Here is a 115,343-nt window from a genome sequence, read left to right as displayed (position 1 = left end):
ACGTTGCAGGAATTTATGCGATTGGAGACGTCGTGGATGGTCCAGCACTGGCGCACGTAGCATCTGCAGAAGGTATTACTTGTGTAGAAAAGATCGCAGGAGTTCATGTGGAAGCGATAGACTATGGAAACATTCCCGGATGTACCTATGCTACTCCAGAAATTGCGTCGGTGGGAATGACTGAAAAGCAAGCTAAAGAAGCTGGATATGAGTTGAAGATTGGGAAGTTCCCTTTTTCAGCTTCAGGAAAAGCGAAAGCTGCAGGAACTCCAGATGGGTTCGTAAAAGTGATTTTCGATGCCAAATATGGCGAATGGCTAGGTTGCCATATGATAGGTGCCGGAGTAACCGATATGATCGCGGAAGCAGTTCTAGGAAGAAAATTGGAAACTACAGGACATGAAGTTTTAAAAACTATTCACCCACATCCAACTATGAGTGAAGCAGTGATGGAAGCTGTTGCCGCAGCTTACGATGAAGTGATCCATTTATAAAACTATTTTTATATTATATTCTAATAATAATATTTAAAATGTAACATCCAGCGTAGTCGAGATGTTTTTGAACCTTCGACCAAGCTATCTAATTAGCATCATTATATAGGTTACAACAAAAAGCTCCGTAATATCGGAGCTTTTTTATTTTATTTCGGGAGGAGATCACAATACCAAAAAGCGGTATCCCAAGATTGGACATTGTTTTTAAAACAATCATTATCGGTTTTATAAGGCGTATATTTTCTTTCGATAATTTCTCCTACTTCAAATCCTACAGGCTCTTTAAAATTAGGCCCATCATACACAAAAGTATGAAATTCTCCATGCTCTCCACAAGGATCAACACTTTCTGGCAAGCTCTCTATAAATCCCAAATCAATTTCCCTTCCACAGAAAGATTTATCCAATACTTTTGCATTTACACAAACTGTAATGGCTTTAAACCCAAGGTTGATAAATTTGAGGATTAATTCCTTTGTATCTTTTTTCCATAATGGAAAAACAGTCTTGATTCCAATATTGTTCAATTGATCTTCTCTATACTTTCTAAGATCTTCCAAAAATATATCCCCAAATATAGCATTTGAATAACCTTCCGTTTTCAATTGGTTAACAATACTAATCATGACAGCATTATATTCCTTCATAGAAACCGTGCCATTCAACGCTATTAGCTGTAACGGTATTTCAAGACTAGCTGCCTGACGTTTCAACAATTCAATTCGAAGACCATGCATGGAAACCCGATCTACTTCAGAATTTACGGTAGTCACCAATTTTTCAACTTTATAGGCTTCACTATCCTGAATTTTGTACAAAGCTAAAGCCGAGTCCTTACCGCTACTCCAATTTAAATAGGATTTAGACATCGAATTACTTTTTTACAAAACTCGAGATCGCCAAATCGTAACTTTGCAAACCAAAGCCTATTATTACTCCTTTGGCCTGGGGGGAGATAAACGATTTATGCCGAAATTTTTCTCTTGAAAATGTGTTGGAAATATGAACCTCGACTACAGGAGTGGAAATTGCTTTAATTGCATCCCCAATACCTATAGAAGTATGTGTATAGGCTGCGGCATTTAATATAATACCATCAAATTCCTTATCGGCTTTTTGGATCTCATCTATGAGCTCCCCTTCTATGTTGCTCTGGAAATGGGACAATTCCACATCCCTAAACTGAAATTGCAACTTGGAAAAGTAATCTTCAAAACTCTTGTCTCCGTAAGTATCTGGTTCGCGAGTGCCCAACAAATTAAGATTGGGACCATTAATAATTATTAATTTCATAAAATATTTTTATAATAATCTCTAAGATCAGCTTACCATAATCTGTCTACAGGACTTAACCTATAACCAATACCGATCATTATATTGTTAAATTTAAAATCCTGGGAAGGCTGTCCAAGAAAATCATCCACTTTTCTCCTACTCACCTCATACGTATATCTTCCTTGGATAAAAATAGATTTGGTAATATCCATTCCCAAACCTGCTCCCAGTTCCCACCCAAATTGATCTTTGGTTCCCGTGTTGCTTCCCAACAAATAAGTGACCTGTGTTCCTGCTTGCACATTAAAACCCCTATCCCCTATTTGATATTTGAGCATGAGGGGCAAATAAACAATATTGAAATCATTTACATATGCAAAATTTGCAGCAGGTTGTAAATGAAATTTTTCGGTAATGTAGATATCCACAAAGGTACCTGCATATACGCCAGAACCGTAATCGTTCCATTTGGCATTATCTTTTTCTCCATTTACCTCGGCATACACATACCCGCCAATAAACCCAACCTTGGTATCCTTGGACCTTCTAGTTTGTGCATCCGCAATTGAGGAAGAAACTAGGATTATTAAAATGAATAGAGCTATTCTTGACATACCGCTGTTTTTAGAATCGAAAACCTCGGGGCACCAAACCCTCAACGAGGGAATAAAAGTACCAAAAATATCAATTTTGTACCTAATAAAATTGAAGCAATAAAAAAGTGGAAAATAACTTCCGCTTTATAGTCATTGAGTTAAAAAAATTGGAACATATACCCAACAGATAGTTGAATAAAAGAGTTCTGTGATTTTTCATTACCAAATTCTTCTGGAATCCAATACCAACTAAACCTGAAAAAACCTGTTAGCTACAAGGCGATGACTGAAAATTCACGTTTTCAAAAGCCCAACGCTCGAGACAGGCACATTTGTTTTTTTTCCGGCACTCAAGCCAAAACTAAAAAAACAAAAGAGCCTGTTGACAACGCACAATCCATACAAAAATTCACAATACATTTAGAAATGGTTTAAACTTTATTATCATTAAAATGAAATTTATTTTGTTTATAATATAAACTACTTTATATTTGTATGGTATTTAAAATTTCACAAAAATGAAAACAGATAAATTATCGCCTGAGAAAAGCTTTGAGTTGATTACTCAAATAATTACCCAAGCCAGAAATAAATTTGAAGAGAATGGATTTATTTATATATTTTGGGGAGGATTAATTGCTATAACCTCTGTAAGTCAATTTGTGCTTCTAAAAAATGGATATTATGATATTAATTGGTATCCCTATTTATTGATACCAGTCGGAGTAATTTATTCTACAATCTACTATTCAAAAAAGAAAGGGATAAGCAAGCAAAATTTGATTAGTAAAATAGTATCCGTACTGTGGATTGTTTTATCAATTAATATGATGATTTTAGGCTTTCTATTTTGGAATAATCTGAAAGAAAACTTAATACCCATCATTCTAATTTTACTGTCTATCGGAACAATAGTTTCAGGCTCATCTATGAAAAGCAAACTACTCCTCTACTCGGGTATTTTTATTGGTCTTTCAGCATTTTTAAGCTTTTACCTTGAATGGATTTATCAGTCTTTATTAATGGGAATTGTTTCTACGGTTGCCGTATTAATTCCAGGAATAATATTAATGGTTAAACATAAACGATAAAGAAAATGTTTAAAAATCTAAATCCATTATTGCATTCTCAATTGCGGTTAGCCATTATTTCTTATTTAGTGAGTAATGGTAAATCTGATTTTAATGAATTGAAAGAGATTACCAAAGCCACATCAGGAAATATTAGTGTTCAACTAAAGAAATTGGAAAAGGAAAAATATATAACTATAGCCAAAGGTTTTTTAAACAATTATCAACATACATCGATTGAAATTACAAATACAGGAATTGATGCTTTTGAAGAATATGTAAATGCTATTAAACAATATATTAAATAATTTTTTTGACTATTTTGTTGACAATATAAACTAATTTATAAATTTAATACTATGGAACGATTACTATTTATTTCACTATTATTTATTTCTTGCAATGGGAATATAAAAGGGTTTAACAAATCACAAATTATTAGTTATCAAACTCAGGTACAATCAATTCAACAAGACTCATTACTTGTAGGAATTCAAGAAAAAATTTATAATGCTTTTGTACAGAGTTTTATGGATGAAAACAATAATGATTTAAACTTGCTTCACGAAAAATTAGAAAATCTATATTCAACTAAAAAAAACAATATCATTTTGTATTGGAAATCATATTTGCAGTTTTACTCTTCAATTTACTATTTACAAAAAGGAGATAAAGAAACTGCTGAAAAAGAAGTTGGAAAAGGCATTGATTGGTTGGAAGAAATGAAAAATAAAAATTCTGAAGATTATGTTCTGTTGGCAATGCTTCAAGGCTTTCCTCAATTGCAATAAATGAGCACACAACTATGGGTAGTCAGAAATCGATAACAGACCTATTTCAAAACACCCAGCCCCTTCTATAATTAAAAATACTTTTTTAGTTTAAATTCCCTTTAAAAATATCTTTCGAACAGGCTTTCTGAAAATTGTTAAAGGCTTACCTTTGGGCTTAATTTTAAAAAGCTGTTTAGAATGACACCCTTAAGTGCAATTTCTCCTATAGATGGAAGATATCATCAGAAAACCAAAAACCTATCGGCATATTTTAGTGAGGAAGCCCTTATAAAATATAGAGTTCGAGTAGAAATTGAATATTTTATCTCTTTATGTGAATTGCCACTTCCTCAGTTAAAAGAAGTAAACACTTCTCTTTTTCCGAAGTTGCGCAATATTTATAAGAATTTCACATCTTTGGATGCTTCAGCTATAAAAGAAATTGAAAAGACCACGAATCATGATGTAAAGGCCGTAGAATATTTTATAAAAGACAAATTTGAAGATCTTTCTTTAAGTCAGTTTAAAGAATTTATCCATTTTGGCCTTACCTCACAAGACATAAACAATACCGCGGTTCCTTTAAGTTTAAAGGAAGCAATTGCTAATGAATATATTCCGGCACTTACCGAAATAATTGAAAAACTAGAAAACTTAAGTGCAGATTGGGCAAATATCCCTTTATTGGCACGAACTCATGGACAACCCGCTTCCCCTACCCGCTTAGGGAAAGAAATGGAAGTCTTTACTACTAGATTAAATGAACAATTATCCTATTTAAAAAACATCCCGAACGCGGCGAAATTTGGAGGTGCTACAGGAAACTACAATGCCCATAAAGTAGCTTATGGAACAATAGATTGGAAAAAATTTGGCTCTAGCTTTGTCCAAGATACTTTAGGCTTGCATCATTCTTTTCCAACTACTCAAATAGAGCATTACGACCATATGGCAGCATTGTTTGATGCCTTAAAACGCATCAATACAATAGTAATAGATCTAGATCGTGACTTTTGGACCTATGTTTCTATGGATTATTTCAAGCAAAGTATAAAAAAAGGAGAAGTAGGTTCTTCTGCAATGCCTCATAAAGTTAATCCTATAGATTTTGAAAACAGTGAAGGAAACCTTGGCATCGCAAATGCCATTTTCGAGCATTTATCATCAAAACTTCCTGTGAGCAGGTTACAAAGGGACCTTACAGACAGTACCGTTCTAAGAAATATTGGAGTGCCAATTGGGCATACCCTTATTGCATTTCAATCTACTTTGAAAGGATTGAACAAACTTCTTTTGAATGAAGACAAGATCAAACTCGATTTAGAAAATAACTGGGCTGTTGTTGCAGAAGCAATTCAAACTATTTTGAGACGAGAAGGATATCCTAATCCTTATGAAGCTCTTAAAGGTTTAACTAGGACCAACGCAGCTATTACCAAACAAAGTATGGGGGATTTCATTGAGACCCTTGAAGTATCCCAAGAGATCAAAAATGAATTAAAAGCCATTACTCCACAAAACTATACAGGTATTTAATATCTACTTAGAAAATTAAAAAAGCCCTTGAGGAAATTTCCTCAAGGGCTTTTTTTTATTATTAATCTGCTTATAGTTGATCCTTAGAAAACATTTTAGAAATTCCTTTTAAACCTTCCAAATCCAAATCTCCTTTTTGCATAGATCTTACCAACTGCAAAATATCTGATGGATTCATATTATCTCCTAAAACCCTGGCAATTCCCATTCCTTTTATTTTATCTTCCCCATAAACAATAATTTCATCTACGGCTTCTTCGCTACCCGTATAATACACCTCCATTTTAGAGTCGCCTCCACCGTATTTTATTAAAAGCTGATATTTCTCATCCTTTAAGATATTGGATATCTTGGTCTTTTCGGTTGCTATTTTAGCTTGGTTCTCTTCCTTCTTGGGTATCGCCAAAATATTGATCTTCTTAACGGTCTCCAAAGTTTTTTTCTGATCTTCAGTCAGCTTTTCAACATTTGCAAACAGGCTTGTAGGCACATCCACGGCAACAAACTCCTTGTCCCCTTGATTATCTACATAATATTCTTGTAAACTCTGATTACTATTACAAGACATCATAAGAACGACTGCACAAAAAAGACTTATATTTTTAAAAATCTTCATGATTTATATTTTAGATTTTTTATTGGCCTTCTTTAATTCTTCGGCACCTGGAACTTTTAAATCTGTAGCAAGCTTAGAAAGTTGAGTAAGATCTATATCGCCCGTAATACTAAGGATCATAGAAATTGGTTTTCCCTCTTTTTCTCCGTCCATGAACATGAACAGTTCGCTTACAAAGTTGTCGTTTCTCCCCGGTTTGGAATAAAACTTAATATTCTTCCCATCTTCATTCACCCTCATCAATTGCTCTAAGGAGCCGTTGCTTAGGTAGGAAGCAACATCAGACTGCATTTGGGATCGCACTCCCGGTGCAGCACTGGAAAACATCCTTATTTCCTTAAGATTTTCTATTAATTTGATGTATTGCTGCGCTTCAGGATCTGTGGAGCTTAAGTCTACTTTAGCCAATAACTTGAACATTTTACTGGTCATGATCATGGCATCTACTTCTTTCATGTTTTCATATTTCTCAAAACTCTGAGAATATCCTATTAATGAAACTAAACTTAAGGCAATAACTAAAATTGATTTTTTCATGGGTATTGATTTTTATTGTTCTTTGATAAATTTGTTTTTGGTTTTATTGAATTCCTCTAAATATTCCAGATCTTCCCTTCCCTCATTAAAAACCTCCGCTACCATTTGTAGGGTTTCTTTTGTTTTTAAATAAGCTTGCTCAGGGTCTTCGATGGTTCCTAAATTTTGATCTTCTAATTTCTTATTTGTTAAATCGTTAAAAAACAGAAAACTCATTATTATTAAAATACTTGCAGCTACTCCCGCATAGGCCCATTTTCTTTTAGGTTTCGATTTTAACTGAACTTTCCTCGAGTATTCAATTTTTCTTGCTTCATCATTAAAATTGAAAATACTTTTATAGACCAGAAATTCCTGTGGAACTTCATTAGAGCTAAAATACTTCTTCAAATCCCTTTCTTCCTGAAGAGATGTCTTTCCCTCCTCATATTTCCGCAATAAAATTCGCAAATCATTTAATTCCATAGCTGTGCGTTTTAAGTAACTCTTCTTTTATTTTTTTTCTTGCTCTAGAAAGTGCAACCCGAATTGCCGGCTCTTTCATCTTGGTAATTTCAGCTATTTCACTATAATCATATTCTTCAATATCCCGTAGCTGAAAGATCACTTTTTGCTGTTCCGGGAGCATTTCTACAATTCTTTCTATTTGCTCGATTTCATCATTTAATTCTGCCAGTTTATGCACAGATACTTCATTGTTCTCATAATTCGTATGAACTATTCTTAAATTATTGTTGGACCTAGCCTTTAATTGATCCAAACAATAGTTTTTAGTAACCGAAATCATAAAAGCTTCTAGGTTGGCATAGTCCTTGACCTTATGCTTTAGATTCCAGATCTTTAAGATCACTTCCTGTGTCGCATCTTCCGCTGCTTCCTTCGATATAAGCAAACGCAATGCCAAACGGAACATTTTATCCTTTACGGGATCTATTAACCTTAAAAAGGTATGCTGGTTCATTAAGTTGGTTGGTTGGTTTATAACCTTCTTATACTTAAGACGATTTATATCTAACTTTGTAACAACAATTTTGTATTTATTGCAAATTTGTCTCTATTTTTAGAATCTAAATAAAAAAAATATTTTAAACTATTATGAAAATTTTTAAAATTGTACTACTTACCCTGCTATTTGGCACATTTTTCATCTCATGTTCCAGCGATCAAGATGATGAAAAACCCACTAAAACTGCACCCACTCCGACTGCTGTAGATTTAACTGTAGAAAACTTTGTATATCGCGGAATGAATGAATTCTATTTATATAAAGCTGATGTTCCTGTTTTGGCTAATGATTATTTTGCTTCTCCAGAAGATAAGAATGACTTTTTAGATAATTATGCTACCCCGGAAGACTTGTTCTATGACGGCCTGGTGGCACCACAAGATGAATTCAGCTGGATAGTAGACGATTATGTAGCTCTAGAAAACCTTTTTAGTGGAATTAGTAAAACTTCCGGACTCTCTTATGTTTTGGTTAGGTATTGCGAAGGTTGTTCTGAAATATTCGCAGTTGTGAGATTGGTATTGCCCGGTTCCCCAGCAGATATAGCCGGAGTGAAACGTGGCGATGTAATAAATACCATTGATGGCGAACAGTTGACTGATACCAATTTTGAGGCTTTATTTGGAGCTGATACTTTTACGATAGGTTTAGCAACTTTAGAAGGAACAAACATTACAAATACAGATGAAACTTTTGAACTTACCAAAGTTCAGTTTAATTCCAATCCCGTATTTATTGCAGAGACTTTAGAAGTAGAAGGAAACAAAATTGGATATTTGTTCTATAATAGCTTTACATCAGATTATGATGTACAACTAAATGAGGCATTTGGAAAGTTCAAGGCAGATGGTGTTACAGATCTTATTTTGGACTTGCGCTATAATGGTGGAGGTTCTGTAAGAACCGCGACAGATTTGGCAGCTATGATCACCGGGCAATTTGCAGGGAAATTATTTATGAAAGAACAATGGAATGCAGAATATCAGGCATATTTTGAAAGTACGAAACCAGACTGGCTTTTGAATAATTTTAATACTACCTTAAAAACTGGGGAATTAATCAATAGTTTAAACCTAAGTAAGGTATATGTGATTACCACGGGCAGATCTGCTTCTGCAAGTGAGTTGGTAATTAACGGACTGGATCCTTATATAGAGGTGGTACAAATTGGTGAAACTACCCGAGGTAAATTCCAAGCTTCTGTAACGTTATATGATTCTCCAGACTTTGGAAGACAAAATGTAAATCCAAATCATACATATGCTATTCAGCCTTTGGTTTTAAAGTCAGTTAACTCTGCTGGGATTTCAGATTATGTAAATGGATTAAATCCAGATATCGAAATTTCTGAAAACTTCAGAGATTTTGGAACTTTAGGCGATATAAACGAGCCTATGTTGAAAGTTGCCATAAATGCCGTTTTAGGAAATAGAATTTCTATCAATAACGATTTTCAAAAATATGAATTTGTTGGTGAAAGCGGTATGAGGGATATTAACTACCAGAGAATGTATATAGATAAATTACCAGCTTTAATTGAAAAATAATAGTGTTTATCCGTTTTTTGTCCTATTGTTGTTTCGTCACCCTGAATTTATTTCAGGGTCTCTATTTACTATATTGATTCTTAGCGTTATGAGATTCTGAAACAAGTTCAGAATGACGTTATTTATCATTTTATGATACTTTACGGATATACAAAAAAAATAATCTCAAATACATTAATAAAAAAGGGTTTCGATACTATTGAAACCCTTTTTTTATTTCAAAAAACGCCCCTAGAAATTCAATGCCAATCCAAATCTTGCATTTCTGCCACGGGTGTTAAACCTATAAATTTCTTCGTAATCCTCATTGGCAACATTGCTTATTCCCCCAAAGATCTTTATGTTTTCATTCACTTGATGGCTTATATAAAAATCCAGCAGATTATAACTTTTTAAAGTCACTTGCCGGCTTTCAAAAGTTTGATTATCGAAGAAGGTATCGGTCCTGTCATCATTAAATTGGTAAGTCAGCGACACAAAAGAATTGGTTGAAATATTGTAATTAAGAGAAGCGTTCAGCTTGTGCTTAGGAATCCTCAAAGCAAATCGTTCTTCAGCTTCAGTAAAAGTATAATTGGTTTTAAGGTTCATTTTATCTGAAAATGTATAATCAAGTTCCAGCTCTACCCCATTGGCATTGAACTTTTCATCGATATTTCTATATTCAGAAATAAAATTAACTGGATCTACCGTTACAAAATCTATATAATTGGTGGTTTCCCTATTAAAATAAACCGCGCTTAACCTAAGAGCAGCCGAGCTGAATTCCAGTCCTGCTTCAATCGTGCTGCTTTCTTCCGGGTTTAAATCCAGGTTCCCATAAGTGCTATCATACAATTGATATAAAGAAGGTGTGATATATGCGGTACTATAAGATCCCAAGGCCTTTAAATGATTGTCCTTCAGTTTAAAGTTATAAGAAGGATTAATATTATAGACCAAATTGGTGCCATATTCACTATGAATATTCAATCGAGCTCCGGTATTCAAATTAAATCCATTTCCGGAGATAAATACCATATTAACATAAGGATCTATAATATCAAATTCCGCCACATCCTCATTCACAGTTTGAACAAATTCGGTTTCACCAAAAGGGATACTATAGCTATTAAAACTGCTGAAAACTCCGTTTAACCCAATAATGGTATGGAATTTATCATTGAAAATGTATTTATTGTGAGCATCGAAAGCATACACCTTACTATCATATTTATTGGGGAAATCAGAAATGATCTCCCGTTTTAGTTCAGAATAGCTATCGCTAAAGTTGAAACTTCCGTTTTTATAGGTGGCTTCCCAATGGCTTCCCGTTCTAAATTGTTGGCTTTCCAATATATTATCGGCATCGGCATACATGAAGGCATCATCGTAGGACGACTCAAAATCGTCGTAATTCCCGTAGAAGTAGAACTTCAACTTTTTACTTATCTTATATCCCACTCGTGCATATGCGTTATATTTTGAAAATGGATTGTCTTCAAAATTTTCTTCCTCATTTTCTGAAGCAACCGCAGACATGTTATCCGAATAGCGATTGCTGAAGTTGATCTGATAATCGAATTTGGAAAGTTTCCCACTTACAGCAACAGAATTATCAAATTGAGCAATATTATAATTGTCGTCGTTCTGCGTTTGATTGGTTCCCAAAACAGATTGCAATTGTAAACCAATTTTTTTATCAACAGGAGATTTAGTGGTGATATTAATAACCGCTGTAGCAGCACCAGAACCATAAAGTGTACTAGACGCTCCTTTAATAATTTCTATGGAAGCCACTTGGTCCAAAGGTAAAAGGCGTAGATCGAAATCGTTGGAAATTGCCGAAGGATCGCTTAATTGCACCCCATCTACAAGTATTACCACCTGCCGGTTTCTTCCACCGCGAACATAATACCCCAAGTTTTGGCCATCATTGCTTCTGGCTCCGTTAATTTCAATTCCGCTTACCCTATTAATTACTTCAGGCAAACTTTGTCCACTGCTTCTTTCCAGTTCTTTAGCGGTGATTTTCGCAATAACCTTCCCGCTGTTTTCGCGTTTCAATTTAAATTTCGAATCGATCAAGACCACTTCCTCCAAAGTGTCCATTGTTGTTTCTTTTTGTTGTCCATAGAACAATCCGGTGCACAACAAGGCACCACAAATCCATAATTTTTTTAGCATAATTTAATTTTTGCCAGGAAAAAAGATGTAGAAGCATCTACACCAAACTTTTGTCCCGAAAGTTTGACATTTGTGAATTATGGCAGGTCTCCTGGCTTGTGTCCTAGTGTTTACCTTCCCATGCATGCGCACAGTGGTTTTAAGAAGTAGTAACAATAGGCATCCTTAACCCGATAGCTATCGGGACGGGACTAAACTTACAGTTGCGGGAACAGCTTCGGATTTTTTAATTTCAGAACAATTATTTCTGAAAACAAATCACCAAATTCCCTTTTAATCGATGCAATCTAATTTTTAAAAGATGGCATCAAACCAAAAATTCAATACGAAATTAAACATTTATTCATCTTCGGCTATAAAAATTTTAAATAATATTACTTTTGAAGCTTAAACAAATGAACATTGTACAAATTATGCATTTTTTTGTGTCTTGTCCTTTTCTCTTCTTGCAAAAATGAAGGGTCAAAGATTGTTTATTCAAATCCAACTGGAGAAGCAGTTCCTGTTGAATATGCGAAGGGCTTTGAAATAAATCAGTTTGAAGGTTACAAATTGCTTACCGTAAAAGATCCTTGGCCAAAAGCAGACAAAACCTTCACCTATTTACTGGCCGAAGAAAATGCCAGTATTCCTTCTGAAGTCCAATATGACCTCAAAGTAACTGTTCCCGTTAAAAAAATTGTAGTGACCTCTACGACCCACATTCCATCATTGGAAATTTTAAATGAAGAGGAGAGCTTGGTAGGTTTTCCCGGGCTCGATTATATTTCTTCAGAAAAAACCAGGGCTCGAATTTCCAGAGGTCTTATAACCGAATTGGGACAGAACGAAGCGATAAATACAGAAATCCTTATTTCCTTGGATCCAGACCTGGTTATTGGGTTTGCGATAGATGGAAACAATAAAACTTTTAATACCATCAAAAAGAGCGGAATCCCAGTAATCTATAACGGAGATTGGACAGAAGAATCTCCCTTGGGAAAAGCAGAATGGATCAAATTTTTTGGAGCATTTTATAATAAAGACGAGCAGGCTGCTGCAAGGTTTAATGAAATTAGGAATTCCTATATTAAATCCAAAGAATTGGCGAAAAATGCCAATTCCAGCCCCACTGTTTTAAGCGGTTCCATGTATAAAGATCAATGGTACGTACCCTATGGCAACTCGTGGCAGGCTCAATTTATTAAGGATGCAAATGCCAATTATATTTACGGTGATACCAATGGATCTGGTAGTATTGCCTTATCTTTTGAAAGTGTTTTGGATAAAAGCAAAGATGCAGCATATTGGGTAGCGCCGGGGCAATTTCAATCTTTTCAACAACTATTTGAAACTTCTTCCCATTACAAACAGTTTAAGGCTGTACAGGACAAAAAGGTTTATACCTATAGTAACTCTTTGGGCGCTTCTGGGGGTGTACTTTATTACGAACTGGCACCCACAAGGCCAGATTTGGTATTGAAGGACCTAATTTCCATTTTTCATCCAGAATTATTGCCAAAGTATCAACCTACATTTTATAAAGCCTTGCGATAAATGCCATATTCAGCAAGATATAAAGGACTTTTGTTATTGCTTTTTGTTGTAATGGTATTAATGGCGCTTGTAAATGTTGGTCTGGGATCTGTGGAAATTCCGTTACAAGATATTTTTAGCATATTATTTACTAATGAAACTACACCGGGAAGTTCACAATATATCATCCTGGAATACAGGCTTCCAAAAGTATTTACAGCCCTATTTACTGGCTCCGGGCTTGCCGTAAGTGGATTGTTAATGCAAACCCTTTTTAGAAATCCCCTTGCCGGGCCTTATGTTTTGGGTTTAAGTAGTGGTGCCAGTTTGGGAGTTGCAATAGTTATCATGGGAGCATCCGTTTTTGGGGCAGGAACCGCTGTGTTGTTGCTTTCTAAATGGAGCTTGGTGATCGCTTCCAGCATAGGCAGTTTACTGGTGCTGTTAGCAGTTTTAATGGCTTCAGCGAAACTTAGGGACACTATGGCAATTCTTATTATTGGGTTGATGTTTGCCAGTCTAACTGCTGCTGTGGTAAGTGTTTTGGCATATTTTAGTCCTGCTGCCCAATTACAGCAATATATCTTCTGGTCTTTTGGTAGCCTGGGAAATTTATCTTGGCAAGAGGTCTCGATTTTAGCCATTTTTTGGATTTTGGGAATAGTAGTGGCTATTTTCTGCATCAAGAATTTAAATACGCTCTTATTAGGAGAAAATTATGCAAGGAGCCTAGGGGTTAAAATAAGCACCAATAGGTTTCTAATTATTATTGCCACGAGTTTATTAGCCGGTAGCATTACGGCTTTTGCAGGACCGATTGCCTTTGTTGGCCTTGCCGTGCCACATTTAATTCGGCAAGTGATTCCAACAAACGATCATAAAATCTTGTTGCCTGCCGTCATTTTTGGGGGAGCCATACTTATGTTGATTTGCGACATCGCCGCACAATTGCCCGGAACAGAATATACCTTGCCAATAAACGCAATTACTTCACTAATTGGAGCTCCTGTTGTAATTTGGCTCTTAATCAGAAAACGAAAATTTATATTTTAATATCAAAACAACTACTTCAAATAAAGTGATTTTCACCAAGGACCTAAGCATTGGATACCGAAATAAATCCGGTGATACCTGCATTGCCGCAAATATTGATCTTGAAATTGAAGAAGGCGAATTGGTGGGACTTATTGGGGTAAATGGTGTGGGGAAATCCACACTTTTAAGGAGTTTAAGTGGTGTACAAGCCAGTTTATCGGGGGAAATAACTATTCTTAACCGGTCTTTGAAAAAACTTTCAGCAGAAGATTTGGCAAAAACCATTAGCGTCGTGCTTACGGAGCAGCCAATTTCCAAAAATTTAAGTGTTTCAGAATTGATCGCCTTGGGAAGACAGCCTTACACCAATTGGATCGGGTCCCTTTCCAAAGAAGACAGAAATAAAATTCAAACCGCCATAGAACTGGTGAATATTGAAGCTCTTAAAGACAAAAGGTGTTTCGAGTTAAGCGATGGACAGCTTCAAAAAGTGCTTATTGCAAGGGCTTTGGCACAGGATACTCCCTTTATTATCCTGGATGAGCCTACCACGCATTTGGATATGTACCATCAAGCATACGTGCTTAAGCTCTTAAAAAAGCTCACAACAGAGACCAATAAAAGCATTCTCTTTGCAACTCACGAAATCAACTTGGCTCTTCAACTCTGCGATAAGATCATAATAATGGAAAAAGATAAAGTGATTGCAGGCACTCCAAAAGAGCTTATCGAAAAGAAGGCTTTTTCGAACATCTTCCCAAGCGACCTTATTTATTTCGATAATGAATCTGTTTCCTTTAAAATAAGAACTTAAACAATACCTTTAGAATTCACTATTATTCCCTTCAAAAGAAATTCAATTAAGTATATTTGAAGTAAGCAAACCTCTCTATGTCCGGACCCATTCTAATACCCCTCATTTTTAGTATAGCGCTAGTTATAGGTATATTGGTTGGATACTTTTTTGCCAAGCTTAAAATGAAAGCTTCTGTTGAAATAATCAAAGCTGAAAACTCTCAATTAAAAGATCAATTGGAAACCATCAAAATGCATCATGTCAATGTTTTGGAAGACGTAAAGGAATCGAATTCTGAAAGCAAGGACATTTTGGAAAATCAATTGAATAAAATTGAAGCCGATCGTGATTTTATAAGAAAAGAAAAGGATTTTTTAAAAACAGAACTTGCTACCCGTAATTCAGAATTTGAAAGTTTGGCGCAAAAAAACTCCGAACAAAAACAGGAAGTAGAAAAATTACAGGAGAAGTTCAGCAAAGAATTTGAGAATCTCGCCAATAAGATCTTCGAACAGAAATCGGAGAAATTCACCCTGATGAACAAAGAGAATATTCAGAATATATTGGATCCTCTTGGAGAGAAGATTAAAAGCTTCGAGCAAAAAGTAGATAAAAACAATACCGATTTTATTCAACGCCATGCCCAACTAGGCGAACAACTGCTGTATTTAAACAAGCAGAACCTAAAAATAAGCGAAGAAGCCACCAATCTTACCAAAGCATTAAAAGGTGACAACAAAATGCAGGGAAATTGGGGGGAAATGGTGCTGGAACGGGTTTTAGAGCGCAGCGGACTACAGAAGGACAGCGAATATTTTGTTCAGCAGAATTTTCAAAATGAACATGGAAAAAGGGTGATGCCCGATGTGGTGATCCATTTACCGGGAGAGAAAAAAATGATCATCGACTCGAAAGTTTCATTGAATGCTTATGAGCGCTATATGAATGAGGACGATGATCCCCAGAAAGGATTGCACTTAAAGAACCATATAATAGCAGTTAAAAAAAGGGTCGAGGAATTAGGCGCAAAAAATTACCATGCGCTATACCAAATGGAAAGCCCGGATTTTGTCCTGCTTTTTGTTCCCATAGAAGCTGCCTTTGCGGTGGCCTCCAATAGTTATCCTCATTTATATAATGACGCTTTCGATAAAAACATAATAATTGTTACCCCTACCACGCTCTTGGCCGTTTTAAAAACCATAGATAGTATGTGGCAAAACGAGAAGCAGAAGCAAAATGCCATAGATATTGCTACTCAAGCAGGGGCTTTATATGATTCTTTTACTAATTTAACCGAAGATCTTTTAAAGGTTGGAAAGCAAATAGGAACTGTGCAGAACACCTACGATTCCGCCATGAAAAAACTGACCGGAAAAGGAAATCTCGTTAGAAAGGTAGAGCGTTTAAAAAAATTGGGGGCCAAGGCCAGTAAGCAATTAGACACTAAATTGCTGGCTCAATCCCAAGAAGAATTAGATGAAAATATGGAAACCAAAAGCAATTCTTTAATTCAATAAATATATGAAACTCCTTCTAAGTTTAATTTTCCTTTCTTTCTTTTTTAATGGTACGGTGTTTTCGCAAACAACTTATTTCCCCACAGGAAGTTCCTGGGAAGTGAAAGAGCCTAAGGATTTTAAGATCGATGCAACAAAATTGAAGGAAGCAGTAAAATTCGCAAAGGAGAATGAATATTCTGGTTCGAAAGACCTACGAATTGCAATTCTTGAAGGATTTAAGCAAGAACCTTTTCATAAGATCACCGGGCCAACCAAGAAACGTGGTAGCCCAGCGGGCATTATTTTAAAAAATGGCTATATTGTCGCACAATGGGGAGATACCGAGCGGGTGGATATGACCTTTAGCGTCACCAAAAGTTTTTTATCTACCACCGCCCTACTAGCCTTGGAAAAAGGATTGATCGATAATTTTGAGGATCCAGTAAACAACTATGTTTGGGATGGCACTTTTGAAGGCAAACACAATTCAGAAATTACTTGGAAACATTTGCTGCAACAAAATTCCGATTGGAGCGGAGAACTATGGGGAGGATTGGATTGGGCAGATAGGCCACCATCTGAAGGTGATTTGGACGATTGGAAAAACAGAAAGCTGAATACTCCGGGAACGGTATTCGAATACAATGATGTCCGCGTAAATTTATTGGCGTACTCACTTTTACAGGTTTGGCGCAAACCGCTGCCTCAAATTTTGAAAGAAAAGATCATGGATCCAATCGCGGCTTCTTCTACCTGGCGTTGGTTTGGATACGAAAATGCTTGGATAGATCTAGACGGCCTAAAAATGCAATCGGTTACTGGGGGTGGACATTCTGGTGGCGGAATGTTTATAAGCACCTTGGATATGGCTAGATTTGGTTTGCTTTTCGAAAATAATGGAATGTGGAAGGAAAATCAATTACTTTCTGCTGAAACTATCCGAGAAGCAGTTCAGCCTTCTATTCCAAATTCAAACTACGGCTATATGTGGTGGCTAAATAACCCTGGAGATAGAAATTGGAAAGGTCTTTCTGAAGATATTTTTTACGCGGCTGGTTTTGGCGGAAATTTCATCGTGATAGACCAAGCCAAAAATTTAGTAGTGGTTACAAGATGGCTAGAGCCTTCTCAAATAGAAACATTTATGAACAAAGTATATAACGCCTTATAATATGAAACGATTTTTATTTTACTTCCTTGGAGCGCTTTTTTTATTTTACCTTCTTTATTTCGCATTCGTAAGCCTAGTGCCCTACAGTGAAGGGACCAGAACAGGAGAACTTATAAAATTCAGCCATAAAGGAGTGATCGTAAAAACTTGGGAAGGCGAGATTAGCCAAGGAATTAGTGGCGCACAGATCTTTCAATTTTCGGTTTTGGGAAAAAATGAAGAGGTTATTAAACACCTTCAGAAAAATGAAGGAAATTACGTAAAGCTCAATTATATAGAGCGATACGCTACATTTTTCTTTTGGGGTGATACCAAATATTTTATTACCGAAGTGGAAGAAGCACAATCTCCACATTTTAGAGATCGATAATGGAAAAGAAATTCAAAAAAATAGGAGAATCACAAGTGATCTTTTCGGAATTAATGCTTCCCTCCCATTCTAATTTCAACGGAAAGATTCATGGTGGTTACCTGCTATCACTATTGGATCAGATTGCCTTTGCATGCGGTTCTAAACACTCCAGGGCCTATTGCGTAACCGCAAGTGTGGATACGGTAGATTTTTTGAAACCTATAGAAATAGGAGAACTGGTTACTTTAAAAGCATCCATTAATTATGTGGGCACAAGTTCCATGGTAATTGGAATTAGAGTGGAATCAGAAAATATCCAGACAGGCCGGGTAAACCATTGCAATTCTTCTTATTTCACCATGGTAGCGAAAGACAAGGAAGGGAAATCGTTGACAGTTCCAGGGCTTATCTTAGAGACTGATGATGATATTCGAAGGTTTGTAAAAAGTATTAAGCGGAAAAAAATGAAATTCAAGCGGAAAAAAGAATTTCATGAAACAGATTTTTCTTCTGAAGAATATATGCATTTATTGGAAGATCACAATGTAAAAATACTCCCCTAATTGAAAGTGAACGGATTTATAATTAGTTTGGTTCTTGCCATAATATTGGCGTATTTCTTTCCAACTGCTTTACAAGAGTTACCGGTAAATATTATTACCAATATAGGAATTGGACTTATTTTCTTTTTCTACGGACTTAAGCTCGCCCCCGAAGAATTAAAGTTGGGGTTCCTAAACTACAGGTCGCATTTATTAATTCAATTTTCAACCTTTTTACTGTTCCCTTTATTAACCTTCTTGTTTATTCCTTTTTTTGAAGGTGGGATCCAATCGGACTTATGGCTTGCGGTGTTTTTTTTAGGGGTTTTGCCTTCCACGGTATCATCCTCAGTAGTAATGGTGGCAATTGCAAGAGGGAATTTGCCCACTGCTATCTTTAATGCGAGCATTTCAGGCTTAATTGGGATTCTTATCACACCCCTTTGGATGAGTTTTTTTATAGCGAAATCCGGGGATTTTGATTTCCTGGGGATCCTATACAAACTCTTTTTACAAATTGTGCTGCCTTTGTTTATGGGTTTAGTGCTTCAGCAATACTTAGGAAAAATTGCAAGAAAACATAGCAGGGAACTCGGTTATTTAGATAAGGCTGTAATCATCCTAATAGTTTATACAAGTTTCAGCAATTCTTATAATTCTGGATTGTTTGAAATAATTAAAATCGTGGATCTAATTAAGTTTGCAGGAATCGTTATCCTCTTATTCTTCGGGATGTATTCTATTTTAGGATTACTTTGCAAATGGCTGGGTTTTGATCTAAGAGACACTATCACTGCCAAATTTTGTGGAACTAAAAAATCCTTGGTTCACGGATCTGTAATGGTGAAGATCATTTTTGGGGCCAGTGCGAGTGTTGGCATTTTTTTATTGCCAATTATGTTGTATCACATTTTGCAACTCTTGGTAATTACCGTATTTGCTGAAAAATATGGAAAAAGAGAAGATTTGGTTCCAGAATAGAAACATCTATTCAACTTCTCTAGTTCGAGTCATCCCGCCCCTGTCGAAGGATCTTAATTTGGACAATCTCTGGGAGAAGAGATCCCTCCTATCGTCCTATCGTGTGGACACAATTATTTAATATTTTAAGGGATTAGCATTAATTTTACTCAAAAAATGAGAAGGGGGTTCACAGGCTTAGGGGATAAACGGTTGGTTTATCGGGGCAACAAGATTTTATCGGACCTGTTCAGCAAGAGCGTCCATTCGATCCGTCAGCTCAGCAGGAACGAATCAGACGCAAAGGCCGTTTACCGTTTTTTGCAGAACGATAGGGTCAGTGAAGGAGATATAGTAGAGAACTTGGTACATAATTGCCAGATGGCTTGTGCAGGCAAATTTGTTGTCTGTATCCAAGATACCACGGAGGTCAACCTAAGCAGCCATGGTAATAGGATCAATAAAGATGGCTTTGTGGGCACGACCAATGCGAAGAATTCCCAGGGACTGGGGTTCTTCATCCACCCAAGTTTGGTCTTGGATGCCGTGAGCGGCACCCCCTACGGCTATTCTGATATAAAGATCTGGAACAGGCCCTTGGAGTTCGCATCAAAGCATGAAAGACAGTACGGCAAGCTGCCCATAGAAGAAAAAGAGTCCTATAAGTGGATAGAAGTTTCCAAAAACACACAGGCCTCGCTAAGGGGCGTGGTAGCGGGAATGGTGATCGTACAAGATAGGGAAGGCGATATCTACGAACAGTTTGCAACCATACCAGATGCACAAACAGATCTATTGATAAGGGCCCGTACGGATAGGACCTTGGCGGATGGGTCAAAATTGTTTAGCTGCCTGGCGGACCAACCCTATCAAGGATCCTATGAGGTACAGGTGGATGCCTGTGCAAAGACCAGAAGAAAAAAAAGGATTGCAAAAATTGAAATCAGATATAAAGAGGTGGAACTTAAAAGGACCAGGGCGGCAAGCAAAGCAGTGGCACCCAGCATAAAACTATACCTGGTAGAGGCCAAAGAGGCGAACCGTACCGGGCCGGACAGGGTGTGCTGGAGGTTGTTGACAAGCCTGCCCATAGAGACTCTGGAAATGGCAGAAATGTGCGTGGAATGGTATAAGTGGAGGTGGACCATAGAAGAGGTGTTCAAGATATTAAAAAAAGAGGGCTACAATATCGAGGCGTCAGAGCTGGAGTATGGGTCATCGGTAAGAAAACTGAGCTTGTTGATAATGGAGGTCATCATCAAACTGTTCTTGATGCGGCTGGCGTATGCGGTACCAGAAGGAGAGATGAGCGCCGATAGCTGTTTCACGGAAGAAGAACAAACGTTTTTAGAGCACCAGATAATAAGACTGGAAGGTAGGACAGAGAAACAAAAAAACCCGTACAAGGAAAAAGGGCTAAAGAGATATGTTTGGGCGATAGCAAGACTTGGCGGATGGAAAGGCTATGAAAGCAAAAGGCATCCGGGCATAACGACCCTATGGATAGGATTGAAATATTTTAAGGCTGCCATGGAAGGGTGGACCATTCATAAAGATGTGTCCACACGATAGCCTATCGTCGGGATGACAATAAAATATGGTTGTTATTCTGAAACGTACTATATAAACCCTTCAATTTCACAAATAAATAGCAATTTCTGAAGCGTTTATAGCAAACAAGATCCAACCTATCAATAATAACAAACCTCCCAACGGAGTGATTGGCCCTAGAAATTTCCATTTATTGTTATTAGCAGCGCTCAAACACAGTCCATAGATACTGAAGGAAAACAAAATGACGCCCAAAATAAAACACCAACCCATAATTTGCTGAGAGGTTTCTATAAAAGGAAAGATAACGCCAGATATTATAATTATTAAAGCATGATACATCTGGTAACGCACTCCGGTCTCAAAACTTTTTTGAAGCTCTTCAGAAAACCGTTTTTTTAGAGCATGCGCCCCAAAAGCGCCAAATAAGACAGCTAAACCACCATAGACACCACCAACAATTAGCATTAATTCTTTCACATGCTAAAATTACGTGAAATTACCTATCTATAAAAGCATTAATTTTCAATAATGCATTGGAAGTCTAATCTTGTAAAAAGGGTATTATATGAAGGACTGTCGACCTATCATAAAAATTATCTAGCGTAGGAAATTGACGTGTTTAAAATTCTAAAGGAAAGTTATTTCCAGATTTTTAATATTTTAAGACCAGTTCAGCATTGTTCGGCGTTTTGTTGGTTCTCTGGATATTGCCACGAATTCACGAATAATTTTCCAGGATTGTTAAAACCAATAATTCGTGCATTTGTGGCCAATGATCCTGTTTATTGTTGGTCATCTTAAAACTTTTGCTAAAAACATAAAGCATAGGAAATTGATATATTTTAGGAATCCGTCAATGGTAGACCTATGATAAAAATTATCTAGCGTAGGAAATCGACGTGTTTTTTATATTAGCTGATGGGATGCTGAAACAAGTTCAGCATGACGACAACTCCGCATCGTCACCCTGAACTGGTTTCAGGGTCATGGATTCACAAATAAATAAAAATACGTCAATGGTAGCGCAACCAAAGGCCAGAAGATATTAATTGCGCAAAGTGAATATCATAAAACTGTAAGTTTTGAATTGAAACTGCTATAAACTGGAAACTATCATATTGTGTAATGATATCAATTATCAGCATGATCTTCCGCTTCTTCTCCCAGGCCGTGTTCTTTATAGTTGCCAGCATATAGGTGATGGCCTTGCTTGATTTAATCAAACTTAGGGTAGTCTTCACCTTTCACATAATTGTCCTATTAATAGAACTTGAGATTGGGGTTTGAAATAATTTTGGCTAATCCGCTATTATTTAGGCCATCTAGCAGGGCCTAGCAAATAGACTTTTTTTATTCATAGGTTATGGTTCTTTTTTTAAGGTTTGTATATCGGCAATTAGTTGCTGAATTGCTGTTTTATTTAATCCATTATAAATTCCTCTTATGTGTTTATTTTCATCTATTAACACAAAGTTTTCGGTGTGTAAAAAATCTTCCTCGGTTTTGGTTGCTCCTAGATCTTCTTCCACGAAATAGGAATTTCGGCCTAAATCATAGATTTCACTTCTTTCCCCCGTTACCAAATGCCATTTCTTGGAAATTACTCCCTTCTCCACAGCGTACTTTTTGAGCACAGATACCGAATCTGATTTTGGGGTCACAGAGTGGGATAGCAGTAGTACTTCGTTATCCTCTATAAATTCGTCTTGTAATACACTCATACTCGCAGTCATCTTCGGGCAAATCCCTGGGCACGTGGTAAAGAAAAAATCGGCCACGTAGATTTTATCATCAAAGGTTTTATTGGTAATACTTGCTCCTTCCTGATTCGTTAAACTAAAGCTAGGGATCTTATGGAAGGCCTTAACTTGGATGCTATTCGGCGTTAACCATTGCGGGGTAAAACTTGCTTCGCTATAATAAGGAAGGGCTTCAACCCTACTTGTTTGCCCTTCCTTGTTTTTACAACTTACAAGCATGATAAGCAATAATAGCATTCCAACTATTTTATTGATATTGTACATTTTCATCTTTTAATTGATAACATAAATTCGTTCTCTTCATACCAAAAACTCGTCCGTGCTTGGCTTCGTAATTCACATAGATCTTCCCATTTTCTAACCAAGCTTGTTGCAATCCACTCTCTTGTCCATCTTGATAGGTAGTTTTCCTTGCAAGTTGTCCACTAGCAAACCATTTCTTTTGTACTCCATGACGTACGCTATTCCTATAATTTGATTGTGCACTCTGCGATCCATCTGGCCAGTAACTATTAAGAGCACCATCTAATTGATTCTCGTTATAAAAAGATTGTTTAGCTAAAGTCCCATTTGCATACCACAACTTGGCTTCTCCTTGTTTTTTACCATCAAAATAGCCAATGCGCGATTCTAATCTACCTGTAGGATAGTAACTAATTGCAAAGCCATTAAAAGCTTTTCCAGCGTAGTACCATTTTCCTTCGAGAGGCTTAAGTTGTAGCTCTGCTTTATCGATTTGAAAATCGCTGATGGTAAGCACATCAGCTTTTTGTTTCTGGCAGGCAGAAAGCATAACCAATCCAGTAATCGATAAGAACTTAATTAATTGAACTTGGTGTTCCTTGGTATGCTCCCGGAAATATGAGGTAATATTGGTTGTTGTATAATTCATTTTCTATATGATAATGGTATTCTGTTTCTGTGTTATGTTGTGTAATGCTGGTATGTCCTCCGGAGGCATCCAGATCTGTTGGATACGCACCTGTAGAGTTACATTTTCTTCCGTAGATAAAAAAGCCATCTGCCAAGATCCCTACCAATTTATCGTCATCTTCTGTCCAAGCTTTGGGTTCTAAATGATAATGATACTCTTGTGGCCCAATATGCCCACCGGTATAATCTAAACTTGCTGCAGCCTGATCTAAAGCTCCGTTCCCTTCCTGATCATTGAAAATAGCTGCACCACTTATTGCAATTCCAATAGCTCCCAAACTTGTTGAAGTTGGGGAACTCGCTTTTTGAGGGTTTTGTGATACCGTTAATGTGGCCGAAGCATCATAATTTGGGATAATACTTGGTGTTAAATCTACATTAGGTTCTTCTTTATATAAAGCATTGCCTTCTCCCCAATATACTGTTGTATGATTTGGGTTTCCAGTGGTTTCAATAACCACATTACTTCCACTCAAATAAATTGAAGTTTCATCGGTATCAAATTCTGCAAATGCAGCATGTAGCTCTCCTGTCGAAGTAACTTCATCGATACTTTCTTCATCGTTACTGCAAGCAATAAAAGCAAATACTGTCATTGTAATTGTGCTTAAAACGGCTAGTCTGGCTTTGTTTATCTTTTTCATGATTTCTATTACTATAATTTTAGTTTACTTTTTAATTATTTGTTATGAATCTTAAGTTTTAATGCCTTATTTCTAAAATACTATTGTTAATTCTCTAATTCTTTATTTAGTTTGAATGCTATCATTTGAGTTTTGTCTCTTAAACTATTGCTTATAATCAATTGATTTTCTGTTTGTAATAACCTATCCACCAGGATGTTTTGAAATCTTCTGCTATTCAACAATTCCTCATAATCAGCTTCATTTGAAACAAACTTAACCTCTGTATTTTTTTTGTCTCGTATTAAAAGAATGTCCAATAGTGAAATATGGGTTTCCAATTCTGGTTGCAAACGGTTAACAATCAGATTATTAATTTTTGCTTCCTGAATTTCGAAATTGTCTAATTCATTTGGATAGGCTGCAATTAAATCCCTTAAAGAATCACTTTCAATGAATTCAAATTTGTTAGTACTATTAATGGAACTCATGGATCCACTGTGCAATTTTGTGGGTGTATAATTAACCCTAACAATCCCATCTTTTATTTCTTCTGTTAATTCGAGAGGCTGCGAACGAATACTGTTAATCGTATTTTGAATAGTCTGTATATTTTCTGCATACCTAAAAATTGAAGAATCGAGAAGGCTTAAATTAGCATTTAACTCATCATTTAGACTTTGGTAGATTTTCACTTCTACTATTCTATTTTTATTTATTTCATTTAAATCATTGATTTTCCAGGCAATTAATATCCCCACTACTATCAAAAAAATTTCTCCAAAAGCATAGATCAGGTAACTTTTGGTTTTCCCAGAGATCAATAAGTTTTTTCTGATTTTTCTGAACAATTTCATCACCGGGATTTTATATTATGCATTTATATACTTTGTTGCTTTATAAAAAAGGCTTCACAAGTTCAACATTGTGAAGCCTTTAACCACTACTAACCACAAAAAAATTATTTTAATATTTAATTTTATCCTTTAATTCAAAAGGCGGTAATATGTTGTTTTTCTATTAGGCATTCTTATTAAAAACTTTAGTACTATGAAGTTTGATCAACTTCTTCCACCATGGTATATACTCCAAAATATTGTGGCCCTTCCCCATGGTCTACATACACAGTATAAAATGCCTTATTAGAAGTTTCTATAACCTCATCGCTAAGTTCACTGGTTGCTGTTTTATCTTTTAAAATTAATTTATCACTAAAATTATTTTTGAGACTTAATTTTTTAAAGCCATAAAAACGCTGATTTTCAATTTGGGGATAAGCATCTTCAAACTCATCAAAATCTAAGTTGAAGGGTAATTTTAAAATACCGCTTTGCCAACTTTGTTGTAAACCAGAATTTTCCTTAAAACTTACCCCCACACGATACCATTCCAGTCCATTATAAAATATCTCTGCAGGAATAGAAATAGGGTCTATGTCCCCGCCACTTGGACTGCTTGATACTCCAAAAGCGCCGTAGATTGCAGTCATATCATCTAGCATACTTTGCCAACGCGCTTCTGTAATAACTATATCCAATCTTTTTACAGCATTATCTCCAAAAACTTCATCAAAATTAGGACTTACAAAATTACTATGTGTTTCTATTGTCCAATCTGTTGTCTCAAAATCTGGGTCATCTACTTCTCCTAGTTCGTTGATTATACTATCATCGCTACTACATGAATTAAGACTTATTAGCAGTGCACCAAAGCTTAAGGCTTTAAAGAATAGGTTTATATTCTTCTTTATTTTTTTCATTTACTTCGGTTTCCAATTTCTTCTAAAATTTATTTACCTTTTCTCTTTTCTTTTTGGCTTAGGCGCTTTTTCTAATTCCTTGATAGTTAAAAAGCCATCCTCATTGGTATCTATCTTTTTAAAATCATCTTTCAATGGTCCTTTTACTTCTGCTTTAGAAAGTTTCCCGTCTTCATTTTTATCCATTTGTTTGATAAGTTCCTTAGCCGTAGGAGGCGTTTTAGGTTGATTGTTTTCTTTAGATTGTGCATTGGTGGAAACTATTCCAAAAACCATCAATAGTGCACTAAAAATCAGTTTGTTTATTGTTTTACTTTTCATGATAAAATATTTATTGTTATTGTTTTACACTTCAAATATCATAAATAAAGACATACACTTTTTAGGCTTTCAGTGAATTGCCGGTGCTTTTAAGTGAATGGGCAAAAGCATTCAGTAAGCACCTATTAAGTAGGTCTTAAATGCCCTCCATTTTAGAAAATGTTGATTTTTAATTCCCTTTATTTGTAGTATGAGCAAAACTACAAGACTCCTATTTCAAGTTATAATGTGGATATTTATTTGGCTTGCATTATGGTTTGCAGCAGACAAGAACCCAATGTTTTTCCAAAGCAATGTCGTGGCATTTTGTTTTCAGATAGTGCTTATTGCAGGTTTAATCTATTATGCTGCTCCGGCCCTGCTCTTTAAGAAAAAATATTGGTTTTTTGTGCTGATTTCGGTTTTGGCGCTCGGAGTAAGCTTGTATTTTGCTTCTAATTTTTTCCAATCCCCTCCAATTCCACGACCGGAAAATTTACCGAAGCTGCAAGGAAATGAAATCGAAGAGCTAACTAGACGGCCACCTCCTGGCGGCGGATTTTTAATTCATCTTTTACTATTAAGCATCTCTTATAGTATCGCTACATTTTTAGAGACTTTTATATTTGCACAAAAGAAAGAAGAGGAAATTATTATTAATAAGAATGAGGGCCTGCAGTCGGAACTAAAATTTTTGAAATCCCAGATCAACCCTCATTTTTTATTTAATTCTTTAAATAATATTTATGCGCTGTCTGCCATAGATACTACAAAAACTCAGCAAAGTATCAGCTATTTATCCAATATGTTGCGATATGTGCTTTATGAATGCGACAAATCATTGGTTTCTATTAGCAAAGAGATTACTTACATAGAAAATTATATCAACTTATTCAGCCTTAAAAGCAGTGAAAAATATCCAATCACACTTGATGCTAAAATTGAAGACCCCAATGTTTCTATTGCTCCAATGTTGCTGATTCCTTTTGTAGAAAACGCCTTTAAACATAGTAATATTGATAAGAGGACCAGCTCATTTATCAATATTTCAATAGTTTCCAATACTAATGAAATCTCTTTTAAAATTGAAAACTCGAAGCCGGAACGTCCCATGAACAAGGATGATGTTGGCGGAATAGGCATAAATAATGTAAAAAAAAGATTGTCTATCTTATATCCAGAAACCCATACTTTATTAATTACAGATACCGCTGAAGTTTATAAAGTAGAATTACAATTACATGTCTAGAACCAAATGTTTAATAATCGACGATGAAGAGTTAGCAAGAGGCTTACTGAAAACCTATGTTGATAAAGTAGAATTTTTAGAGTTGGTTGGTTCTTTTGAAAGTCCTCTAGATGCTTTACCGATCTTAAAAAGTGAAACTATCGACCTTATATTTTTGGATATACAGATGCCGGATCTAAAAGGCACCGATTTTGCCAAGTTGCTAGCTCCTGAAACGAAAATAATTTTCACTACTGCTTATGCGGAATATGCACTGGAAGGTTTTGATTTGAATGCTCTCGATTATCTTTTGAAACCAATTACTTTCGAGCGTTTTTTAACGGCCGTAAATAAATTAGAATCCAAAAATCCTACAGAATCCCAGACTACAATAACCGTGAAGTCCGGTTACGATTTACATAAGATCAATTTAGAAGAAATTACACACATTGAAAGTGATAGCGAATATGTGATTTTTTATACCTGCAGTAAAAAAGTGATGAGCAACCAATCGCTAAAATCTTTAGAGCGTACTTTACCAAATAATTTTATGCGAGTGCATCGATCTTTTATAGTAAACAAGAACAAGGTAACTGGCTTAAAAAGCCGGGATCTTCTGCTTTCTGAACTTAGGATCCCGGTTAGTGATTCTTATTTTGCACTGGTAAAAAAAGAATTGTTTTAAGACAAATAATAATCCCTGTCCAATAGGGCTTTAATACATAAATTGCCTGTAATACCAGAGAGTTATTGGGAGATTACAGAGCCATCTTCTCGGAACTCCACATCCATATTCTTGCCTTTTTGTTTGAATTCCACATCGTAAAAAATGCCTTTTTCAGCACCATCTACTCGCTCCACTTCGGTGATCTCACGATCTGAATATTTTTCAGTGATTACATTCTTAATAGCTTCTGGTAATTCGCCATCTTTTATACTGTTTTCGGTTTCTACCCAAGAACCATCTGCATTAAAATCGGCGCGGTATTTCTCTCCATCTTTCTTAAAATGCGATTCCCAATATCCGTGTTCATCTTGTTTCCAGTCTGGATCGTTCTCTCCTGGATATTTCTTTTCAAAAGCTGTTTGCACCGCTTCGGGCACATCGCTCTTTTTGTCTGCATCTTTTTTATTCTCCTGACAGCTTACAATTCCTATGCTTAAAAAGCTAAGTGGTATCAAATATCGTTTCATATCTATGTTTTTAGATAGTAAAGCTAACAAGACCAAACAGAAATTTCGCTTAACGATATCATAAAATCCCGGAAATGCGTGTTTGGCTTTTCCATGAAGCGCTTTATATTTCCCTAAACTTCCGTTGCCCCACCTTTATGTAAAATGACACATTTTGCCCCTATTTTTTCCACTTCCCTCTTAAACAGCATATCGTTAGCAGGGTTGTGTTTTTTTGAAAAGAAAGCTGGGCAATTGTAATAACAGGGGATCACAAGTTTTGGGCGCATTATTTTACCGTTTGCAAGGCCTCTTGTACACCCATGGTGTTATGGACCGTTTGTCCACCAATGGGGATCATCAAAACATCAGGGTTTTTTATGGATTGCCATTCCCGTGCCTGAAGAAGGATGTCCCCAAGATTAACAACCGTCTTTCCGTCAAGTTCAATATTAAATCCAATTGCTCCCCACCCGATCCTCTTTTTTGGCCCTGGCTTTAGCGTTTTGGAAAATGGCCCCAATTTAAGAAGGAGCTGCCCATGAGTCTTCTTTATTCCCGTAATTAGCACGCCATCAAGCTGGATGGTTTCACCCACCGAAATGGTATATAGCTTTTCTAGTGGCGTTGTAAATGCCAGTCCTTTATTTCGCGGACCAAGCATGAGAGTTTTATCTTTTACATTTTCCACCATGGATTTATTGCAAATTACAGGGGCATTAGAGACTGCCGAAACTTTATCTATATACCAATAATGGTCAGGATCTCCATGAGTCACGAAGATGTGTGATGCTTTTCCATTTAGATTTGGGAATTAAAGTCGTGAACCTAAAAAAATAAAAAAAGAGGGCACCCGGATCAATGGCGATTTTTATATCTTCTGATTCGATGATAAATGCATTGTAAAGGTAGTAGGTGATTTTCATGGGATGTCTTCTTTTTTATCCTTTAATATCCTTTTTTGCTTATTTTCCTTTTATTATCTCTTGTTAAGGATTTCAATTGCAGATGATTTTAGGCCCTTTGGTATCATACCTCCCAGGCTTGGAAAAAAGCCATTTTCGGGACCGTCGAAAGCCAAAAAACAATAAAAAGTGAAGCCTCTGCCCATACGAACAATACACCCACTGGTATTGTGACTTTTCCAATTGGGCTTATTGGACTTAAACTAGAGTAAATGTAATTGTATAAACAACTAACAATCAATGATATATATCATTTTGTGATCCTGTTTTCTAGTCTGTTTTTAAGGATAGGGGATTTTCTGATAAAATCTATTGCCCAAGCTCTTCAGAAACACCCATGGCATTAAATAAATTAGCATGCGCATCCAGAAACTTGATTTGCAAAGTATTTGCTTTCAATGTAGCTTCAATTAATTTCTGTTCTCTGGAATTAATTAAAAACAGTGAACTTTCCCCTAACTCGAATTTACGCTCCTCTGCTGCTAACATCGTTTGGTAATCCACCACGATCTCGTAAATAAGCTCGTTTTGTTGCTGCAAGGATTCAATTTCAATAGCAACAGCTTTAATCTTGTTTTGAAGGCTTACTCCCGTTGCTGACCGCTCAAAATTAGCGTCCTGAAGCTTTAGATTTGCCAGCTTAACCGCTCCCCTTTCCTTCCTAAGAAATAAGGGCATGCTAAAGCTGGCTCCTGCTTTATAATTTTCAGTATTAAAAGTGTTTAATTGTTCTGCTTCCGGGCTTAGGAAATTATATTGAAAGTCTAATTTTGGTAATAATTTGTTTCGTTTTAGCGATCGTTCTACTTCCAATCCTTTCACCTTAGCGTCTATACTTCTTATCTTTGGATGATTCACACTGGATTGGCTTTCACTGCTAATTCCTTCCAGGTACAACGAGCTCGATAAAATGGCATCATTTGGTAAAATCGGCACAATATCTTCGTTTATCTCTACCGGCACATCGTTCACCCATAAAAAATTACTGGCTTTTAAAGCTGCTTTTTTGGTTTTAAGCTTCGCCGCTTCTAAATTCAACTTTCTGGTTTGTAGCGTTATTTTTGCTTCGGTGGCATCTATCGCTGCTTTATCTCCTTCTTCTACGCTTCTTTTAACTCCTTGAAACCGTAGTTGGGCATTGGTGGTAAAATCTACATAGATAACTTGTTCATTATAGGCTTCCACCCATTCCAGATAAGCCTTGCTTGCTTCAAAAATCAGGTCGTTTACCATCAAATCACGTTGGGCTTTCGTTTGGTGTATATAAAAACGAGCTTTTTTCAGCATTGCCATACGTTCATTCATCAATAATCCTTGCGCAAGGGAAAAAGAGACCCCCGCACTATACAGTCCCCCTTCTGGAACTTGTAAACTCGGATTTAAATACTGCCCCGTATTCTCTTCAAAATTGGCTTTAAATTCCACCCCATACCAGGTAGGTATTTTAAAGGTTGCATTTAGCAAATCGTAATATTCGACACTTTTAAATTGCTTGCGGCCATAATCTACCTCGATCTTAGGATCAAATCCACCTCGAGCCTCCAACAAATTGGCTTCGCCAAAACTAAGTTGCAGGTTGGCTTGCTTTAAAAGGGGATGATGCTGCTTTACATATCCCAAATACTCTTCAAAAGAAAGTACTTCACTAACTGAATTTGTGTTCTCTTGACCTCTAGTACCAAGAGTAGAAACAAATACAATTGCTACAACTACAAGTAAGTTCTTCATTTACTTTTTGGTTTTTGTTGAATTGGAATCTTTTGGGGTATAATAATTAGGGGGAAATCCATTAAGCTTTCTCCAGATCTCGTACCAGATGGGCACATCTTCCAGTAAGGCAAAAGTAAGTGCGCCAGATCCTACCCTTACATTTTTGGGCCAAGGTTCATGCTCCTTATCTGGAGCAATAAGAATTCTAAATTTACCATTGGCACTTATAAAAGTTTCTATTGCTACTATTTTTCCAGAGTATGTTCCAAAGGTAGCACCAGGCCAACCGCTAAAAACAATTGCCGGCCACCCATCAAATTGAACGCGCACACGCTCATCCAAATGCATTAAAGGAAGATCTATTGGGTTTACATATGTTTCTACGGCGAGGTCGTAATTAGAAGGCATGATCCCCACTAACTTTTCACCTTCTTTAAACGTCTCCCCCAATCCTGCCCTTAAGGCCTTATTGATATATCCATTTTGTGGGGCGGTTATATACATCATGGCACTGCGCAACTCGTAATTGGTAGACCTGTTTTCCAGTTTGCTAACCTCTGCCTCTGCTTCAAATTGATTCGATTCGGCTGTAAACCTCTCGCTACTGGCCTTTGCTATTTTATCTGCATATTCAGCGGCTACCCGACTTATTTCCACTTCGGCATTGATTACATTGTTTCTGGTGCTGAGCAGTTTATTCTCTTGGGAATTTAATTTGGCTTCTGTTTCCTGAAGTTTCAGTCGCTTCTCTTCCACCTCTGTCATGGCTTTTAAACCTTCTGCTTGTAAAGTCTGCGTTCGGGAAAACTGGCGCGCTGCAATATCCCTATTGGTGTTGGCTGCCTGTAGATCTATACTATCGGTTTTTACTTTTAAACGCGCTTGCATCAATTTATTTTCTGCTTGCTGTAATTTCAATCTGCGTTCTTTGTTAAGCGCTGAAATTTGACCTTGCAAAGCAGCTATCTTTCCTTGATAAGAAGTTACAGACCTATTTTTGGCATCCCGTTGATCTCTGGTTCGCTCCACTAAAAGCGGATCTTGATATTCATTTTTAATTTCCGAAATAAATAAAATAGTATCTCCTTTCTTAACAAAATCACCTTCCCGAACATACCATTTTTCTATCCGTCCCGGGATAGGAGATTGTATGGTTTGTGGCCGTTGATCTGGTGTGAGCGTGGTAACATAACCATTTCCCGACACATTTTGTGTCCAAGGTAAAAACAGGATCACCAAAGCTATAATTCCCAAGGCGAGTAAAAACCGATTGAATATTTTAAAATGCTTGGACTTAAATGCTTTCTCAAAAGCCTTATATCCCACCAATGTTACGTTCTTGTTGAGCTGATTTCGGGAGATATTAAGCATTTGTAGTCGTTTTTATGGTTCCATTTGTCATCTTTATGGTTTGGGTACAATATCTCCTCCACATAGCATTTCTGGAAGAAACAATAATGGACCATGGCTGTTCATTATGGGTTAGGTAAGTTATGATCTCTTTAGAGTCCTGTGTTTCAAAATGTTCCAAAGGATCTTTGAGCAACAATAATTCTGGCTCATGCACTATTGCTCTGGCAAGTACTATACGCTTTGCAATAGTATAGGGAATTTGTTTCCCTTCCGAGTATAACTTGGTTTTTAAACCCTTTGGTTGTTCTTTAATAAAACTAAGTAAACCTAAATTTTTACAAACTTCGTTCACCCTGGTTATTGTGATCTCAGGGTCACCAAAAGTTATATTTTCCAAGATAGTTCCTTCAAAAGGATGTTGTTCTGGTAAGACTTGTCCAATCTTTCTTCGGTATTTATTGGGCCATATTCCCTTTATTGAATTTTCATTAATATATAAGGAACCCTTGGTGGGATAGATCAATCCCGAAACTAGCTTTAATAAAGTTGTTTTTCCCGAACCTGTTGTTCCTTCTAAAAGAATGCGCTCTTGTTTACCAATAGACAAATTGATATCCTTTAAAATATCCATTCCATCTGAAGTAGTGTAATGAACATGTTCCAATTCCACCTTTAAAGGCTGTGGGTTGGCAAAAGGATTTATCCCATCTTGGGGTTCTAATTTTTTATCTACAACCTGACCTATTTTCTCTAAGGAAGTAAGCACATCGTAGAAGGTTTCCAATCCTGTGATTAATTTTTCTACGGAAGTAATCACCAATAAAATAATAATTTCTGCAGCTACAAATTGACCAATGTTCATTTGTTGATTAATAACCAGCAAACCACCAATTACTAAAAGTCCAGCAGTTACCAGAATCTTAAAACCAATCATCTGAATAAATTGAAGCACCAAAACTCTAAAATGACTTTCTCTGGCAACTAGATACGAAGTTGTGAGCTTATCATTTCTATCCATTGCAAGGGAAGTTTTTCCAGAGAGCTTAAAGCTTACCACAGATCTGGCTATTTCTTGTAACCAATGTGCCACCTTGTATTTGTTCTTCGATTCTTTAAGGCTTGTTTCCAATCCTTTCTGGGCTGTGAATTTAAAAACAATGTAGATGAGCAGGATAAGAAGGATCCCATATATTATAAAAAAAGAATGATAGAATGAGAGCAATATAATCCCAAATATAATCTGTAAAACAGCTGCGGGAAAATCTATTAATATTTTGGATAATCCTTTTTGAACTGTTAGCGTATCAAAAAATCTATTTGCTAATTCTGGTGGATAATAGTTATGCAATTCACTGGTTTTTATTTTAGGAAACCTATATGCAAATTCGAAAGAAGATCTTGTAAATATCTTTTGTTGAATACTTTCCAAAATTCGTATTTGCATAAGTTGCAAGGCTCCTTGAAATGCAACGCCCATGGTAACTAGTACCACAAGAACTATCCACGAAGAAGATATTTGTGCACCTTGAATTAAATTAATGATCGCTTGTATTCCCAAAGGGAGGGAAAGTGCAACAATTCCTGCTGTTAAAGCGTAGTAAAATATGTGTTTTAAATCTCGTTTATCCAGCTGAAGCAAGCCAATAAATCGTTCCCAGGGAGACATTGTATTTTTCATTTAAGATACTATATTTAAAGACTTAAAAACCAGGTTTTTATAAAATTCTGAAGGGGTGATCGATTCATTGCAATCGGTTATATTTGGGAAATGTTCTTTTAAGAAATGCTGGTGCAAAGAACCTTCTACAAGGGTACCAGCCAAACTAATCGGATATTTATAGGAGGGGTCTACTGCAGCTATTGCTTCTTTTATACGCAGGATCAGTCGTTTATAGATAGAAAAATACCCTTCTTTATTTTCTGTATCTACCTCTTTGGTCAAAAAAGATTTTGAATATTCATTGATCACGATCTTACTTAATTTAACCTCGTTGATATGAGAAAAATTGGAATCTGTTTCTATAGATTTAGTGACCAACAGAATAATTTCTTCCAGTTTTTTCTTTGGGTTGGAAATACTAAAAGTTTTAATAACCATTTGATATTCTAGCCAGGCCCAGTACCAAGATGTTAGATATAGCAATAACTTATGTTTATTCTCAAAATAGCGGTATATGGAGCTTTCATTGGATTTTATAACGATGCCCAACTTTTTAAATGTAAAGGCTTCAAAGCCTATTTCGTTAATAAGATCTATACTATTGGTAATAATACTTTTCCCTAATACTGACGATTCCGGATCTTTCAGATAAGTTTTGTCATTGACATTGATCCTCAAATTTTTAAGTAAATCTTCCATATTAATATGTTTGATTGCAAATATAATAGTAATACTATTATATTCAAATAGTTTAACTTTCATTTTTGATATGATGAAACAATTAGAGGATAGAATGGTACATAGAAAGCTTATTCACATTCAAGATAATCTAGGATAAATATTTGAACTAAGTCCCATCACTTTCATTTGATGCCTCGGGGCAAAGAACCTAAATTTTGTATTTCACCTTACCCAGAACCGCCAAAAAGGACAGTTCTGACCCTTTGCATTCCTCTCGCTTTGCTCGTCGGATGCATAAGGAGAGGTGAAACGGAAACCCCGAGGCAGAGCCATCGGGGAATTTTATAGATTAAACCCTCAATGGGGATTAAAATTTATACTTTTAAGAAGGGTCTTATTTTTAAAATTTATTTGAATTCAATTCTAAGATTTCTGCTTTTTCAACAATCCCGAAACCTGATTATAATCCAAAAAGTATTGTAGTTTTAATGAAAATACATGATTAATGGGTTGTTCGAACAAGGTATCTAGACTTTGGGTATAAGAATCCCGTGCTGCAGTATCGAAATTAAACAACTGGTTTCTGTAAAGTGCAGTTACAAAACTCCCCGGGGCAAATTGCCAGGAATAGCCAAGATCGAAATTCCAAGTTGTAAAATTGATGTCTGGATTGTCCGGGATAGTAGTCTTTGTATATCCTGTGGCATTGGTAACCCTACCATTATCCAATAAACTGAACAGTTGATCCTCATAATCCACAGTGCCCCAGTAATTTCTCAGCGTAAGGGATAGAGTGTTATTAGGATTAAAATTATAACTGGCATTAAAGGTTTGCTCGATCTCTACTCGATCCCTATCCCCAAAGATCACCTCTTCTCCTATTTGAGCAACATAGCCCCGATCTCCAAGATAATGATCGCGATAGAAAAAATAGGAGATCGTAAATTTATCGTTAAAACGAAATCTAGGTCCAAACCCAAACCAGTAATCAAAATAATCACGTCCATTTTCTAGAAATGTTTCTGTACCTATATTTGCACTTAACGCTACTTTCTTGTTGTTGTTGGATTGCCACCACCCATTTACGTTCACACCATTTTCAGTAATAAAATAACTGCCGGCTTTTCTGGGTTCAAAATAATCATATTGTTTCCCCGGTCTCAAATTAATATTGAATCCCATTTGGTTTAATTTTTTGAAGGTTCCATTGGCACTTATTCCCATTCCAAGACCTGTAAAAGAGCTTGGATTCGCCAACCTTGTATAATTAACATAGAAATTAGCAAAATAACGGTTCCATTTGCCAGAAGGCTCAAAGGTTCGGTAGTTGATATCGATCCCAAAGTCGTTATAATTGTTCCTATACTGTAAACCAAGATCGTTGGGATCGTATTTCGTATCGGCATAACTGTGATCTATGCTATATCTAAAATTACCATGTGCTTTACGGGCCGCAAAAAATGAACTAAACCCTGTTTCCATACCAGACTCCAAATTGAGATTGCTCATTTTAAGATCGCCACGAACCTGATAGGTATTACGCTTATTGGTAATATCAGAGGTAAGTGCGGTAACATTGGCATCTCTAAAAGAACTTTCCCGGGTTACATTGGTATTGATGATCCCTATGGAGGAATTACCATTAAATTGCTGATCTACAACGATGATGTTATAGTTGGTAAAGGGTTCTACCACTTCTAGCCTTCTCTCTTTGGTATCTATATTTTCTATGGTCGCTTCCGCCTTTTCTGTAAAGGAATTGAAGAAGCCCAGTCCCAATCCTTTTTTGGTCCTTCCTGAAACTTTAATGGCATTCAGCACCTTTACAGATTCCGGATAATCCACTACTTCTTCATTAACGGAAGTTACAGGATCTGTAATGGGCGCGCCCCCTACCCTTCTGGAGAAAAATAGGTTTCCTTTAGAGAAAAGATCTACTCCTTCAGTAAAAAATTGTCTTTGTTCAGAAAATGTTTGCTCAAAAGGCCCCAGGTTTAAGGTGATATTATCGAAACCAGTCTGTGAGAAGTCCGGAATAAGGGTAGCGTCTAACGTAAAGTTTTCGGTAAGTCCAAATTTCACGTCCAGGCCTGCATTGAAATTAGACTCATACACGCCATCAAAACTGTTTTGCACGGTTGAAATAAATGGATATAATGAAAGTCTTGTTGGGGGATCCAGATCGCTTAGACCCTTTAATTCCCCATGGTACAAACCAATATTCCCTTTGGAAACATCTATGGGGTTCCAAGTGTATTGAGATTCATCCCTTCTAAAACGTCTATGAAACTGGATTCCCCAGGTTTCCACATTGTCATTATCGAATCTCAGGCAGCGATAAGGGATCTTCATCTCCACGATCCAACCATCATCCACGATCTCTACGGCACTGCTCCAAACGCTGTTCCAACCAAAATCTTCCCCTACACTAGGGTTAGAAATGGCATCGGCTTGGGTTCCGGAAGCAAATACAAAGAATTCGGTATCATTTTGAGCATCATTATTCGGGTTTACGATAAAGCCGAAGAAATCTGAATTCCCAAAATTATCTCGACTCGAAAGTTGCTTTGATATTTTGGAAGGATCGTCATATAAATGGGCAGCGATGTATAGCGCGGAATTGTCATAGGTCATTTTTACCACCGTCTTATTTCCCTCGGTATCCCTAACATTTATATTTGGACGAAACTGAATAAAGCCAGCAGCTTCCTCTGCGGTAGCCCATGCAGCATCATCCAAGATCCCATCGATTTTTGGAGCTACTTGAGTTCGTTGAATTTGAAGTTGTTTTTTTGCTTCTTGTGCATTTACATTAAAACAAAATGTGATTAAGATGAAGGTTAAATATGGTAGTTTCATTAAAAGATGATTGATGTATCTAAAAGACCCCTTTAATCTCTGAATGTTACAAAAAAGCATGATTTTTTTATAATTAATCAGTTTTTTATCAAGCTGAGGCCCCATGATAAAAAATATCTGGCGTAGGAAATTGACCTATTTTTTGAATATTTAATGAAATGCTGAAACAAGTTCAGCATGACGGCAATACAGCATCGTCACCCTGAGACCTGTGATAAAAAATTTATCTAGCGTAGGTTTTTGATGTAATTTTCGATTTTCTAATGAAATAGATGCTGAAACAAGTTCAGCATGACGGCAATACAGCATCGTCACCCTGAACTGGTTTTAGGGTCTATTAATTGCAAATAATTAAAAATACGTCAATGGTAATTTATTTCAGAGCCTACCCCAACATTTATCCGGGGGTCTCAATATTGCATTGATTTACATTGAAATGAGATTCTGAAACTCCCGAACGGTCGGGACAAAATGACGTCATTTTTCAGTTTAGGATACTTTACGGACAAGCGATATACACATTCTATTTTCTAAGTATTCACCAATTCTTTTTGAACATTTATGGGTACGGGTTGATAAGAAGAAAAGGCCATTTTAAAGGAAGCCCGTCCTTGAGTTAAGGATCTTAGATCTGTAGAAAATCCAAATAATTCTGCTTCTGGAGCAATACATTTTAAGACCTGATAAGTATCACTGGATTCAATTCCTTGAATGATGGAACGTCGTGTTTGCAACTCTGTCATCACATTGCCCACCATTTCATCTGGGACTTTTACCGTGAGTTCCATAGTAGGCTCTAGCAATTTAGGATTTGCATTTAAAAAAGCTTCCTTAAAAGCATGAGCTCCTGCAATTTTAAAAGAGATATCGTTAGAATCTACCGAGTGCATCTTACCGTCCAGAGCCATTACCCGAACATCCCTTATATAGGAACCTGTAAGCGGGCCCTCCTCCATCACTTCCAAAACACCTTTCATAATAGAAGTTAAATAACGCAGGTCTATGGCACCACCAACAATGCAGTTATAAAACACCAATTTCCCTCCCCAGGGAAGATCTACTTCCTCTTTTCCCCGTATGCTAATGCCTTCGGGTTCTGGAATTCCTTCATACCAAGGTTCAATTTTCATATGAACCTGTGCAAATTGTCCCGAACCTCCCGATTGCTTTTTATGCCGATAGTTGGCCGCGGAAGCTCTTTGAATGGTTTCCCTAAAAGCGATCTTTGGCTTTTCAAATCGAGCTTCTACCCCGTAATTGTTTTTTAAGATCCAATCTATTATTGCCAAATGTAATTCTCCCTGACATTTTAATATGAGCTCATGGGATTCATCTGCAAAAGAGACCGCTACCGTTGGATCCTGACTATGGATCTTTTTTAGTGCCTCGTTCAGCTTTTCTTCATCTTTGGTGTTTACTGCAAATACTGCTTTTCTTATTCTAGGTTCGGGGTACTGGATAGTATTAATTTCCAGTTTTCTATCTGTTGTCGCAAGCACATCGTTGGTTTCGGTATATTTTAGTTTTAAGGTAGCTCCAATATCCCCAAAGTTTAATTTATTAACAGGATTCCTGTTCTTCCCATCCATAATAAATAGCTGGTTTAAGACTTCTGATTCTCCATTTCGGGAATTCCATACCCTGTCGTTTACTTTTATCTCCCCATTAATTACCTTAAAGAAGGTTATTTGTCCCAGATTGGGTTGATGTACTGTCTTAAATACAAATAGTACTGTAGGATTCTCCTCCTTGGTGGCTAATTTTTCTTTTCCAGCTAGGTTTTGTGTTAGTTTTAAATCGGTGGCGGCAGGAGCCACATTATCTATAAAACCCATTAACCGACCACTTCCCATATCGTTTAAGGCAGACATACAAAACACTGGGAAAAGGTCATGGTTAAGCATACCAGCTTTTATGCCCTTCCGCATTTCGTCCTCGGTGAGGCTTCCTTTTTCAAAGAAGAGTTCCATCAATTCTTCGTCATTTTCAGCTGCTTTTTCCACTAGCTCATTGTGCAGCTTTTCAGCCAATTCTTTCTGATCTTCCGGAATCTCCAACTTTTTAGGTTTCCCGCCATGGGCCGAAAATTGGTACATTTTCATCTTCAGTAGATCTATAATACATTGTAGACCATCTATGACCAATGGATACTGCATCTTGATGGCATTCTGCCCTACTAATCCATATAGGCTTTTAAAACTTTCTTCAAAATTGAATGCCGGATGATCTATTTGATTAATAACAAATATGGTGGGCTTATGGTATTTATTGATATAACCCCAAATAATTTCGGTGCCCACTTCTACCCCATGCTGTCCATTTAAAACAGTGACCACCGTATCTGCCACATGAATGGAGGAGATGATTTCACCGATAAAATCGTCAAGGCCTGGAGTATCTATGATATTAATTTTATAGTTGCGCCATTCGGTATGCAAAGGGGTGGCAAAGACGGAATTCCCTTTTTCGTGTTCTATTTCATGAAAATCTGATACTGTATTTTTGGTTTCTATACTGCCGCGCCTATTAATTAGCCCGGCTTCGAACAACATGGTTTCTGCCAAGGTGGTCTTGCCAGTGTTATGGGCTCCTACAAAAACTACATTTTTAATGTGTTTATCGTCGTATATTTTCATCGGTATCTTTTTAGAGATGTTAAAAATTGTATGGAATTATTTTTTTCTGAAATTTTCAATTCTAATTAAAATCAAGGATAGATATCGCACGGTTTAAACCGCTTATATTGAAACACCTAAAGATAATAAATAAGTGCCTTTTATTTTATTGCCAATCCCAAAAAAAACCTATAAAACGTGAAGCTTTTTACTTTATTCTCAAATCTGAAGCTATGTTTTCTAAAAATTGTTACAGTAACACTTTTAGTTTTGGAGCTATAAAAGATTTACGAAAAGGTTTTTGAGGATCATTGCGGTAGTAATTATGAAGTTCTTCCCTGGAGGCTTTCAATGCTCTAAAAGGATATACTTGTGCTATAAGCTTATTTTTGAAATCTGGCTGAAGATTTTCTATGATTTTTGACGCATTCCCATTTTGGATATTAGAATATGTGTGCCCCCCAGACCTCATTTTTTTCCGCATACTGTGCATAGAAGTAGTTTATGAGTGTAGAGGTGAATTTCTATAAGTCGTTTGAGAGGTATCTCTTCTGAATCGAAATGTACGAGCACAGCTTCAGGAAAATTGGAATTATCACCCCTACAGGCCACATGGCCCTGCGCTACTTTTTTCAACCCCGATCAGCGATTGAAAAACAACTTCGGTACACCAATGACAACCACCTCCTAATGCAATTATTTCAAAATAATTCGGCATCTTCTATTGATTATGTGGTTAATTTCAAGAAATTTGGATAGTATCAAAAAAGTATTTTCTTCTATTCTATCTCCACGTTTCTTGGTCTCACCCGACCTTTAAACCTAGATAAAAGGATTAGCTTCTTTTTAGTGTTTATAAAATACACCCCCGTTAGAAGAACGACAGCTGCAATAGAAGACTGCAGGGTAATTTGTTCATTTAAAAAATACCAGCCCAGTGCCATTGCAATAATTGGATTTACATAGGTTGAAGTGGCTACTTTCTCTGGGGATACCACTTTCAAAAGATAATTGAAAGACGTAAATGCAACAATACTTCCGAAGAGAATTAATAGGATCATGGAAAGCTGCACTTCCCCACTCCAAGTGGTTGGGAGCGACCAGCTTTCTCCCACCATAAAACTAACCAACATAAGCATGATCCCGCCAAAAAACATCTGATACCCGGTATTCACAAAATAATTGGTAGGAAGATCTGCTTTCCCAACAAAAATGCTTCCGTAGGCCCAACTTAACAAACATAGAAAGATCATCCCCATTCCAATCAAGGAATTTTTATCGCTTATAATTTGTTTTTGACTCACCAAAAGGAACATCCCGATTATTCCCATACCAACACCAATTAATGACATGGTTTTTATTTTCTTGCCTTGTAGGATTCGTAATAAGAACAATACGATCAAGGGTTGTGCAGAGATTTCTAAGGCCGCAAAACCGCTATCTACAAACCTGAGCGCCCACACCACAAATCCATTACCGAAAGTTAAAAACAGAAAGCCTACAATTATGGTATTTTTCAACTGTTTTTTGGTAATGGAAAGATTTATTCCTAAAAACTTACAAAGGATAAATATTAGGAGTCCTGCAGTAATAAACCGGATAGCTGCTAACATGAATGGAGCCAACTCGCTTACCGCAATCTTATTTAAAAGGTAGGTAGATCCCCAGATAACATATATTGAAAAAAAGCATAGTATAACAAGTATTTTATTTGGCGTCTTTCCCATCTGGCATTGCATATTTAAGAATGTGCAATATTAAGCATAAACTCTAATTCATCGTTCAAATAGATTTTAGAATTTCAAGTTTCCTTATCCAAAATTTGTAGTGATCCAAAATCTAATTTTTGGCCAGTTAACCTCATGGTATCTTCGATATTGCCTACGTTAAGTCTATATTAACAGTACTTTATATAAAATTTATTAAAATTAAAATTCCATCTCAGTAATTTTATTGGTGTAATAACCAATCAAAAATAAATTATGGCCGAAATAAAAATCAAGAAAAAGGCACCCGTATGGCCTTGGATCCTTTTAATATTAATAATTATTGGAGGACTTTTCTTTTTATTCTTTTACGGAAGTGAAGAGGAAGGCAATCTCATCGATGATGATACCACCGAATTTGAGGAAGTAACTTTCTTGGATTCCCATCACTCCGAAGCAAGAGTGGGAAGAATTGAATACTCTTAAGATTTTTTTTTTGGTAGTTTGCCAAGCAATGACTTACGAAAAATGGCATTTTTCGAGATTCTTGAAAATCCCACATCCCTACCTAAATCGCAACAGATTTCCTATACCTGTTTAATTTTTAAATTGAATGGAAATTATAATTGCTTTCAATCAACATGGGAGCTTTGCTAAATTTCTTCATTTATACTTATAAACATAAAATATTAATGATCATGAAAGAACAAAAAAAACATTTATACTATCTCAACGAATTATCAGATTATAAAGTAGACAGTCATTACCCAGATGTACGGGGATGGTCCGTAAAAGATCGTGATAACAGGGTTATTGGAAAAGTGGATAATCTCTTGGTAAACAAAAATTTGATGAAAGTGGTCTATCTGGATGTAGAAGTAGATAAAACAATCCTCGATGCTAACTATGATCCCTACCGCAATGCCCAAAATTCAGGAGTGCGGGAATTTGTGAACAAAGAAGGAGAAAATCATGTGATCGTGCCAATAGGTATGGTGCATATACATGAAGAGCAAAAATATGTACATACAGAAAGTATCAATCACCAAACCTTTGCAGAAACAAAACGGTATAAAACCGGTGATAATGTAGATCGAGAGTATGAAGTTTTTGTTATGGATAGCTATAACAGGCATAGTAAAAAACATGCAGTCATGCAAGACACTCCCGATCCTATTGCACACAAGGAATCCCCATATCGCGCAGATCGAGAAGCAGATCGAATGGAAAATAATAATGAAAATTTAAATACTGATATTGAATGGAGCGAGGAGCGACGAAAATTGGAGGTGGAGCGCCATAAATTAAGGGAAGAACGGCTTAAGTTGGAAGAGGAACGCAGAAGATTGGAAACTGAAAGAAATTTGAGAGACCGGAACCCCGATAGCAACACACAGAGGGATACCTCAAATCAGGATGCAAGAAGAGGGAGAAATATTTCTTCTGATGATCTCTTTCCAGACGATGATTCCTTCTATGACAGAGGAGAATTTGAAAGAAAAAATTATAGGAAAAGTTAAAATAAAAATCAAATAGGATTCAATTTAATTTATAGATTGGTTGTAATCTGCTTTATGTCCTATAGTTGTTTCGTCACCCTGTCCCGAAAGTTTTCGGGATTATTTCAGGATCTCAATTTACTATATTGATTCTTAGTGTTATATGATCCTGAAACTGCCGAACGGTCGGGACAGAATGATGTTGTTTATCATTTTAGGATACTTTACGTATATAGAGATTATTACGATTCCCCGCCACCTTACCAGTAAAGGAAAAAATATCTATTGATGGATTTTTGTCAGCTTGGGACCCGTGATAAAAAAAATTATCTAGCGTAGGAAATTGACGTGTATAAAATTCTATTAGAGGAAATTTATTTCCAGGTTTTTAAGATTTTCAGGCCAGTTTGGCATTGTTCGGCGTTTTGTTGGTTCTTTGGATATTGCCACGAATTCACGAATAATTTTCCAGGATTTTTAAAAGCAATAATTCGTGCATTCGTGACCAATGATCCTGTTTATCGTTAGCCATCCTAAAACCTTTGATAAAAGTATATAGCATAGCAAATTGATGTGTTTTACGAATCCATCAATGGTAGACCTCTACACAATTTTGAAAAATAAAACTGGTTTTTCAGCTTTTTTGATTTTCAGTTTGATAATAAATTACTTCACGGATAACGGAGGCGAAATGTGAAATGAATTATTGATTATAAATTTTCCGCAGATCTCACAGATTTTCGCAGATTTATTTGTGTTTATCAGCGTAATCTACGGGATTACTATTTATCACTTTGAGATTGTTTGCAAAAATTTTTAAAATCAAAACTGGTTTTCAGCTTGAAGAATCTTTTAGAGCTTCTAACCCCTTAAATCAATAAAAAGCACAGGTTTTCTGCTTCCTATTGGATTCTTTAAATTGTTTATTTCTATATCGTTTGTCATCTCAATTTTAGGAATTACTTGCAATCGTGTTTGAAAATGTTGTTTTAAACCTTCTTGTTCTAATTTGGATAAGGAATTGGAAATTTTAATAGTCAGTAAATCCATTTCGGTTTCATCTTTTTGAACAACGACCACAAAATTGGAAATGGTATTAAATTCTACAAGCACATCTAAAATATGCTGCGGATATAAGCTGGTACCTTTATATTTGATATGCTGTTTTTTCCTTCCCAAAACCGGACTTAATCTCATGGTATTTCTTCCACATTTGCATGTTTCGTTTGTATAGCTTACCAAATCCCCGGTTGCAAAACGCAACAGCGGCATAGTTTGCACTTGCAAGGTGGACACTACCAACTCCCCTATTTCATCGATTTTCACTGGCTTTCCTTCCTCATCCAAAACTTCTGTATAAACCAATTCGGGCTGAATATGGTTTCCTAAGTGATGTTCACATTCCGTAAAGGCCGTAGCCATTTCTGTAGAAGCGTAGGTAGAGAATAATTCGATATCCCAAAGTTCTGTGATTTTTTTTCCCAAAGCATTCAATTCAAAATTCCGGTCTCTAAGAGGTTCGCCTATACAAATAGCAGCTTTTACAGAGGAATTTTTATAATCTATTGCGTTCGCTCCTGCATACTCTATCATTTTCAACAAAAACGAGGGCACCGCTACCAAATAATTTGGTTTAAAGCGCTCTATGGAATCCCATTGTAAATGTGGCATTCCGCTACCGGTTCTAATTATTCCAGCACCTAGCTTTCTTAATCCAAGATAATAAGCCATACCCGCAATGAACCTTCTATCCAAGGTAGTTGTGATTTGAACCTTATCCCCCTTTAAAACACCAATCAATTTAAAAGATTGCATTTCATTAATTGCCAATCTTTCCAGATCGGCTTCATTCAATAAAAAATTCACAGGACTTCCCAAAGTTCCAGAAGTGGTAACATGGTCTATGATCTCTTCTTCGGGCACGCAAAGGAATTCTTTATTATATTGCTGAAGGTCCTCCTTGGTTGTTAACGGAATCAATTTTAGAGCTGCTTCTGTCTTGATTTCACTAACATCTATACAATGCTCTTTAAAGAGCTTCTTATAGAATTTGGAATGCTTTTGAAGATATAGTAACTGCTTCTGCAATTCCAACCATTGGATTCTTGCAATCTTCTCTACGGATTCGGTTTGGATAGGAGTCATATTTTATAGTTTTCGGATGCTTTTAGCAATCATCTTTTCCAGATAATTCAGGTCTGTTAAGGTAGTCACTTCCCTCTTTTTAGCTTGTTTAAAATTTATAATTGCTTTTTTATACTTTTTTTGCTGAAAATAATAATCCCCAGCCAAGGCATATGCTTTCCAATAATTTGGGTTTAACTGAATCAATTTATCGAAATCTTCAGTTTTTACAGTTTTTACAGGTTTTCCATCTGCCACTAACTGATAGAGTTTTCTGTATAAAATCCTGAATTCTTCATAATCCCTAAACTCATCTGAATAGATAAATTCATCAGCAGAAATAGTTTCCGAGGCATTCATCACACTTTTTAGATTAGGACCTTTTTCAAAAATATTAAAAGCAGCATCAAGATCATAAGCCACAAAAGCCCCCAACTGGTAAGGATTTGCGCTCACCCATACTTTTCTTTCTTCAGGTTTAAAAATAATGCCATGGTGCGCAAGAAGCTGATTGATTGCTTTCTCATTTCCAAAACCTAAATCGGCACCTAAAAGACCATCTTTGTTTCTCAATATTGCGGCTGCCTTTTCTGGGTTCAAAGAAGTATTCGTAGCTAATAATTCCTTCATTCTATCATATCTATACTGGGTATGACTTTCCAAAATTGCTTCAGAATTTCTTTTGTCGTCCTGAAATTCCTCGCTCTGAAAATGATTGCTACAAATTAGCTGCTCTGAATTTGGCACTTCATAAACCCCAAAATTATTCGGGGAGACTTCAATTAAGATCGCCTTGTTTTCCGCAGCACTTCCAATCATAATGGATTCAGAAACAAAAACCTCCCTTTTTCGAGCGATTGCAATGGCCTCCTCTGTGTTTTCAGCATATTGAAGGATTTCTCTTGCCACTAGTGAAATAGGTGTTTTAGCAATCAACGGAATCTTGGATTTTGCTGCATTTATGGTAACGGTAAGGCCTCTTTCGTTCATACCGCTCACTACTCCAATCATTCCTCCCCATGTGTACATCATAAATTTATGACCTTCATCCGGGTTTATAAAGGCTATTATCTTTTCTTCTGCAAACTCATCTCCGGCATAAAAATCAAAATTCCTGCCCAACAATAATTTTCCGTCATCGGTATTCGTGTCCCAAGCAGCAAAAGAGGTGCATCCAACAAGCATAAGGTCTTGCAAGGCATGGCCAATATCGTGCGCTCCATGTAAATACAGCATTCGTAGGTAAGCAGGAGCAAAAGAATTGTGTTTTGGCAATGCAAATCTTGAGATTCCATAAATTTCTTGCTTGTATTCCTCTGGGATATACAAATAGATTTTCCGATTAAACCAACCTATCATTTTGCTTAAAAAATTCTGATAACCACCAGAGGGCACCAAGGATTCTATCTTGGTCATAAATGCCATTTCCTGCTTATGCATTAACTCGCGGGTAAGGGAGCCATTTATAATCCCCCGTTCCAGGGCACCTCCTTCTATATATAATTCCCAGATCCCATATTTGTTCTTTAGAAGTGTGTTTTTTCCTATGGAATAAAGACTGTCGTTATGTTTGGTTCTAAGCGTATCTACCTTTTCCAACCCAGAAATATCGGGTCTGCTCTGCATGGATTTATTAATCCCACAGGAGAATTGTAAAAGGATAATAAAAAGAATAGCCCCAACACGAATTATATTAGAGGTCAGTAGACAACTATAACTACATACAATTTTTATCATTATTTTATTGATTTTCAAACAGTTAAAACAATTCGTTTTGTCTGGTCGAGATGCTCTACAAAAATTTTGAAAAACGGAAATCTTAACGTACACTTGTTTTTGAATGTTAAAAATCATTAAGGTCAAAGAGGTCTCGACTCCGCTCGACCGCACAACGAACTGTCTCCTCGAGCGGAGTCGAGAGGTTTTTTTGATGTTCAACAAAACCTGACATTTCCACTACACATTATAAATTGATATGCACATAACTATTGACCTTCGTATTTTCAGTTTCATCTTTCGGTTTGTTAAACCATTTTTTGAAGCAAGATCACTCCATTTTGGCGGTAAAGGATCTCGAAATTTGAGTCTACAATCCATTGATAAGCGTAGGCTTCATCCAAAATAATCACTTTTTGAACTTGTTTCGCAACTAATTTATGGATTTCCTTTTCAAATTCTTTATTATTAGATTTAGAAATTACAATCGACTTGAATTCCGAGAAATTTTCTGAAAGTTCATTTTTAAACGCTACCCTATCAGATTGTGCTGCGTAGCAATTGTTTGCAATTTGGAGTTTCTCAGGATCTAATTCCAATCCGGTAACCAAATTCCCAGGGTTCTTGAAATGTAGGTAAATTGGCAGTAGCCCAAAACCTGAATAAAAATGAAGGATATTTTCATTTCCCATTAAATCTGCAAGCTTAAGGTAGCGATCCCTGTTCTTTTCAAAATCCTTTCTTACTGCGCTGAACGCTTTTTTATACCTGTAATTGGCAATAATCTCTTTCTTGAAATATAATCTATCTTTTGTGAAGTTTTTATTGAAATTAATAGATAAACCTAAAGCAGTATAGGGTGCTAAACCTTTCTCTCTAGGCCTAAGAAACAGGAAATCGAAGATAGCGCCTTGTAAAATAAAAGCAACCGATACCGCCGAAAAAACCCCTATTATGGAAACTATGGAAATTGACTTCAAGGCTGGGTGCTTCGCAAAGAACAACGCGCCAATCCCCAATAAAGTGGTAAATACCGATAGTAAAATGGAAATGCGGCAGGTTTTAAGCACTTTGGTTCCAAATTCATATTCCTTCAAAAATGCGTTGGTGATGAAAATGCTATAATCCAAGCCCAATCCAAAAATAAACGTGGAAATTATAATGTTTAAAATATTGAATTCAATATTGAAGAAAGCCATCATCCCTAAGGCGATCACCCAACTAATCCCTATGGGAAGCAGCGTGAAGAAGCTTAGAACAAAGGATCTATAGCTAAGTAAAAGAATTAGAAAAACCGCAAGTATCGAGTAACTTATTAATTGATTAAAATCACTCTTTAAATTCCCTAAAAAACCCTGGCTTATTTGTTTTCTATCTATCACCACTACGTTTTTGGATTCCTTTAAAGTAGAGAGGATATCCTCAGCCTTTTCTGAATTTAAATTTATAGAAGTAGTTACCGTCGCCAGGTCTTGCTTGGAAGCTAAAAAATCATCTAGATATAAGGTCTTTGTATTTCTATAGTCATCTAGATAAATAGGATCGAAATCTTTGGAAATTTGATGATATAGGCTTTCAAAACTCTCTGGTCTAAACCCGAATTCTGACGATTCAGCGACTAATGTTTTTTTAAGGAATTCTTGACGTTCCTCTGTCCAAAATTCTTTCCATTTTTTGATTTTCTCCAGTTGAGTGTTTGTAGAAAGCACCACTCCCCCAATGCTGCTAAATTCTTCAAGCTCCCCAGATTTTTTAAGCAAACTTAGCTTCTCATAAAGTTCATTATTGGCTTCCAGAGCTTCGTCTGTAGTAATTCCATAGGTAACCAGATAGATGGATTTTGCTGCGTTCCCTGCTATAGCCTGAACTTCCTTTTCAGCTTGTTTGATCTCTATAGGTTCAAAATTAATCGCTGAAAGATCATTGTTGAATTGAACCTTGGTAAAATAAAAAAGGCTAAAAACAAACAAGCCTAAGATTATAATTACCAATGGTAATTTCTTGTGATAGGCTATTCCTGCAATTTTATCTATAAATGTCTCTTTTACAGTAAGCTTCTCTTTTGGAACTTTATACAAAATAGGGATTAATATTAGTGCAACTAAAGAAGCTACCAGCACACTTATTGCAGCAAATATTCCGAGATCGTTCATTGCCTCACTTTTAACGAACAACAAACATAAAAATGCAACTGCGGTTGTACTGCTGCTCATTAATATAGGAACTGTTACATCTTTGTATAAATGATCAAGGTCGTTGTTGTTCTTATAATGCGTTAGAATATGTAAGGCATAATCTAGACTGATCCCCAATAAAATAGCTCCAATTCCTACTGAAATTGCTGAAATACTTCCTTTAAAGACATATAACACTGCAATGGCAGTTGTTCCTCCTATGATACTTGGAATAAATAATATTAGTGGAATATAAGTCCTTTTGTAATAAAAAATCAAAAGCAGCAAGAGTACGCCACTGGCAAAACCGAGTGTTAGTTTAATGTCTTTTTTAATCTGGTTTGCATTTGCAACAGAATATAAAACCCCTCCAAAGAACTGTGAATTCACCCCGGAATATTCAGAATTCAAGGAATTTTGAATTTCCTTCAATTTTTCAATAAAAATGGAATTCTTATCCGTTTCTGAAGCTGGAAAAGTTGGAGATAGGAAGAGCAATAAATGCTTTTCATCTTTAGTTAACAGGTAACTATTATATAGTTTAAACTCGTCACCTACTTGTAATTCTTCCAGTTTTTTCAAACCAAGGTTTGTAAAGGAAAGTGGATCTTTAAAAATAAAATCCTTGGTTACCAGTCCAGTTGGGGAAATAATGCTTTTATAATCGTCTTTTAAGCGCTGCTGAATGGTGTCTATTTCCAGCCAGTTATTTATTTTTTCATAATCTGAATTATTCAAAAACAAAGGCAAATTATTATAGACAAAATCATAAATCTCCAAGATCCCTTCCTCCGGCACTTTTCCTTGAATGTTTTTTACGTATTCTGGTAGATCAGAATTTATCCTGTCTATAAAACCTTGTGCATATTTAGTAAGCTCCTCTGGAGAACCCTCTTCAGAAGTTGAAGAAATTGTAAGGATTATTTTATCTGAAAACTCGGTTTGATCCAGTACTTTTTTAAGCATGTCCTGCTGTGCTCCTTCAGGAATAAGGCTGGTGATATCCTCTTCCAAACTTATCTTGGAAGCTAGAAAGATCAACAAGGATAAAATCAGGATTCCTGAAAATATCGCGAGAAATTTATGTTGCTTTAAATACCGGTTAAAGTTGAACATTTATGGCTTGATAACCTGTTTTGGATTAGTTATCGAAAATAAGAAATAAAAGACAATCCACAGTATGAAAGAGATGAATGCTGCCAATGCCATGCTTCCTAAAATATATTGCCATAAACTTTCAACTATTTTAGAGGTAGAATCAAAATCGGTTAAGTTCAACTCCCATCTAAATCCATGGCCCGTGAGCACAGATCCAGCCTGATAACTAGCATAAATTATTATTGGTATAAGTGGCGGAATACTGATATTGGAAAACAGAAAAGCAATTACTTTATTCAGTTTAAAACTTGCGGCAAGCACAAATACCAGCAAAGTATGAAGTCCCCAAAATGGGGAGATCCCAACAAATATCCCAAGTGCAATTGCTGCTGCTTTTTTATGTGCAGGCTCTTGACTTTTCAATACATCTTCTTTCCAAAATTTTCTAAAGCCTTTTTCCTTAAAATCCTGATATTTATTCTTGGGATGAATATATAGAAAACTTACCAATACAAACCATATATATAGAATCACGATCCTAACAATATCTTTAAAAGGCCTAAAATGCGACACCCGCTCTCCTCCTTCTTGATATAAAACTTTTATGGGAATGTTTTTCACATCTACTTTTCGCCATACGGCTTTTACAATAACTTCGATTTCAAATTCGAATTTTTTGGTATATAGTGGGATTTTATTAACTATTTCCAAAGGATAAAGCCTGTAGCCACTTTGGGTATCGTGTAATTGCTGCCCTGTAACCACCAAATACCAAAAGTTGGAAAATTTATTGCCCATAGAACTTTTTCCAGGAATCCCATCTTGCCCCATATTGCGATCACCAACCAACAATATTTCTTTCTCGTTTCTCCCTTTTTTTTCTAATTCTGTTAAAAAAACATCCAGATCATCAGCATAATGTTGCCCATCAGAATCTAAGGTGATCGCATATTTATAGCCCCCATTTTCGGCTAACTGCAAACCTTTTTTAAGTGCATTTCCCTTGCCTTGATTAGCGGGTTGATGAAAAATAGTAAGTTGAGGGAAATCCTTTAAAATACTGACGGTGTTGTCCACAGAACCATCATTCACTATAATTATATTGTTGGTATACACCAAAACACCCCGGATTACCGCAGCTAAAGTCCTTTCATTATTGTAAGTTGGGATCACTACACAACATTGCAAGGCATCAAATCTGGATTGAAATATAGGTGCAGCGCTCAAACAAAAAAGGTTTAAAAAAACAAAAGTATTGTTTATAAATGGAACAGATTAGCTCCAATTCAATTAATTGTATTAAGAAATTGCCTTATACGTAGCACTGATCTTTAAAGAGATCGTCTCGTTTTGTTTTGCAATCCCTTTAAGGCTAAATATCCCATTTTCAGAAACTATCGAAGATTGCAATATTAGCCTTTCACAAATATTCGGGTCAACAACCGCCATAAACTTTACATTCGCAGCGGTTGCCAATTGCAGCTTTTTATTGGTTCTTCGCTCGGCTTCCTCCTTGAATAGTTGCATTAAAATCACTCCTGGAGTTACGGGCCTATCTGGAAAATGGCCTTTGTAAAGTTCATGATCCTTATTGATCTTTACTTCAGTTATGAATTCCCCTTCTAGTTCGGTTGAACTTATTACTGAATAAAAATCTTTTAAAAGCATCTTCTAAGAATTTTGAATTGCTAAAATAGATAGAAAATTGAATTTGTGGCAAGAGTTGTCGAATTTTTAATTCTGAAAAACTGCTGGATGTATCGGTTGGTTGAACCTGATGTTTTTAAAATCAATCTCTGTATAATCCCCGGAAGCTTCCATAAGCCTTACGGTTATCACTACAAAATTCCTATCGAACAGCAGGATTATTTGATTGAACATTTCTCTAATACCACTGTCTTTTGGGACAATAACCGCAGAAATTAGATTGGTGGTCTTAAAATAGGAAACCTCATAATTCTTTTGGTCTTCCAACAATTTACCATTAATGCTGCCGGAAATCAATGTTACCAGTTTTTCGAAAAGCTTATTGGATTTTAGATCGGTTACAGATTTATAACCATCGTCATCAATTAAAAGCTTATTTGCTTTGAATAAAATCTTATAATTATATGGTCTTCTATATTCCCATTTAAGAATATCCGGGGCTAGATAATAAAGTTTTCCGTTGCTAATAGCGGTCCCTTTCATCATTTTAATATACTTGGTCTGGATAAACTCACTGGACAAACTTTCCAACGCGTCGGAACGCTTGGAAACAATTTCTTTGAACTTGACCGTCTCAGCTTCCGTTAAAGGTGTCTGAGCAAAAGTTGCGACCGAAATTAGAAAAACAGCTAGTCTAAGAATATGCATCAATTTTAAATAAATTATCTACCCTAACGGATCTATAATTGTTGGTTTGCAAAAATAACAACAATTGTTCCAATATTTCTACCGTTAGAAGATTGTTATCATGTAATAAAATAACATCTCCGGGCTTTATGTTTTTTATGATCCTTTTTAAAATAAAATTTTTAGAACTTAGAACTGCATCATAGGACCGCAGGTTCCAGCCAATCACCTGATGTCCTGTAGTTTCCAATGCCCTTTTTACCTTCGGATTAATGATCCCAAAGGGCGGACGAAAAGTTTTTAATTCAACTTTACCCACCTCCAATGCAATCCCGTTACACCTATTAATCTCTTCAATTATTTGATGCGTCCTTAAAAATCCCATTTTTCGAGTATGTGAAAACGTATGGTTTCCAACCATATGCCCCTCCAAAATTATCTTCTGAAAAATTTCTGGATTCTCTTGAATATGCTTGCCAATACAAAAGAAACTCGCTTTCATCTCAAACTTCTTCAATAATTTCAATATTTCCAGGGTATTTTCAGCAGGACCATCATCGAAAGTAAGGCCGATTTCTTTGTTTTTTAAATTCGGATGGCTGTTATGAGCTTTCACGAAAAAGTTCCATTGCACATTCGTTGAGACCAACAATAAAAAGATTAGATAGGCTAAAACAGCGAGGAACAAGGCCCAAATAGAAAGCAATTCAAAAAATACCAAGGACACTCCCATAAAAAATAGTAGGATGACCACGATATTAAATGGTTTGTAATTCAAGGTTTTTGCAACAAGATTAAACTATGATTGGTACTTGAGGACAAGTTATATAAAAGAATATTCTTAGGATTTGCGCAGGAAACATCATTGAGTTTTATTATAGCCGGAATTTCCTGTCTTTTGAAAATTAAACAACTCAACCAAATTGCAAATCCGGTGACTGTATTAAAATCTCCTGACAAATGTTTATAGGCAAGTTTGCAAGTTTCAATAAATATGGTATTTTGCAGTTCGTCATAGATTTTATCCTGTTCCAAATCCCCATTTTTCCCCAGAAGAACAAGATCCAAATCGTTTAATTTTAAACTATTTCCAGATAGAAACTGCGTTATCTTTTCTGAAGTTTCTATGGGTGATTCGCTATTAAAATTAAATACGGCTTTTAATTGGGCATACGAACCTGGTTTATTATTAGTCGATAAGTTAAAGAAAAAAGCGCCTTCCGAAGTAATGGTTCCGTTGGAACGATGTAAAAACAAGCTTAAGTTCCCTATTTCCTGTTGCTTTAAAAATCCATTCAGATATCCAAATGAGGTGAGCTTATTAGAAACTTCATCTACACCTCCTACCAAAACCGAATTTAAAGAAGGTTTTTCGTTCAGTAATAATATGGAGTCTATCAGGGCAGCTTCTAGAGAAGCACTTTCATGGGAATAGGTAACATTATATCCGGTACATTTTAAATTCAAAGCCATCTGTCCTCCTACCGTGTTATGCGTAGATTGAATAAAAGAAGTAGGAGTCAATAGCTCCTCTTCTTGAGAGAGCAGGCTTTCCAGAAACTTTTCAGTATTCTGCTTACAGCCCTCACCCGTCCCGGTTATAATAGCATCCGGGAGTTCTACACTTGCATCCTGTAATGCCATTTTTCCTGCTGTAAGACCCATTTTAATCGCCTTGGACATTCTCCTTAATGCCATTGCAGGAATATATTCTTTGAAATTTGGTGAAATCGCCTGAAAAATATTGGAATTATACATCGCCGGTTTTTCTGAAAAAATAGCTTCTTCAGTTTGAGCGGATATCGCTCCAATCCCAGTTATATAAATGCTTTTACTCATTTTTACTGAAGATTAATGACGTACAATTCCCTCCAAAACCAAAAGAATTGGAAAGCACATAATTAATTGGTTTGTGCTTTACTTTGGTTATTGGGAGTAATCCTGATTCCTGCATTGGTGTCGCAAAATTCAAATTAGGGAAAATCACATTATTCTGAAGGGATAAAATACTAAACACCGCTTCCAGTGCTCCAGCCGCAGCTAAGATGTGGCCGGTAAAGGCCTTGGTAGAACTAAAATCTGGAACTTCTGAACCAAAAATTTGCTTCAAGGCATTGCTCTCTGAAAGATCGTTGTTTCTGGTTGCAGTTCCATGCGCATTGATATAATCTATCTTTTCAGCAGCGGTACCAGCAATTTCAAACGCATCCTTCATCGCTCTATAGGCGCCCTCACCTGTTGCGGAAGATGCGGTTTGATGGTAAGCGTCATTTGCATTGCCATAACCAAGTACCCGACCAAGTACTTTTTTGTCTTTTATTAAATGTTCTGCTTCCAAAACTAGATAAGCAGCACCTTCCCCTAAATTCAACCCATTTCTTGAATCATCAAAAGCTTTGCATTTTTCTTCGGAAAGAATTTTTAATGAATTGAATCCATTTAGCGTGAATTTTGTTAAACAATCTGTCCCTCCCACAATCACACGATCCAATTCCCCTGCCTTAATAAGTCTAGCACCCAGCATGATCGCATTGGCACCTGAGGAGCATGCTGTACTAATAGTGGTGGTAAAACCCTTTATATCAAGAAATCCGGAAATCTTTTTTGTCGTAAACCCGGGATGTTGGGCAGCGATAAATTGATGATGTGCAGTAGAACTTTCGTATTCCAAATAATACTTTTCCGTAGCATCCATGCCACCTACGCTAGAACCCGAAATAAAACCTGTAGCAAGTAACTCTTTTTGGGTTAAACCAGAAGATTTTATAGCTTCTTTAGCTGCAATTATTCCTAGGAAGGTAGCGCGAGTGTATGAATGATCCCCTTCTAATTGAAGTTTCTTTTCAAAATCGGAATTAGGGACTTTTATTTCCCCTACAGGAAGGTGGGTATGTTTGGTATTTAAAATTTCAGGAAAGGAAAGACCGTCTAGTGATTTAATTAACGCATTAAAATTTTCTTCTACCCCGTTGCCCAAGGCCGAAACAATTCCCATTCCTGTTACGGCAACTCCTTTATTCATGGACTATTTAGTTCGGTGCGATTCTATATATCCTGCCATTTTATTAATGGAAAGAAAGATTTCTTTTGCTTGGTCGGGATCGGTCAATTTAATTCCGTAATCTTTCTCCAGCAACACGATTAACTCCAATGCATCAATAGAATCCAATCCCAATCCGTCTCCAAAAAGAGCATCATCGTTGTCTATATCTTCAATGTTTAATTCTTCTAGATTGAGTTGTTCTATAATACTTTGTTTAAGCTCTGTGCGTAAATCACTCATTTTCAAATTTGTATAATTCCTCTAAGTTATCTTTGGTAAACGGGATCTCACCATTATTTGAAACCAGGCACAAAAGTACATCATATTGCTCATTTTTTAGTTCTATCCAGCCACAAACCACACTGGAAACTTTTCCTGAATTCAGTAATGCTTCAGAATAATCCCATAATAATTCCGCATTGAATTTATCTTCAATAAAAAACACATTCTCGCTTTGTAGCTTATATTTAATGCTTATTTCTCCAAGAACAATATTTGGCAAGGTATATACAAAAACAGTGGGAGAAACAATGCTTTCCATAGATTGTTTATGTTTTAGGTCTATATCATGGCTAGCAGAGGTATTGGAAAAAACCAAAGCGGTATCTGCATCGAAATTTTGATCCTTTAATAATACCGAAGAACCTAAAATCCCCAATTTGCATAACGAATCCATTTTATGATATTTTGGGTATTTCAGCCCTAATTTTTTATATGAATCTTTTAAAAATTGAGGGAAGCCTATTTCAGAATCAAAAGAGAGAACAGTTTCCTTGTTCAGGAAGATCTTTTCATTCTTAATACGAATGGAATTGGTGATAAAATGATTTCTAGATTTACCCATTAAAACTCTTTTTAAGGATCATGGCTAAATTACAGCCCCCAAAGCCAGAAGCTGTTTTTAATGCTGTTTGAAGTTCTTTATTTTTGATCTTCTGAATTATATTGAGTGCTTTTGAAACACCTAACTCTTCGAAATTAAGCGAAGGATATAATTCATTATTAAGCAATGAATGTTTGGTAAGAATGGTTTCTATAAGAGCCGAAGCGCCCAAGGTATGTCCATAATAAGCTTTAAAACTATTTAAGGGAACATGGGCTAAGCCTGCCCTATTAAAGGCAACCGCTTCCATCTCGTCATTAAATAAAGTTGCAGTTCCGTGAGCCGAAACATATTCTATTTCTGAAGATGATAGTTTTGCTTCCTTTAAAGCCTGCTGAATACTTTTATACAAACCTTCCCCGGTTCTCGAAGGACCGGAAATATGATTGGCATCATTCGCTGAAGCATCACCAATCAAACTGATATTATCGCCTTCTCTCTTCATATTGCTTACTAAAATTGCTGCGGCTCCTTCCCCCAAACTAATCCCATCCCTATTAATTGAAAAGGGTCGACAAGGCTTAGCACTCAACGCCTGAAAAGATTGAAATCCGGAGACTACAAAGTCGGAAACCCGATCTCCTGCAACAACTAGTGCATTATTAAATTTCCCGGCCTGTATAAATCTTTTCGCAATTGCAACTGCCAGTCCTCCTGAAATACAAGCATTGGAAACAATAATTGGTTGAAGCTTAAAACCAAAAAATGCCTGAATAATCTTGGCCAGGGAATTTAAACTTGCCCGATCCTTGGAAAAATTTTGTGGATTGTCCAACAAATCTATATTTCCCTTGGTACTGGAAATTATAAGGGCTGTTTCACTTAGATCTAACTGATTATTATTTAGAACACTATGGGTTGCGAGCAACATCATTTGCTCCAATTTTGTGAATTTTGTAGGATCACCAATTTTAGAAAAATTATCAGCTAACCAAGTTTTATCAATGATTCCTGCATAATAACCTCCTTTTTCGAACCTCGAATTTTCATGAAATTGAAGCCCAGAAATCCCAGCTTTAATCGCTTTTATATTTTCTGAAGTAGAAAAACCAAGTGGGGAGATAATTGAATCTTCCTGTAATAAAATATCCATCATTTAAATCAAGTCCATTTTCTTTTTCCAATCTAAGAAAAATGGGGGAGCAATCAATACAAGTTCTTGGCTTTCATTGAGAAAAACCTGCGTTGTTTCGCCAATGCAAACCAATTTATCATCTTTAAAAATTTTATAGGTGAAAACCAATTTCGCGGCATCTACAGGATGGAAGCTTGTTTCCACCTCAAAAGTGTCGCCATATTGTAACGGCAGTTTATGCTCACAATTTGATTTTATAATAGGTGTTGCAAGGTCGTACTCTTTCATATCCAAATAAGAAATTCCGTGCTGGATACAAAAATCCTCTCTTCCATCTTCGAAATATTTTAAATAATTTCCATGCCAAACGATCTGTAAAGGATCGCATTCATTGAATCTTACTTTGAGCTGGATTCGGGATTTAAGGGACTTTGAGGACATTTATTCTACCGTTACTGTTTTCATTTCTGATGTTGCTACAACTTCTCCTTTTTCATTCAAGGTTTCTGCAACTACAAGGGTCACACCCATTACTTCTTTTAAAATTTCAACATTTGTGATAAGCTTGGAACCAGCTTTAGGTAAAGATTTTATTTCAAGAGTTGTTATAGCTCCAATAAATCCTGTTTTTGGTTTATCTAAACCAGACAAAAACCCTTGATACCCGCGATGTAACGACATACTTTGCGCCATGTGTTCAATTAGGCCAGCCTCAGAAAAGCGCCCGTCTTCAACTAAAATATTGTCGATTGGAATTAGAAATCCTGTTTTGCCTGTAAGTTCGGTATATACAAATAAAGAGTCTACCATCACAAAAGGTGGTTTCTGTGGAATAAGCTGAATAATTCGTTGAGGATCTAAAATAGGTTCTGTTAGTAAGTTCTGTGTCATAAACTTTAATATCAATAACCCCGGTGCTAGACTTTTGAGGTATAAATTGGATAATATTTTTAAATTTGAGATATAAAGATAACCAATAGAACAGATAATCAAACCCTCTATGAGGGGTTGAAATCGTTCCAATAATCGTAATAATTATACCATTGATGCGGGTATTTTCCCACCATCCCTTCCAAGTCTCCAAGATAGGCTTTTAATAATTCTTTTGGGGAATCTGAAGTTCCTTCATAAGGTCTTGCATAAAAATGATAATGAAAATCTTTTTCCCTCATTATATGTACAAACAACACCTGTATCTGGTTGCGTGCTGCAAGTTTAAAAGGACCCTGTGGGAATTGAACCGTTTTGCCAAGCAACTTTTCAGTGTAAGTTTTGGCATTTTTATAATACCTGTCTGCTGCAAAAACCAAAAGTTCGTTTTTCTTTAAAGCATCGTTCATCAGAAAAATATGAGAAAGATCGTCTTTTAAAATAATCGTTTTAATAGCAGCCTTTCCTGTAACCGATTCTAAATAATCCTTAATCTCTTCGTGTTCCAAATCGGTCATAATTAGGTTTACAACTGCCGAATCGTGTTTATCACTAAAGAAATGTTGCGCCAAATTAAAATTCCCGATATGAGCGGTTAAGAGGATTCCCCCTTTTTTCTTTGCCAGCAATTCATTAATATGCTGAATACCGTCAAACTCAAAACTGTATTTATTTTTCAAACCTGCCCCGATTGCAATTCTATCCAACTGGATTCTTCCAAAGGTAAAATAGCTTCTATAAACCTGTAAAGCAGCACTCAATCTTGAATATTTCAATCTTCTTCGGAAAAGATAGTACGTGCTTTTTGTAGAGTTGAAGGAAAAAAAAATGAAATAGGCAGCAACAAATAGGAGTACAAAATAAGAGGCATACAATCCGAAAGTCTTTATTATAAAGACATAGATCCTAAATCCTAGAACGGTGCCCCTAGATTGTCCTTTCCATTCTGCCATAGTTAAGAATACAAACCGCCATTGATATTGATAATTTCTCCTGTAATATAAGACGACTTTTCTGAAGCAAGAAAAGAAACCAGATTTGCCACTTCCTCTGTTTCACCAAACCTATGTAATGGGATTATTTTTTTAAGACTGGTTTCGTCAAAATCGGCTGTCATATCAGACTTTATAAAACCAGGAGCTACTGCATTTACTGTGACTTTTCTTTTCCCTATTTCTTGAGCTAATGCTTTAGTTGCTGCGATCACAGCGCCTTTTGCAGCAGAATAGTTTACTTGACCCGGATTCCCCTTAAGCCCCGAAAGTGAAACAATATTGATAATGCGCCCATAGCGGTGGGTGAGCATATTTTTTAAAACCGCCTGAGAGCAATTATAAAAGCCATTAAGGGAAGTGTTTATAACAGATTGCCAATCTTCTGGCTTCGTCCATATAAATAAACCATCCTTTGCAATACCCGCGTTGTTTATAAGTACTTCAATAGTGCTTTCTGGATTTTTAGAGCTCCATTCTTCCAGTATTCGTGAAACTTCTTCGGTATTGGAAACATCAAATTTTAGAAGTTCGCAACGTACATTTTTTTCAACAATTAATTTTTGGGTTTCTAACGCAGCATTTTCATCAGAATTAAAATTCAGCAAAATATTATAACCTAGATCTTCTGCCAGTTTAAGAGCAATGGCCTTTCCAATTCCTCGGGATCCTCCGGTTACCAACGCATATTTTAATTTCATCTTAGACCTTCTTTAAATTTCAAATGTTTAACCTTTTTTGTCATAATTGTATTTCGTCACCCTGAATTTATTTCAGGGTCTCAATTTATTAAATTCTTTAAAAGAAAATGAGATTCTGAAACTAGTTCAGAATGACCTCTCTTTTCAGTTTATGACAATTATGAAATTTATTAATAAGCATCTTGGGTTTTAATAAACTCCTTGATCATTTCCTGAATTTTATAAAGTGGCAAATCCTCTTTTATTTTTGGAACTAATTTATTCAAAATTTCAAATTTTTCACGAGTTGCTGTAGATAAGCTTTCTTTTATTTCAAGGTGCCTCAAAGCTTGTACTATAGTTAATAATTCGACGCTTAACACCTCAAAAGCATTATCTATAACTGTTTTAGTTACTGTGGCTGCGTTGGTTCCCATACTTACAATATCCTGATTATCGTTATTGTTGGGGATACTGTGCACATACATGGAGTTGGAAAGCATCTGGTTCTCAGCTGTTGTAGAAACAGCACTAAATTGTGCGCCCTGCATTCCGAAGTTAAGGCCTAGAACGCCTAAATTCACAAAGGGTGGCAAAATATTATTCAGTCGGTCATTCAAAAGATAATTTAATTGGCGCTCTGCAAGCATGGTTAATTTAGTAACTACCAATTTAAGCTTATCCATTTCCAAGGACACATAATCTCCATGAAAATTTCCACCGTGATATACCTGTTTTCTTTCAACATCTATTATAGGATTGTCGTTTGCCGAATTCACCTCTTCGATCAAGATTTTTTGTGTATGTTCAATCGTATCGTAAACGGGACCCAAAATTTGTGGCACACAACGTAAACTATAATATTCCTGAACTTTTTCTTCAAAATATTCATTCTCAGGATTTTTTCCGCTGTATAAATGCTCATTTCTATCACGGGTAAGAGAAGAATCTTTTAAATGTTCCCTCATTTTTGAAGCTACTGCCTGCTGCCCAATATGAAGCTTTGTTCCATTTAATTCTGAAGATAAATGATCATCATAAGCCTCAACAATTTCATTGATTGCGGAAGAACAGAAAATAGACCAATTAAGTAACCTTTTGGCATAAATAACATTTACGATACCAATCCCCGTCATAGCCGAAGTTCCATTCATCAAGGCTAAGCCTTCCCTTTGCTCTATTTTAATTGGTAGTATATTTTCTTCTGAAAAAACTTCTGCTGTCTTTCTTTTTTCTCCCTTATAATAAACTTCACCTTCCCCAATAAGCACCAAGGCCAAATGTGCCAATTGCACTAGATCTCCTGAAGCTCCTACCCCACCGTGCTCAAAGATCAAAGGAGTAATATCTTTATTTATAAGCTTTTGCATAGTTTCTACTACAGAAGAATGCACTCCAGACTTGCCTAGTGCCAAGGTGTTTAACCTAGCAAGCATTAAAGATTTCACATACAAAGGCTGCATAGGTTTTCCCATTCCTGAGGCATGACTTCTTATAAGGTTATATTGAAGTTTTTGTCTGTCCTTGTCCTTGATCTTGTATTGAGCCATCGGCCCAAATCCCGTATTTACTCCATAAATCACTTTGTTTTTAGAAAATTCCTCTAAAAATTTAAAGCTTAAGGACATTCTTTCGATTACCGAAGGATCCAAAGTTATTTTGGAATCTTCAAAAAGTACTTCATAAAAATTTTTAAAATCAAGAGCAGTTGTTATTTGAAGCATACGATAGAAATCCGGGTTATTAGTAGTGTATCCTTTGCAGGAACTGTTAATTCTCTTAACAAATGTACTATATTTGCAACGCAAATGAAATGGAATGAAAAAGGAAATTGCAGAAATTCTTATTATTGGCGCAGGTCCCTCAGGAATGGTCTCTGCCTCTTATCTTCATAATCAAGGAATAAAGGTGCTAGTGGTCGAAAAAGCTACTTTTCCCAGGTTTCAAATTGGGGAGAGTTTAATTCCGCAGTGCATGGATAACCTGGAAGAAGCCGGGTTATTGGAAGCTGTTAAGAAAGCTGGATTTCAAAAGAAATTCGGAGCTCGTTTTATTAAAGATGAAAAAATAGGAGAATTTGATTTCTCAGAAAAGCATGGTGAAGGTTGGGATTGGACCTGGCAGGTTCCCCGAGCCGACTTTGACAATTGCTTAGCGCAAGAAGCACAACGAAAAGGCGTTAAGATCTTGTTTGATACAGAGGTGAAAAGTGTCGAATTTGAAGGCAGTCGTTCTAAAACCATTGTTAGAAATTCCAATGGAGAACTTACCGAAATACATGCAGGATTCATTATAGATGCCAGTGGTTTTGGAAGAGTTTTAGCAAAACAATTACATCTGGAAGCGCCTTCACAAATTGCTGCCCATTCTTCAATTTTCACTCATATACAAGAACCCGATCGTCCTAAAGGAAAGGAAGGGGAACTCATCACTTTTGAAGTATTGGAAACTCAAGTTTGGTTTTGGTATTTTCCGTTTTCCAATGGAAATTCCAGCTTAGGCTTTGTAGCACCTACAGAATGGTTCGATCAATTTTCGAAAGATCCTGAACTCGCCATGAAAGAGATGATCAAAAAATTGAAGTATTATGATCATCGATTTGAAGACTATGATTATCTTTTTAAACCCATAAAAATCGATAACATAAGTAGAAATGTCACTCAGCTTTATGGAGATGGTTTTGTTCTCACGGGAAACTCTGCAGAGTTTTTAGATCCTATATTCTCCTCTGGGGTAGCTTTTGCAACAGTTTCGGGATTATTGGCAGCCAAACTTATTGTTAAGGAGCGAAATGGCGAAAAAGTTAATTGGGAAAAGGAATATGTAGGTTACATTAAAAAAGGCGTAGATGTATTTACCAGTTATGTAAAGGAGTGGTACTCAGGGAATCTTCAAAATATCATTTTTCATCACGATCCCAATCCAGAAATCAAAAAACAAATTTGTGCTGTGTTAGCAGGTTATGTTTGGGATACGAGCAATCCCTTTGTGAAAAAACACGATCATATACTTCAAAATTTATCTAAATTAATTGAATTGGAAGAAGCATCTAGTAAAAGTTTATAACTATTTTTAAGCTTAATTTTCTGACCCCGACCCTTTTAATTAAATCTTAAAGTTTTTATGCTGAAAAAAGGGATAAAAGGTTTGGATTGTTACTAGGTAAAAGTTAGATTTGCAACCGCAAAATACTTGCGATAAGTTCTTAAAATTTAACGGAGAGTTGCCAGAGTGGTTAATGGAGCAGTTTGCTAAACTGTCGACGAGCAATTGTCGCATGAGTTCGAATCTCATACTCTCCGCAAAACGATTAATTCCAAACGAATTATTCGGGGTGTAGCGTAGCCTGGTTATCGTGTCCCGCCTAAAGCGGGAAGGTCGCCGAAACGTAAATCTAGAAAATATGTTAGTATACATTCTTTTTAGTGAAAAAAGTTCAAGGTATTATGTAGGACAAACTATAGATATCAAAGAAAGGTTGAAAAGACACAATTCAGGGAGAGTTAATTCTACAAAATATGGAATGCCCTGGAAGATTGTTTTGCAAATGGAGGTATCAAATCGTTCTGAAGCAATGCTTTTGGAAAGTAAGATCAAGAAACGAGGAGCAAAACGATATATAAATGACCATCGGGGTGTAGCGTAGCCCGGTTATCGTGTCCCGCTGCGGCGGGAAGGCCGTAGGTTCCTTGGGAACTTTATGCGGCAGGGTTTTGGAATACTGAATAAATTTACACCATACGGGGTGTAGCGTAGCCCGGTTATCGTGTCCCGCTGCGGCGGGAAGGCCGTAGGTTCCTTGGGAACTTTATGCGGCAGGGTTTTGGAATACTGAATAAATTTACACCATACGGGGTGTAGCGTAGCCCGGTTATCGTGTCCCGCTGCGGCGGGAAGGCCGTAGGTTCCTTGGGAACTTTATGCGGCAGGGTTTTGGAATACTGAATAAATTTACACCATACGGGGTGTAGCGTAGCCCGGTTATCGCGCCTGCTTTGGGAGCAGGAGGCCGCAGGTTCGAATCCTGCCACCCCGACCAAATGGGTATCAAAACCCACTAAAACACTGTTAATCTATTGATTTTCAGTGTTTTTAGTTTTTAATGATATCAAACAATATCATATAAATACATAAGTCTGGTGAATCATTCGGTGAATCATTTATTACAGATATTTACGTAACTTCATAAAGCATTTAACTGATTTGACTTTCGTCTTTGCAAACTGATTGTTTCATTAAAGACGCTTGAAATGCCTAATTACACTACCTTTTCCGTATTGTTCTTTGTTCGTAAACACCATAACGAGACAAAGAAATTATTTATTTATGCCCGGGTTACCGTAGATGGAAAACGCTCAGAGATCAGCCTAAAAAGATCAATTTCGGTGAATCATTGGGACGCCTCAAAAGGACGTGCCAAGGGAACTACTCCAAAATCTCGAATGCTAAATCAGTATTTAGACCAGATCTATACTAAATTCTTGGACTGCCACAAGCAACTTTCCTCAGAGAACAAAGTAATATCTGCCCAAAGTATCAAAGCTCGGTTCTACGGAAATGATGAACACCAGAAAACTTTGTTGGAATTAATGAGCTATCACAATTCCCATATGAAAAACGTGTTGAAGCCCGGAACGATGAAAAATTATCGTACCACCGAAACCTATTTAAAAGAGTTTTTAAAGCAGAAAATGAGCTGCAATGATATCGACATCAAACAGATCAACTATCGGTTCGTAACCGACTTTGAACAGTTCCTACGCCAATATTCTACTAAGGTTTCTCGCAAGACTTGTGGCAACAATGGCACCATGAAACATTTGGAACGTTTTAAAAAGATGTTGAATCTTTCAATCAGGCTGGAATGGCTGGTCAAAAACCCTTTTGACAATTTTAAATTCAGGTTCGAGAAAAACGAGCGGCAATATCTAAGCAAACGGGAACTTCAACTAGTAGAGGGCACTGAATTTACGAATAGCAGCTTACAAAAAGTTAAAGATGTTTTCATATTTTCCTGCTATACCGGGCTTTCTTATGTAGATATAAAAGAATTGACCATTCATCAGATTATTAAAGGGATCGATGGTAGCAACTGGATTTATACCAAACGTGAGAAAACAGACGAAACGGTAAAAGTGCCACTTTTGCCCCAGGCCCAAAATATTATGGATCAATATGCCGATAGTATAAAAGACGAATTTTTATTCCCGGTCTTTTCGAATCAAAAAGTCAACAAATATCTAAAAGAGGTGATGCTGCAATTGAAAATAAAAAAAACAATTACCTTTCATTCTGCCAGGCACACTTTTGCGACCACTGTTACCTTATCCAACGGGGTACCTATAGAAACGGTCTCTAAGCTTTTAGGACATACCAAATTATCTACCACCCAGATTTATGCACGGGTTTTAGAAAATAAGTTGAGTGAAGATATGTTGCTACTGAAAGAAAAACTAGGATCTTAATTTTAATAACGAAGATGTGTGCCTATTGCCTATATCTTTATACTACCGATGGTCACGTCACGTTTAAAAAATTCAGGCTTAGAGGAAAGTAGATGAATCTCTGAAAAGAAAAATTGAGCTTAAAAAGAAAATTTTAAACTTACCAGAAGTTGGGTAGGCCTAAGTCTATAGGTACTCTGAATATATGAGAACTCCGAATTAGATACTCTCACAAATTCATTGGTATTTAAAACATTATTCCAACTAGCTCTTAAATCAAAAGCCGGTTTTTTAAAGGTGTATTGATAATTTAAATTCAGGAAATAGTTATTGCGATTTCTGTTTGAAATACTATTGTAATAATATTCAGAATTTGCACTTAAATATTGCCGCTCACTTAAATAAAAGAAGAAATCTACGGAATGTGATTGAGTTCTTATTGGTTCAGTCTCTCTACTTTCTATAATAGTGTATAAATAACTTAAATCAGCATTATAAGTAGTGCTTAACCAATCTGTAATTTCAGATTCCAATTTCGCATTAAAATTCAAATTTTGATTTTGTATGTCTGCAAAACGCTCATTTAACAATTGTTCCCGTTCAATGCTTGAAAAAGTAGAGCTTAAACTTAAAGTAGTATTGATTTTGCTAAAATATTTACTGCCCCTAAGGTTTAAAGTATGTGAATTAGAATAATTTTCCTTTACCAACGCTTCAAAAACGGTAGCTCCATTTTGATTTATAAGGTTGCTATATAAAAGGTTGTTTTTTGTTTGGGAAAATGAATAAGAGCTACTGGCAAAAATGGAATTAATAGGATTACGGTAGGAAATTCGCCAGCTATAATTTTGTTGAAAATTCTCTGATATTGGTGCATTGTACCGTTGTAAATTCCGGTAGTCGGTAAGGATAAATCCGTAGTATAAATTAGTAACATCGCCAAAATTATTCTTAAGATTTGCGTATATGCTAGCTTCCCAAAATGCTGAAAACTCTTTTTTAATAAATAAATCAGGTTCAAAAGTGAAGCGGGTTAAGTTTTGCTCTTTATCTAAATCACGATCTTCAATATTAAAAATTCGATAATTGAAAGGTGTTTGAAGGCGTATATTCCAGCTATTTTTCTTGTAGATAAACTTGCTTGTAAAATAAATACTTGAAGAAAAGAAATTGAGATCGTTACGAAAATTTCCCTTAAGGGTATCAGTTTCATTATTTTCAATTAGAATTAATTGACTATCCAATTTTTGATTTTGTATTGCGAAACCAATCTCAGGTGCAATAGTAATATCTTTTAATCCTTTGGTTAAGCCTGCGGAGTTTTCGGTAAAAAAAGTAGAAGATTTTAAAATCTGATTTGTTGCTGTATAAGGCTGATTTTCATTCAATAATTCTTTGTATCGACCAGGATTTACATTTAGATTTTGGGAGGATTCTGTATAGCCGGTATTAGATACAAAGGTAATTAGTTGTTTTCCGAATGGTTTAAGAAGTTTTAATTTATTTCTAAATGCCAAGAATGGGTTGTTGAGTGCTTGTAAGATATTTTCATCTTGGGTACGAATATTACCAAACTGTGAATCCCAAAAACTATTGATTTCCAATGTGTTTTTCAGGTAATTATCATCCGTGTTCTTTTCCAAAATAAATTTAGACTGTAAGTTTTCGATATAAAAATTATTATTCACTCTTTCTGAAATAGAAATGGTATCATTCTGTGTAAAGAAAAGGGTTTGGGTATTTCCTATTTGTTGTTGACTATCGTTCAAATAAGATACGTTTATCTTTAGGTCAATATCCTTTTTAAGCCGAATCAAATAGTTAGCTGATCCTAAATGTACATTATTGTCCAACCAGCGTTCCTGGGAAAAAGAGGGCGCTGCAATTTTACGAATTGAAAGCCAATCCCTTTTGTTGATATTAAATTCCTGTCTTCCAAAATCTTCAAAGGAAAAGTCCCTGATCTCGAGAGATACATCGTTACCTGTATTGTTGCCTTGATAAGAAAAAATTGCTTGTTGTTTTTTGGTAAAAACCATCGGGGTAATATTTGCTTTCCAAAGAATGGGTGAAATACCGCTGCCCAGTTCAGCACTTCCTGTGAGGGTTACTTTTTTTTTAAGTTTTATATTTAAAGAAGCCCTTTCGGAAAACTCCAGACTGTCCAATAGCTTTATGGGTTGGTGGTTTTCCAGTATTTGAACCTGTGATACATCATCTGCCGAAAGGTTATTGTTGGCGAGGTTATACCTGCCTTCCAAAAGATCAAGGCCTTCTATATAATATTTCTGAATGGGTTCCCCTTGGTAGTAAATTTGACCTGAACTGCGTATTTCTATTCCTGGCATTTTTTTTAGCACATCGGCTATTACCCGGTCTTTTTGATTTTTAAAAGCTGAAACGGAATAACTAAGGGTGTCCCCTCTTTTTTCGATTATTTTTGATTCTATATGCACCTCTTTCAATTCTTCTGATGATTCTGTAAGTTGCACTGTAATATGTTGGGTTTTATTTTGAAATTTATTATTCCAATTTTCAAAGCCCAAGTGTGCAACTTTGACGAAAAAGTATTCTGAATTAGTCTTTACATCTATCTTAAATTTGCCATAACTATCTGAAATACCATATGCAATTATATTTGAAGTTGAATCTTGACTTAAAGTAATCGTCGCCCCGCTCAAATGTTGCTTGTCTTTATCAGTAATTTCCCCGGTAATAACTGTTTGCGAAAAACCGTTATAAAAGATAAATAACAACAAAAGGAGAAAGCAGGATTTTATCTTCATTTACTTTATTCAAGTTCGATAGGATTATTTTGATTTTTAAGTTCTTCCAAATGCTCTTTTTGCATTCTTTGTCGTTCCCCTGAAGGAAAAGAAAACGACATTCCTGTTCTCTCTAACGCTGCTATAGGATCTATATCGTACTCTTTTTTTACTCTTTTGAACCTTTCTTTGGTGGTTGAAATATATGCTTTTTCATTGAATGAAATCGAGATAGGAATTTCTAATTTTTGCAATTTTAATAGTTCAAAACTATAGTGATTTTTATTGTCACTGATCTTCAGAATTAATCCTGGTAAGCCGTTGAATTTATAAGGACCATCAGAAATTGGAATTTCAGATGTAAACCAAGCTGTGTAGTTCCTGCCTGCATAATATGTAGTAGCTTTTTGAACTTTGTAGCTATTTATTTTTTTTGTATCAGCATCAATATTCCATTTTATTTTATCTAAATCTTCAATATATTTAAAATTATCTTTAACTATTTTTCTGGTAAAAGATAATTTTCCCTCGGGAATTCTTTTATATATATAGTAATCGAAACTGGTGGGAGGTATCTGCGATTGAATTTTAGCATAATTAGCTTGGCTTTTACTTTTTCTATCGATGCTGTTCATTAAAGAATCTCCTATGGCCTTTCCTGCACTTGAAAATCTAGATATATTGTTTCCAATATAAAGTACCATTTCCTCTGATTCTACTCTTTGAATATTTGTAGAATCAATTTGATATGTCATTAAATAAGTGATTTTGTATTCTAAGTTATCTGTTACTTTTTCGCTGTTTTGTGACCAACAGCATGATAATGCAAAAAAAGTGAATAAAGGAATTAAATGTCTCATCAATATCTATAGTTTAATAATGATAGGCAGTTTAAACTGCCTATCATTAATTTGTTTAAAAATTAATTACCACACCAGTAATTTTCTGCCCAGGCTGCATTTCTAGCCAGTTCGTAAATTGTACCACCACATACATCACCTGATGGTCCACATGATGTAGTCAAAGTTGTACAATACCTAATAGGAGCGTCGTCTATTTCTGTGTGATTAGCATTTCCAGCAAAAGAAATTGAAAATACAAAAGCAAATACAAAAAATAAATTTTTCATAATGATAATTTTAAGATTATAAATATTTTTTTAATGTCTGCGAAGAATGCTACATTTGCAGCATATTCCTCTGGTTGGTTAAATAATATGTTACATAGGCAGATTATTTAAGAGATTAATAATTAAGCAATATTAAGAACTCCCCAATCAGGGGTTTTTTATTTTATAGAATAAGATTAATTAAAAAATTAAGGATTTGAAGTAGGGTGTAAATCCTTAAAAATTAAATATATAGAAAAATTTTATAAAATCAATCTTTTCGATTAAAGAAATTTCTTACAGAGTTGAAAAGTTTTTCACTGAATTTATGTAGTTTGTGCTGTATTACTGCATTTAAGCATTCCACAGAACAATATAAAATAAATTTATCAGACGAATTACTTTTCTTTTTCCCCTTGCAACCCCCGGGCGCAAAGCAAGATTGTCATGACAATGACACATCTTGCTTTGCTAATTTGAATCGTCAATAGTTAATAATGGCAACGGCTAATCTATACAGCTAACCACACTATAAATTCTAACATTAATTTTAGTAAAATTAACTTTAAAAGCATTTTTTAATAAATATTGTCGCAAAAATGAACCTATTTATAGGAGTTTTAAAGCCATTTGTCGCAAATTCAATAAAATAGCATAAGATTAAATAGTGTAAATAACTTAATATCAATTAATTAGGAATATGTAACATCGCATCGCGTGTTACCCTCTTGCTATTCCTAATTTCATTTTTAACCAAAATAAAAACGGAATACTAATTGAAAAAATAACCTCACGGTGCTCCATACAATTTACTTTTTTTATCCTGAGCACTTTCCTTTTTTTTGATTAGCTTAAAAATTTTCTGATAGTAGGTTCTCCTTAACTATTTTATCAATTTACTTCTTCCAGTGCCTTCGCTACTACCTTTTTTTGATGCTGTTCCTTTCAAGATTTAGAATTAGGAAAGGACTTATAAAAGGGCAAAGCATGAAGCCCGGCTTATGCAGTCCGGCTAACTTCTAAATCTTGTCCATTTGCATCAACTAAAAAAAGTAGTAGGAAAATGGAAAATTAGTTTTTAGGAAAGTCTATTTTAAAGAAAATCATATCTTTATAGCACAAAGACGATCAAATAATATGAAAGCTCTTTGTTTTATGAAGTTTGGTGAATCATTCGGTGAAACATCAAATTGATTTTCAGTGAAAGTACTGTGGATAGGGCGTTTGTTCTTGAATAAATTATCCTGCCACCCCGACTTTTAATGTTTTAAATGACATTAAATAATACCTAAACAAATGATTTTCAATACTTTAATAGAATTGAGGATCATTTGTTTTTATTTAAAACCATCCTTAAAGTGACCTAATCGGTCACCTGTTCGGTTACCTTTTTTTTTCTTAACTTCAAGTATCCTACTGGACTTTTCAAAGTGATTTGATTTTCGTTTATCTCATTTTTTAACTTTTAAAAGAGAAGGCAATGGAAACAAAAATCACATTCACTATCCTATTTTGGCTCAATATCACAAAATCAAAAAACGGAGCCGCCCCTATCTATGTTAGGGTAACGGTAAATGGTCGGCGAGCGGAGATCAGTTTAAAACGGAGTTGTCCTGTTAATTCCTGGGACAACGATTCCCATCGAATTAGAGGGCGAAAGGCAGAAAAATCCTCGATCAATGCCTATTTGGATAGGACTTATTCTAGATTGCTGGATTGTCAGGAAGCACTCCAAAGAGAAAATAAGCTTGTAACCGCCAAAGCCATTAAAGCACGTTTTTTAGGTTTGGATGATAAGAGTAAAACCCTCCTTGATATACTCGATTATCACAACGAACATATGAAAGATGTTCTAAAGCCCGGTACTTTAAAGAACTATACCACCACAGAACGCTATCTAAAAGATTACCTTAAAAAGGAAGTCAAAACTTCCAATACTTATCTTAAAGATCTGTCATATGGATTTGTGATCAACTTCGAAAATTTTCTACGACGAAAGAAGGATAAAAATGGAAAGTCTCAATTGACCAATAATGGAATCATGAAGCATATGGAACGATTCAAGAAACTCCTGAACCTCGCCATAAAATTAGAATGGATGCCAAATAATCCATTCCGAGAGTATAAGATGAAATTCAAAAAGTTTGACAGGGCATTCTTAAGCAGGTTGGAGCTTCAAAAACTGGAAGAAACTATATTTACCAGTACCACATTGGAAAAGACTAAGGACATCTTTCTATTCGCTTGCTATACTGGCTTATCTTATGTAGATGTAAAGAAACTTTCAAAAAACCATTTGGTGAAAGGTATTGATGGACGGGACTGGATACACTGTATTCGGGAAAAGAGCCAGACTCCTATGAAAATACCGCTTTTAGAAAAAGCCAAAACAATATTGAATAAATATTCTACCTATAATAATTTAGGGTTTTTACTGCCTATATTTTCCAACCAGAAAACCAATAAGTACCTTAAGGATATTGCCAGCCAGTGTGGTATTCATAAAAAGCTGAGCTTTCATGTTGCCAGGCATACCTTTGCCACAACTGTAACGCTCTCCAATGGCGTACCTATAGAAACAGTTTCTAAATTACTGGGACATACTAAATTTTCGACTACCCAGATTTACGCACGGGTAGTTGAACAAAAGATTGGAGAGGATATGGATAAACTTCAATTAAAATTAGGAGGGTAATCCTGAATAAAAAAAAAGTAGTTTTTCTAAAGAAGGGGAAATACGCTGTTACTTGTATATTCCCCTTCAATTTCACTTACAGGTACACCCGTGGGTGAAATTATAATTCTCCAAAAAAAGAGAGAAAAATGCAGGGATCTTAGCTCCTTTATAAAAAGAATGTGAATATACTAATTTGAAATCATATAGACAATGTGTGGAAATGAATTCTTCAAGAACCAGTAATCATTATTATTAAAGCCCCTTTCGTTATATATTAAATGATAAAATAATATTAACCTGCGTTTATCCCGTAACGTTTTGGAATAAATAAGTATATTACTGCTGATATAACACGTTGTAAAAAATAACAACAGAGAGATTTTTACTAAAAAAAAAGTAAACGGAAAAATTTATAGTGAAGTACGAAAACTGACAATTTGCTCAACTATTCTAAATCGGACTTTAAGAAGAAAAAAATCTACTCCGATTTAGAAAAAAATAAAAATCTATTAATGATAATTTCTCGGTAAATAGCGGACAAAAAACGCTGACTATATAAAAAGAAAAATCAGACTTTGCAAAAAATTTAAAAGAATAAAAAAAAGAAAGTTTTTGGATAATTGACAAAAATCACTCCGATTATTTAAAAGGAAAATCCAGCTCTAAAACAAAAAGTTCTATTGAATAAATTGAGTAAAAAAGAAAAAGAAAAAAGAGAGTTTTGAACTAAGAAACCGACTCTTACTCAGTCCCAAAAAGGGTGAAAAACGAGAAAGATAATTTTAAAGTTTAGGGAAAAAGAATTTCCAAAAAAGCGAAAATGTTTTAGTAAACTATCAGTGAAAACCACAAAATTCGAACTAAATGGAGTAGATTTTCAAAACAAAATTAATAGTGTTGTTACATTTTACAACAACGGTTCATCGCAAATAACGGGTAGTTTGCTAAAAATAGTTATTTTAGAGACCAATTATTAAAACAACTAAGCCGACAAATCCGCGTCCTTAATCCCGCAACTTGCGATAACCGGGACCGTTGCAAAGCATTACTCAGAATGAAAAACGTGAAAAAATAACGGCAAATCTGAATGAAAAAACCACTCTTTCGCAACTGTTGCGCTGACTTTTTTAAGATTTTAGAAAAAACAAAAAACCACTCAACCGCAAGTTGTACGGAAAAGTTTAAATGACAAAAAATGTGAAAATTGGAGACCTTTAAAACCAGTACGCGGATCCTTACGAAAAGGAGGAAATTTGAATTGATATGAAGAACAAAAAATCGATGATTTTTAAATGCAGAACGCTGAATTTCTTACTCGGGCGTGAAAAATGTAAATTTTAATGCCTTTAGATTTTTAAATCTGACTTTCTATGAAACCTAAAAAATGACCAAAAGAATTTAAAACAAAAGAATTTAAACGGAATCTTACTCAAACGTGAAAAATTGATTTGAGATTCAGAAAAGATCAAAAACAAAAAAAAGGCATTCAACAAAATAACATGTTCCGAGGATCGTAACGCTATGCAACATCGTTTAACAGCAAATAGCGGGCATTCTTCTGAAAAGTGTTATTTTAGAGACCAAGTAAAAAACAACAAAGCCGACAAGAAAGCGTCCCTACTCCACGCCACTTGCGTTAAACAAGACCGTTGTAGCAAATTTTGCACGAAGGAGATTAGAAATTAATATATTAATTACAAAATTATGAGATTATGGATATTAAAAAAATGACAATAATTTTATGTTCAATATTTCTGTTTAATGGTTGCTCTAAAGATGAAAACCCTGATGGAATTTCTTATGAAATAATTAAAAAAAATAGTTTAAGTTATTCAGAGGATCCAAAAATTGAAAAACAGTTTATCGTATTTAAAACTGAGAATGAATGGTTGAATTTCATTCCACAAATTGAAAGAGTAAATCCCAATCAAGCAGAAAGTTTAAAAAATTTAAATTTCGACTTTACTAATAATGACTTAATAATTGTAATCGGAGAATTTTATAATTATTGTTGTAGCGAAATCTCAATTAAAAGAATTTATGAAAAGGATAATGACATAGTTGTAGATTTTGAAGAAAGCGGACCAAGGGGCTTCACAGCACTTAGTCAAGCATATCTGATTTTAAAAATCCAAAAGACAACTAAAAAATAATGTTGGCGTTTACAAAACTTGCAACAACATCGTTTAACAGCAAATAGCGGGCATTCTGCTGAAAAGTGTTATTTTAGAGACCAAGTAATAAACAACTAAGCCGACAAAAACGAGTCCTTACCCCACGCCACTTGCGTTAAACAAGACCGTTGGCATTCATTGTTTAGAAAAATACAGATCATTATGAATTTAGAATCCGGGAATTATATTGAATTATACAATCCCTTAAAATATAATTTTTTTCCAGTACGCATTTTAGAATCGGATTCTAACAGGATAAAGGTAAAAATATTATCTACCGAAAAAGATCGATATTTCGACAATTATTATCTAGATCAATTTGGTTTTCGTATACCATTTATTTCTGAAAAATTAATAAATTATTGCGGTTTTAATAGAATTGATAAAAGCCCAATATTTAATAACAAAGATTATGATCTCTCAATTATTGAATGTTATCAGGGAAAAATAGATAGAAATCAATTTTTAAGAACTCTGGATATTGAAACTCGGTTTTTAGGATTTAAGATTTTAGAAAAAAATAAAGAAGAAGAATTTATAGAAATTTTGAAAAAACTACCATTTAATTGCGATTTTAAATCTTTTCAAAAAGAAAATAAATTAATTAATAGTGGAAACGCAAATATTCTTTTCAAAAAGTTAAATGAATTTGGGATTAATGACATCAACACCGATAAAATAATTTTGGAATCTAAATCCGAATAATATGAAGCAAGCGAAAATCACATTTATATTATTAACAGTTGCCATATTGGTTTTTAGTTGTAATAACAATCGTACTTCCAAAGACAAAACTTTGAATCAAAATATTACGAGTATTAAGTTACCCTCCACAAATTCTGATAAGGGAATTATAAAAAATTTGGAAAGTGGATGCTCTTATAATGAAGATAGCAAAGGTGATGAGATCGAGATTTATTTAGCAGATAAGAAAGAAATTGATGTAATTCAAAATATAACTTCATTTTCTGGTATTCCATTAAATTTTAAAATTTACCAAGCAGATATTGAAAATGCTGTAGCAACCATAATTAATAACGAAAGATTTATACTTTACGATAAACGACTTCTAGATTTTGCCGATTCAGAAACAAATTCCTATTGGAGTTCAATATCAATCTTGGCTCATGAAATTGGTCATCATTTATCTGGTCATACATTAAAAGAGTTGGAAGATAGTCACAAGGCAGAATTAGAAGCAGATAATTTTTCTGGTTTTGTTTTATATAAAATGGGAGCTTCACTAGATCAAGCAACTAAGGCTATTAAAAAACTTGGATCAAACGTAGAATCAGCAAGTCATCCTAAAAAGGAAGATAGAATCCGCGCAATCAAAGAAGGTTGGGAAAAAGCATATAATTTAGATTACAAATCTGCTATTCCTCCACCTTTAAGCGAAAATCCTAATGATTTTTACGAGTATACAATGGATATGCTATATAACCAAGAAAATTTAGAGTTCTATTCCAGAATCTCAGATGGTTATGATTTTATGTATGGAGTTATAACCGATTCAAATTTAGAAGATCAAATGGTGGAAAATGTTGTTATGGAAATAATAAAAACTGGTAAGAAATGGGAAACTAATTATGGGAGTTTAAATGGCAAGAGAATAAAATTTAATCTAGATTATGGTTATGGTCCAAATATGTGTAGTGCTTGTATGCGACAATTACCTGAATTATTAAAGGCTGGTCGCAGAGTAAAATTTGCTTTTGATGAAGGTCGACCAGATGGGGGAAGTTCATTAAATGGAGTATTCTTCTTATCATATGTTAAAGCAGTTGAACAAGAAGAAATTGATTTCTATTTGCGAAACAGTAATAATCTAGGTTTCAAGAAAGTTATTGAAGATTTCCTTTTAGCAGAGGAAAATCGAAGTTTTGAAAAAATAAATCAATACTACTCTAGTAATCTAAAAAGATATTGGAACACTAATTATCCAACTTCTAAAGAACTCTATACACAATACCAAAACGCTTGGAGCAATACTAAATTTGCTCAAAATATCATTCAAAAAATTCAAATAGTTAATCCTACCACATATATTCTCTACACCAATTTTAGATTTTTTGATCTTAAAGCTGGCACGTATAAAGACATTAAAAGTGAAGTGAAATTTGTATTTAACAAAGAGGGTAAAATTGTTGAAATATATGGAGTATAGAAAAACAACGAAATGCCAACATCGTATAACAGCAAATAGCGGGTATTCTGCTGAAAAGTGTTATTTTAGGGATCAAGTAAAAAACAACAAAGCCGACAAAAACGTGTCCGTACCCACGCCACTTGCGTTATACAAGACCGTTGTGGTGCATTATTCAGCATGTTCAGAAAACCTAATTAAATTTTATTCATTCAAAAAAATAATGTAAATTTGTATCCAAGTAGATACAATATTTATGTTCTTTATTGAAAAAACAATTGAATTTGATAAATGGCTGAGAAAGCTAAAAGACTTAAAAGCTAAATCAAAAATCTTATTCAGAATTCAAAAAATAGAAAATGACGAGCATTTTGGCGATTGCAAACCTGTAGGCGATGGAATAAGAGAAATGCGTGTGAATTTTGCGAAAGGATATCGTGTTTATTTCAAAGAAAAGGACGGTAAAATAATTGTTTTGCTAATTGGTGGAGATAAGTCATCTCAAGAAAATGATATAAAGAAAGCAAAAGAAATCTGGAAAAAACTAAACAAATAGAAAATATGGGAACTTCAAAATTTGACATTGCAGATTATTTAGACAGCAAGGAGATGATCGCTGAATATCTCAATACTGTTTTAGAAGAAGGAGATAATGCAGATGTAATTAATGCAATCGGTCATATTGCAAAGGCGATTGGGATGACTAAAATATCAGAACAAACAGGATTGAGCAGGCCAAGTTTATACAAAGCTTTATCAGATGGAGCAAAACCTCAATTTGCAACAATAATGAAAGTTTTAAAAGCGATTGGAGGACAAATTCAGGTCAACCCAAAAATGTCTGCTTAATAAATAACGCACCACAACATCGTTTAACAGCAAATAGCGGGCAGATTGCTGAAAAGCGTTATTTTAGAGAGCAAAAAGAAAACAACAAAGCCGACAAAAACGTGTCCCCATTCCACGCCACTTGCGTTAAACAAGACCGTTGTAATTCATGGCTCAGAATGAAAATACGCAAAAAAAATAACGGCAAATCTGAATTTAAAAACCGATCATTCGCAACTGTTACGCTGACTTTTTTAAGATTTTAGTTAAAACAAAAAACACTCATGCTTAATTTTTATGGAAAATTAAAAAGAACGAAAAATGTGAAAATTGGATGCTCTTAAAATCAGTCCGCGGATTTTGATTAGATAAAAAATAAATGAAAAGAAGAAGAAATACTCGAGAATTTTTAAAATCTGTACGCAAACTTTTACTCGGGCGTAAAAAAAAATAAAAATAGATGCCTCCAGCTTATTATTCCGACTTTTACTCAAGCATGAAAAATGGAAAAAATGAATACCTTTAGATTTACAATTCTGACATTAACCAAGACGTGAAAAATGACAAAAATAAGTAAGAACAAAAAAATTAAAAAACTGGGTCTTGCTCGGACGTGAAAAATAAAATCAAAATTCAGAAAAGAACAAAATGACTTAAAAAGGCTGGCGACAAAACAACATATTCCGAGGATCGCCACGAAATACAACATCGTTTAACAGCAAATAGCGGGCATTCTAGTGAAAAGTGTTATTTTAGAGACCAAGGAAAAAACAACAAAGCCGACAAGTTCGCGTCCTTACCCCACGCCACTTGCGTTAAACAAGACCGTTAGGCTTTATATGTAAAAATCATTCAACTATAAACAAATTGAATTGAAAAAAGAGTAAAAATCACACCTTCTTAGAAGGTGGCTTTGGATAGCCCCCATAGGGGGCGGCAAGGCGATGGTCAGAAATCAAATCTTTGTTGCTGCTCCTCAACCCGCTTTTCTTCTTTCTCTTGGAACTTGACGTATTTTTTAATCATTTCCTCATCCAGTCCAACTGTGCTCACAAAATAACCTCGAGACCAAAAATGATTGCCCCAATAGGGTTTCTTTTTCAATTTCGGGTAACTCTTAAAAAGTTTTATTGCAATCTTCCCTTTCAATGTACCCATCAATTTTGAAATAGAAACTTTGGGGGGAACAGACACCAGCAAGTGAACATGGTCTTCTTGAACGTTCAGCTCCTCAACTTCACAACTTTTCCATTCACAAAGCATTCTTATATCTTGCTCGACCAATTCCTTCACCGCGCCCTTCAATATCCGGAGGCGATATTTTGGAACCCAAACAATATGATAGTCACATTTATAAACAACGTGACTAAGTTTCTTATATTTACCCATAGTGCAAATATAAGGCACAGCCATCAGAACATTACCACCTGCAAAGCAGGTGGATTTTTAAGGTAAATTAAATTTGAAAATAAACCTTGAAAAGATGAATTATCAAACCATATCTGTAGATTTTCCGTACGATATTCTTTTGGCGTTGAATGAATCAGAAAATGATTTAAAAAAACGTATTAAAATAATGTTGGCCATTCAATTATATAAAATTCAAAAATTGACCATTGGTAAAGCCGCTCAACTTTCTGGACTTTCTCGATTAGAATTTGAGACTGAACTTTCCAAAAATAAAATTTCAATATCTAGCTTGACAGAAAAAGACGTACTAAAAGATATTGAAAAATTAAAATAGAAATGAAAAACGGACTTGTAATTGCCGATGCAGGGCCTATTTTTTCCCTTGCCATTATTGATAAGCTGGAGATTTTAAATAGTTTGTTCGATGAAATCAAAATACCAAATGCAGTTTGGGAAGAAATAACTTTAAAGAAAAACACCGAATATTATAAGGAAATCAAAAGTTTTTTTGAACTAAAAGTTGTCAAAATATCCAGTTTCAACGAATTGACTTTTATAATGGATTATGGAGAATCGGAATCATTAATCCTTTATAAAGAACTGAATGCTCAATTTCTTCTAATAGATGATAAAAAAGCACGGACAATAGCTGAAAATTTCAATATTGAGTGTATTGGAACTTTAGGTTTGTTATCAATAGCAAAATCTAAAGGATTGTTAGATAATTTAAGACCTTTATTTGTAAAGTTTATCCAGAGCAATAGATATTATTCTATAAAATTATTGAACAAATTACTAGAGAATCACAAAGAGCAGAAGATAACATACAAAGCATAACATCGTTTAACAGCAAATAGCGGGTATTTGAACAAAAAGTAATATTTTAGAGACCAAGGAAAAAACAACAAAGCCGACAAGTTCGCGTCCCCATTCCACGCCACTTGCGTTAAACAAGACCGTTATGCTTCACCTAAAAAAAATTCGAACTTCAAATTGAAAATAAACATATGATTTTAAAAAAACTTGGTATAACTAATTTCAAAGGGATAAATGGAACAGCGAATATTAACTTTGAATTATTCAATGCTATTGTAGGACAAAATGACGCAGGGAAATCTACCATTTTATTAGCAATTGATACAGTCCTAAATAATAGAACGCTTATTCTTTCGGATTTTAATGTTTCATCTCAAGACACAGAATTAGTTATTGAATTAATGTTTGATTGTCAAAATGAAGAATACAAACTTGGTGAAGAAATATTTACAAATATCGAAAATGAAGAATTGACTAATGAAGATAATCTATTAGTTTGGAAAAAAATTTGGAAAATAAATGGACAGAATATTTCTAAACCAAAAACTTATATCATTAGAAAGAAATATGAAGGTGCTAATGATTTTATTTTCAAAACAGAAGCCCAATTAATTGCTCAATGTGTAGCAAATGGAATAGAAACATCAAAAGGTAATGGGCAAGATTACAACAATGTAGAAAAACGAGAAAAATTAAGAGATTACAATCAAACTAACAATATAGAATTTGAATATGAAACAATAGAAATCCCAAGTGCGGGAACTACTAAAATAAAAGCTATAGGGGATTCTATAAAAAGAAATTTACCCTCATTTCAATATTTCAAAGCCGACACGTCTCTTTCTGATACTGACAATGCTATTCAAAAATACTTTAAGGATATGGCTTTTAATCTCATTAAAGAGAAAGTCGATACAGATTTAATTGAAACAACTGTACGGACTCAATTAGAAGGAGTATTAGAAAAAGTAACGGATAAAATAAATGATGTGGTGAAATCAACGGAAAAAGTTGAACCTAAAATATCATTTGACTGGAGTAAATTAATCAACACTTCTTTCATAACCACTTCTTCGGGAGATGAAATCCCATTGAGTTCTAGAGGAGATGGATTTAGAAGAATTACTATGATGTCCTATTTTGAGTATTTAGCAGAATCAGACAAAAAAGATGAAAGTCAGAAAATCATATTTGGATTTGAAGAACCTGAAACTTTCTTACATCCTTCTGCACAAGAAAATCTTTTTGATAAACTAAACTCATTATCTACCAATGGATACCAAGTAATAACTTCAACACATTCACCAACAATTGTTGGAAACACTAAGCGTGAAAACATTATTCACATTTCAAATCCAGAATATATATATACTGTAAACCAAACCGATGTTAATTACAAACACTTGGCAATCGATTTAGGCATAAAGCCAGATAATACATTTACACCATTGTTTTCAACTTCAAGACTTTTATTTCTTGTAGAAGGAATAAGTGACGTGGTTGCTATGCATCATCAGGCAAGGATATACAAGCAAAATAATCTTATAGATAATACTTTTGATGAACTAAACATCAACATTATACCAATTGGAGGTTGCGGAGAAGTAAAACATTGGGTTAATCTTGACCTTTTTACAAAACTTGGAAAACCATTTTTTATATTATTAGATAGTGATAAGGAAAATTTGACTCAAGTTTCTCCGAATCTAACTGCGTTGGTTAAATATGGATTAATAGAAAATACAGATTTTCAAATTACTAAAAAACGCTTATTAGAAAATTATATTCATCCAACTGCATTAGAAAGACTTGTCCCGGGAAGCAACCTAGCGTATGGGGATTTTGAACATGCTAAAAACCTATGTAAAAGCCACCCTGACACAACAATAAGAGCGAGACTTGGAGGAAAAAGTGTAGCTGAAAAGCATTACCCGAATTTGACCTTGAAAGAATTAAAAATGACTTGGGATGATGGAAACGAAGATGAGTTTTTGAATTTATATCGAACTATAGAAGATAAATTAAACTAGTAAAAAGTCGAGTAGGTAAAGGGGAATTGCACCCCTAAACCTCTCTCAGAACCGTACGTGATGCTCTCACATCATACGGCTCTTCTTAACAAGTCTAAGGCGTAAAACCATATTGCCAATGCACAAATAGATTGGGAAACTGCTTGGCAGTCTCCTGTAACCATTTGTAGGCAAAGAACCAATGTTTACGCCTAAATCGCCGATATTTGTTGCGTACCCATTTAGCCAGTCGCATATTCAAAAAGCGGAACACATAATGTAGTTCGCTCATTCGCACCTTGCCGTAATAATGAATCCACCCTCGTACTTTGTTCGCTATAATGCCTGCCAAATCGGGCAGGCGCAAGTGAACCATACGGTGCAGTTTCATCTTGAACAAGGTTTGATTGATTCGCTTTTGACTTTGGCGGCTGATGGCGGGCGTGAAACCCAAATGAAAGTTCCCGTAGTAGCCCTTTACCATTCTTGGTTTGAATGTAAAACCTAAAAAACTGAAGGTTACATAGTGGACCTTGAACGGTGGGTGCTTCTTTTGGTTGCGCTTGCAATAAACAATATTGCTCTTGCCTTTCTTTATCTGCAACTTGCATTGCTCAAATCTGGCTTTTACCGCTTCCAAAGTCCGCAGGGCTTGTTTGAAGTTTGCACAATGGATGATAATATCATCTGCATATCGTTCAAACTTTACTTCGGGATGGTGCTGTTCAATCCATTTGTCAAAAACAACGTCTAGGAAAATGTTTGCCAATAATGGGCTTATAACACCTCCCTGTGGTGTGCCTTTGCTACGGGGATGAACACTCCCATCTTTCTTTTGGACACTGGCTTTTAACCAACGTGTCACGTACAAGTGAATGTGCTTCTCTTTGGTAAAGTGACCCAATGCTTTGAGCATTAAATCGTGGTCTATCTCATCAAAAAAACTCTTGATGTCCAAATCTATTGCCCAATCCATCGCCATACAGTTTTCCCTGCATTGCTTTATGGCTTGGTGCGCCGATTTGTTCGGTCGATAGCCAAAGGAACTTTTGCTGAACCGCTTATCTGCAAGCTGCTCCAGCTCCTCTCTAATTACCATTTGAGCCGTTCGGTCTTGTACCGTCGGGATGCCCAGTTTCCGTATCCTGCCATCTGCTTTGGGTATTTCTACTTCGCGAACGGGCTTGGGAAAGTAACTTCCACTCGCTAACCTGTTCCATACGGGATAAAGGTATTTCATAGGGCGAGCGGACACTTCGGAAATCGATACTTTATCGACACCCGATGCACCCTTGTTACTGCGTACCTTCTTAAAGGCTTCCATTACCTGTCGCTTATCTATCGGTTGCGACTTTTGTTTCTCTTTGAAAATCATCCTAATCTACATTAGTTGTAATACAAGTTAAAACTGTTAAGTCAGCCCCTTCGCTCCCATCCCATTACAGGATGCTCATCGCTACTACGGGATAATCCGTCACTAATGGCACGTATGGCTAATTTCTTCCTTGCCCTTCGGGGTTGTGGAATTTTCGCACCTGCCATTAGCTTCTCCTGTTCCGTAATTGAGCCGTAAGTAAAGCTCCTGCCCTCTTTATGCCGATTGCCACTTGACCAGTAAATAGGTTACTCCCGTCAAGTCCTGTCTCTCGGGACCGCCCATCCCTCGATTTTGACAATACTAAAGTTGTTTACGACACTTCTACAAGGGTTCACTCACATCTCGTTCAGCTTCTTTACCCCCACCATAGCAAACTACATTACCCTACAAGTGGCAGTAGCGCCTTTGACCTTATCGCTCAAGACCAACCCGTGAAAGGTAAGCCCCATAAGGCGGTTTGACCGGTATGCCTAAACATCCCAGCCGAGAGACCAATCCCCAAAACCTTCTTGCGTGTTTCCACCCGAAACAAATGCCGGGGTCGTTTCCAGAAAATTATGAGACTCTCATCTCAATTACAGTTTTGTTGCTCCTCAATTTTACTTAAATTGTATCCCGAAGCAACACAGGACACACAACGTTGGGTAACATCGGTTAAGCGCAAATAGCGGGCAGTTTGCTGAAAAGTTTTATTTTAGAGACCAAGTAAAAAACAACAAAGCCGACAAGTTCGCGTCCTAATTCCACGCCACTTGCGTTAAACAAGACCGTTGTAAACAAGAACTACTGAATAATTTTTGTCTTTTAAGAAAAAAAACAGGCGACAATTATAAAACTTAGAAAGAATGATAATTAACATAAAAATGAGGTATTATTTTTTAGGTAAAAGTTCACAAAAGTAAATCTGTTCAAATTAAATACAGACTTGAAAAATTTAAAAAAGAAAAATCTTAGGTTACTTTCGTTAACAACAACGCTATGGCAAACAGTGAGAAGGCTGAAAATTATTATTTTAGAGACCAAATATGTTAATCAACTAAACCAATAAATCTTCATCCCTACTCCCGCAATTAGCATTAATCAAGCATCGAGAAAACCGAAAATTTAGAATAAATTATGGACAATGAATTAAAACCCATATGGAGTAAAATTTTCAATTTCAACTGGAAATTTGGATTTTTTTTAATTCTTCTATTATGTATTCCTCGTATTATTTTGGTCTTGCACGGTAACGTAATAGGCAATATGCAATATGTAGGAATAACTATGCTTATTATGGCTATCGCACCGTTCGTGTTTTTAAGTAAGTACGGCAGAAAGAAAATCGGTATTAAAAAACCATCGAATAATCGTTGGTTAATTATTGCTTTTTTAATTGGTATTGTTTTTAGCATTTTACTTTACTTCGTTGGAGAAACGTTTTACGGTAATTCTTACGAAAATTGGTACAACTATATTGGGAAATCTTATAATATTCCTCAAACAATCGACGAGAAGAGTAAGCTTATAATGTTCGGTATTTCAGCCTTAATTGCAATGACATTTAGCCCGATTGGAGAAGAACTTTTTTTCAGAGGAATAGTCCATTCAAGTTTTGCAAATTCCTTGGGTAACAGAAAGGCATCTTTAATAGATAGTTTAGCATTTGCTACTGTACATATTTCACATTTTGGATTAGTCTTTCACAATCAAAAATGGGAATTCCTTTTCGTACCAACTCTGATATGGGTTTTAAGTATGTTTATCGTAAGTATTTTATTTTACGTTTGCAGAAAACGTTCAGGTTCGATTTTAGGAGCAATAATATGTCATTTGGCTTTCAATTTGGGAATGACTTACTGTATCTTCTATCCAATAATCACGAATTAAAACTTCCACTAAAAATGTATCATTATTTAGGACTATTTAAGAAAAATAATAATTTGGGAAATCAAGATTTGTACTAATAATTTGTAGTTTCAAAAACGTAATTAGAACTGTAGTTCCTGTTAACAACATCGTTTAACAGCAAATAGCGGGTATTATTGTGAAAAGTGTTATTTTAGAGACCAATTAACAAACAACAAATCCGACAAGAAATCGTCCCTACTCCACGCCACTTGCGTTAAACAAGACCGTTAGTAGCAAGTTAAAAAAAACCTTACTATTACACTATTACATGATTATTCATAACAAAACTTTTTCACTTCTGAATAAAGAGGTATTCAGTAAGATAACTTTAAAAGCTCCTTTTGAAGTTAATAATAAAATGAATAATGAGGCTTGTCTTTCATATGTAATTAGTGGGCAACAAGAAACGATATCCTCAATAAATCGAATAACAACCAATCAAGGAGAAGCTGTCTTAGAGAAATGTGGTAATTACTTAACCAAAATAAAAAACACAACTCAGGATTCCTATTCTGAATTAATTACCATTCATTTTCATCCAGAAACTTTAAAGTTGATTTATGATGATAAGATTCCTGATCTATTTAAAAATGCTAACAACAGAAACCCAAAATCTAACGCAACAAAAATCAAAGGAAATACATTACTACTAAAATACTTTGATAGCTTATTGTTTTATTTTGACAATGACGAATTAGTAGATAATGAATTACTAATTATTAAATTAAAAGAATTAATGCACCTTCTTCTCAAAACTCAAGAAGAAGACACAGTTTTAGATATACTAGCCAACTTATTCACTCCTGATAAATATTCATTTAAAGAGATTGTTACTTCTCATCTTTATCTTCAAACAGATATAAATGAACTCGCTAAGGTCTGTGCTTTAAGTCGCTCTACTTTTCTCAGAAGGTTTAAAGAGGAATATAATCAAACCCCCGCAAATTATTTTAGAAATAAAAAATTAGAAAAGGCCGCTGAATTAATCAGACTTTCTAATAACCCAATTAGTACTGTTTGCTTTGATGTTGGATTTAATAATACTTCACATTTCACTAGGCTATTCCAATCTAAATATAAAATTTCTCCAAAACATTATCGATTGAAACACTTGGTCAAGTAAATGGATTAAACAGAAAACTATTTACGAATTTACTTTTTAATCTTTGCACTATTAATAACTAAAATAGAAAAAATGATTAAAACAGAACAACAAGTAACGCTTACAATTGATGTAAATCCAGAAGATGCATGGAAAATTATTGGTTCAGTAAAAAATGTAGACAAATGGTTTCCTGAAATGATAAAAACTTGTGAATTAAAAGGAAATACTCGAATTTGCGGAACAGAACAAGGAGATATTATCGAAGAAGTTTTGAAAATTGACAACGAAAATAAGGAATTCAAATACGCATTTATCAAACAAAACATGGTTCCTGACATTGATGATTTGATAGGCAGTATGAAAGTTTTAACTGATGAAAAAGGGAAAACCGTAGTTAATTGGAAGTGGACTTTTCATGCAAAAGACATAGAAAGTGCTAATCAAGCAAAAGAAGCATTTAAAGGAGCTGGAAATATGGGAATCAAAGGAATTGAATCCTATGCAAAAGAGCTAAACAAATAAAGTCGAGTAGGTAAAGGGGAATTGCACCCCTAAACCTCTCTCAGAACCGTACGTGATGCTCTCACATCATACGGCTCTTCTTAACAAGTCTAAGGCGTAAAACCATATTGCCAATGCACAAATAGATTGGGAAACTGCTTGGCAGTCTCCTGTAACCATTTGTAGGCAAAGAACCAATGTTTACGCCTAAATCGCCGATATTTGTTGCGTACCCATTTAGCCAGTCGCATATTCAAAAAGCGGAACACATAATGTAGTTCGCTCATTCGCACCTTGCCGTAATAATGAATCCACCCTCGTACTTTGTTCGCTATAATGCCTGCCAAATCGGGCAGGCGCAAGTGAACCATACGGTGCAGTTTCATCTTGAACAAGGTTTGATTGATTCGCTTTTGACTTTGGCGGCTGATGGCGGGCGTGAAACCCAAATGAAAGTTCCCGTAGTAGCCCTTTACCATTCTTGGTTTGAATGTAAAACCTAAAAAACTGAAGGTTACATAGTGGACCTTGAACGGTGGGTGCTTCTTTTGGTTGCGCTTGCAATAAACAATATTGCTCTTGCCTTTCTTTATCTGCAACTTGCATTGCTCAAATCTGGCTTTTACCGCTTCCAAAGTCCGCAGGGCTTGTTTGAAGTTTGCACAATGGATGATAATATCATCTGCATATCGTTCAAACTTTACTTCGGGATGGTGCTGTTCAATCCATTTGTCAAAAACAACGTCTAGGAAAATGTTTGCCAATAATGGGCTTATAACACCTCCCTGTGGTGTGCCTTTGCTACGGGGATGAACACTCCCATCTTTCTTTTGGACACTGGCTTTTAACCAACGTGTCACGTACAAGTGAATGTGCTTCTCTTTGGTAAAGTGACCCAATGCTTTGAGCATTAAATCGTGGTCTATCTCATCAAAAAAACTCTTGATGTCCAAATCTATTGCCCAATCCATCGCCATACAGTTTTCCCTGCATTGCTTTATGGCTTGGTGCGCCGATTTGTTCGGTCGATAGCCAAAGGAACTTTTGCTGAACCGCTTATCTGCAAGCTGCTCCAGCTCCTCTCTAATTACCATTTGAGCCGTTCGGTCTTGTACCGTCGGGATGCCCAGTTTCCGTATCCTGCCATCTGCTTTGGGTATTTCTACTTCGCGAACGGGCTTGGGAAAGTAACTTCCACTCGCTAACCTGTTCCATACGGGATAAAGGTATTTCATAGGGCGAGCGGACACTTCGGAAATCGATACTTTATCGACACCCGATGCACCCTTGTTACTGCGTACCTTCTTAAAGGCTTCCATTACCTGTCGCTTATCTATCGGTTGCGACTTTTGTTTCTCTTTGAAAATCATCCTAATCTACATTAGTTGTAATACAAGTTAAAACTGTTAAGTCAGCCCCTTCGCTCCCATCCCATTACAGGATGCTCATCGCTACTACGGGATAATCCGTCACTAATGGCACGTATGGCTAATTTCTTCCTTGCCCTTCGGGGTTGTGGAATTTTCGCACCTGCCATTAGCTTCTCCTGTTCCGTAATTGAGCCGTAAGTAAAGCTCCTGCCCTCTTTATGCCGATTGCCACTTGACCAGTAAATAGGTTACTCCCGTCAAGTCCTGTCTCTCGGGACCGCCCATCCCTCGATTTTGACAATACTAAAGTTGTTTACGACACTTCTACAAGGGTTCACTCACATCTCGTTCAGCTTCTTTACCCCCACCATAGCAAACTACATTACCCTACAAGTGGCAGTAGCGCCTTTGACCTTATCGCTCAAGACCAACCCGTGAAAGGTAAGCCCCATAAGGCGGTTTGACCGGTATGCCTAAACATCCCAGCCGAGAGACCAATCCCCAAAATCTTCTTGCGTGTTTCCACCCGAAACAAATGCCGGGGTCGTTTCCAGAAAATTATGAGACTCTCATCTCAATTACAGTTTTGTTGCTCCTCAATTTTACTTAAATTGTATCCCGAAGCAACACAGGACACACAACGCCACATAACATCGTTTAACAGCAAATAGCGGGCAGTTTGATGAAAAGTGCTATTTTAGAGACCAAGTAAAAAAGAACAAAGCCGACAAGAACGTGACCTTACCCCACGCCACTTGCGTTAAACAAGACCGTCAGACTGTCTAAAAACCCCTTGCTTTCTTAATAACTATGTTGATTTCTTATTTGCTGAGCTGTTTCCTATTGTTAGGCTTAACCGTATCTTTTAGGTATGAAATTCATTATACCCAAAGACCGTAAACAAGCCAGCCTGTTCCCAGTTTCCCTGGATGAAGCCATTGACCAAGAAAACGAAGTCCGAGCCATTGATGTGTTCGTTGATGGCCTCGATCTTGAAAAGATGGGCTTCAAGGTACATTTCCCCGAAGGCGGAAGGCCGGCCTATCATCCAGCAACGCTCCTGAAATTGTTCCTATATGGATATATGAACCGCCTGCGTTCTTCCAGGATCCTCGAGCGCGAGTGCAAACGAAATATGGAGATGATGTGGCTCCTTGGCCAACTTGCCCCCGACCACAACACCATTGCCAATTTCAGAAAAAACAACCCCAAGGCCATCAAACACGTGTTCCGCGCCACGGTGGAACTGGCCATGAACTTCAAACTGATCGGCGGTAGGATCATTGCCGGGGACAGTACCAAACTGCGTGCACAGAACAGTAAAAAGAACAATTTCAACGAAAAGAAGATAAAACGCCACCTGGAATATATCGACAACAAACTCGATCAGTACAACCAGGACCTGGCAAAGGCCGATGGGGAGACTGAAAAACAAGAGGTCCAAAAAGAAATACGAAAGCATGCCCAGCGAAGGGAAAATTATACAAAGCTCAAAAAACAACTGGAGCAGACCGGGGAAGAACAAATTTCAACTTCCGATGGGGAAAGCCGCCATATGGTCCTGCGGGGGAACATTACCGAGGTGGCCTATAACGTACAGTCCACTGTGGACGGCCTGCACTGCATCCCTATTGATTACCAGGTCACCAACCGAAATGACTCCAAGGCCATGGGCGATATGATAAGAAGGTCCAAGGCCATACTCAGGAACAATACCTTTACAGCACTCTTTGACAAAGGCTACCACACAGGATCGGAACTCGAAACCGCTCAAAAGCTCGGTATCAAAACAATGGTGGCCATTCCCGCGCCCGCATCCACGGCACCACACCCGGATTACAACCTACAGAATTTCATTTACGACCAACAACAGGACCAGTATACCTGCCCACAGGGACACGCCCTGAAGACCAACGGCAACTTTTATACAAACCATCAAGGCAAGCCCAACCAAAGTAAGTTCAAACAATACAAAACAAAGGCCTGTAAGGGGTGCCCCGTGCGAGACCTATCGTGTGGACACATCTTTATGAATGGTCCACCCTTCCATGGCAGCCTTAAAATATTTCAATCCTATCCATAGGGTCGTTATGCCCGGATGCCTTTTGCTTTCATAGCCTTTCCATCCGCCAAGTCTTGCTATCGCCCAAACATATCTCTTTAGCCCTTTTTCCTTATACGGGTTTTTTTGTTTCTCTGTCCTACCTTCCAGTCTTATTATCTGGTGCTCTAAAAACGTTTGTTCTTCTTCCGTGAAACAGCTATCGGCGCTCATCTCTCCTTCTGGTACCGCATACGCCAGCCGCATCAAGAACAGTTTGATGATGACCTCCATTATCAACAAGCTCAGTTTTCTTACCGATGACCCATACTCCAGCTCTGACGCCTCGATATTGTAGCCCTCTTTTTTTAATATCTTGAACACCTCTTCTATGGTCCACCTCCACTTATACCATTCCACGCACATTTCTGCCATTTCCAGAGTCTCTATGGGCAGGCTTGTCAACAACCTCCAGCACACCCTGTCCGGCCCGGTACGGTTCGCCTCTTTGGCCTCTACCAGGTATAGTTTTATGCTGGGTGCCACTGCTTTGCTTGCCGCCCTGGTCCTTTTAAGTTCCACCTCTTTATATCTGATTTCAATTTTTGCAATCCTTTTTTTTCTTCTGGTCTTTGCACAGGCATCCACCTGTACCTCATAGGATCCTTGATAGGGTTGGTCCGCCAGGCAGCTAAACAATTTTGACCCATCCGCCAAGGTCCTATCCGTACGGGCCCTTATCAATAGATCTGTTTGTGCATCTGGTATGGTTGCAAACTGTTCGTAGATATCGCCTTCCCTATCTTGTACGATCACCATTCCCGCTACCACGCCCCTTAGCGAGGCCTGTGTGTTTTTGGAAACTTCTATCCACTTATAGGACTCTTTTTCTTCTATGGGCAGCTTGCCGTACTGTCTTTCATGCTTTGATGCGAACTCCAAGGGCCTGTTCCAGATCTTTATATCAGAATAGCCGTAGGGGGTGCCGCTCACGGCATCCAAGACCAAACTTGGGTGGATGAAGAACCCCAGTCCCTGGGAATTCTTCGCATTGGTCGTGCCCACAAAGCCATCTTTATTGATCCTATTACCATGGCTGCTTAGGTTGACCTCCGTGGTATCTTGGATACAGACAACAAATTTGCCCGCACAAGCCATCTGGCAATTATGTACCAAGTTCTCTACTATATCTCCTTCACTGACCCTATCGTTCTGCAAAAAACGGTAAACGGCCTTTGCGTCTGATTCGTTCCTGCTGAGCTGACGGATCGAATGGACGCTCTTGCTGAACAGGTCCGATAAAATCTTGTTGCCCCGATAAACCAACCGTTTATCCCCTAAGCCTGTGAACCCCCTTCTCATTTTTTGAGTAAAATTAATGCTAATCCCTTAAAATATTAAATAATTGTGTCCACACGATAGGTGCGAGACCTGTGCACCAGGGCAAAAAATGGAAGGCTCCTTGCCCGGAATGTCTTTGCGCCATTCTACGAGGAGAACCGAAAAAACATGGAACAAGAAAAAGAACTCTACCGCCGCAGGCAGGCCATTGTGGAACACCCATTTGGAACCATGAAAAGGCAATGGGGGTTTGACCATATCCTTACCAAAAAAGGAAAGAAAAGGGCCTCTGCAGATGTAGGCTTCATCTTTATTGCCTACAACCTCAAAAGGATCATTAACCTGATAGGCCATAAAGCCCTACAAGAAGGTAGCAATACCTTGTTTGATAAAATTTTGGGCTTAATAGCGCGATTTTACCGCTTTTTAAGAACTAGTTTCCTTTTCCAATATAACGCAAAGTTTTGCTGGCACCATGCCATACAGCCTTAAAAAACGTATTTTAGGACAATAAAACCATTGTCAACCATGTTTTTAGACAGACTGCCGTTGTGCCTTATAATTTGAGAATATGAATATTTCAGACGCCCAAAATTTTATTGAGACAAAACTACTAGAGCAAAAATTCAAAGCTAGTACAGTCAAAACTTATATGATCTGGCAGAATAAATTCTTTGAGTATCATAAGCCAAAAGATATAGAAAATCTGAATTTTGAACATATTACTGAATATATTATATATCTAAAAAAAGAAAGTTCTTATAGTAAGCCGAGTATAATTCAAGCAATATCGAGTTTAGAATTTTTATATAATCGTGTCTTTGAAAGAAATTATGCTTTCAAAAAAAGTAAAAATCACACCTTCTTAGAAGGTGGCTTTGGATAGCCCCCATAGGGGGCGGCAAGGCGATGGTCAGAAATCAAATCTTTGTTGCTGCTCCTCAACCCGCTTTTCTTCTTTCTCTTGGAACTTGACGTATTTTTTAATCATTTCCTCATCCAGTCCAACTGTGCTCACAAAATAACCTCGAGACCAAAAATGATTGCCCCAATAGGGTTTCTTTTTCAATTTCGGGTAACTCTTAAAAAGTTTTATTGCAATCTTCCCTTTCAATGTACCCATCAATTTTGAAATAGAAACTTTGGGGGGAACAGACACCAGCAAGTGAACATGGTCCTCTTGAACGTTCAGTTCCTCAACCTCACAACTTTTCCATTCACAAAGCATTCTTATATCTTGCTCGACCAATTCCTTCACCGCGCCCTTCAATATCCGGAGGCGATATTTTGGAACCCAAACAATATGATAGTCACACTTATAAACAACGCGACTAAGTTTCTTATATTTACCCATAGTGCAAATATAAGGCACAGCCATCAGAACATTACCACCTGCAAAGCAGGTGGATTTTTAAGGTAAATTAAAATTAAAAGACCCGTACAATCTATACATTCAACAATTTCAAAATCGGATTTAAGAACTTTACTTGATTCAATAAAAAACATTAAACATAGATTAATCATTTCGCTTATATATTCTTGTGGATTAGATATCAGTGAGCTTATAAAAATAAGGAAGGAAGATTTCTCTTCAGTAAATAACACTTTACAAATAAGAAAAGATGATAAAATATATAGAGAATCAAGTATAGGTGATGTATTAAAAGATAGTATTAATTCTTATCTGGAAAAATATAAACCTAAATTTTATCTTTTCGAAAGTAGAACTACTTATGACCCGTATTCAGCCTCTTCAATTAGAAGTGTATTTAAGAGAGCTTTACGAAATATTGAAAATGGTGAAAATTATTCTATAAAGCATCTCAAATTCTCTTATGTTAAACATCTAGTTAATGAAGGGTTTCAACTAACGGATGTTTTAAATCATATTGGATTAAAAAACTATGAAGTATACTCAAAAATTGATGGATTACATAGAGAGATTAATTTTTCCCCTATAGATTCTCTGTACAATCAAAAAGATGCAAGTAAACTCAATATAAAAATTACAGATGAACAAGCAGAAAATATAGTATTTACAGACGTACAAACAAAAAAACTTCTTGAAAGAAACCCAAATATTCTTAAGTCATTTATTGAAAATGATTTAAATCATTCTGATATAACTGCACTTGGGTTTAGAAAAAAACAATTAAAAAAATTCGAAAAACTGCTTAATGACCAAAATTATTTTAATGAACAATTAGATATTCTTAGTAATAGTAGTAAAGAAAATCTATGGCAGAATTTTTTTGAACACAATACTTGGATTTTTGGTTTTGGGCTAAATTATGTATTTGTAAGTAAACTTGATGGTAAAAAATTTGAACAAGTAGTTACTGGTTATTCTTTCAATTCTTCAGGTAAAAGAGTAGATGGCTTACTTAAGTCACGAGGAATTATAAGTACACTGTGCTTTGTCGAAATCAAAACAAATGATACACCGCTTTTATTAAATAAACCATACAGAGTTGATTGTTGGAGTCCTTCACAAGAGCTTTCAGGTGCCGTATCACAAATTCAAAAGACTGTGCAAAAATCAGTGAATAATTTACCTACCAAAAATATTATAAATGACAATATTGGAAATCCTACAAGCGAAATTGTTTTCCTATATCAACCAAAATCTTTTTTAGTAATAGGTGATTTATCGGAATTCAAAACAGAATATGGTATCAATGAAAGTAAATTTTCGTCATTTGAACTATATAGACAAAATGTAAATGCACCAGAAATTATTACTTATGATGAATTATTTGAAAGGGCAAAGTTTTTAATACATAATGAGGAAAACAAATAACAAGGCACAACATCGGTTCCTATGAAAAGCAATAATCTTCTCTCTTAAAGATAATATTTTAATTTCTCTTATTTCATTCTTATAAAATTTTAACGTGTTGAATTTTTGATGAAGCTTCGCTTCAGTAAGAATTCAACACAAAAATAACCTGCTCAGCATCCTATTTGTGGTCACTTCCTGAGCGCCACCAGCATCACTATGATCATGGTTAATAAACCTGCCCACTGGCTAACAAAAAATGTGGTCCAAGATGGCCACCACCGATGTTTTGTGGTACAGGCTTGATATTTAGTTTGAGCTTGGTCATTGTATTGATTTTTATTTATGCGATCACCCCTACCTCATAAGGGATTTCGGTTTTTATCACTGCTAAAGTGCGGCTCAATAATTTATGGGCCACCTTCACTATTATTTTCTTCACATCTTTGCCCATATGCTTGCGGTAATACGCCTGAATCACAGGGTCTGTTCTTATCGCCTGCCAGGAAGCCTCCACAAAATACGATCGGATAAGCCGATGGCAACCTATCGTGTGGACACATCTTTATGAATCGTCCACCCTTCCATGGCCGCCTTAAAATATTTCAGTCCTATCCATAGGGTCGTTATGCCGGGATGCCTTTTGCTTTCATAGCCTTTCCATCCGCCAAGTCTAGCTATCGCCCAAACATATCTTTTTAGCCCTTTTTCCTTGTACGGGTTTTTTTGTTTCCCTGTCCTACCTTCCAGTCTTATTATCTGGTGCTCTAAAAACGCTTGCTCTTCTTCCGTGAAACAGCTATCGGCGCTCATCTCTCCTTCTGGTACTGCATACGCCAGCCGCATCAAGAACAGTTGGATGATGACCTCCATTATCAACAAGCTCAGTTTTCTTACCGATGACCCATGCTCCAGCTCTGACGCCTCGATATTGTAGCCCTCTTTTTTCAATATCTTGAACACCTCTTCTATCGTCCACCTCCACTTATACCATTCCACGCACATTTCTGCCATTTCCAGGGTCTCTATGGGCAGGCTTGTCAATAACCTCCAGCACACCCTGTCCGGCCCGGCCCGGTTAGCCTCTTTGGCCTCCACCAGATATAGTTTTATGCTGGGCGCCACTGCCTTGCTGGCCGCCCTGGTCCTTTTCAGTTCTACCTCTTTATATCTGATTTCAATTTTTGCGGTCCTTTTTTTCCTTCTGGTCTTTGCACAGGCATCCACCTGTACCTCATAGGACCCTTGACAGGGCTGGTCCGCCAGGCAGCTGAACAATTTTGACCCATCCGCCAAGGCCCTATCCGCACGGGCCCTTATCAATAGATCTGTTCGTGCATCTGGTATGCTTGCAAACTGTTCGTAGATATCCCCTTCCCTATCTTGTACGATCACCATTCCCGCTACCACGTCCCTTAGTGAGGCCTGTGTGTTTTTGGACACCTCTATCCACTTATAGGACTCTTTTTCTTCCATGGGCAGCTTGCCGTACTGTCTTTCATGCTTTGATTTGAAGTCCAAGGACCTGTTCCAGATCTTAATATCAGAATAGCCGTAGGGGGTGCCGCTCACGGCATCCAAGACCAAACTTGGGTGGACAAAGAACCCCAGTCCCTGGGAATTCTTCGCATTGGTCGTGCCCACAAAGCCATCTTTGTTGATCCTATTACCATGGCTGCTTAGGTTGACCTCCGTGGTATCTTGGATACAGACAACAAATTTGCCCGCACAAGCCATCTGGCAATTATGTACCAGGTTCTCTACTATATCTTCTTCACTGACCCTATCGTTCTGCAAAAAACGGTAAACGGCCTTTGCGTCTGATTCGTTCCTGCTGAGCTGACGGATCGAATGGACGCTCTTGCTGAACAGGTCCGATAAAATCTTGTTGCCCCGATAAACCAAACGTTTATCCCCTAAGCCTGTGAACCCCCTTCTCATTTTTTGAGTAAAATTAATGCTAATCCCTTAAACTAGTAAATAATTGTGTCCACACGATAGGATGGCAACGGGGGTTCATGCCAAGTGCCTTAGAAGTAGCCCCGCTTTGATAGATCCCAGGAGCCAATCCAACATAACCCGCTAAATGTTTAAGCGTGTTGAAGCGCCTTAGATCCCCTAGTTCAGCCAAAATACCTACGGCTACAATGCCTCCAATGCCCGGCACACTCCTTAACAGATAGTAATCTTTTTTGAAGTGTTTTCGGCAATAGGCTCTCAACTGACTTGAGACTTCCCGAAGCTCTTTATCAATAAACCGGAAAGTCCGCATTTTGCTAGCCATCGTTTCCTGTGCGGTGGGATAATGGAACTCTTGGCTATCCACCCAGTGACGAAAAGCATGGCTCCAATGATCATTATCGAACTCTGCAGGAATTTTAATCCCGAAATAAAGCAAGTGCATCTTGATCCTACTTTTGATCCGACGAAAGTCCTTGACCAGTTCATTGCGACGGCGAAACAGACTACGTAATCCTTCTCGTTCTATATCTGGAACAGTGATACCATCCAGACGGCCATCTTTAAGCTCTCTGCTAATGAGTTGCGCATCGATACGGTCTGTTTTAGTATAGCGCTCCTTTCCTTTACGGTGGATATCAGCTGGGTTCACAACCAGGGATTTCCAACCAAAGACCTCAAAACTGCGATGGGCAGAATAACCACAGCAACCAGCCTCATAAGCAGTAGTTACTTGGTGATCACAGAAATGTTTCTGAACGTACTCATATAACTTCTCAGGTTCTGGAGGCATCGTAAAAGATTTACCTCCAAAGAGATCGGTGCTGCAATGTATTTTCCAGCTTCTCTTGTGAATATCAATTCCTATGAATAACTTTGGTAATGCAGTAACTCGGGTTTCCATATCTTTAGTTTTTATCGTGATTATTAAAGATACTCGATTACTGCTTTTTCATGGATGCTAAGCGCAAATAGCGGGCTTAGTCGAAAAAGTGTTATTTTAGAGACCAAGTAAAAAACAATATAGCCGACAAGTTTGCGTCCCTTCTATGTTGTATATCAAATTTTAGACAACTTTTTTCCTATATTTAACATGTTAGCCTGAAGGGGAAGTGAGCGCTGCTGGAGAGCAACTCAACAGCAATAAGGCTTTCGACAGTGAATACGGTTCCTTCTCTAAAAAGGGACCTTTTTAAATTTATTCATTGTCCTCCATGGCTAAGAAAACTCAAGGTCTTATAGCTTTATCTTAATCAGTAATTGTAATATTATAAAACAGCCTTCTATTAACAGACTCTAAGGAGCTGCATCGTCTTGTTTAGTTTATATAAATAAGTGCGCCGCAGTCTACTAAATGACAGTCGTTAACGCTGCAGGGACGCGGAAACGGTCACACTTGAAGATAGCTGTTTTATAAATTACTCTTTTAATATTATTTATATCCCAGTTCATATCGGGTTTGGTTATTCAGGACGAATCTCATCCTGCTCAATATTTTTTTGGTAATGCGTATGATCGCCTTGTTGGGTTTCATTCTATGGCCGAGTTTCGAATATGTTGCTCCCAAGGCCGGATCTTTTCCTATTGCCTTCCAGGAGGCTTCTACCAGTATATCCCTGAGAATACGGTGGCCCCTGGGAGTGATTTCTCCTATTCTTTCGTTTTCTCCCGAGGAATTTGTAGACGGTACCAAACCTATAAAACTGCATAGCCTGTCCAGGCTTTTGAACCTTTTTATGTTTTCTATCTCTGTGAGAAAGGTTATGGCCGTGATATAGCCTACTCCCGGTATGGACTGCAGAAGTTCCATATTATCCTTATACTGGGGAGTGGCAGAAAGCATCTTGACTTTCCGATTAATAGCTAGCTTTTGCGCATAAAAATAATGGTACTTAGCTAAATGACCCTCCAGGGTTTCCCTGAAGGGTCCGATCTCTATTTCTATAAGCCATTTGATGAATTTCCTGGTCCAGTTTTCTTTGCTCAAATCATCTGGGATATCGATCCCGTTGCAATGAAGGAAAGATTTGATCTGCGTCTTTGTTTTTGCCAGGTCCCTGGCAATCGTTTTTCTCAAGCGAACAAGGCTCCTATCCGCCAGGGTCTGGAGCGAGGGAACATAAATTGGGGTCAATTCACCGTTCTTTAGCGAACGGGCGATTTTTTTACTATCCCTCGAATCATTCTTCTGAACCTTTTCTTTTCCGGTCGTGGGAATATCTGCAGGGTTCACCACAATAGATTCAATACCCAGGCCCATTAAACGGTAATGAGGCATAAAACCCGCAAAGCCAGCTTCATAAGCACTAAAGTAACTACCTCCGGGATAATTCTCATGTAGATGGTTGAAGAGGGTCTGGGCATTGGCATTCTGTGAAAAGGTTTTCTGGTAATAAGGATCCATCATAACCGTTACATTCCAGCTCTTAAGGTGCGTGTCGATGCCTACATAAATTTTTTGGCCGGTGAAGTCGAATTGTGTACTTTGTGTCTGCATAGGTTTTGGATTTTAAAGTAATTAAGTGACTAGATATTACTATGTTATAATAAATACCTGAAACTTATGCTTTATACAAACATAGGGCCTACTCCACGCCACTTGCGTTAAACAAGACCGTCAGACTGTCTAAAAACCCCTTGCTTTCTTAATAACTATGTTGATTTCTTATTTGCTGAGCTGTTTCCTATTGTTAGGCTTAACCGTATCTTTTAGGTATGAAATTCATTATACCCAAAGACCGTAAACAAGCCAGCCTGTTCCCAGTTTCCCTGGATGAAGCCATTGACCAAGAAAACGAAGTCCGAGCCATTGATGTGTTCGTTGATGGCCTCGATCTTGAAAAGATGGGCTTCAAGGTACATTTCCCCGAAGGCGGAAGGCCGGCCTATCATCCAGCAACGCTCCTGAAATTGTTCCTATATGGATATATGAACCGCCTGCGTTCTTCCAGGATCCTCGAGCGCGAGTGCAAACGAAATATGGAGATGATGTGGCTCCTTGGCCAACTTGCCCCCGACCACAACACCATTGCCAATTTCAGAAAAAACAACCCCAAGGCCATCAAACACGTGTTCCGCGCCACGGTGGAACTGGCCATGAACTTCAAACTGATCGGCGGTAGGATCATTGCCGGGGACAGTACCAAACTGCGTGCACAGAACAGTAAAAAGAACAATTTCAACGAAAAGAAGATAAAACGCCACCTGGAATATATCGACAACAAACTCGATCAGTACAACCAGGACCTGGCAAAGGCCGATGGGGAGACTGAAAAACAAGAGGTCCAAAAAGAAATACGAAAGCATGCCCAGCGAAGGGAAAATTATACAAAGCTCAAAAAACAACTGGAGCAGACCGGGGAAGAACAAATTTCAACTTCCGATGGGGAAAGCCGCCATATGGTCCTGCGGGGGAACATTACCGAGGTGGCCTATAACGTACAGTCCACTGTGGACGGCCTGCACTGCATCCCTATTGATTACCAGGTCACCAACCGAAATGACTCCAAGGCCATGGGCGATATGATAAGAAGGTCCAAGGCCATACTCAGGAACAATACCTTTACAGCACTCTTTGACAAAGGCTACCACACAGGATCGGAACTCGAAACCGCTCAAAAGCTCGGTATCAAAACAATGGTGGCCATTCCCGCGCCCGCATCCACGGCACCACACCCGGATTACAACCTACAGAATTTCATTTACGACCAACAACAGGACCAGTATACCTGCCCACAGGGACACGCCCTGAAGACCAACGGCAACTTTTATACAAACCATCAAGGCAAGCCCAACCAAAGTAAGTTCAAACAATACAAAACAAAGGCCTGTAAGGGGTGCCCCGTGCGAGACCTGTGCACCAGGGCAAAAAATGGAAGGCTCCTTGCCCGGAATGTCTTTGCGCCATTCTACGAGGAGAACCGAAAAAACATGGAACAAGAAAAAGAACTCTACCGCCGCAGGCAGGCCATTGTGGAACACCCATTTGGAACCATGAAAAGGCAATGGGGGTTTGACCATATCCTTACCAAAAAAGGAAAGAAAAGGGCCTCTGCAGATGTAGGCTTCATCTTTATTGCCTACAACCTCAAAAGGATCATTAACCTGATAGGCCATAAAGCCCTACAAGAAGGTAGCAATACCTTGTTTGATAAAATTTTGGGCTTAATAGCGCGATTTTACCGCTTTTTAAGAACTAGTTTCCTTTTCCAATATAACGCAAAGTTTTGCTGGCACCATGCCATACAGCCTTAAAAAACGTATTTTAGGACAATAAAACCATTGTCAACCATGTTTTTAGACAGACTGCCGTTGGCTACAATGGGAGCATTCAGCAAAAAAGAATATTAGTCGTTTCAAATTAACAATCCAGTAACTGAAAAATACAAAACTGAATTACGAAAAAGTAGATTTTAAACATAGACTTAAGAAAAATCAAGGTGATCTAATTGGAAAAAAACCAGCGGTGCGGAAAAGAATGAAAAAAACTAAAAAGATCAAAACTTCAAATAAAAAGTAAGAAATGAAATAAAATTTAAAAGATGAAAAATGTAAAAATTGGAGGTCTTTAAAATTTAGATCTTGAACTCTTACTCAAACGTGAAAAAGGCATTGAAAGTTATTATTCTGACTTTTACTCAAGTATGGTAAATGTAAAAATTGGATGCTCTTAAAATCAGTTCGCTGACTCTTACTCGAGCGTAAAAAATATAAAAATTCAATACTTTCAGTTTAAAATACTGGATTTTAATCGAATAGGAAAAAAGCTTTTTTGAAAATTATTGATAAGAACAAGAAAATCAGAGCGGAACAAAACGCAGGATAGATAAACACTTCGCAAAAACCACTGTAGCCAACATCGTTTAACAGCAAATAGCGGGCAGTTTGCTGAAAAGTGTAATTTTAGAGATTAATTAAAAAACAACAAAGCCGACAAGAACGTGTCCCCATTCCACGCCACTTGCCTTAACCAAGACCGTCAGACTGTCTAATAACCCCCTTCGCTTTTAATAACTTTGTTAATTTCTTCTATTATTGTTTTATAGCACAATGAGCTACTGTTGTATCTTCATGCCATGAGATTTATAGAAGGAAAAAATCGCAAACAATCCTCGTTGTTCCCTGTGTCCCTAGAGGACGCCATTAATCAGGAAAACGAGGTCAGGGCCGTAGATATCTTTGTAGATAGCTTGGATTTAGAAGACATGGGGTTTCGAGTAAATTTCCCAGAAGGAGGTCGTCCTGCTTACCACCCAGGTGTGTTGCTCAAGTTATTTATCTATGGATATTTGAACCGACTGCGTTCCTCCCGAAATTTGGAGCGCGAATGCAAACGAAATATCGAATTGATGTGGCTCCTTGGGCAACTCTCCCCAGACCATAACACCATTGCCAACTTTAGAAAGGACAATCCTGAGGCTATAAAGAAAGTTTTTCGTGCCACAGTAGCACTGGCCAAACACTTCAATCTCATTGGAGGGAAACTTATTGCAGGGGATGGCACCAAGCTAAGAGCCCAGAACAGCAAAAAGAACAACTTCAATAAAAAGAAGATCGACCGTCACCTTCGATATATCGATAACAAGCTTCAGGAATATAACCAAGCGCTAGAACAAGCCGATGGTACTGTAGAAAAAGAAAATATCCATGAGCAGATGGATACCCAGAACAAGCGCAAGGATACGTATCATAAACTCGAGCAGGAATTGGATCAAACCCAAGAAGACCAGATCTCAACCTCGGACAACGAGAGCAGACATATGGTCTTGAGGGGCAACATTACAGAGGTAGTCTATAATGTCCAGTCCACCGTAGATGCCAAGCACTGCATCCCCATTGATTATGAAGTCACCAACAATAATGATAAAAAAGCGATGGGAGCCATGATCAGAAGAGCAAAATCCATTATAGGGAACAATGATTTCACCGCTCTTTTTGACAAAGGATATCATACTGGATCTGAATTGGAAATTGCCCAGGGTTTAGGGATCAAAACCCTGGTTGCTATTCCTGCCCCCGGTTCCAATGCACCGGATCCCCTGTACAATGTTAAAAATTTTACCTACGATACGGGGAACGATCACTACATATGTCCCCAAGGTAATTTTCTGAAAACCAACGGCACCTTTTACGTCAACCACCGAGGGAAATCAAACGAGTCAAGGTTCAAACAGTATAAAACAAGAGCTTGTAAGGGATGCCCGGTGCGGGAGTTATGCACCACGGCCAAAAACGGGAGGCTCCTGGCTAGGAACCTATACACTCCTGTTTATGAAGAAAACAAAAGAAATATGGAAGCTGATCCTGAATTGTACAGACGCAGGCAGGCTATTGTAGAACATCCCTTTGGAACCATGAAAAGGCAATGGGGATTTGATCATATCCTTTCTAAAAAAGGCAAGAAAAGGGCTTCTGCAGATGTTGGGTTTATTTTCATTGCCTACAATCTCAGACGAATTTTGAACTTGATTGGCAAAAAGGCATGGAAGGAGTTATTGAACACCTTATGTGCTTGTTTTTATACCTTTATAAGAGCGTATAAAGTCATATTAAAGCTAATACCCATCTTTAATTTCAACATCTCTGATTCGCGTTTTATTCCTCAGCATACCATAAAAAGCCTTATTTTAGTCACAAATCGGTAAATAACCTAAGTTATTAGACAGACTGCCGTTATACCGCATTAAAAACAGTGAGAATTGAACTTAAATTTATTTAATATTCATTATTTTTGTTAGAAATGACTTGCTTATGAATATTCAAGCTGAAAAGATAGAGTTGGCAAAATTGTTATTAAATACTGATAATCCTAAGATCATTAAGTCTATTCAACAAATTTTTAAAAAAGAAAAAACTACCGATTTTTGGGAGGATTTATCTTCTGACCAAAAAAAGGAAATAAAAGAAGCAAGGAAACAAATAGAACAAGGAAAAACCACTGACTACGAATCATTTATGGCCAAACATAGATAATGAGTAGAACTGTAGTTACATCAGATATTGCGAAAGAAAAACTAGAAGACCTATTTGAATATTTGATTAAAAAATGGTCTTACAAAGTAAAATCTGAGTTCGTTCAAAAATTAGATAGAAATATTGAAATCATAAAAGAGCAACCAGAAATATTCCCGGAATCCACAAAAGAAAAGGGGTTAAGAAGATGTGTAATAACAAAACAGACAACTCTATTTTATAGTTTCAACGAAGAAAAAATAAATATTGTTACAATATTTGACACCAGAAAAGATCCCGAAAAATTAAAGAGAGATTTGTAATTTAACGCGGTATAACAACGTATATCGCAAATGGCGGGTTTAATAGAAAAGTACTAAATTAGTTTCCATAACAAACAAAACAGTTAAGCCGACAAATCCGCATCCATAATTCCGCGCCACTTGCGTTAAACAAGACCGTTGGCTACAATGGGAGCATTCAGCAAAAAAGAATATTAGTCGTTTCAAATTAACAATCCAGTAACTGAAAAATACAAAACTGAATTACGAAAAAGTAGATTTTAAACATAGACTTAAGAAAAATCAAGGTGATCTAATTGGAAAAAAACCAGCGGTGCGGAAAAGAATAAAAAAAACTAAAAAGATCAAAACTTCAAATAAAAAGTAAGAAATGAAATAAAATTTAAAAGATGAAAAATGTAAAAATTGGAGGTCTTTAAAATTTAGATCTTGAACTCTTACTCAAACGTGAAAAAGGCATTGAAAGTTATTATTCTGACTTTTACTCAAGTATGGTAAATGTAAAAATTGGATGCTCTTAAAATCAGTTCGCTGACTCTTACTCGAGCGTAAAAAATATAAAAATTCAATACTTTCAGTTTAAAATACTGGATTTTAATCGAATAGGAAAAAAGCTTTTTTGAAAATTATTGATAAGAACAAGAAAATCAGAGCGGAACAAAACGCAGGATAGATAAACACTTCGCAAAAACCACTGTAGCCAACATCGTTTAACAGCAAATAGCGGGTATTTTGGTAAAAAGTGTTATTTTAGAGACCAAGTAAAAAACAATATAGCCGACAAGTTTGCGTCCCTTCTATGTTGTATATCAAATTTTAGACAACTTTTTTCCTATATTTAACATGTTAGCCTGAAGGGGAAGTGAGCGCTGCTGGAGAGCAACTCAACAGCAATAAGGCTTTCGACAGTGAATACGGTTCCTTCTCTAAAAAGGGACCTTTTTAAATTTATTCATTGTCCTCCATGGCTAAGAAAACTCAAGGTCTTATAGCTTTATCTTAATCAGTAATTGTAATATTATAAAACAGCCTTCTATTAACAGACTCTAAGGAGCTGCATCGTCTTGTTTAGTTTATATAAATAAGTGCGCCGCAGTCTACTAAATGACAGTCGTTAACGCTGCAGGGACGCGGAAACGGTCACACTTGAAGATAGCTGTTTTATAAATTACTCTTTTAATATTATTTATATCCCAGTTCATATCGGGTTTGGTTATTCAGGACGAATCTCATCCTGCTCAATATTTTTTTGGTAATGCGTATGATCGCCTTGTTGGGTTTCATTCTATGGCCGAGTTTCGAATATGTTGCTCCCAAGGCCGGATCTTTTCCTATTGCCTTCCAGGAGGCTTCTACCAGTATATCCCTGAGAATACGGTGGCCCCTGGGAGTGATTTCTCCTATTCTTTCGTTTTCTCCCGAGGAATTTGTAGACGGTACCAAACCTATAAAACTGCATAGCCTGTCCAGGCTTTTGAACCTTTTTATGTTTTCTATCTCTGTGAGAAAGGTTATGGCCGTGATATAGCCTACTCCCGGTATGGACTGCAGAAGTTCCATATTATCCTTATACTGGGGAGTGGCAGAAAGCATCTTGACTTTCCGATTAATAGCTAGCTTTTGCGCATAAAAATAATGGTACTTAGCTAAATGACCCTCCAGGGTTTCCCTGAAGGGTCCGATCTCTATTTCTATAAGCCATTTGATGAATTTCCTGGTCCAGTTTTCTTTGCTCAAATCATCTGGGATATCGATCCCGTTGCAATGAAGGAAAGATTTGATCTGCGTCTTTGTTTTTGCCAGGTCCCTGGCAATCGTTTTTCTCAAGCGAACAAGGCTCCTATCCGCCAGGGTCTGGAGCGAGGGAACATAAATTGGGGTCAATTCACCGTTCTTTAGCGAACGGGCGATTTTTTTACTATCCCTCGAATCATTCTTTTGAACCTTTTCTTTTCCGGTCGTGGGAATATCTGCAGGGTTCACCACAATAGATTCAATACCCAGGCCCATTAAACGGTAATGAGGCATAAAACCCGCAAAGCCAGCTTCATAAGCACTAAAGTAACTACCTCCGGGATAATTCTCATGTAGATGGTTGAAGAGGGTCTGGGCATTGGCATTCTGTGAAAAGGTTTTCTGGTAATAAGGATCCATCATAACCGTTACATTCCAGCTCTTAAGGTGCGTGTCGATGCCTACATAAATTTTTTGGCCGGTGAAGTCGAATTGTGTACTTTGTGTCTGCATAGGTTTTGGATTTTAAAGTAATTAAGTGACTAGATATTACTATGTTATAATAAATACCTGAAACTTATGCTTTATACAAACATAGGGCCTACTCCACGCTACTTGCCTTAACCAAGACCGTCAGACTGTCTAATAACCCCCTTCGCTTTTAATAACTTTGTTAATTTCTTCTATTATTGTTTTATAGCACAATGAGCTACTGTTGTATCTTCATGCCATGAGATTTATAGAAGGAAAAAATCGCAAACAATCCTCGTTGTTCCCTGTGTCCCTAGAGGACGCCATTAATCAGGAAAACGAGGTCAGGGCCGTAGATATCTTTGTAGATAGCTTGGATTTAGAAGACATGGGGTTTCGAGTAAATTTCCCAGAAGGAGGTCGTCCTGCTTACCACCCAGGTGTGTTGCTCAAGTTATTTATCTATGGATATTTGAACCGACTGCGTTCCTCCCGAAATTTGGAGCGCGAATGCAAACGAAATATCGAATTGATGTGGCTCCTTGGGCAACTCTCCCCAGACCATAACACCATTGCCAACTTTAGAAAGGACAATCCTGAGGCTATAAAGAAAGTTTTTCGTGCCACAGTAGCACTGGCCAAACACTTCAATCTCATTGGAGGGAAACTTATTGCAGGGGATGGCACCAAGCTAAGAGCCCAGAACAGCAAAAAGAACAACTTCAATAAAAAGAAGATCGACCGTCACCTTCGATATATCGATAACAAGCTTCAGGAATATAACCAAGCGCTAGAACAAGCCGATGGTACTGTAGAAAAAGAAAATATCCATGAGCAGATGGATACCCAGAACAAGCGCAAGGATACGTATCATAAACTCGAGCAGGAATTGGATCAAACCCAAGAAGACCAGATCTCAACCTCGGACAACGAGAGCAGACATATGGTCTTGAGGGGCAACATTACAGAGGTAGTCTATAATGTCCAGTCCACCGTAGATGCCAAGCACTGCATCCCCATTGATTATGAAGTCACCAACAATAATGATAAAAAAGCGATGGGAGCCATGATCAGAAGAGCAAAATCCATTATAGGGAACAATGATTTCACCGCTCTTTTTGACAAAGGATATCATACTGGATCTGAATTGGAAATTGCCCAGGGTTTAGGGATCAAAACCCTGGTTGCTATTCCTGCCCCCGGTTCCAATGCACCGGATCCCCTGTACAATGTTAAAAATTTTACCTACGATACGGGGAACGATCACTACATATGTCCCCAAGGTAATTTTCTGAAAACCAACGGCACCTTTTACGTCAACCACCGAGGGAAATCAAACGAGTCAAGGTTCAAACAGTATAAAACAAGAGCTTGTAAGGGATGCCCGGTGCGGGAGTTATGCACCACGGCCAAAAACGGGAGGCTCCTGGCTAGGAACCTATACACTCCTGTTTATGAAGAAAACAAAAGAAATATGGAAGCTGATCCTGAATTGTACAGACGCAGGCAGGCTATTGTAGAACATCCCTTTGGAACCATGAAAAGGCAATGGGGATTTGATCATATCCTTTCTAAAAAAGGCAAGAAAAGGGCTTCTGCAGATGTTGGGTTTATTTTCATTGCCTACAATCTCAGACGAATTTTGAACTTGATTGGCAAAAAGGCATGGAAGGAGTTATTGAACACCTTATGTGCTTGTTTTTATACCTTTATAAGAGCGTATAAAGTCATATTAAAGCTAATACCCATCTTTAATTTCAACATCTCTGATTCGCGTTTTATTCCTCAGCATACCATAAAAAGCCTTATTTTAGTCACAAATCGGTAAATAACCTAAGTTATTAGACAGACTGCCGTTGTAACGCATTCAAAAACAAAATTTCGGACAAACCACAATCGATAGAATTTTTTATATTTGTAATACTTCTAAAATATATAACAATGTATAACAAAATAGATATAGACCGAAATAAACTTACTATTATGGGAGTAAAATTTTCTGATTTAAAAACATTGGAAAATACAGCAAATGCTATTGGAAGCAATATGTTTGAAGGTTTCAAACCTACTCATAAAAATATCAAAATTATAAGAGATTATATGATAGGTAAGCTATCATTAAACGATTTACTAATATTCGCCAAGGAAAAGACCTATGTCTAATTCTTACAAGTACATTGATTCTAACTATACTTACATTGACCCTAAATCTGGAATATTAAAAAATTTAGTTGATATTACTGACGCTGATGACTTACTTTTCTTCGAAAGTGTTACGGTAACAAAACGAATAAGTGAACTACATATTAAACCCATCAAAATAATTGGAATTGAAAGTCTTTTCTCAATACACAAGCAATTATTTCAAGACATTTATGCTTGGGCTGGTAAAGAAAGAACTGTAGAGATAAATAAAGATGGAAAACAATTTTTTCCAACGTCAAACTTCGAAAACGCATTTCGTTTTATTGATGAATTAATATTGGATTTTAAGAAGACAGAAAAGAATGACAAAAATCAAATAGCCGAAAACCTATCTCAAATTCTAGACAATATTAATTATTTACATCCTTTTAGAGACGGAAATGGGAGAGCACAAAGGGAATTTATTCGAATGTTAGCTTTAGAAAAAGGAATAGACTTGAACTTAAATCCACCTGACAATAAAGACGTTTATGAAAAATATATGCAAGGCACAGTAAATAGCGACACTAAAATATTGAAAGAATTAATCTTAAGCCTAATTGACTAGGATAAAGAACGAGGCACAACATCGTTTAACAGCAAATAGCGGGCAGTTTGCTGAAAAGTGTTATTTTAGAGATTAATTAAAAAACAACAAAGCCGACAATCCCGATAGCTCGGGAGCGTCCCCATTCCACACCACTTGCGTTAAACAAGACCGTCAGACTGTCTAATAACCCCCTTCGCTTTTAATAACTTTGTTAATTTCTTCTATTATTGTTTTATAGCACAATGAGCTACTGTTGTATCTTCATGCCATGAGATTTATAGAAGGAAAAAATCGCAAACAATCCTCGTTGTTCCCTGTGTCCCTAGAGGACGCCATTAATCAGGAAAACGAGGTCAGGGCCGTAGATATCTTTGTAGATAGCTTGGATTTAGAAGACATGGGGTTTCGAGTAAATTTCCCAGAAGGAGGTCGTCCTGCTTACCACCCAGGTGTGTTGCTCAAGTTATTTATCTATGGATATTTGAACCGACTGCGTTCCTCCCGAAATTTGGAGCGCGAATGCAAACGAAATATCGAATTGATGTGGCTCCTTGGGCAACTCTCCCCAGACCATAACACCATTGCCAACTTTAGAAAGGACAATCCTGAGGCTATAAAGAAAGTTTTTCGTGCCACAGTAGCACTGGCCAAACACTTCAATCTCATTGGAGGGAAACTTATTGCAGGGGATGGCACCAAGCTAAGAGCCCAGAACAGCAAAAAGAACAACTTCAATAAAAAGAAGATCGACCGTCACCTTCGATATATCGATAACAAGCTTCAGGAATATAACCAAGCGCTAGAACAAGCCGATGGTACTGTAGAAAAAGAAAATATCCATGAGCAGATGGATACCCAGAACAAGCGCAAGGATACGTATCATAAACTCGAGCAGGAATTGGATCAAACCCAAGAAGACCAGATCTCAACCTCGGACAACGAGAGCAGACATATGGTCTTGAGGGGCAACATTACAGAGGTAGTCTATAATGTCCAGTCCACCGTAGATGCCAAGCACTGCATCCCCATTGATTATGAAGTCACCAACAATAATGATAAAAAAGCGATGGGAGCCATGATCAGAAGAGCAAAATCCATTATAGGGAACAATGATTTCACCGCTCTTTTTGACAAAGGATATCATACTGGATCTGAATTGGAAATTGCCCAGGGTTTAGGGATCAAAACCCTGGTTGCTATTCCTGCCCCCGGTTCCAATGCACCGGATCCCCTGTACAATGTTAAAAATTTTACCTACGATACGGGGAACGATCACTACATATGTCCCCAAGGTAATTTTCTGAAAACCAACGGCACCTTTTACGTCAACCACCGAGGGAAATCAAACGAGTCAAGGTTCAAACAGTATAAAACAAGAGCTTGTAAGGGATGCCCGGTGCGGGAGTTATGCACCACGGCCAAAAACGGGAGGCTCCTGGCTAGGAACCTATACACTCCTGTTTATGAAGAAAACAAAAGAAATATGGAAGCTGATCCTGAATTGTACAGACGCAGGCAGGCTATTGTAGAACATCCCTTTGGAACCATGAAAAGGCAATGGGGATTTGATCATATCCTTTCTAAAAAAGGCAAGAAAAGGGCTTCTGCAGATGTTGGGTTTATTTTCATTGCCTACAATCTCAGACGAATTTTGAACTTGATTGGCAAAAAGGCATGGAAGGAGTTATTGAACACCTTATGTGCTTGTTTTTATACCTTTATAAGAGCGTATAAAGTCATATTAAAGCTAATACCCATCTTTAATTTCAACATCTCTGATTCGCGTTTTATTCCTCAGCATACCATAAAAAGCCTTATTTTAGTCACAAATCGGTAAATAACCTAAGTTATTAGACAGACTGCCGTTGGCAGCAAGCTAAAACAAAAAAATTGACAGAAAAGAAGAAAATTGCAATTTTGTTTCAAGCACAGAAACCACCAATTCAAGGGGGAATTCAAAAACCAATGAAACCAGGTGGATATTCTGATAGCGGAGCTGACATTGCTTTTTCTTTAAAAAATATAAATCTTGCCATAATAACTCCTGTTGAAAATCCTAATTTAAAAAATGACTATGATTGGGTTTTTCCAGACACGGAAAATGGTATCCAATCAGCTTTAGATAAAGGCGCAACTATATTTTGGTTAAATACCATTTTATATAAAAATCATCCAATAGAAACTTTTTTTGATGGAAAAATAGAAATAGTAGGCCAATGTCCAAAAGATGTAGATTTATTCGATGATAAATGGAGAACAAATCAATTATTAAAAGAACAAAATTTACCCATTCCTAGAGCAAAGATTTTTTCAAAAAAGAACTTAAAGAATAATAAATTTGATTTTCCTTTTCCAATTGTAACAAAACCTATTAGAGGTCGAGGCAGTCAAGGCGTATATGTTGCCCAAAATCAAAAAGAATTATTTCAACTAATAAACGAGTTAATCGATTCAAATAAATATGGTAAGGAAGTCTATATAGAAGAATATTTGTCCGGACAAGAAATTACAATAACCGTGATGCCTCCGGGAAAATATATTTTTCATAACAAGGAAAAAAGAATTCATTCTTATTGGAGTTTGCCAGCTATAAAAAGATTTAATCACCATAATGGAATTGCTCCATATAATGGAACTGTTGCAGTAATTGAGAATAGTTCAATTTTAAATGATGCTGAATTACAACAAGATGAAATTAAAATAATATCAAAACATTGTGAAAAGGCTGCAAAAATCATAAAAGCAAAAGCCCCGATTAGGATAGATTGCAGAGCAAATGACCAAGGTGACTACTTCATTTTTGATTTAAATATGAAACCTAATATGACTGGATCTTCAAGACCACATAGAAAAGATCAAGATAGTTTATCTTCCTTAGCCGCGAGAAAAATTGGTTGGAATTACGAGGACTTATTGATAAATATATTAGAACAAAAATGGACTGCGCCAGCTGCCAACATCGTTTAACAGCAAATAGCGGGCATTCTGCTGAAAAGTGTTATTTTAGAGACCAATTAACAAACAACAAAGCCGACAAGTTCGCGTCCCTTCTCCACGCTACTTGCGTTAAACAAGACCGTTATGTGCAATAAAATCAGAATACTATGAAAAAAGCATTATTGGTTTTTAGTTTGTTTTTTATCCTGAAAATAGGATACAGTCAAAGTCCAGATTATAACACAAACGAAGTTTCAATAGGAATAATAGACCTAACTGAATCTCCCAAGAATCAGGAAGTCTTATTTGAAAACTCATATTATTTAAAGCCTTTTAGTAATTTAACTTATAAAAGATTTTTAAATGATAGAAACGCTATAAGGCTAACTTTTTATAGACCAATTAACAAATCTTATGATAAATCAGGTGGTAGCTTGATTAATAAGGGTGAGTATAAAGAACAAGTTATGAAAATAGGATATGAATATGTTTTTAAACAGAAAAGACTTACACCCTATTTGGCAATTGACTTTAGCTACATAAAATCTAAATCTTTAAGAGAAACTGGGGGAGGAATTGCTGGTAGTTTCAGTGAAACAAAAAGAGACTTAAACGGATTTGGATTATCTCCAACAGTTGGAGTAAATTATAATTTCTATAAAAATATTTTTATTGGACTAGAAAGTAACCTTAATGTTATAAATCTGAAAGAAGAAAAAACATTGACTCAATCTACACTATTACCAGAACCCAATGGTTCAATCACAAAAGAAACTGATAAATCCTTTGAATCTATATATAATCCGATTGTGTTTTTAGTAAAATTTAAATTTTAGTATAAATTAAAGCACATAACATTGGTAAAAAACATATCTGGTATATAAATTAACCGCATAAAACCAATTTTAACCATTATCCATATTTTAAACTTTGACACCCTTTATTATTTTGTTATAAATAAATGATTTAGTATTCCCCGATAGAAAGTTAACAATTAAAGAAACTCACTAACATATAAATAAACCCTAAATAAAGCGTGTTCGCTAAACTAAGGGGGAATAGCAAGAGGGTAACATGCTATACGATGTTACATATTCCCAAAACTTTTATTATCAGATAGTTATAGTTTTTTAGTTTGTCCATTTTTACTGCTTTTGCGACAAATGCCTTGAAATCTCCTATAAATAGGTTCATTTTTACGACAATATTTACTAAAAAATGCTTTTAAAGTTAATTTTACTAAAATTAATGTTAGAAATTATAGTGGTTGGCTGTATAGATTAGCCGTTAACTTTATTAACTATTGACGATTCAAATTAGCAAAGCAAGATGTGTCATTGTCATGACAATCTTGCTTTGCGCCTGGAGGTTGCAAAGTTTAAAAATGCTCTGAGTCTTACATTCTAGTTTTATTGTAACTTATCCCCATTCACTTTTATAACCCTACTGGAAGTGAACCAAGGAAATACAGGTAAAAACGTATTTCCTTTTTTATTTAAATAATTTATTCTTAAAGGAATTGATCTATTTCATAAAAGCTGTAGAAAGGTTACCCACATTTTAAGTTTAAGGTTATAATCAACTCGAGTAATAGCAATAACTACAATAGTTATTCTCTTATCTCTCTTAAAGTAAGACCAGGTGTATGGTATTGGTCAGTTTTTAATTGGGTGATATATGTTTTTGACAAAGATTTTCCTTTGTCTTTTTCCATATTCTTTAAAAAATTAGCTTTTGGCATAATATTTATTATTAATTTACTGATTCAATGTAGTTTAAAAACATTGGCTCCATAACCTAAAATAATTTATACATGAAAAATTTAACCACGCTTTTTTTTACTATCTGTGGGTTGCTCTTATTTTCTTCTTGTTCCTCGGAAGATAAAAACGCAGGAGAGGAAAACCTAAATGCTATTGCCTTTTCGGCAGATGCACATATAAGAACCTCCACACTATCCCAGAGAATCTTGGATTTTATTACCATCAATTATCCTGGCCTTACTATTATAGAAGCTGAAATTGAGGATAATAATAATTTTGAAATTACTTTAAGTGACCATACTGAGTTAATATTTGATTCAGAAGGTAATTTTTTAGGCGAGGATCGAGATGATGAGGATGATTTTGGAGATGAAGATTTAGAAGTCTCGGAATTGCCCCAAAACATAATTAATTTCATCAATGAACATTTTCCTGGCGTGGATATAGATGAGGCCGAAAGGGAAAATAATGGCCATTATGAAGTGGAATTGGACAACGACATGGAATTAATTTTTGATGCTGATGGAAATTTTCTCGGAGTAGCACATGACCAGAACGAAGATGAAGATGAACAAGGTGAAACAGATATCAATCCTAATGACCTGCCACAGGCAATTAAAGACTATATCAGCGTGAATTATCCTGAAGATATCATTATTGAGGCAGAAATAGAAGAAGATGGGTCTTATGAAGTGACACTTGATAATGGAATAGAATTAGAATTTGACGAGGAGGGAAATTTTCTTAGCGCAGAAGATGGAAACGGAGATGATGATGATGATGATGATGATCAAGATGAAAATGATTAATAAAAAAATAATAAAAATGAAACTTATCAAAAAAATTATTTTTATTCTTTCATTGGTTGCGCTGGTGACAGGATGTAGCAGTGATGATGACAATTCAAGCAGTGCTACCATTAGGGTAAATGGCCAGGCCTTGTTTGAAGATGTTGGTGACTTCAATGGCGATATTGATGGTGATTTTACAGGAGACGGCGGAAGTGTAACCAGAACTTTCCAGTGGAATAATGCCTTGAATACAGCAGATTATAATGCAGATATTACGGCTGTATCCCAGGGGACTTTTAAGATGGTAGTAGAAGATGCAAATGGAAATAGTGTCTTAGATAGATCCCTAAATGGGAATTCCGAACCTGATTCCTTTTCTGGAGTGACCTCTAGTGGTGTATCTGGGATTTGGTCGGTGACCATTACCTTAAGTTCCTTCAATGGCGACGGGAGCTTTTCTCTTAGTGAAGGTGACTAAATAATTATCAGAACTAAATCTATCTTGAAATCGTAGAAATATCTATTTTCAAAAATCAAAGCACTGACTATCTATTATTGTTCAGTGCTTTGATATATCAGCTCTGATCATCGATAGTGGCTGTTGGGGCATTCTTCTTTACCGAATTGATTCCATTCTCCATGGAAGCACTGGTTGTATAAGTTTCACTGGTTCCTATTACCTGACCATTACTGGACTTTAAATTAAACCTATGACCACTTGAAGTTTGTTTACGCTCGAAAAGTCTATCGGTTTGAGAATTTTTACGTACCGATTCAATTCCATTTTCACAAGAAGTCTTTGCCTTATAACCTTCGCTGCTTAAAATGACCTGGCCATTTCTTGCTTTTAGGTTAAATCGGAATTCACCTGTCCGGTCCTTTTTAATTTCAAATTTTCCCATTGTTTAGTTTTTTGTTAAAAAATTGGTGTGCTAAAAAAGTAATTAATTAGTGACTTAATACTTTGAAATATACAACTTATTTGAAACTTGAATTATGA

General features: G+C 36.4%; 111 protein-coding genes, 2 tRNA genes and 1 riboswitch (1 of these 114 only partly in view). Of the genes, 52 read left to right on the top strand and 61 right to left on the bottom strand.

Going from position 1 to position 115,343, the window contains the following annotated elements; all coding sequences use genetic code 11:
* A protein-coding gene (lpdA, locus tag JM83_RS14785) for a dihydrolipoyl dehydrogenase (protein WP_144962917.1) crosses the window boundary here: on the top strand, window positions 1–494 show its 3' portion. 898 nt of this gene lie to the left of the window's left edge; only the last 494 of its 1,392 coding nucleotides appear in the window; the start codon falls outside the window, past its left edge; it ends in the stop codon at window positions 492–494.
* A 149-nt stretch (window positions 495–643) separates the two neighbouring features.
* Here the strand turns inward: lpdA and JM83_RS14780 are convergent, their stop codons facing one another.
* From JM83_RS14780 to JM83_RS14770, 3 genes are read right to left on the bottom strand one after another with little or no spacing between them, the layout of a single operon-like run.
* Complete coding sequence (locus JM83_RS14780; RefSeq protein ID WP_144962916.1) at window positions 644–1,366, bottom strand: diphthine--ammonia ligase; 723 nt, start codon at window positions 1,364–1,366, stop codon at window positions 644–646.
* Window positions 1,367–1,370: 4 nt separating this feature from the next.
* Window positions 1,371–1,790, bottom strand: a complete 420-nt coding sequence (gene aroQ, locus JM83_RS14775) for a type II 3-dehydroquinate dehydratase (protein ID WP_144962915.1) — start codon at window positions 1,788–1,790, stop codon at window positions 1,371–1,373.
* A 32-nt stretch (window positions 1,791–1,822) separates the two neighbouring features.
* Window positions 1,823–2,386, bottom strand: coding sequence for an outer membrane beta-barrel protein (locus JM83_RS14770; protein ID WP_144962914.1), 564 nt, complete (start codon window positions 2,384–2,386; stop codon window positions 1,823–1,825).
* Between the two features lie 500 nt (window positions 2,387–2,886).
* Between JM83_RS14770 and JM83_RS14765 the strand changes: the two genes are divergently transcribed.
* From JM83_RS14765 to purB, 4 genes are all read left to right on the top strand, one after another.
* On the top strand, window positions 2,887–3,459 hold the full coding sequence (locus JM83_RS14765) for a hypothetical protein (RefSeq protein WP_144962913.1): 573 nt from the start codon (window positions 2,887–2,889) through the stop codon (window positions 3,457–3,459).
* A 5-nt stretch (window positions 3,460–3,464) separates the two neighbouring features.
* A complete protein-coding gene (locus JM83_RS14760) occupies window positions 3,465–3,746 on the top strand; it encodes a winged helix-turn-helix domain-containing protein (RefSeq protein WP_144962912.1) in 282 nt (93 codons plus the stop codon).
* 51 nt (window positions 3,747–3,797) lie between these two features.
* Window positions 3,798–4,229, top strand: coding sequence for a hypothetical protein (locus JM83_RS14755; protein ID WP_144962911.1), 432 nt, complete (start codon window positions 3,798–3,800; stop codon window positions 4,227–4,229).
* Window positions 4,230–4,409: 180 nt separating this feature from the next.
* Window positions 4,410–5,747: an adenylosuccinate lyase gene (purB, locus tag JM83_RS14750; RefSeq protein WP_186435010.1), complete on the top strand. Its 1,338-nt coding sequence runs from the start codon at window positions 4,410–4,412 to the stop codon at window positions 5,745–5,747.
* Between the two features lie 70 nt (window positions 5,748–5,817).
* On the opposite strand, the gene JM83_RS14745 is transcribed toward purB, so the two are convergent.
* From JM83_RS14745 to JM83_RS14730, 4 genes are read right to left on the bottom strand one after another with little or no spacing between them, the layout of a single operon-like run.
* Entirely contained in the window at window positions 5,818–6,363 is a 546-nt protein-coding gene (locus JM83_RS14745) for a DUF4252 domain-containing protein (protein ID WP_144962909.1), read from the bottom strand.
* Window positions 6,364–6,366: 3 nt separating this feature from the next.
* The gene (locus JM83_RS14740; protein WP_144962908.1) at window positions 6,367–6,900 is read right to left on the bottom strand and encodes a DUF4252 domain-containing protein; all 534 of its coding nucleotides are present in this window, start codon (window positions 6,898–6,900) and stop codon (window positions 6,367–6,369) included.
* A 12-nt stretch (window positions 6,901–6,912) separates the two neighbouring features.
* On the bottom strand, window positions 6,913–7,365 hold the full coding sequence (locus JM83_RS14735) for a hypothetical protein (protein WP_144962907.1): 453 nt from the start codon (window positions 7,363–7,365) through the stop codon (window positions 6,913–6,915).
* A complete protein-coding gene (locus JM83_RS14730) occupies window positions 7,352–7,861 on the bottom strand; it encodes an RNA polymerase sigma factor (RefSeq protein ID WP_144962906.1) in 510 nt (169 codons plus the stop codon). The genes JM83_RS14735 and JM83_RS14730 overlap by 14 nt, the downstream gene beginning before the upstream one ends.
* Before the next feature lie 134 nt (window positions 7,862–7,995).
* On the opposite strand from JM83_RS14730, the gene JM83_RS14725 reads away from it, so the two are divergent.
* Window positions 7,996–9,453: a S41 family peptidase gene (locus JM83_RS14725; RefSeq protein WP_144962905.1), complete on the top strand. Its 1,458-nt coding sequence runs from the start codon at window positions 7,996–7,998 to the stop codon at window positions 9,451–9,453.
* Between the two features lie 231 nt (window positions 9,454–9,684).
* Here JM83_RS14725 and JM83_RS14720 read toward each other — a convergent pair whose 3' ends face one another.
* A complete protein-coding gene (locus tag JM83_RS14720) occupies window positions 9,685–11,619 on the bottom strand; it encodes a TonB-dependent receptor plug domain-containing protein (protein ID WP_144962904.1) in 1,935 nt (644 codons plus the stop codon).
* 63 nt (window positions 11,620–11,682) lie between these two features.
* Window positions 11,683–11,951: riboswitch (cobalamin riboswitch) on the bottom strand.
* Window positions 11,952–12,042: 91 nt separating this feature from the next.
* Here JM83_RS14720 and JM83_RS14715 point away from each other — a divergent pair.
* The 9 genes from JM83_RS14715 (at window position 12,043) to JM83_RS14675 (ending at window position 21,064) form a co-directional block, all read left to right on the top strand.
* A complete protein-coding gene (locus tag JM83_RS14715; RefSeq protein ID WP_261376487.1) occupies window positions 12,043–13,155 on the top strand; it encodes an ABC transporter substrate-binding protein in 1,113 nt (370 codons plus the stop codon).
* On the top strand, window positions 13,156–14,187 hold the full coding sequence (locus tag JM83_RS14710; protein WP_144962902.1) for an iron ABC transporter permease: 1,032 nt from the start codon (window positions 13,156–13,158) through the stop codon (window positions 14,185–14,187).
* A gap of 25 nt (window positions 14,188–14,212) precedes the next feature.
* Entirely contained in the window at window positions 14,213–14,983 is a 771-nt protein-coding gene (locus JM83_RS14705) for an ABC transporter ATP-binding protein (RefSeq protein ID WP_144962901.1), read from the top strand.
* A gap of 164 nt (window positions 14,984–15,147) precedes the next feature.
* Entirely contained in the window at window positions 15,148–16,485 is a 1,338-nt protein-coding gene (locus JM83_RS14700) for a DNA recombination protein RmuC (RefSeq protein ID WP_315897852.1), read from the top strand.
* Window positions 16,486–16,489: 4 nt separating this feature from the next.
* On the top strand, window positions 16,490–17,638 hold the full coding sequence (locus JM83_RS14695; RefSeq protein WP_144962900.1) for a serine hydrolase domain-containing protein: 1,149 nt from the start codon (window positions 16,490–16,492) through the stop codon (window positions 17,636–17,638).
* Between the two features lies 1 nt (window position 17,639).
* Window positions 17,640–18,008, top strand: coding sequence for a 6-phosphogluconate dehydrogenase (locus JM83_RS14690; RefSeq protein WP_144962899.1), 369 nt, complete (start codon window positions 17,640–17,642; stop codon window positions 18,006–18,008).
* Window positions 18,008–18,553 (top strand): acyl-CoA thioesterase, encoded by a 546-nt coding sequence (locus tag JM83_RS14685; protein ID WP_144962898.1) that lies wholly within the window; start codon window positions 18,008–18,010, stop codon window positions 18,551–18,553. Before JM83_RS14690 ends, JM83_RS14685 begins: the two co-directional genes overlap by 1 nt.
* A 6-nt stretch (window positions 18,554–18,559) precedes the next feature.
* Entirely contained in the window at window positions 18,560–19,513 is a 954-nt protein-coding gene (locus JM83_RS14680) for a bile acid:sodium symporter family protein (protein WP_315897863.1), read from the top strand.
* Between the two features lie 156 nt (window positions 19,514–19,669).
* Window positions 19,670–21,064 (top strand): IS4 family transposase, encoded by a 1,395-nt coding sequence (locus JM83_RS14675; RefSeq protein WP_144959452.1) that lies wholly within the window; start codon window positions 19,670–19,672, stop codon window positions 21,062–21,064.
* A gap of 66 nt (window positions 21,065–21,130) precedes the next feature.
* Here JM83_RS14675 and JM83_RS14670 read toward each other — a convergent pair whose 3' ends face one another.
* The 8 genes from JM83_RS14670 to JM83_RS14635 all read right to left on the bottom strand — a co-directional run bounded on the left by JM83_RS14670 (window position 21,131) and on the right by JM83_RS14635 (window position 26,442).
* Window positions 21,131–21,523 carry a DUF423 domain-containing protein gene (locus JM83_RS14670; RefSeq protein WP_144962896.1) on the bottom strand — a complete coding sequence of 131 codons (393 nt, stop codon included), beginning with the start codon at window positions 21,521–21,523 and terminating at the stop codon, window positions 21,131–21,133.
* 536 nt (window positions 21,524–22,059) lie between these two features.
* Window positions 22,060–22,287, bottom strand: coding sequence for a hypothetical protein (locus JM83_RS14665; protein WP_144962895.1), 228 nt, complete (start codon window positions 22,285–22,287; stop codon window positions 22,060–22,062).
* A 120-nt stretch (window positions 22,288–22,407) separates the two neighbouring features.
* Window positions 22,408–23,070 (bottom strand): SCO family protein, encoded by a 663-nt coding sequence (locus JM83_RS14660; protein WP_315897851.1) that lies wholly within the window; start codon window positions 23,068–23,070, stop codon window positions 22,408–22,410.
* On the bottom strand, window positions 23,054–23,698 hold the full coding sequence (locus JM83_RS14655) for a toxin-antitoxin system YwqK family antitoxin (RefSeq protein WP_144962893.1): 645 nt from the start codon (window positions 23,696–23,698) through the stop codon (window positions 23,054–23,056). The genes JM83_RS14660 and JM83_RS14655 overlap by 17 nt, the downstream gene beginning before the upstream one ends.
* Window positions 23,625–24,383: a YHYH protein gene (locus JM83_RS14650; protein ID WP_144962892.1), complete on the bottom strand. Its 759-nt coding sequence runs from the start codon at window positions 24,381–24,383 to the stop codon at window positions 23,625–23,627. The genes JM83_RS14655 and JM83_RS14650 overlap by 74 nt, the downstream gene beginning before the upstream one ends.
* 86 nt (window positions 24,384–24,469) lie before the next feature.
* Window positions 24,470–25,219, bottom strand: a complete 750-nt coding sequence (locus tag JM83_RS14645) for a hypothetical protein (protein WP_144962891.1) — start codon at window positions 25,217–25,219, stop codon at window positions 24,470–24,472.
* Between the two features lie 191 nt (window positions 25,220–25,410).
* On the bottom strand, window positions 25,411–26,121 hold the full coding sequence (locus JM83_RS14640; RefSeq protein WP_144962890.1) for a CotH kinase family protein: 711 nt from the start codon (window positions 26,119–26,121) through the stop codon (window positions 25,411–25,413).
* A 33-nt stretch (window positions 26,122–26,154) separates the two neighbouring features.
* A complete protein-coding gene (locus JM83_RS14635; protein ID WP_144962889.1) occupies window positions 26,155–26,442 on the bottom strand; it encodes an EF-hand domain-containing protein in 288 nt (95 codons plus the stop codon).
* Between the two features lie 190 nt (window positions 26,443–26,632).
* On the opposite strand from JM83_RS14635, the gene JM83_RS14630 reads away from it, so the two are divergent.
* On the top strand, window positions 26,633–27,670 hold the full coding sequence (locus JM83_RS14630) for a sensor histidine kinase (protein WP_144962888.1): 1,038 nt from the start codon (window positions 26,633–26,635) through the stop codon (window positions 27,668–27,670).
* Window positions 27,663–28,334, top strand: a complete 672-nt coding sequence (locus JM83_RS14625) for a LytR/AlgR family response regulator transcription factor (protein WP_144962887.1) — start codon at window positions 27,663–27,665, stop codon at window positions 28,332–28,334. The genes JM83_RS14630 and JM83_RS14625 overlap by 8 nt, the downstream gene beginning before the upstream one ends.
* 62 nt (window positions 28,335–28,396) lie before the next feature.
* Here the strand turns inward: JM83_RS14625 and JM83_RS14620 are convergent, their stop codons facing one another.
* The 11 genes from JM83_RS14620 to JM83_RS14575 form a co-directional block, all read right to left on the bottom strand.
* A complete protein-coding gene (locus JM83_RS14620) occupies window positions 28,397–28,843 on the bottom strand; it encodes a PepSY-like domain-containing protein (protein WP_144962886.1) in 447 nt (148 codons plus the stop codon).
* A 268-nt stretch (window positions 28,844–29,111) separates the two neighbouring features.
* On the bottom strand, window positions 29,112–29,606 hold the full coding sequence (locus tag JM83_RS14615) for an MBL fold metallo-hydrolase (RefSeq protein ID WP_144962885.1): 495 nt from the start codon (window positions 29,604–29,606) through the stop codon (window positions 29,112–29,114).
* A gap of 490 nt (window positions 29,607–30,096) precedes the next feature.
* Window positions 30,097–31,515, bottom strand: a complete 1,419-nt coding sequence (locus JM83_RS14610) for a TolC family protein (RefSeq protein WP_144962884.1) — start codon at window positions 31,513–31,515, stop codon at window positions 30,097–30,099.
* On the bottom strand, window positions 31,516–32,868 hold the full coding sequence (locus tag JM83_RS14605; RefSeq protein ID WP_144962883.1) for an HlyD family secretion protein: 1,353 nt from the start codon (window positions 32,866–32,868) through the stop codon (window positions 31,516–31,518).
* Window positions 32,861–34,528: a peptidase domain-containing ABC transporter gene (locus JM83_RS14600; protein ID WP_144962882.1), complete on the bottom strand. Its 1,668-nt coding sequence runs from the start codon at window positions 34,526–34,528 to the stop codon at window positions 32,861–32,863. The genes JM83_RS14605 and JM83_RS14600 overlap by 8 nt, the downstream gene beginning before the upstream one ends.
* A complete protein-coding gene (locus JM83_RS14595; protein WP_144963797.1) occupies window positions 34,529–35,209 on the bottom strand; it encodes a TetR/AcrR family transcriptional regulator in 681 nt (226 codons plus the stop codon).
* Between the two features lie 405 nt (window positions 35,210–35,614).
* Window positions 35,615–38,050 carry a DUF5916 domain-containing protein gene (locus JM83_RS14590; RefSeq protein ID WP_144962881.1) on the bottom strand — a complete coding sequence of 812 codons (2,436 nt, stop codon included), beginning with the start codon at window positions 38,048–38,050 and terminating at the stop codon, window positions 35,615–35,617.
* A gap of 530 nt (window positions 38,051–38,580) precedes the next feature.
* Window positions 38,581–40,686: an elongation factor G gene (locus JM83_RS14585; RefSeq protein ID WP_144962880.1), complete on the bottom strand. Its 2,106-nt coding sequence runs from the start codon at window positions 40,684–40,686 to the stop codon at window positions 38,581–38,583.
* Window positions 40,687–40,915: 229 nt separating this feature from the next.
* Window positions 40,916–41,158, bottom strand: a complete 243-nt coding sequence (locus tag JM83_RS19735; protein WP_315897850.1) for a hypothetical protein — start codon at window positions 41,156–41,158, stop codon at window positions 40,916–40,918.
* 108 nt (window positions 41,159–41,266) lie between these two features.
* The gene (locus tag JM83_RS19795) at window positions 41,267–41,383 is read right to left on the bottom strand and encodes a peptide-methionine (S)-S-oxide reductase (RefSeq protein WP_409994699.1); all 117 of its coding nucleotides are present in this window, start codon (window positions 41,381–41,383) and stop codon (window positions 41,267–41,269) included.
* Window positions 41,384–41,444: 61 nt separating this feature from the next.
* Window positions 41,445–42,392 carry an EamA family transporter gene (locus JM83_RS14575; RefSeq protein WP_144962879.1) on the bottom strand — a complete coding sequence of 316 codons (948 nt, stop codon included), beginning with the start codon at window positions 42,390–42,392 and terminating at the stop codon, window positions 41,445–41,447.
* Window positions 42,393–42,647: 255 nt separating this feature from the next.
* Here JM83_RS14575 and JM83_RS14570 point away from each other — a divergent pair, with 255 nt between their 5' ends.
* Both JM83_RS14570 and JM83_RS14565 read left to right on the top strand, forming a co-directional pair.
* Window positions 42,648–42,857, top strand: coding sequence for a hypothetical protein (locus JM83_RS14570; RefSeq protein WP_144962878.1), 210 nt, complete (start codon window positions 42,648–42,650; stop codon window positions 42,855–42,857).
* A 212-nt stretch (window positions 42,858–43,069) separates the two neighbouring features.
* Window positions 43,070–43,891: a hypothetical protein gene (locus JM83_RS14565; RefSeq protein WP_144962877.1), complete on the top strand. Its 822-nt coding sequence runs from the start codon at window positions 43,070–43,072 to the stop codon at window positions 43,889–43,891.
* Between the two features lie 840 nt (window positions 43,892–44,731).
* Here JM83_RS14565 and JM83_RS14560 read toward each other — a convergent pair.
* The 17 genes from JM83_RS14560 to hutH form a co-directional block, all read right to left on the bottom strand.
* On the bottom strand, window positions 44,732–46,015 hold the full coding sequence (locus JM83_RS14560; RefSeq protein WP_144962876.1) for a phenylacetate--CoA ligase family protein: 1,284 nt from the start codon (window positions 46,013–46,015) through the stop codon (window positions 44,732–44,734).
* Between the two features lie 3 nt (window positions 46,016–46,018).
* Entirely contained in the window at window positions 46,019–47,620 is a 1,602-nt protein-coding gene (locus JM83_RS14555; RefSeq protein WP_261376480.1) for a C45 family autoproteolytic acyltransferase/hydolase, read from the bottom strand.
* Between the two features lie 398 nt (window positions 47,621–48,018).
* On the bottom strand, window positions 48,019–51,000 hold the full coding sequence (locus tag JM83_RS14550) for an MMPL family transporter (protein ID WP_144962875.1): 2,982 nt from the start codon (window positions 50,998–51,000) through the stop codon (window positions 48,019–48,021).
* Window positions 51,001–52,209 (bottom strand): DUF2062 domain-containing protein, encoded by a 1,209-nt coding sequence (locus JM83_RS14545; protein ID WP_144962874.1) that lies wholly within the window; start codon window positions 52,207–52,209, stop codon window positions 51,001–51,003.
* A 72-nt stretch (window positions 52,210–52,281) separates the two neighbouring features.
* Complete coding sequence (locus JM83_RS14540) at window positions 52,282–52,650, bottom strand: hydroxymyristoyl-ACP dehydratase (protein WP_144962873.1); 369 nt, start codon at window positions 52,648–52,650, stop codon at window positions 52,282–52,284.
* Window positions 52,651–52,716: 66 nt separating this feature from the next.
* Window positions 52,717–53,337 carry a LolA family protein gene (locus tag JM83_RS14535; RefSeq protein WP_144962872.1) on the bottom strand — a complete coding sequence of 207 codons (621 nt, stop codon included), beginning with the start codon at window positions 53,335–53,337 and terminating at the stop codon, window positions 52,717–52,719.
* Window positions 53,324–54,094, bottom strand: a complete 771-nt coding sequence (locus JM83_RS14530; RefSeq protein ID WP_144962871.1) for a polysaccharide deacetylase family protein — start codon at window positions 54,092–54,094, stop codon at window positions 53,324–53,326. The genes JM83_RS14535 and JM83_RS14530 overlap by 14 nt, the downstream gene beginning before the upstream one ends.
* Entirely contained in the window at window positions 54,091–55,155 is a 1,065-nt protein-coding gene (locus JM83_RS14525) for a beta-ketoacyl synthase chain length factor (protein WP_144962870.1), read from the bottom strand. Before JM83_RS14525 ends, JM83_RS14530 begins: the two co-directional genes overlap by 4 nt.
* Window positions 55,148–56,338, bottom strand: a complete 1,191-nt coding sequence (locus JM83_RS14520) for a beta-ketoacyl-[acyl-carrier-protein] synthase family protein (RefSeq protein ID WP_144962869.1) — start codon at window positions 56,336–56,338, stop codon at window positions 55,148–55,150. The genes JM83_RS14525 and JM83_RS14520 overlap by 8 nt, the downstream gene beginning before the upstream one ends.
* Window positions 56,339–56,341: 3 nt before the next feature.
* Window positions 56,342–56,599 carry a phosphopantetheine-binding protein gene (locus JM83_RS14515; protein WP_144962868.1) on the bottom strand — a complete coding sequence of 86 codons (258 nt, stop codon included), beginning with the start codon at window positions 56,597–56,599 and terminating at the stop codon, window positions 56,342–56,344.
* The gene (locus tag JM83_RS14510) at window positions 56,592–57,203 is read right to left on the bottom strand and encodes a hypothetical protein (protein ID WP_144962867.1); all 612 of its coding nucleotides are present in this window, start codon (window positions 57,201–57,203) and stop codon (window positions 56,592–56,594) included. Before JM83_RS14510 ends, JM83_RS14515 begins: the two co-directional genes overlap by 8 nt.
* Complete coding sequence (locus tag JM83_RS14505; protein ID WP_144962866.1) at window positions 57,196–58,338, bottom strand: beta-ketoacyl-[acyl-carrier-protein] synthase family protein; 1,143 nt, start codon at window positions 58,336–58,338, stop codon at window positions 57,196–57,198. The genes JM83_RS14510 and JM83_RS14505 overlap by 8 nt, the downstream gene beginning before the upstream one ends.
* Window positions 58,339–58,758 carry an acyl-CoA thioesterase gene (locus JM83_RS14500; RefSeq protein ID WP_144962865.1) on the bottom strand — a complete coding sequence of 140 codons (420 nt, stop codon included), beginning with the start codon at window positions 58,756–58,758 and terminating at the stop codon, window positions 58,339–58,341.
* Window positions 58,759–59,208 carry a hypothetical protein gene (locus tag JM83_RS14495; protein ID WP_144962864.1) on the bottom strand — a complete coding sequence of 150 codons (450 nt, stop codon included), beginning with the start codon at window positions 59,206–59,208 and terminating at the stop codon, window positions 58,759–58,761.
* A 107-nt stretch (window positions 59,209–59,315) separates the two neighbouring features.
* Window positions 59,316–60,200, bottom strand: coding sequence for a lipid A biosynthesis acyltransferase (locus tag JM83_RS14490; protein ID WP_144962863.1), 885 nt, complete (start codon window positions 60,198–60,200; stop codon window positions 59,316–59,318).
* Window positions 60,201–60,202: 2 nt separating this feature from the next.
* Window positions 60,203–60,940: a 3-oxoacyl-ACP reductase FabG gene (gene fabG / locus JM83_RS14485; RefSeq protein ID WP_144962862.1), complete on the bottom strand. Its 738-nt coding sequence runs from the start codon at window positions 60,938–60,940 to the stop codon at window positions 60,203–60,205.
* A 170-nt stretch (window positions 60,941–61,110) separates the two neighbouring features.
* Complete coding sequence (hutH, locus tag JM83_RS14480) at window positions 61,111–62,643, bottom strand: histidine ammonia-lyase (protein WP_144962861.1); 1,533 nt, start codon at window positions 62,641–62,643, stop codon at window positions 61,111–61,113.
* 94 nt (window positions 62,644–62,737) lie between these two features.
* Between hutH and JM83_RS14475 the strand changes: the two genes are divergently transcribed.
* The 5 genes from JM83_RS14475 (at window position 62,738) to JM83_RS14455 (ending at window position 66,384) form a co-directional block, all read left to right on the top strand.
* Window positions 62,738–63,985, top strand: coding sequence for an NAD(P)/FAD-dependent oxidoreductase (locus tag JM83_RS14475; protein ID WP_144962860.1), 1,248 nt, complete (start codon window positions 62,738–62,740; stop codon window positions 63,983–63,985).
* A gap of 151 nt (window positions 63,986–64,136) precedes the next feature.
* Window positions 64,137–64,221: transfer RNA gene (locus JM83_RS14470), tRNA-Ser, on the top strand.
* 101 nt (window positions 64,222–64,322) lie between these two features.
* Entirely contained in the window at window positions 64,323–64,565 is a 243-nt protein-coding gene (locus tag JM83_RS14465) for a GIY-YIG nuclease family protein (RefSeq protein ID WP_144962859.1), read from the top strand.
* Window positions 64,566–64,880: 315 nt separating this feature from the next.
* A tRNA-Pro gene (locus JM83_RS14460) sits at window positions 64,881–64,958 on the top strand.
* 211 nt (window positions 64,959–65,169) lie between these two features.
* Window positions 65,170–66,384, top strand: coding sequence for a site-specific integrase (locus JM83_RS14455; protein ID WP_144962858.1), 1,215 nt, complete (start codon window positions 65,170–65,172; stop codon window positions 66,382–66,384).
* A 119-nt stretch (window positions 66,385–66,503) separates the two neighbouring features.
* Here JM83_RS14455 and JM83_RS14450 read toward each other — a convergent pair whose 3' ends face one another.
* The 3 genes from JM83_RS14450 to JM83_RS14440 all read right to left on the bottom strand — a co-directional run bounded on the left by JM83_RS14450 (window position 66,504) and on the right by JM83_RS14440 (window position 70,257).
* Window positions 66,504–69,149, bottom strand: coding sequence for a carboxypeptidase-like regulatory domain-containing protein (locus tag JM83_RS14450; RefSeq protein WP_144962857.1), 2,646 nt, complete (start codon window positions 69,147–69,149; stop codon window positions 66,504–66,506).
* A gap of 5 nt (window positions 69,150–69,154) precedes the next feature.
* Complete coding sequence (locus JM83_RS14445) at window positions 69,155–69,988, bottom strand: GLPGLI family protein (RefSeq protein ID WP_144962856.1); 834 nt, start codon at window positions 69,986–69,988, stop codon at window positions 69,155–69,157.
* Window positions 69,989–70,050: 62 nt separating this feature from the next.
* Window positions 70,051–70,257 (bottom strand): hypothetical protein, encoded by a 207-nt coding sequence (locus JM83_RS14440; protein ID WP_144962855.1) that lies wholly within the window; start codon window positions 70,255–70,257, stop codon window positions 70,051–70,053.
* Between the two features lie 1,459 nt (window positions 70,258–71,716).
* Between JM83_RS14440 and JM83_RS14435 the strand changes: the two genes are divergently transcribed.
* The 6 genes from JM83_RS14435 to JM83_RS14410 all read left to right on the top strand — a co-directional run bounded on the left by JM83_RS14435 (window position 71,717) and on the right by JM83_RS14410 (window position 78,082).
* Window positions 71,717–72,931, top strand: a complete 1,215-nt coding sequence (locus tag JM83_RS14435; protein ID WP_144962854.1) for a site-specific integrase — start codon at window positions 71,717–71,719, stop codon at window positions 72,929–72,931.
* A gap of 1,694 nt (window positions 72,932–74,625) precedes the next feature.
* Complete coding sequence (locus JM83_RS14430; RefSeq protein ID WP_144962853.1) at window positions 74,626–75,066, top strand: protease complex subunit PrcB family protein; 441 nt, start codon at window positions 74,626–74,628, stop codon at window positions 75,064–75,066.
* Between the two features lie 183 nt (window positions 75,067–75,249).
* A complete protein-coding gene (locus JM83_RS14425; protein ID WP_144960847.1) occupies window positions 75,250–75,792 on the top strand; it encodes a hypothetical protein in 543 nt (180 codons plus the stop codon).
* A 1-nt stretch (window position 75,793) separates the two neighbouring features.
* Window positions 75,794–77,254 carry a hypothetical protein gene (locus JM83_RS14420; protein ID WP_144960845.1) on the top strand — a complete coding sequence of 487 codons (1,461 nt, stop codon included), beginning with the start codon at window positions 75,794–75,796 and terminating at the stop codon, window positions 77,252–77,254.
* A 235-nt stretch (window positions 77,255–77,489) separates the two neighbouring features.
* On the top strand, window positions 77,490–77,789 hold the full coding sequence (locus JM83_RS14415) for a type II toxin-antitoxin system RelE/ParE family toxin (RefSeq protein ID WP_144960829.1): 300 nt from the start codon (window positions 77,490–77,492) through the stop codon (window positions 77,787–77,789).
* 5 nt (window positions 77,790–77,794) lie between these two features.
* The gene (locus tag JM83_RS14410) at window positions 77,795–78,082 is read left to right on the top strand and encodes an addiction module antidote protein (protein WP_144960827.1); all 288 of its coding nucleotides are present in this window, start codon (window positions 77,795–77,797) and stop codon (window positions 78,080–78,082) included.
* Window positions 78,083–79,009: 927 nt separating this feature from the next.
* Here the strand turns inward: JM83_RS14410 and tnpA (JM83_RS14405) are convergent.
* Window positions 79,010–79,450, bottom strand: coding sequence for an IS200/IS605 family transposase (gene tnpA, locus JM83_RS14405; RefSeq protein ID WP_144962852.1), 441 nt, complete (start codon window positions 79,448–79,450; stop codon window positions 79,010–79,012).
* A 94-nt stretch (window positions 79,451–79,544) separates the two neighbouring features.
* Here tnpA (JM83_RS14405) and JM83_RS14400 point away from each other — a divergent pair, with 94 nt between their 5' ends.
* The 3 genes from JM83_RS14400 to JM83_RS14390 all read left to right on the top strand — a co-directional run bounded on the left by JM83_RS14400 (window position 79,545) and on the right by JM83_RS14390 (window position 82,317).
* Window positions 79,545–79,805: a UPF0175 family protein gene (locus JM83_RS14400; protein ID WP_144962851.1), complete on the top strand. Its 261-nt coding sequence runs from the start codon at window positions 79,545–79,547 to the stop codon at window positions 79,803–79,805.
* 2 nt (window positions 79,806–79,807) lie between these two features.
* The gene (locus JM83_RS14395; RefSeq protein WP_144962850.1) at window positions 79,808–80,308 is read left to right on the top strand and encodes a DUF3368 domain-containing protein; all 501 of its coding nucleotides are present in this window, start codon (window positions 79,808–79,810) and stop codon (window positions 80,306–80,308) included.
* Window positions 80,309–80,478: 170 nt separating this feature from the next.
* Complete coding sequence (locus JM83_RS14390; protein ID WP_144962849.1) at window positions 80,479–82,317, top strand: ATP-dependent nuclease; 1,839 nt, start codon at window positions 80,479–80,481, stop codon at window positions 82,315–82,317.
* Window positions 82,318–82,411: 94 nt separating this feature from the next.
* Here the strand turns inward: JM83_RS14390 and ltrA (JM83_RS14385) are convergent, their stop codons facing one another.
* Both ltrA (JM83_RS14385) and JM83_RS19555 read right to left on the bottom strand, forming a co-directional pair.
* Complete coding sequence (gene ltrA, locus JM83_RS14385; RefSeq protein ID WP_144960768.1) at window positions 82,412–83,671, bottom strand: group II intron reverse transcriptase/maturase; 1,260 nt, start codon at window positions 83,669–83,671, stop codon at window positions 82,412–82,414.
* A 41-nt stretch (window positions 83,672–83,712) separates the two neighbouring features.
* On the bottom strand, window positions 83,713–83,838 hold the full coding sequence (locus tag JM83_RS19555; protein WP_261376330.1) for a hypothetical protein: 126 nt from the start codon (window positions 83,836–83,838) through the stop codon (window positions 83,713–83,715).
* A gap of 952 nt (window positions 83,839–84,790) precedes the next feature.
* On the opposite strand from JM83_RS19555, the gene JM83_RS14380 reads away from it, so the two are divergent.
* The 3 genes from JM83_RS14380 to JM83_RS14370 all read left to right on the top strand — a co-directional run bounded on the left by JM83_RS14380 (window position 84,791) and on the right by JM83_RS14370 (window position 87,191).
* Entirely contained in the window at window positions 84,791–85,543 is a 753-nt protein-coding gene (locus JM83_RS14380) for a CPBP family intramembrane glutamic endopeptidase (protein ID WP_144962848.1), read from the top strand.
* Between the two features lie 289 nt (window positions 85,544–85,832).
* A complete protein-coding gene (locus JM83_RS14375) occupies window positions 85,833–86,687 on the top strand; it encodes a helix-turn-helix domain-containing protein (protein ID WP_144962847.1) in 855 nt (284 codons plus the stop codon).
* Window positions 86,688–86,759: 72 nt separating this feature from the next.
* Window positions 86,760–87,191, top strand: a complete 432-nt coding sequence (locus JM83_RS14370; protein WP_144962846.1) for an SRPBCC family protein — start codon at window positions 86,760–86,762, stop codon at window positions 87,189–87,191.
* Between the two features lie 89 nt (window positions 87,192–87,280).
* Here the strand turns inward: JM83_RS14370 and ltrA (JM83_RS14365) are convergent, their stop codons facing one another.
* Both ltrA (JM83_RS14365) and JM83_RS19550 read right to left on the bottom strand, forming a co-directional pair.
* Window positions 87,281–88,540, bottom strand: a complete 1,260-nt coding sequence (gene ltrA, locus JM83_RS14365; protein WP_144960768.1) for a group II intron reverse transcriptase/maturase — start codon at window positions 88,538–88,540, stop codon at window positions 87,281–87,283.
* A 41-nt stretch (window positions 88,541–88,581) separates the two neighbouring features.
* The gene (locus JM83_RS19550) at window positions 88,582–88,707 is read right to left on the bottom strand and encodes a hypothetical protein (RefSeq protein ID WP_261376330.1); all 126 of its coding nucleotides are present in this window, start codon (window positions 88,705–88,707) and stop codon (window positions 88,582–88,584) included.
* A 704-nt stretch (window positions 88,708–89,411) separates the two neighbouring features.
* Here JM83_RS19550 and JM83_RS14360 point away from each other — a divergent pair.
* Window positions 89,412–90,623 (top strand): IS1182 family transposase, encoded by a 1,212-nt coding sequence (locus JM83_RS14360; protein WP_222430236.1) that lies wholly within the window; start codon window positions 89,412–89,414, stop codon window positions 90,621–90,623.
* On the opposite strand, the gene JM83_RS14355 is transcribed toward JM83_RS14360, so the two are convergent.
* Entirely contained in the window at window positions 90,549–91,943 is a 1,395-nt protein-coding gene (locus JM83_RS14355; RefSeq protein ID WP_144959452.1) for an IS4 family transposase, read from the bottom strand. The genes JM83_RS14360 and JM83_RS14355 overlap by 75 nt on opposite strands.
* A gap of 60 nt (window positions 91,944–92,003) precedes the next feature.
* On the opposite strand from JM83_RS14355, the gene JM83_RS14350 reads away from it, so the two are divergent.
* Together JM83_RS14350 and JM83_RS14345 are read left to right on the top strand one after the other, a co-directional pair.
* Window positions 92,004–92,414, top strand: a complete 411-nt coding sequence (locus JM83_RS14350) for a transposase (protein WP_144962845.1) — start codon at window positions 92,004–92,006, stop codon at window positions 92,412–92,414.
* A 79-nt stretch (window positions 92,415–92,493) separates the two neighbouring features.
* Window positions 92,494–92,808: a phage integrase N-terminal SAM-like domain-containing protein gene (locus tag JM83_RS14345; RefSeq protein WP_144962844.1), complete on the top strand. Its 315-nt coding sequence runs from the start codon at window positions 92,494–92,496 to the stop codon at window positions 92,806–92,808.
* A gap of 27 nt (window positions 92,809–92,835) precedes the next feature.
* Here the strand turns inward: JM83_RS14345 and tnpA (JM83_RS14340) are convergent, their stop codons facing one another.
* Window positions 92,836–93,276, bottom strand: a complete 441-nt coding sequence (tnpA, locus tag JM83_RS14340; RefSeq protein WP_144960405.1) for an IS200/IS605 family transposase — start codon at window positions 93,274–93,276, stop codon at window positions 92,836–92,838.
* A 66-nt stretch (window positions 93,277–93,342) separates the two neighbouring features.
* Here tnpA (JM83_RS14340) and JM83_RS19730 point away from each other — a divergent pair, with 66 nt between their 5' ends.
* Window positions 93,343–94,722 carry a Shedu anti-phage system protein SduA domain-containing protein gene (locus JM83_RS19730; RefSeq protein ID WP_315897862.1) on the top strand — a complete coding sequence of 460 codons (1,380 nt, stop codon included), beginning with the start codon at window positions 93,343–93,345 and terminating at the stop codon, window positions 94,720–94,722.
* 322 nt (window positions 94,723–95,044) lie between these two features.
* On the opposite strand, the gene JM83_RS14330 is transcribed toward JM83_RS19730, so the two are convergent.
* From JM83_RS14330 to JM83_RS14315, 4 genes are all read right to left on the bottom strand, one after another.
* Window positions 95,045–95,218 carry a hypothetical protein gene (locus JM83_RS14330; RefSeq protein ID WP_186434961.1) on the bottom strand — a complete coding sequence of 58 codons (174 nt, stop codon included), beginning with the start codon at window positions 95,216–95,218 and terminating at the stop codon, window positions 95,045–95,047.
* A 29-nt stretch (window positions 95,219–95,247) separates the two neighbouring features.
* A complete protein-coding gene (locus tag JM83_RS14325; protein ID WP_144958496.1) occupies window positions 95,248–96,642 on the bottom strand; it encodes an IS4 family transposase in 1,395 nt (464 codons plus the stop codon).
* 19 nt (window positions 96,643–96,661) lie between these two features.
* Window positions 96,662–97,564 (bottom strand): IS110 family transposase, encoded by a 903-nt coding sequence (locus JM83_RS14320; RefSeq protein WP_261376387.1) that lies wholly within the window; start codon window positions 97,562–97,564, stop codon window positions 96,662–96,664.
* Between the two features lie 528 nt (window positions 97,565–98,092).
* On the bottom strand, window positions 98,093–99,157 hold the full coding sequence (locus tag JM83_RS14315; RefSeq protein ID WP_144960766.1) for an IS110 family transposase: 1,065 nt from the start codon (window positions 99,155–99,157) through the stop codon (window positions 98,093–98,095).
* 218 nt (window positions 99,158–99,375) lie between these two features.
* Here JM83_RS14315 and JM83_RS14310 point away from each other — a divergent pair, with 218 nt between their 5' ends.
* The 4 genes from JM83_RS14310 to JM83_RS14295 all read left to right on the top strand — a co-directional run bounded on the left by JM83_RS14310 (window position 99,376) and on the right by JM83_RS14295 (window position 103,934).
* The gene (locus JM83_RS14310) at window positions 99,376–100,914 is read left to right on the top strand and encodes an IS1182 family transposase (protein WP_144960757.1); all 1,539 of its coding nucleotides are present in this window, start codon (window positions 99,376–99,378) and stop codon (window positions 100,912–100,914) included.
* Between the two features lie 821 nt (window positions 100,915–101,735).
* The gene (locus JM83_RS14305; protein ID WP_144962840.1) at window positions 101,736–103,304 is read left to right on the top strand and encodes an IS1182 family transposase; all 1,569 of its coding nucleotides are present in this window, start codon (window positions 101,736–101,738) and stop codon (window positions 103,302–103,304) included.
* Window positions 103,305–103,410: 106 nt separating this feature from the next.
* Entirely contained in the window at window positions 103,411–103,632 is a 222-nt protein-coding gene (locus JM83_RS14300) for a hypothetical protein (RefSeq protein ID WP_144960811.1), read from the top strand.
* A complete protein-coding gene (locus JM83_RS14295; RefSeq protein ID WP_144960809.1) occupies window positions 103,632–103,934 on the top strand; it encodes a type II toxin-antitoxin system RelE/ParE family toxin in 303 nt (100 codons plus the stop codon). Before JM83_RS14300 ends, JM83_RS14295 begins: the two co-directional genes overlap by 1 nt.
* Before the next feature lie 1,161 nt (window positions 103,935–105,095).
* Here JM83_RS14295 and JM83_RS14290 read toward each other — a convergent pair.
* Window positions 105,096–106,160 (bottom strand): IS110 family transposase, encoded by a 1,065-nt coding sequence (locus JM83_RS14290; protein WP_144960766.1) that lies wholly within the window; start codon window positions 106,158–106,160, stop codon window positions 105,096–105,098.
* Window positions 106,161–106,377: 217 nt separating this feature from the next.
* Between JM83_RS14290 and JM83_RS14285 the strand changes: the two genes are divergently transcribed.
* The 6 genes from JM83_RS14285 to JM83_RS14260 all read left to right on the top strand — a co-directional run bounded on the left by JM83_RS14285 (window position 106,378) and on the right by JM83_RS14260 (window position 112,625).
* Window positions 106,378–107,946: an IS1182 family transposase gene (locus tag JM83_RS14285; RefSeq protein WP_144962840.1), complete on the top strand. Its 1,569-nt coding sequence runs from the start codon at window positions 106,378–106,380 to the stop codon at window positions 107,944–107,946.
* Window positions 107,947–108,059: 113 nt separating this feature from the next.
* Window positions 108,060–108,281: an antitoxin VbhA family protein gene (locus JM83_RS14280; RefSeq protein ID WP_144962842.1), complete on the top strand. Its 222-nt coding sequence runs from the start codon at window positions 108,060–108,062 to the stop codon at window positions 108,279–108,281.
* The gene (locus JM83_RS14275) at window positions 108,274–108,870 is read left to right on the top strand and encodes a Fic/DOC family protein (protein WP_144962841.1); all 597 of its coding nucleotides are present in this window, start codon (window positions 108,274–108,276) and stop codon (window positions 108,868–108,870) included. The genes JM83_RS14280 and JM83_RS14275 overlap by 8 nt, the downstream gene beginning before the upstream one ends.
* A 250-nt stretch (window positions 108,871–109,120) precedes the next feature.
* Window positions 109,121–110,689: an IS1182 family transposase gene (locus tag JM83_RS14270; RefSeq protein WP_144962840.1), complete on the top strand. Its 1,569-nt coding sequence runs from the start codon at window positions 109,121–109,123 to the stop codon at window positions 110,687–110,689.
* 53 nt (window positions 110,690–110,742) lie between these two features.
* Window positions 110,743–111,819 carry an ATP-grasp domain-containing protein gene (locus JM83_RS14265; RefSeq protein ID WP_144962839.1) on the top strand — a complete coding sequence of 359 codons (1,077 nt, stop codon included), beginning with the start codon at window positions 110,743–110,745 and terminating at the stop codon, window positions 111,817–111,819.
* Between the two features lie 137 nt (window positions 111,820–111,956).
* Window positions 111,957–112,625, top strand: coding sequence for an autotransporter outer membrane beta-barrel domain-containing protein (locus JM83_RS14260; RefSeq protein ID WP_144962838.1), 669 nt, complete (start codon window positions 111,957–111,959; stop codon window positions 112,623–112,625).
* Between the two features lie 773 nt (window positions 112,626–113,398).
* Here the strand turns inward: JM83_RS14260 and JM83_RS19540 are convergent.
* Window positions 113,399–113,530 (bottom strand): hypothetical protein, encoded by a 132-nt coding sequence (locus JM83_RS19540; protein ID WP_261376479.1) that lies wholly within the window; start codon window positions 113,528–113,530, stop codon window positions 113,399–113,401.
* Between the two features lie 72 nt (window positions 113,531–113,602).
* Between JM83_RS19540 and JM83_RS14255 the strand changes: the two genes are divergently transcribed.
* The gene (locus JM83_RS14255) at window positions 113,603–114,361 is read left to right on the top strand and encodes a PepSY-like domain-containing protein (protein ID WP_144962837.1); all 759 of its coding nucleotides are present in this window, start codon (window positions 113,603–113,605) and stop codon (window positions 114,359–114,361) included.
* A gap of 16 nt (window positions 114,362–114,377) precedes the next feature.
* Window positions 114,378–114,821 (top strand): lipoprotein, encoded by a 444-nt coding sequence (locus tag JM83_RS14250; protein WP_144962836.1) that lies wholly within the window; start codon window positions 114,378–114,380, stop codon window positions 114,819–114,821.
* Between the two features lie 97 nt (window positions 114,822–114,918).
* On the opposite strand, the gene JM83_RS14245 is transcribed toward JM83_RS14250, so the two are convergent.
* Window positions 114,919–115,245, bottom strand: coding sequence for a YegP family protein (locus tag JM83_RS14245; RefSeq protein WP_144962835.1), 327 nt, complete (start codon window positions 115,243–115,245; stop codon window positions 114,919–114,921).
* Window positions 115,246–115,343 lie beyond the last annotated feature (98 nt).

The sequence above is a fragment of the Gillisia sp. Hel_I_86 genome (assembly GCF_007827275.1).
Lineage (GTDB): Bacteria > Bacteroidota > Bacteroidia > Flavobacteriales > Flavobacteriaceae > Gillisia.
This window is presented reverse-complemented; position numbering and strand designations above follow the sequence as displayed.

Bases quoted from the DNA above. Each gene is read 5' to 3' on its own strand.
- JM83_RS14780 (WP_144962916.1), bottom strand. From the start codon at position 1,366: ATGTCTAAATCCTATTTAAATTGGAGTAGCGGTAAGGACTCGGCTTTA.
- aroQ (WP_144962915.1), bottom strand. From the start codon at position 1,790: ATGAAATTAATAATTATTAATGGTCCCAATCTTAATTTGTTGGGCACT.
- JM83_RS14770 (WP_144962914.1), bottom strand. From the start codon at position 2,386: ATGTCAAGAATAGCTCTATTCATTTTAATAATCCTAGTTTCTTCCTCA.
- JM83_RS14765 (WP_144962913.1), top strand. From the start codon at position 2,887: ATGAAAACAGATAAATTATCGCCTGAGAAAAGCTTTGAGTTGATTACT.
- JM83_RS14760 (WP_144962912.1), top strand. From the start codon at position 3,465: ATGTTTAAAAATCTAAATCCATTATTGCATTCTCAATTGCGGTTAGCC.
- JM83_RS14755 (WP_144962911.1), top strand. From the start codon at position 3,798: ATGGAACGATTACTATTTATTTCACTATTATTTATTTCTTGCAATGGG.
- purB (WP_186435010.1), top strand. From the start codon at position 4,410: ATGACACCCTTAAGTGCAATTTCTCCTATAGATGGAAGATATCATCAG.
- JM83_RS14745 (WP_144962909.1), bottom strand. From the start codon at position 6,363: ATGAAGATTTTTAAAAATATAAGTCTTTTTTGTGCAGTCGTTCTTATG.
- JM83_RS14740 (WP_144962908.1), bottom strand. From the start codon at position 6,900: ATGAAAAAATCAATTTTAGTTATTGCCTTAAGTTTAGTTTCATTAATA.
- JM83_RS14735 (WP_144962907.1), bottom strand. From the start codon at position 7,365: ATGGAATTAAATGATTTGCGAATTTTATTGCGGAAATATGAGGAGGGA.
- JM83_RS14730 (WP_144962906.1), bottom strand. From the start codon at position 7,861: ATGAACCAGCATACCTTTTTAAGGTTAATAGATCCCGTAAAGGATAAA.
- JM83_RS14725 (WP_144962905.1), top strand. From the start codon at position 7,996: ATGAAAATTTTTAAAATTGTACTACTTACCCTGCTATTTGGCACATTT.
- JM83_RS14720 (WP_144962904.1), bottom strand. From the start codon at position 11,619: ATGCTAAAAAAATTATGGATTTGTGGTGCCTTGTTGTGCACCGGATTG.
- JM83_RS14710 (WP_144962902.1), top strand. From the start codon at position 13,156: ATGCCATATTCAGCAAGATATAAAGGACTTTTGTTATTGCTTTTTGTT.
- JM83_RS14700 (WP_315897852.1), top strand. From the start codon at position 15,148: ATGAAAGCTTCTGTTGAAATAATCAAAGCTGAAAACTCTCAATTAAAA.
- JM83_RS14695 (WP_144962900.1), top strand. From the start codon at position 16,490: ATGAAACTCCTTCTAAGTTTAATTTTCCTTTCTTTCTTTTTTAATGGT.
- JM83_RS14690 (WP_144962899.1), top strand. From the start codon at position 17,640: ATGAAACGATTTTTATTTTACTTCCTTGGAGCGCTTTTTTTATTTTAC.
- JM83_RS14685 (WP_144962898.1), top strand. From the start codon at position 18,008: ATGGAAAAGAAATTCAAAAAAATAGGAGAATCACAAGTGATCTTTTCG.
- JM83_RS14675 (WP_144959452.1), top strand. From the start codon at position 19,670: ATGAGAAGGGGGTTCACAGGCTTAGGGGATAAACGGTTGGTTTATCGG.
- JM83_RS14660 (WP_315897851.1), bottom strand. From the start codon at position 23,070: ATGTACAATATCAATAAAATAGTTGGAATGCTATTATTGCTTATCATG.
- JM83_RS14655 (WP_144962893.1), bottom strand. From the start codon at position 23,698: ATGAATTATACAACAACCAATATTACCTCATATTTCCGGGAGCATACC.
- JM83_RS14650 (WP_144962892.1), bottom strand. From the start codon at position 24,383: ATGAAAAAGATAAACAAAGCCAGACTAGCCGTTTTAAGCACAATTACA.
- JM83_RS14645 (WP_144962891.1), bottom strand. From the start codon at position 25,219: ATGAAATTGTTCAGAAAAATCAGAAAAAACTTATTGATCTCTGGGAAA.
- JM83_RS14640 (WP_144962890.1), bottom strand. From the start codon at position 26,121: ATGAAAAAAATAAAGAAGAATATAAACCTATTCTTTAAAGCCTTAAGC.
- JM83_RS14635 (WP_144962889.1), bottom strand. From the start codon at position 26,442: ATGAAAAGTAAAACAATAAACAAACTGATTTTTAGTGCACTATTGATG.
- JM83_RS14630 (WP_144962888.1), top strand. From the start codon at position 26,633: ATGAGCAAAACTACAAGACTCCTATTTCAAGTTATAATGTGGATATTT.
- JM83_RS14625 (WP_144962887.1), top strand. From the start codon at position 27,663: ATGTCTAGAACCAAATGTTTAATAATCGACGATGAAGAGTTAGCAAGA.
- JM83_RS14620 (WP_144962886.1), bottom strand. From the start codon at position 28,843: ATGAAACGATATTTGATACCACTTAGCTTTTTAAGCATAGGAATTGTA.
- JM83_RS14610 (WP_144962884.1), bottom strand. From the start codon at position 31,515: ATGAAGAACTTACTTGTAGTTGTAGCAATTGTATTTGTTTCTACTCTT.
- JM83_RS14605 (WP_144962883.1), bottom strand. From the start codon at position 32,868: ATGCTTAATATCTCCCGAAATCAGCTCAACAAGAACGTAACATTGGTG.
- JM83_RS14600 (WP_144962882.1), bottom strand. From the start codon at position 34,528: ATGAAAAATACAATGTCTCCCTGGGAACGATTTATTGGCTTGCTTCAG.
- JM83_RS14595 (WP_144963797.1), bottom strand. From the start codon at position 35,209: ATGGAAGATTTACTTAAAAATTTGAGGATCAATGTCAATGACAAAACT.
- JM83_RS14590 (WP_144962881.1), bottom strand. From the start codon at position 38,050: ATGAAACTACCATATTTAACCTTCATCTTAATCACATTTTGTTTTAAT.
- JM83_RS14585 (WP_144962880.1), bottom strand. From the start codon at position 40,686: ATGAAAATATACGACGATAAACACATTAAAAATGTAGTTTTTGTAGGA.
- JM83_RS19735 (WP_315897850.1), bottom strand. From the start codon at position 41,158: ATGCACAGTATGCGGAAAAAAATGAGGTCTGGGGGGCACACATATTCT.
- JM83_RS19795 (WP_409994699.1), bottom strand. From the start codon at position 41,383: ATGCCGAATTATTTTGAAATAATTGCATTAGGAGGTGGTTGTCATTGG.
- JM83_RS14575 (WP_144962879.1), bottom strand. From the start codon at position 42,392: ATGGGAAAGACGCCAAATAAAATACTTGTTATACTATGCTTTTTTTCA.
- JM83_RS14570 (WP_144962878.1), top strand. From the start codon at position 42,648: ATGGCCGAAATAAAAATCAAGAAAAAGGCACCCGTATGGCCTTGGATC.
- JM83_RS14565 (WP_144962877.1), top strand. From the start codon at position 43,070: ATGAAAGAACAAAAAAAACATTTATACTATCTCAACGAATTATCAGAT.
- JM83_RS14560 (WP_144962876.1), bottom strand. From the start codon at position 46,015: ATGACTCCTATCCAAACCGAATCCGTAGAGAAGATTGCAAGAATCCAA.
- JM83_RS14555 (WP_261376480.1), bottom strand. From the start codon at position 47,620: ATGCAGAGCAGACCCGATATTTCTGGGTTGGAAAAGGTAGATACGCTT.
- JM83_RS14550 (WP_144962875.1), bottom strand. From the start codon at position 51,000: ATGTTCAACTTTAACCGGTATTTAAAGCAACATAAATTTCTCGCGATA.
- JM83_RS14540 (WP_144962873.1), bottom strand. From the start codon at position 52,650: ATGCTTTTAAAAGATTTTTATTCAGTAATAAGTTCAACCGAACTAGAA.
- JM83_RS14535 (WP_144962872.1), bottom strand. From the start codon at position 53,337: ATGCATATTCTTAGACTAGCTGTTTTTCTAATTTCGGTCGCAACTTTT.
- JM83_RS14525 (WP_144962870.1), bottom strand. From the start codon at position 55,155: ATGAGTAAAAGCATTTATATAACTGGGATTGGAGCGATATCCGCTCAA.
- JM83_RS14520 (WP_144962869.1), bottom strand. From the start codon at position 56,338: ATGAATAAAGGAGTTGCCGTAACAGGAATGGGAATTGTTTCGGCCTTG.
- JM83_RS14515 (WP_144962868.1), bottom strand. From the start codon at position 56,599: ATGAGTGATTTACGCACAGAGCTTAAACAAAGTATTATAGAACAACTC.
- JM83_RS14510 (WP_144962867.1), bottom strand. From the start codon at position 57,203: ATGGGTAAATCTAGAAATCATTTTATCACCAATTCCATTCGTATTAAG.
- JM83_RS14505 (WP_144962866.1), bottom strand. From the start codon at position 58,338: ATGATGGATATTTTATTACAGGAAGATTCAATTATCTCCCCACTTGGT.
- JM83_RS14500 (WP_144962865.1), bottom strand. From the start codon at position 58,758: ATGTCCTCAAAGTCCCTTAAATCCCGAATCCAGCTCAAAGTAAGATTC.
- JM83_RS14495 (WP_144962864.1), bottom strand. From the start codon at position 59,208: ATGACACAGAACTTACTAACAGAACCTATTTTAGATCCTCAACGAATT.
- JM83_RS14490 (WP_144962863.1), bottom strand. From the start codon at position 60,200: ATGGCAGAATGGAAAGGACAATCTAGGGGCACCGTTCTAGGATTTAGG.
- fabG (WP_144962862.1), bottom strand. From the start codon at position 60,940: ATGAAATTAAAATATGCGTTGGTAACCGGAGGATCCCGAGGAATTGGA.
- hutH (WP_144962861.1), bottom strand. From the start codon at position 62,643: ATGCTTCAAATAACAACTGCTCTTGATTTTAAAAATTTTTATGAAGTA.
- JM83_RS14475 (WP_144962860.1), top strand. From the start codon at position 62,738: ATGAAAAAGGAAATTGCAGAAATTCTTATTATTGGCGCAGGTCCCTCA.
- JM83_RS14465 (WP_144962859.1), top strand. From the start codon at position 64,323: ATGTTAGTATACATTCTTTTTAGTGAAAAAAGTTCAAGGTATTATGTA.
- JM83_RS14455 (WP_144962858.1), top strand. From the start codon at position 65,170: ATGCCTAATTACACTACCTTTTCCGTATTGTTCTTTGTTCGTAAACAC.
- JM83_RS14450 (WP_144962857.1), bottom strand. From the start codon at position 69,149: ATGAAGATAAAATCCTGCTTTCTCCTTTTGTTGTTATTTATCTTTTAT.
- JM83_RS14445 (WP_144962856.1), bottom strand. From the start codon at position 69,988: ATGAGACATTTAATTCCTTTATTCACTTTTTTTGCATTATCATGCTGT.
- JM83_RS14440 (WP_144962855.1), bottom strand. From the start codon at position 70,257: ATGAAAAATTTATTTTTTGTATTTGCTTTTGTATTTTCAATTTCTTTT.
- JM83_RS14435 (WP_144962854.1), top strand. From the start codon at position 71,717: ATGGAAACAAAAATCACATTCACTATCCTATTTTGGCTCAATATCACA.
- JM83_RS14430 (WP_144962853.1), top strand. From the start codon at position 74,626: ATGGATATTAAAAAAATGACAATAATTTTATGTTCAATATTTCTGTTT.
- JM83_RS14425 (WP_144960847.1), top strand. From the start codon at position 75,250: ATGAATTTAGAATCCGGGAATTATATTGAATTATACAATCCCTTAAAA.
- JM83_RS14420 (WP_144960845.1), top strand. From the start codon at position 75,794: ATGAAGCAAGCGAAAATCACATTTATATTATTAACAGTTGCCATATTG.
- JM83_RS14415 (WP_144960829.1), top strand. From the start codon at position 77,490: ATGTTCTTTATTGAAAAAACAATTGAATTTGATAAATGGCTGAGAAAG.
- JM83_RS14410 (WP_144960827.1), top strand. From the start codon at position 77,795: ATGGGAACTTCAAAATTTGACATTGCAGATTATTTAGACAGCAAGGAG.
- tnpA (WP_144962852.1), bottom strand. From the start codon at position 79,450: ATGGGTAAATATAAGAAACTTAGTCACGTTGTTTATAAATGTGACTAT.
- JM83_RS14400 (WP_144962851.1), top strand. From the start codon at position 79,545: ATGAATTATCAAACCATATCTGTAGATTTTCCGTACGATATTCTTTTG.
- JM83_RS14395 (WP_144962850.1), top strand. From the start codon at position 79,808: ATGAAAAACGGACTTGTAATTGCCGATGCAGGGCCTATTTTTTCCCTT.
- JM83_RS14390 (WP_144962849.1), top strand. From the start codon at position 80,479: ATGATTTTAAAAAAACTTGGTATAACTAATTTCAAAGGGATAAATGGA.
- ltrA (WP_144960768.1), bottom strand. From the start codon at position 83,671: ATGATTTTCAAAGAGAAACAAAAGTCGCAACCGATAGATAAGCGACAG.
- JM83_RS19555 (WP_261376330.1), bottom strand. From the start codon at position 83,838: ATGGCAGGTGCGAAAATTCCACAACCCCGAAGGGCAAGGAAGAAATTA.
- JM83_RS14380 (WP_144962848.1), top strand. From the start codon at position 84,791: ATGGACAATGAATTAAAACCCATATGGAGTAAAATTTTCAATTTCAAC.
- JM83_RS14375 (WP_144962847.1), top strand. From the start codon at position 85,833: ATGATTATTCATAACAAAACTTTTTCACTTCTGAATAAAGAGGTATTC.
- JM83_RS14370 (WP_144962846.1), top strand. From the start codon at position 86,760: ATGATTAAAACAGAACAACAAGTAACGCTTACAATTGATGTAAATCCA.
- ltrA (WP_144960768.1), bottom strand. From the start codon at position 88,540: ATGATTTTCAAAGAGAAACAAAAGTCGCAACCGATAGATAAGCGACAG.
- JM83_RS19550 (WP_261376330.1), bottom strand. From the start codon at position 88,707: ATGGCAGGTGCGAAAATTCCACAACCCCGAAGGGCAAGGAAGAAATTA.
- JM83_RS14360 (WP_222430236.1), top strand. From the start codon at position 89,412: ATGAAATTCATTATACCCAAAGACCGTAAACAAGCCAGCCTGTTCCCA.
- JM83_RS14355 (WP_144959452.1), bottom strand. From the start codon at position 91,943: ATGAGAAGGGGGTTCACAGGCTTAGGGGATAAACGGTTGGTTTATCGG.
- JM83_RS14345 (WP_144962844.1), top strand. From the start codon at position 92,494: ATGAATATTTCAGACGCCCAAAATTTTATTGAGACAAAACTACTAGAG.
- tnpA (WP_144960405.1), bottom strand. From the start codon at position 93,276: ATGGGTAAATATAAGAAACTTAGTCGCGTTGTTTATAAGTGTGACTAT.
- JM83_RS14325 (WP_144958496.1), bottom strand. From the start codon at position 96,642: ATGAGAAGGGGGTTCACAGGCTTAGGGGATAAACGTTTGGTTTATCGG.
- JM83_RS14320 (WP_261376387.1), bottom strand. From the start codon at position 97,564: ATGGAAACCCGAGTTACTGCATTACCAAAGTTATTCATAGGAATTGAT.
- JM83_RS14315 (WP_144960766.1), bottom strand. From the start codon at position 99,157: ATGCAGACACAAAGTACACAATTCGACTTCACCGGCCAAAAAATTTAT.
- JM83_RS14310 (WP_144960757.1), top strand. From the start codon at position 99,376: ATGAAATTCATTATACCCAAAGACCGTAAACAAGCCAGCCTGTTCCCA.
- JM83_RS14305 (WP_144962840.1), top strand. From the start codon at position 101,736: ATGAGATTTATAGAAGGAAAAAATCGCAAACAATCCTCGTTGTTCCCT.
- JM83_RS14300 (WP_144960811.1), top strand. From the start codon at position 103,411: ATGAATATTCAAGCTGAAAAGATAGAGTTGGCAAAATTGTTATTAAAT.
- JM83_RS14295 (WP_144960809.1), top strand. From the start codon at position 103,632: ATGAGTAGAACTGTAGTTACATCAGATATTGCGAAAGAAAAACTAGAA.
- JM83_RS14290 (WP_144960766.1), bottom strand. From the start codon at position 106,160: ATGCAGACACAAAGTACACAATTCGACTTCACCGGCCAAAAAATTTAT.
- JM83_RS14285 (WP_144962840.1), top strand. From the start codon at position 106,378: ATGAGATTTATAGAAGGAAAAAATCGCAAACAATCCTCGTTGTTCCCT.
- JM83_RS14280 (WP_144962842.1), top strand. From the start codon at position 108,060: ATGTATAACAAAATAGATATAGACCGAAATAAACTTACTATTATGGGA.
- JM83_RS14275 (WP_144962841.1), top strand. From the start codon at position 108,274: ATGTCTAATTCTTACAAGTACATTGATTCTAACTATACTTACATTGAC.
- JM83_RS14270 (WP_144962840.1), top strand. From the start codon at position 109,121: ATGAGATTTATAGAAGGAAAAAATCGCAAACAATCCTCGTTGTTCCCT.
- JM83_RS14260 (WP_144962838.1), top strand. From the start codon at position 111,957: ATGAAAAAAGCATTATTGGTTTTTAGTTTGTTTTTTATCCTGAAAATA.
- JM83_RS19540 (WP_261376479.1), bottom strand. From the start codon at position 113,530: ATGCCAAAAGCTAATTTTTTAAAGAATATGGAAAAAGACAAAGGAAAA.
- JM83_RS14255 (WP_144962837.1), top strand. From the start codon at position 113,603: ATGAAAAATTTAACCACGCTTTTTTTTACTATCTGTGGGTTGCTCTTA.
- JM83_RS14250 (WP_144962836.1), top strand. From the start codon at position 114,378: ATGAAACTTATCAAAAAAATTATTTTTATTCTTTCATTGGTTGCGCTG.
- JM83_RS14245 (WP_144962835.1), bottom strand. From the start codon at position 115,245: ATGGGAAAATTTGAAATTAAAAAGGACCGGACAGGTGAATTCCGATTT.